Origin of the sequence: Rouxiella sp. T17 (assembly GCF_036663475.1) — a bacterium.
Classification (GTDB): Bacteria; Pseudomonadota; Gammaproteobacteria; order Enterobacterales; family Enterobacteriaceae; genus Rouxiella.
In genome coordinates, this window is sequence record NZ_JAWUEA010000032.1 from 57,672 (window position 1) to 173,014 (window position 115,343).

At 51.5% G+C, this 115,343-nt stretch carries 85 protein-coding genes, 1 tRNA gene and 1 pseudogene (2 of these 87 cut by a window edge); 44 read left to right on the forward strand and 43 right to left on the reverse strand.

The features are described 5' to 3' along the window. The 6 genes from prfB to SC206_RS12015 form a co-directional block, all read left to right on the forward strand. The gene (gene prfB / locus SC206_RS11990) for a peptide chain release factor 2 (RefSeq protein WP_332737486.1) occupies positions 1-533 on the forward strand; it begins 566 nt to the left of the window's first position. Within the gene, positions 1-533 belong to an annotated coding region that runs on past the window's edge; the region does not span the whole gene. Between the two features lie 9 nt (positions 534-542). Then, positions 543-2,075, forward strand: coding sequence for a lysine--tRNA ligase (gene lysS / locus SC206_RS11995; protein WP_332737489.1), 1,533 nt, complete (start codon positions 543-545; stop codon positions 2,073-2,075). Between the two features lie 344 nt (positions 2,076-2,419). Next, positions 2,420-3,160 carry a gluconate 2-dehydrogenase subunit 3 family protein gene (locus SC206_RS12000; protein WP_332737491.1) on the forward strand — a complete coding sequence of 247 codons (741 nt, stop codon included), beginning with the start codon at positions 2,420-2,422 and terminating at the stop codon, positions 3,158-3,160. A gap of 2 nt (positions 3,161-3,162) precedes the next feature. Further along, on the forward strand, positions 3,163-4,947 hold the full coding sequence (locus SC206_RS12005; protein ID WP_332737493.1) for a GMC family oxidoreductase: 1,785 nt from the start codon (positions 3,163-3,165) through the stop codon (positions 4,945-4,947). Between the two features lie 10 nt (positions 4,948-4,957). Further along, positions 4,958-6,289 (forward strand): c-type cytochrome, encoded by a 1,332-nt coding sequence (locus tag SC206_RS12010; protein WP_332737495.1) that lies wholly within the window; start codon positions 4,958-4,960, stop codon positions 6,287-6,289. Positions 6,290-6,515: 226 nt separating this feature from the next. Beyond that, a tRNA-Gly gene (locus tag SC206_RS12015) sits at positions 6,516-6,589 on the forward strand. A gap of 111 nt (positions 6,590-6,700) precedes the next feature. Here the strand turns inward: SC206_RS12015 and SC206_RS12020 are convergent. From SC206_RS12020 to SC206_RS12070, 11 genes are all read right to left on the reverse strand, one after another. After that, positions 6,701-8,269: an SUMF1/EgtB/PvdO family nonheme iron enzyme gene (locus SC206_RS12020; protein ID WP_332737497.1), complete on the reverse strand. Its 1,569-nt coding sequence runs from the start codon at positions 8,267-8,269 to the stop codon at positions 6,701-6,703. A 128-nt stretch (positions 8,270-8,397) separates the two neighbouring features. Continuing rightward, a complete protein-coding gene (locus SC206_RS12025) occupies positions 8,398-9,612 on the reverse strand; it encodes an ABC transporter permease (RefSeq protein ID WP_332737499.1) in 1,215 nt (404 codons plus the stop codon). Further along, positions 9,602-10,330, reverse strand: coding sequence for an ABC transporter ATP-binding protein (locus SC206_RS12030; protein WP_332737501.1), 729 nt, complete (start codon positions 10,328-10,330; stop codon positions 9,602-9,604). The genes SC206_RS12025 and SC206_RS12030 overlap by 11 nt, the downstream gene beginning before the upstream one ends. Then, entirely contained in the window at positions 10,330-12,291 is a 1,962-nt protein-coding gene (locus tag SC206_RS12035; protein WP_442976083.1) for a vWA domain-containing protein, read from the reverse strand. Before SC206_RS12035 ends, SC206_RS12030 begins: the two co-directional genes overlap by 1 nt. After that, positions 12,288-13,322 carry a hypothetical protein gene (locus tag SC206_RS12040; protein ID WP_332737505.1) on the reverse strand — a complete coding sequence of 345 codons (1,035 nt, stop codon included), beginning with the start codon at positions 13,320-13,322 and terminating at the stop codon, positions 12,288-12,290. Before SC206_RS12040 ends, SC206_RS12035 begins: the two co-directional genes overlap by 4 nt. Continuing rightward, positions 13,316-16,042 (reverse strand): putative virulence factor, encoded by a 2,727-nt coding sequence (locus SC206_RS12045; RefSeq protein WP_332737507.1) that lies wholly within the window; start codon positions 16,040-16,042, stop codon positions 13,316-13,318. The genes SC206_RS12040 and SC206_RS12045 overlap by 7 nt, the downstream gene beginning before the upstream one ends. After that, complete coding sequence (locus SC206_RS12050; RefSeq protein WP_332737509.1) at positions 16,042-19,110, reverse strand: virulence factor SrfB; 3,069 nt, start codon at positions 19,108-19,110, stop codon at positions 16,042-16,044. The genes SC206_RS12045 and SC206_RS12050 overlap by 1 nt, the downstream gene beginning before the upstream one ends. 18 nt (positions 19,111-19,128) lie before the next feature. Continuing rightward, positions 19,129-20,679 carry an SrfA family protein gene (locus tag SC206_RS12055; protein ID WP_332737511.1) on the reverse strand — a complete coding sequence of 517 codons (1,551 nt, stop codon included), beginning with the start codon at positions 20,677-20,679 and terminating at the stop codon, positions 19,129-19,131. Between the two features lie 49 nt (positions 20,680-20,728). Continuing rightward, positions 20,729-21,874: a tellurite resistance domain protein gene (locus tag SC206_RS12060; protein ID WP_332737513.1), complete on the reverse strand. Its 1,146-nt coding sequence runs from the start codon at positions 21,872-21,874 to the stop codon at positions 20,729-20,731. 81 nt (positions 21,875-21,955) lie between these two features. Then, positions 21,956-22,345 carry a hypothetical protein gene (locus SC206_RS12065; protein ID WP_332737515.1) on the reverse strand — a complete coding sequence of 130 codons (390 nt, stop codon included), beginning with the start codon at positions 22,343-22,345 and terminating at the stop codon, positions 21,956-21,958. Between the two features lie 183 nt (positions 22,346-22,528). After that, positions 22,529-23,269: a hypothetical protein gene (locus SC206_RS12070; RefSeq protein ID WP_332737517.1), complete on the reverse strand. Its 741-nt coding sequence runs from the start codon at positions 23,267-23,269 to the stop codon at positions 22,529-22,531. Positions 23,270-23,979: 710 nt separating this feature from the next. Here SC206_RS12070 and SC206_RS12075 point away from each other — a divergent pair. Beyond that, positions 23,980-24,309, forward strand: coding sequence for a hypothetical protein (locus SC206_RS12075; protein WP_332737519.1), 330 nt, complete (start codon positions 23,980-23,982; stop codon positions 24,307-24,309). Between the two features lie 163 nt (positions 24,310-24,472). On the opposite strand, the gene SC206_RS12080 is transcribed toward SC206_RS12075, so the two are convergent. Next, positions 24,473-24,637 (reverse strand): hypothetical protein, encoded by a 165-nt coding sequence (locus SC206_RS12080; protein ID WP_332737521.1) that lies wholly within the window; start codon positions 24,635-24,637, stop codon positions 24,473-24,475. A gap of 401 nt (positions 24,638-25,038) precedes the next feature. Between SC206_RS12080 and SC206_RS12085 the strand changes: the two genes are divergently transcribed. The 3 genes from SC206_RS12085 to SC206_RS12095 all read left to right on the forward strand — a co-directional run bounded on the left by SC206_RS12085 (position 25,039) and on the right by SC206_RS12095 (position 27,969). Continuing rightward, a complete protein-coding gene (locus tag SC206_RS12085) occupies positions 25,039-25,623 on the forward strand; it encodes a YceI family protein (protein WP_332737523.1) in 585 nt (194 codons plus the stop codon). 365 nt (positions 25,624-25,988) lie between these two features. Then, positions 25,989-26,390, forward strand: coding sequence for an SRPBCC family protein (locus SC206_RS12090; protein WP_332737525.1), 402 nt, complete (start codon positions 25,989-25,991; stop codon positions 26,388-26,390). A gap of 10 nt (positions 26,391-26,400) precedes the next feature. Beyond that, positions 26,401-27,969 carry a UbiD family decarboxylase gene (locus SC206_RS12095; RefSeq protein ID WP_332737527.1) on the forward strand — a complete coding sequence of 523 codons (1,569 nt, stop codon included), beginning with the start codon at positions 26,401-26,403 and terminating at the stop codon, positions 27,967-27,969. Between the two features lie 133 nt (positions 27,970-28,102). On the opposite strand, the gene SC206_RS12100 is transcribed toward SC206_RS12095, so the two are convergent. The 10 genes from SC206_RS12100 to SC206_RS12145 form a co-directional block, all read right to left on the reverse strand. Further along, entirely contained in the window at positions 28,103-29,203 is a 1,101-nt protein-coding gene (locus tag SC206_RS12100; protein WP_332737529.1) for an NAD-dependent epimerase/dehydratase family protein, read from the reverse strand. Beyond that, the gene (locus tag SC206_RS12105) at positions 29,196-29,372 is read right to left on the reverse strand and encodes a hypothetical protein (RefSeq protein WP_332737531.1); all 177 of its coding nucleotides are present in this window, start codon (positions 29,370-29,372) and stop codon (positions 29,196-29,198) included. Before SC206_RS12105 ends, SC206_RS12100 begins: the two co-directional genes overlap by 8 nt. Positions 29,373-29,646: 274 nt before the next feature. After that, positions 29,647-29,835: a hypothetical protein gene (locus SC206_RS12110; protein WP_332737533.1), complete on the reverse strand. Its 189-nt coding sequence runs from the start codon at positions 29,833-29,835 to the stop codon at positions 29,647-29,649. A gap of 396 nt (positions 29,836-30,231) precedes the next feature. Beyond that, positions 30,232-31,341: an AI-2E family transporter gene (locus SC206_RS12115; RefSeq protein ID WP_332737535.1), complete on the reverse strand. Its 1,110-nt coding sequence runs from the start codon at positions 31,339-31,341 to the stop codon at positions 30,232-30,234. Positions 31,342-31,461: 120 nt separating this feature from the next. After that, on the reverse strand, positions 31,462-32,091 hold the full coding sequence (locus tag SC206_RS12120) for a KpsF/GutQ family sugar-phosphate isomerase (protein ID WP_332737537.1): 630 nt from the start codon (positions 32,089-32,091) through the stop codon (positions 31,462-31,464). Next, complete coding sequence (locus SC206_RS12125) at positions 32,072-33,727, reverse strand: FGGY-family carbohydrate kinase (RefSeq protein WP_332737539.1); 1,656 nt, start codon at positions 33,725-33,727, stop codon at positions 32,072-32,074. The genes SC206_RS12120 and SC206_RS12125 overlap by 20 nt, the downstream gene beginning before the upstream one ends. Before the next feature lie 47 nt (positions 33,728-33,774). Then, complete coding sequence (locus SC206_RS12130; RefSeq protein ID WP_332737541.1) at positions 33,775-34,728, reverse strand: ABC transporter permease; 954 nt, start codon at positions 34,726-34,728, stop codon at positions 33,775-33,777. A gap of 1 nt (position 34,729) precedes the next feature. Beyond that, a complete protein-coding gene (locus SC206_RS12135) occupies positions 34,730-35,740 on the reverse strand; it encodes an ABC transporter permease (protein WP_332737543.1) in 1,011 nt (336 codons plus the stop codon). Then, positions 35,733-37,274, reverse strand: coding sequence for a sugar ABC transporter ATP-binding protein (locus SC206_RS12140; RefSeq protein WP_332737545.1), 1,542 nt, complete (start codon positions 37,272-37,274; stop codon positions 35,733-35,735). Before SC206_RS12140 ends, SC206_RS12135 begins: the two co-directional genes overlap by 8 nt. A gap of 106 nt (positions 37,275-37,380) precedes the next feature. Continuing rightward, entirely contained in the window at positions 37,381-38,367 is a 987-nt protein-coding gene (locus tag SC206_RS12145; protein ID WP_332737547.1) for an autoinducer 2 ABC transporter substrate-binding protein, read from the reverse strand. A 505-nt stretch (positions 38,368-38,872) separates the two neighbouring features. Here SC206_RS12145 and yghU point away from each other — a divergent pair. After that, positions 38,873-39,715: a glutathione-dependent disulfide-bond oxidoreductase gene (gene yghU / locus SC206_RS12150; protein WP_332737549.1), complete on the forward strand. Its 843-nt coding sequence runs from the start codon at positions 38,873-38,875 to the stop codon at positions 39,713-39,715. 279 nt (positions 39,716-39,994) lie between these two features. On the opposite strand, the gene SC206_RS12155 is transcribed toward yghU, so the two are convergent. The 8 genes from SC206_RS12155 to SC206_RS12190 form a co-directional block, all read right to left on the reverse strand. Continuing rightward, the gene (locus SC206_RS12155; protein ID WP_332737551.1) at positions 39,995-42,094 is read right to left on the reverse strand and encodes a peptidase domain-containing ABC transporter; all 2,100 of its coding nucleotides are present in this window, start codon (positions 42,092-42,094) and stop codon (positions 39,995-39,997) included. Beyond that, the gene (locus SC206_RS12160; protein ID WP_332737553.1) at positions 42,087-43,361 is read right to left on the reverse strand and encodes an HlyD family secretion protein; all 1,275 of its coding nucleotides are present in this window, start codon (positions 43,359-43,361) and stop codon (positions 42,087-42,089) included. Before SC206_RS12160 ends, SC206_RS12155 begins: the two co-directional genes overlap by 8 nt. Before the next feature lie 81 nt (positions 43,362-43,442). Then, positions 43,443-44,720 (reverse strand): TcdA/TcdB catalytic glycosyltransferase domain-containing protein, encoded by a 1,278-nt coding sequence (locus SC206_RS12165; RefSeq protein ID WP_332737555.1) that lies wholly within the window; start codon positions 44,718-44,720, stop codon positions 43,443-43,445. Between the two features lie 171 nt (positions 44,721-44,891). Further along, the gene (locus SC206_RS12170) at positions 44,892-45,164 is read right to left on the reverse strand and encodes a hypothetical protein (RefSeq protein WP_332737557.1); all 273 of its coding nucleotides are present in this window, start codon (positions 45,162-45,164) and stop codon (positions 44,892-44,894) included. Positions 45,165-45,882: 718 nt separating this feature from the next. Next, positions 45,883-47,022 carry a beta-galactosidase BglB gene (gene bglB, locus SC206_RS12175; RefSeq protein WP_332737559.1) on the reverse strand — a complete coding sequence of 380 codons (1,140 nt, stop codon included), beginning with the start codon at positions 47,020-47,022 and terminating at the stop codon, positions 45,883-45,885. 9 nt (positions 47,023-47,031) lie between these two features. Then, positions 47,032-48,636: an MFS transporter gene (locus tag SC206_RS12180; protein WP_332737561.1), complete on the reverse strand. Its 1,605-nt coding sequence runs from the start codon at positions 48,634-48,636 to the stop codon at positions 47,032-47,034. Between the two features lie 368 nt (positions 48,637-49,004). After that, positions 49,005-51,254 (reverse strand): TonB-dependent siderophore receptor, encoded by a 2,250-nt coding sequence (locus tag SC206_RS12185; protein ID WP_332737563.1) that lies wholly within the window; start codon positions 51,252-51,254, stop codon positions 49,005-49,007. A 422-nt stretch (positions 51,255-51,676) separates the two neighbouring features. Next, complete coding sequence (locus tag SC206_RS12190) at positions 51,677-52,702, reverse strand: LacI family DNA-binding transcriptional regulator (protein WP_332737565.1); 1,026 nt, start codon at positions 52,700-52,702, stop codon at positions 51,677-51,679. Between the two features lie 247 nt (positions 52,703-52,949). Here SC206_RS12190 and SC206_RS12195 point away from each other — a divergent pair, with 247 nt between their 5' ends. The 3 genes from SC206_RS12195 to SC206_RS12205 all read left to right on the forward strand — a co-directional run bounded on the left by SC206_RS12195 (position 52,950) and on the right by SC206_RS12205 (position 55,163). After that, positions 52,950-53,393: a PTS sugar transporter subunit IIA gene (locus SC206_RS12195; RefSeq protein WP_332737567.1), complete on the forward strand. Its 444-nt coding sequence runs from the start codon at positions 52,950-52,952 to the stop codon at positions 53,391-53,393. Positions 53,394-53,475: 82 nt separating this feature from the next. Next, the gene (locus SC206_RS12200; protein ID WP_332737569.1) at positions 53,476-53,742 is read left to right on the forward strand and encodes a PTS sugar transporter subunit IIB; all 267 of its coding nucleotides are present in this window, start codon (positions 53,476-53,478) and stop codon (positions 53,740-53,742) included. Between the two features lie 161 nt (positions 53,743-53,903). Further along, on the forward strand, positions 53,904-55,163 hold the full coding sequence (locus SC206_RS12205) for a PTS ascorbate transporter subunit IIC (RefSeq protein WP_332737572.1): 1,260 nt from the start codon (positions 53,904-53,906) through the stop codon (positions 55,161-55,163). 28 nt (positions 55,164-55,191) lie between these two features. Here the strand turns inward: SC206_RS12205 and SC206_RS12210 are convergent, their stop codons facing one another. After that, complete coding sequence (locus SC206_RS12210; RefSeq protein ID WP_442976084.1) at positions 55,192-56,103, reverse strand: LysR family transcriptional regulator; 912 nt, start codon at positions 56,101-56,103, stop codon at positions 55,192-55,194. Between the two features lie 124 nt (positions 56,104-56,227). Between SC206_RS12210 and SC206_RS12215 the strand changes: the two genes are divergently transcribed. The 7 genes from SC206_RS12215 to SC206_RS12245 all read left to right on the forward strand — a co-directional run bounded on the left by SC206_RS12215 (position 56,228) and on the right by SC206_RS12245 (position 64,648). Continuing rightward, complete coding sequence (locus tag SC206_RS12215; protein WP_332737574.1) at positions 56,228-57,367, forward strand: M20 family metallopeptidase; 1,140 nt, start codon at positions 56,228-56,230, stop codon at positions 57,365-57,367. A gap of 403 nt (positions 57,368-57,770) precedes the next feature. Next, entirely contained in the window at positions 57,771-58,490 is a 720-nt protein-coding gene (locus SC206_RS12220) for a nucleoside recognition domain-containing protein (protein ID WP_332737576.1), read from the forward strand. Next, on the forward strand, positions 58,483-58,950 hold the full coding sequence (locus tag SC206_RS12225; RefSeq protein ID WP_332737578.1) for a YjiG family protein: 468 nt from the start codon (positions 58,483-58,485) through the stop codon (positions 58,948-58,950). The genes SC206_RS12220 and SC206_RS12225 overlap by 8 nt, the downstream gene beginning before the upstream one ends. Before the next feature lie 77 nt (positions 58,951-59,027). After that, positions 59,028-60,131 (forward strand): M20 peptidase aminoacylase family protein, encoded by a 1,104-nt coding sequence (locus SC206_RS12230; RefSeq protein WP_332737580.1) that lies wholly within the window; start codon positions 59,028-59,030, stop codon positions 60,129-60,131. A gap of 425 nt (positions 60,132-60,556) precedes the next feature. After that, on the forward strand, positions 60,557-62,665 hold the full coding sequence (locus tag SC206_RS12235; protein WP_332737582.1) for a TonB-dependent receptor: 2,109 nt from the start codon (positions 60,557-60,559) through the stop codon (positions 62,663-62,665). 23 nt (positions 62,666-62,688) lie between these two features. Continuing rightward, complete coding sequence (locus tag SC206_RS12240; protein WP_332737584.1) at positions 62,689-63,723, forward strand: ABC transporter substrate-binding protein; 1,035 nt, start codon at positions 62,689-62,691, stop codon at positions 63,721-63,723. Positions 63,724-63,781: 58 nt separating this feature from the next. Continuing rightward, positions 63,782-64,648, forward strand: a complete 867-nt coding sequence (locus SC206_RS12245) for a CPBP family intramembrane glutamic endopeptidase (protein WP_332737674.1) — start codon at positions 63,782-63,784, stop codon at positions 64,646-64,648. 84 nt (positions 64,649-64,732) lie between these two features. On the opposite strand, the gene SC206_RS12250 is transcribed toward SC206_RS12245, so the two are convergent. Continuing rightward, on the reverse strand, positions 64,733-65,569 hold the full coding sequence (locus tag SC206_RS12250; RefSeq protein ID WP_332737586.1) for a gamma-glutamyl-gamma-aminobutyrate hydrolase family protein: 837 nt from the start codon (positions 65,567-65,569) through the stop codon (positions 64,733-64,735). Between the two features lie 440 nt (positions 65,570-66,009). On the opposite strand from SC206_RS12250, the gene SC206_RS12255 reads away from it, so the two are divergent. From SC206_RS12255 to SC206_RS12270, 4 genes are read left to right on the forward strand one after another with little or no spacing between them, the layout of a single operon-like run. Continuing rightward, a complete protein-coding gene (locus SC206_RS12255; RefSeq protein WP_332737588.1) occupies positions 66,010-67,311 on the forward strand; it encodes an MdtA/MuxA family multidrug efflux RND transporter periplasmic adaptor subunit in 1,302 nt (433 codons plus the stop codon). Continuing rightward, positions 67,308-70,520: an efflux RND transporter permease subunit gene (locus tag SC206_RS12260; protein WP_332737590.1), complete on the forward strand. Its 3,213-nt coding sequence runs from the start codon at positions 67,308-67,310 to the stop codon at positions 70,518-70,520. The genes SC206_RS12255 and SC206_RS12260 overlap by 4 nt, the downstream gene beginning before the upstream one ends. Beyond that, complete coding sequence (locus SC206_RS12265; protein ID WP_332737592.1) at positions 70,517-73,642, forward strand: efflux RND transporter permease subunit; 3,126 nt, start codon at positions 70,517-70,519, stop codon at positions 73,640-73,642. Before SC206_RS12260 ends, SC206_RS12265 begins: the two co-directional genes overlap by 4 nt. 28 nt (positions 73,643-73,670) lie before the next feature. Next, positions 73,671-75,065, forward strand: coding sequence for an efflux transporter outer membrane subunit (locus SC206_RS12270; protein WP_332737594.1), 1,395 nt, complete (start codon positions 73,671-73,673; stop codon positions 75,063-75,065). A 136-nt stretch (positions 75,066-75,201) separates the two neighbouring features. On the opposite strand, the pseudogene SC206_RS12275 reads toward SC206_RS12270, so the two are convergent. From SC206_RS12275 to SC206_RS12290, 4 genes and pseudogenes are all read right to left on the reverse strand, one after another. Beyond that, positions 75,202-75,411, reverse strand: a pseudogene (locus tag SC206_RS12275) (toxin-antitoxin system HicB family antitoxin); the annotation flags it as partial. Between the two features lie 191 nt (positions 75,412-75,602). After that, positions 75,603-77,015, reverse strand: a complete 1,413-nt coding sequence (locus SC206_RS12280) for an efflux transporter outer membrane subunit (RefSeq protein WP_332737597.1) — start codon at positions 77,013-77,015, stop codon at positions 75,603-75,605. Next, positions 77,008-80,157 carry an efflux RND transporter permease subunit gene (locus SC206_RS12285; protein WP_332737599.1) on the reverse strand — a complete coding sequence of 1,050 codons (3,150 nt, stop codon included), beginning with the start codon at positions 80,155-80,157 and terminating at the stop codon, positions 77,008-77,010. The genes SC206_RS12280 and SC206_RS12285 overlap by 8 nt, the downstream gene beginning before the upstream one ends. Before the next feature lie 10 nt (positions 80,158-80,167). Next, positions 80,168-81,304 carry an efflux RND transporter periplasmic adaptor subunit gene (locus SC206_RS12290; protein WP_332737601.1) on the reverse strand — a complete coding sequence of 379 codons (1,137 nt, stop codon included), beginning with the start codon at positions 81,302-81,304 and terminating at the stop codon, positions 80,168-80,170. 664 nt (positions 81,305-81,968) lie between these two features. On the opposite strand from SC206_RS12290, the gene SC206_RS12295 reads away from it, so the two are divergent. The 3 genes from SC206_RS12295 to SC206_RS12305 all read left to right on the forward strand — a co-directional run bounded on the left by SC206_RS12295 (position 81,969) and on the right by SC206_RS12305 (position 84,961). Next, positions 81,969-83,603, forward strand: a complete 1,635-nt coding sequence (locus tag SC206_RS12295; protein WP_332737603.1) for a PTS transporter subunit EIIC — start codon at positions 81,969-81,971, stop codon at positions 83,601-83,603. Positions 83,604-83,723: 120 nt separating this feature from the next. Continuing rightward, positions 83,724-84,305, forward strand: a complete 582-nt coding sequence (locus tag SC206_RS12300) for a hypothetical protein (RefSeq protein WP_332737606.1) — start codon at positions 83,724-83,726, stop codon at positions 84,303-84,305. A 164-nt stretch (positions 84,306-84,469) separates the two neighbouring features. Beyond that, positions 84,470-84,961 carry a hypothetical protein gene (locus tag SC206_RS12305; RefSeq protein ID WP_332737608.1) on the forward strand — a complete coding sequence of 164 codons (492 nt, stop codon included), beginning with the start codon at positions 84,470-84,472 and terminating at the stop codon, positions 84,959-84,961. Here the strand turns inward: SC206_RS12305 and SC206_RS12310 are convergent. From SC206_RS12310 to SC206_RS12320, 3 genes are all read right to left on the reverse strand, one after another. Then, positions 84,958-85,692 (reverse strand): GntR family transcriptional regulator, encoded by a 735-nt coding sequence (locus SC206_RS12310; protein ID WP_332737610.1) that lies wholly within the window; start codon positions 85,690-85,692, stop codon positions 84,958-84,960. The genes SC206_RS12305 and SC206_RS12310 overlap by 4 nt on opposite strands. A 231-nt stretch (positions 85,693-85,923) precedes the next feature. Further along, entirely contained in the window at positions 85,924-87,678 is a 1,755-nt protein-coding gene (locus SC206_RS12315; RefSeq protein ID WP_332737612.1) for an ABC transporter ATP-binding protein/permease, read from the reverse strand. Positions 87,679-88,308: 630 nt separating this feature from the next. Then, entirely contained in the window at positions 88,309-89,241 is a 933-nt protein-coding gene (locus SC206_RS12320; RefSeq protein ID WP_332737615.1) for a LysR family transcriptional regulator, read from the reverse strand. Between the two features lie 162 nt (positions 89,242-89,403). Here SC206_RS12320 and lysA point away from each other — a divergent pair, with 162 nt between their 5' ends. Together lysA and SC206_RS12330 are read left to right on the forward strand one after the other, a co-directional pair. After that, a complete protein-coding gene (lysA, locus tag SC206_RS12325) occupies positions 89,404-90,675 on the forward strand; it encodes a diaminopimelate decarboxylase (RefSeq protein WP_332737617.1) in 1,272 nt (423 codons plus the stop codon). A 48-nt stretch (positions 90,676-90,723) separates the two neighbouring features. Further along, entirely contained in the window at positions 90,724-91,176 is a 453-nt protein-coding gene (locus SC206_RS12330; protein WP_332737619.1) for a GNAT family N-acetyltransferase, read from the forward strand. 114 nt (positions 91,177-91,290) lie between these two features. Here SC206_RS12330 and galR read toward each other — a convergent pair whose 3' ends face one another. Then, complete coding sequence (gene galR / locus SC206_RS12335; protein ID WP_332737621.1) at positions 91,291-92,295, reverse strand: HTH-type transcriptional regulator GalR; 1,005 nt, start codon at positions 92,293-92,295, stop codon at positions 91,291-91,293. 371 nt (positions 92,296-92,666) lie between these two features. On the opposite strand from galR, the gene SC206_RS12340 reads away from it, so the two are divergent. The 3 genes from SC206_RS12340 (at position 92,667) to lplT (ending at position 98,984) form a co-directional block, all read left to right on the forward strand. Continuing rightward, positions 92,667-94,940 (forward strand): molybdopterin guanine dinucleotide-containing S/N-oxide reductase, encoded by a 2,274-nt coding sequence (locus tag SC206_RS12340; RefSeq protein ID WP_332737623.1) that lies wholly within the window; start codon positions 92,667-92,669, stop codon positions 94,938-94,940. A 677-nt stretch (positions 94,941-95,617) separates the two neighbouring features. Then, on the forward strand, positions 95,618-97,789 hold the full coding sequence (aas, locus tag SC206_RS12345; RefSeq protein WP_332737625.1) for a bifunctional acyl-ACP--phospholipid O-acyltransferase/long-chain-fatty-acid--ACP ligase: 2,172 nt from the start codon (positions 95,618-95,620) through the stop codon (positions 97,787-97,789). Beyond that, complete coding sequence (gene lplT / locus SC206_RS12350; RefSeq protein WP_332737627.1) at positions 97,782-98,984, forward strand: lysophospholipid transporter LplT; 1,203 nt, start codon at positions 97,782-97,784, stop codon at positions 98,982-98,984. Before aas ends, lplT begins: the two co-directional genes overlap by 8 nt. An 87-nt stretch (positions 98,985-99,071) precedes the next feature. Here lplT and SC206_RS12355 read toward each other — a convergent pair whose 3' ends face one another. Then, positions 99,072-100,112, reverse strand: coding sequence for an NADP(H)-dependent aldo-keto reductase (locus SC206_RS12355; RefSeq protein ID WP_332737629.1), 1,041 nt, complete (start codon positions 100,110-100,112; stop codon positions 99,072-99,074). Positions 100,113-100,643: 531 nt separating this feature from the next. On the opposite strand from SC206_RS12355, the gene SC206_RS12360 reads away from it, so the two are divergent. After that, a complete protein-coding gene (locus tag SC206_RS12360; protein ID WP_332737631.1) occupies positions 100,644-101,825 on the forward strand; it encodes an MFS transporter in 1,182 nt (393 codons plus the stop codon). Positions 101,826-101,942: 117 nt separating this feature from the next. Here the strand turns inward: SC206_RS12360 and SC206_RS12365 are convergent, their stop codons facing one another. Both SC206_RS12365 and mutH read right to left on the reverse strand, forming a co-directional pair. After that, positions 101,943-102,161, reverse strand: coding sequence for a YgdI/YgdR family lipoprotein (locus SC206_RS12365; RefSeq protein WP_332737633.1), 219 nt, complete (start codon positions 102,159-102,161; stop codon positions 101,943-101,945). A 131-nt stretch (positions 102,162-102,292) separates the two neighbouring features. Beyond that, positions 102,293-102,979, reverse strand: coding sequence for a DNA mismatch repair endonuclease MutH (gene mutH / locus SC206_RS12370; protein ID WP_332737635.1), 687 nt, complete (start codon positions 102,977-102,979; stop codon positions 102,293-102,295). Between the two features lie 695 nt (positions 102,980-103,674). Between mutH and rppH the strand changes: the two genes are divergently transcribed. From rppH to ptrA, 10 genes are all read left to right on the forward strand, one after another. Further along, on the forward strand, positions 103,675-104,202 hold the full coding sequence (gene rppH, locus SC206_RS12375; protein ID WP_332737637.1) for an RNA pyrophosphohydrolase: 528 nt from the start codon (positions 103,675-103,677) through the stop codon (positions 104,200-104,202). 11 nt (positions 104,203-104,213) lie between these two features. Then, entirely contained in the window at positions 104,214-106,460 is a 2,247-nt protein-coding gene (ptsP, locus tag SC206_RS12380; RefSeq protein ID WP_332737639.1) for a phosphoenolpyruvate--protein phosphotransferase, read from the forward strand. 237 nt (positions 106,461-106,697) lie between these two features. Then, positions 106,698-107,567 (forward strand): prolipoprotein diacylglyceryl transferase, encoded by an 870-nt coding sequence (lgt, locus tag SC206_RS12385; protein ID WP_332737641.1) that lies wholly within the window; start codon positions 106,698-106,700, stop codon positions 107,565-107,567. A 6-nt stretch (positions 107,568-107,573) separates the two neighbouring features. Beyond that, positions 107,574-108,368 carry a thymidylate synthase gene (gene thyA / locus SC206_RS12390; protein WP_332737643.1) on the forward strand — a complete coding sequence of 265 codons (795 nt, stop codon included), beginning with the start codon at positions 107,574-107,576 and terminating at the stop codon, positions 108,366-108,368. A 301-nt stretch (positions 108,369-108,669) separates the two neighbouring features. Further along, positions 108,670-109,161 carry a prepilin peptidase-dependent protein gene (locus SC206_RS12395; RefSeq protein ID WP_332737645.1) on the forward strand — a complete coding sequence of 164 codons (492 nt, stop codon included), beginning with the start codon at positions 108,670-108,672 and terminating at the stop codon, positions 109,159-109,161. Next, complete coding sequence (locus SC206_RS12400) at positions 109,155-109,724, forward strand: prepilin peptidase-dependent protein (RefSeq protein ID WP_332737647.1); 570 nt, start codon at positions 109,155-109,157, stop codon at positions 109,722-109,724. The genes SC206_RS12395 and SC206_RS12400 overlap by 7 nt, the downstream gene beginning before the upstream one ends. Then, positions 109,667-110,248: a YgdB family protein gene (locus tag SC206_RS12405; protein WP_332737649.1), complete on the forward strand. Its 582-nt coding sequence runs from the start codon at positions 109,667-109,669 to the stop codon at positions 110,246-110,248. The genes SC206_RS12400 and SC206_RS12405 overlap by 58 nt, the downstream gene beginning before the upstream one ends. Next, positions 110,235-110,591: a prepilin-type N-terminal cleavage/methylation domain-containing protein gene (locus tag SC206_RS12410; RefSeq protein WP_332737651.1), complete on the forward strand. Its 357-nt coding sequence runs from the start codon at positions 110,235-110,237 to the stop codon at positions 110,589-110,591. The genes SC206_RS12405 and SC206_RS12410 overlap by 14 nt, the downstream gene beginning before the upstream one ends. 139 nt (positions 110,592-110,730) lie before the next feature. After that, positions 110,731-114,105, forward strand: a complete 3,375-nt coding sequence (recC, locus tag SC206_RS12415) for an exodeoxyribonuclease V subunit gamma (protein WP_332737653.1) — start codon at positions 110,731-110,733, stop codon at positions 114,103-114,105. 194 nt (positions 114,106-114,299) lie between these two features. Beyond that, positions 114,300-115,343: the beginning of a pitrilysin gene (ptrA, locus tag SC206_RS12420; RefSeq protein WP_332737655.1), read on the forward strand. Its footprint extends 1,842 nt past the window's final position; the window shows 1,044 of its 2,886 coding nt (coding positions 1-1,044); it begins with the start codon at positions 114,300-114,302; the stop codon falls past the right edge of the window.

Genomic DNA, 115,343 nt, shown 5'->3' on the forward strand with positions numbered 1-115,343 from the left:
TTGGCTGGTTGCGTACCGAAACCGGCGTTCACCGCCTGGTGCGCAAGAGCCCGTTTGACTCCGGCGGCCGTCGTCATACCTCATTCAGCTCCGTGTTTGTTTATCCGGAAGTTGACGACGATATCGACATCGAGATCAATCCGGCAGATTTGCGTATCGACGTTTACCGCGCTTCTGGTGCGGGTGGTCAGCACGTTAACAAAACCGAATCTGCGGTACGTATTACCCACATGCCAACCAACATTGTGGTGCAGTGTCAGAACGACCGTTCACAGCATAAAAACCGCGATCAGGCCATGAAGCAGCTTAAAGCCAAGCTTTATGAGTATGAGATGCAAAAGAAAAATGCTGATAAACAACAGTTGGAAGACAGCAAGTCCGATATCGGTTGGGGCAGCCAGATTCGCTCCTACGTTCTGGATGACTCCCGTATCAAAGATCTGCGCACGGGTGTGGAAACACGCAACACACAGGCCGTATTAGATGGCGACCTGGATAAATTCATCGAAGCAAGTTTGAAAGCCGGGTTATAAGGAACCGAAATGTCTGAGCAACAACCATCTGGGCAGCAGCCACAGGGCGTAGAAAACGCACAGGAACTTAACAACGAGCTGAAAGCGCGTCGTGAGAAGCTGGCCCTTTTGCGTGAAAAAGGCATCGCTTTCCCGAACGATTTCCGTCGTGATAGCATTTCCGATGCACTGCACGCTGAATATGGCAATAAAGAAAACGAAGAGCTGGAAGCGTTAAACGTCGAAGTCACCGTCGGTGGCCGTATGATGACCCGCCGTATCATGGGCAAGGCATCTTTCGTGACGCTGCAAGACGTTGGCGGCCGCATTCAGCTGTACGTTGCGCGCGACGATTTGCCAGAAGGTCAGTACAACGAAGAGTTCAAGAAATGGGATCTCGGCGATATTCTGGGTGCCAAGGGTAAGCTGTTTAAAACCAAGACCGGCGAACTCTCTATCCACGTTACTGAACTGCGCCTGCTGACTAAAGCGCTGCGTCCGTTGCCAGACAAGTTCCACGGCCTTGCCGATCAGGAAACCCGCTATCGTCAGCGTTATCTTGACCTGATTGCCAACGATGAATCACGCAGAACCTTCCAGATTCGTTCGCAAATCATGGCTGGCATCCGCAAGTTCATGGTTGATCAAGACTTCATGGAAGTTGAAACGCCAATGATGCAAGTCATTCCTGGCGGTGCTTCTGCGCGTCCGTTTATCACTCACCATAACGCGCTGGACATTGACATGTACCTGCGTATCGCGCCAGAGCTGTATCTGAAGCGTTTGGTGGTGGGCGGCTTCGATCGCGTATTCGAGATCAACCGTAACTTCCGTAACGAAGGCGTTTCTCCGCGTCACAACCCAGAGTTCACCATGATGGAACTCTACATGGCGTATGCGGATTATCGTGACCTGATCGTACTGACCGAATCGCTGTTCCGCACCCTGACCGAAACCGTTCTGGGCAGCAGCGTCGTGCAGTATGGCGATCAGACCTTCGACTTTGGCAAGCCGTTCACCAAGCTGACCATGACCGAAGCGATTCTGAAATACCGTCCTGAAACCAATGTCGACGACCTGAAAGACATGGCGAAAGCGTGCGCGATTGCTGAATCTATCGGTATCAAGATTGAGAAAAGCTGGGGTCTGGGCCGCGTAGTCTGCGAAATCTTCGAAGAGACCGCAGAAAGCCACCTGATTCAGCCAACCTTCATCACCGAATATCCGGCAGAAGTTTCTCCGCTGGCGCGCCGTAACGACGAAAACCCTGAAGTGACCGATCGCTTCGAGTTCTTCATCGGCGGACGTGAAATCGGTAACGGTTTCTCCGAGTTGAACGATGCTGAAGATCAGGCACAGCGTTTCGCCGATCAGGTTAGCGCGAAAGATGCTGGCGATGACGAAGCGATGTTCTACGACGAAGACTACGTGACCGCGCTGGAACACGGCATGCCACCGACCGCAGGTTTGGGTATTGGTATCGACCGTATGGTGATGCTGTTCACCAACAGCCACACGATCCGTGACGTTATTCTGTTCCCGGCGATGCGCCCACAGAAATAAGCGTCTGATTCCCTCTCCTGCAAAGGGGAGGGAAGTTCTCTTGATAAACGTCTTCTATCCTCCTGAATTTCCTCTTTAAATCTTCCTTTTTCATTTCACTCTTCAAAATATCCAGCCTATTTTGCATTCAAATTAACTCATATTATTTGCTGCATTATTTGTATTTTATTACTTGGATTTTACAAGCCGAAACATTTATTGGCATCAATCGCCAATTACACGCATTAACATTGTGGTAAAATTTTTACATATTCTTCCTGTTTTTGGGAAGAAATTAACAATTTAGCGCGCTGTTAATAGGCGTATAACAATTTTCTCAACTTTTTGGTTATCCAACACCTGCTATGTCGTCTAAAAATACTGGAAATTCCCGTAGAGACTTCCTTCTCAAAACCATTGCGATCGCACCTGCCGTGGCTTTAAATGGAACCGGTTTCATGGCAATGTCTGCTCCCGTTCAGGCTAGTGAAACGAAACCCGCTGATTCTTCTGCTGCCGTTAAGGCACCGGATTACCATCCCACCAAATTTACTGCCGAAGAGTACGCATTTTTGCAGGCCGCCGTCGCCCGTTTGATTCCGGCTGACGATCGCGGTCCGGGCGCGCTGGAAGCTGGCGTACCGGAATATATCGATCGCCAGATGGACACGCCTTACGCCACCGGCGCCAACTGGTACATGCAAGGGCCATTCAATCCGGAAGCCGAGCACGATTTTGGCTACCAGTTACCTCTTGGCCCATTGCAGATTTATCAGCTTGGTATCAGCGATGCCAATGACTACGCCAACGCCCGTTTTGGCAAGGTTTTCAATCAGCTAACGGCTGAACAGCAAGAGACATTGTTGTCTGAATTTGAAAGCGGTAAGGCCGAATTCAAACAGGTTCCAAGCAAGACTTTCTTCTCCTTCCTGCTGCAAAACACCCGTGAAGGCTTCTTCTGCGACCCAATCCACGGCGGCAACAACCAAATGGTTGGCTGGAAACTGATCGGTTTCCCGGGGGCCCGTGCCGACTTTATGGATTGGGTTGAACGCGGCGAACGTTATCCGTTCCCGCCGGTGTCTATCAGTGGTGAAAGAGCGTAACTATGCCTAAAGCAATGAAGAAAGTTGATGCAGTAATCGTCGGTTTTGGTTGGGCTGGTTCAATCATGGCCAAAGAGCTGACCGAAGCCGGTTTAAGCGTTGTCGCACTGGAGCGCGGTCCGAGCCGTGATACTTATCCTGACGGCGCGTATCCGCAAGTGGTTGATGAGCTTACCTATAACATCCGTAAAAAGCTGTTCCAAGATCTGTCGAAGAGCACGGTAACGATTCGTCATAACGTGACGCAGACCGCCATGCCTTATCGCCAGCTCAATGCGTTCTTGCCTGGTACCGGTACCGGCGGCGCGGGGCTGCACTGGTCCGGCGTGCATTTCCGTGTCGATCCTATCGAGCTGAACATGCGCAGCCACTATGAAGAGCGCTACGGCAAGAAATTCATTCCTGAAGGCATGACCATTCAGGATTTCGGCGTGAACTATAACGAGCTCGAGCCGTTCTTCGATAAAGCCGAAAAAGTGTTCGGCACCTCTGGTTCGCCGTGGACGATTAAAGGCCAGCAGGTCGGAGCGAAAGGCCTCGGCAACCCGTTTGCGCCAGACCGTTCCGACAAATTCCCGCTGCCTGCACAAAAGCGCACCTATTCTGCGCAGCTGTTTGCACAGGCAGCAGAATCAGTGGGTTATCATCCTTATGACCTGCCATCGGCCAACACATCCGGCCCGTATACCAACACTTACGGCGCGCAAATGGGGCCGTGCAACTTCTGCGGATATTGCAGTGGTTACGCGTGCTACATGTATTCAAAAGCCTCGCCGAACGTCAATATCTTGCCTTCGCTGCGTCAGGAATCGCAGTTCGAGTTGCGCAATAACGCCTACGTGCTGCGAGTTAATCTGACCGACGACAAAAAGCGCGCCACCGGCGTGACCTATGTCGACGCGTTGGGCCAGCAGGTTGAACAGCCCGCCGATCTGGTGATTTTGTCCGCCTTCCAGTTCCACAACGTCCACCTGATGCTGCTTTCAGGCATTGGCAAGCCATACGATCCGATCACCAATGAAGGCGTAGTAGGCCGTAACTTTGCCTATCAAAACCTGACGACTATCAAGACTTTCTTCGATACCGACACGTTCACCAACACCTTTATCGGTGCCGGTGGCGCAGGGGTTGGCGTAGATGATTTCAATGCCGATAACTTTGACCACGCTAAGTATGGCTTCGTTGGCGGATCGCCGTTCTGGGTAAATCAGGCCGGATCCAAACCGATTTCAGGTGTCGCGACCCCGCCGGGCACGCCAGCCTGGGGCAGCAAATGGAAAGCGGCAGTCGCGGATTCCTACACGCACAACGTTTCGATGGACGCACACGGCGCGCACCAGTCTTATCGCGCCAACTATCTTGACCTCGATCCGACCTACAAAGACATTCACGGCCAACCGTTGCTGCGAATGACCTTCGACTGGCAGGAAAACGACGTCAAAATGTCGCAATTTATGTATGAAAAGATGCACAAAATTGCCGTGGCGATGAATCCAAAAGTCATTTCCGGCGCGCCGAAAAATGCCAATACGCATTTCGACAGCACGGTTTACCAGACTACGCACATGAACGGCGGCGCAATTATGGGTGAAGATCCAAAAACCAGCGCCATCAACCGCTATTTGCAGAGCTGGGATGTGCATAACGTCTTCGTTCCGGGCGCGTCCGCATTCCCGCAGGGCTTGGGCTACAACCCGACCGGCATGGTCGCGGCACTGACTTACTGGTCTGCAAAAGCGATTCGCGAGACCTATTTGAAAAATCCCGGCCCACTGGTTCAGGCATAAGGAAATTGCGATGAAAAAATTACTTTCTGCCTTGTTCCTGGGCTCGATTGCCTTTGCAGCGCTGGCCGACGATAACGGCAGTGCCGAGCTTATCAAACGCGGCGAATATCTCGCGCGCGCCGGTGACTGCGTGGCGTGCCACACTGCCGAAGGCGGCACGCCGTTTGCGGGCGGCTTGAAGATGGTGACGCCGATTGGCGCAATTTATTCCACTAACATCACGCCGGATAAAGCCAACGGGATCGGCGATTACACGCTCGAAGATTTCGAAAACGCGGTTCGGAAAGGCGTGGCGAAAAATGGCCAGACTTTGTATCCGGCGATGCCATTCCCGTCATATTCCGTGGTCAGCGATGCCGATATGCAGGCGCTTTATGCCTACTTCATGCACGGCGTTAAGCCGGTCGCCCAACCTAATCGTGACAGCGACATTCCGTGGCCGCTGTCGATGCGTTGGCCGCTGGCTATCTGGCGCACGGCGTTCGCGCCGAATGTGCAGCCGTTTGCCGCCAAAATGAATGAAGATTCAGAGCTGGCGCGAGGCCGTTATCTGGTTGAAGGTCTCGGACACTGTGGCGCGTGCCACACGCCTCGCGACATCACCATGAAAGAAAAAGCCATGAACAATGACGATGGCAACGCTTTCCTGTCGGGAAGCTCGGCACCGATTGAAGGGTGGACCGCCAGCGATCTGCGCGGCGACAATCGCAACGGGCTTGGCCGCTGGAGCGAGGACGATCTGGTCCAGTTCCTGCGTACCGGACGTAACGATCACACCGCCGTATTTGGTGGCATGACCAACGTGGTGAAACACAGCCTGCAATATCTGACGCCGGAAGATGCGACCGCTATCGCCAAGTATCTGAAATCTCTGGATGCCAAAGATGCTAGCCAGCCTGCTTTCAAACCTGACGACACGGTAGCGAAAGCGTTGTGGAAAGGGGATGACAGCAAACCAGGCGCTTCCGTTTACGTCGACAGCTGCGCGGCGTGTCATAAAACCGACGGCACCGGCTACAAGCGTTTCTTCCCGGAGTTGAAGGGCAATCCGGTGGTGCTGGAAAACGATCCGACCTCCATCATCCACATCGTGCTGACCGGCGACACGTTGCCGGGCGTGAAAGGCGCTCCGTCGAACATCACCATGCCTGCATTCGGCTGGCGTTTGAACGACCAGCAGGTCGCCGACGTGGTGAACTTTGTGCGCACCAGCTGGGGCAACACCGCGCAGGATAAAGTCACCGCCGCCGATGTGAAAAAAGTGCGTAACGACGAAGATATGATTGTCGACAAGAAGCTGCTCGGGAACATGAATATCGAGAAACTTGCACCGCTGAAGTAAACGCGACGAAGTAGATGCGATGAAGTTAATGCAGTGAAGTAAATGCATTGATGTAGATGTGGTGAAGTAAATGTGATGAAAAAGGGGCTGCCAGATTTGCGGGCAGCCCCTTTGTTTTGCAGGAAGCGCGGGTTATCAAAACGCTAAACACTTAAATATATTGCAGTTATCTGCCAGTGCTCCTTGCTACCCGAGGATAACGGGTTATAATGCCCTTCACACCGAAGCGGGTGTAGTTCAATGGTAGAACGGTAGCTTCCCAAGCTGCATACGAGGGTTCGATTCCCTTCACCCGCTCCAAAAGCCGTTCTCAGACATTCCCAAAACTTCCTAAAAACCTAGCAAAATCAGCAACCAAAACTCTGTTGCCATTCTGAGTCCCTTGAGCCTGTTTCTCGCCTCACGTGAGGGTTAATGATTTGCATTGGTTTGTTTGCAGTTTTCTAACCAGCCTGCCGTATCAATCTTACCGTTAGCCAAATATTGTTGCTGATTCTGCCAATGTGCAGCCAGGAAAGGCTTGAGGCCTGTGAGTCGCTTGTTCAATGTTAGCATTTGCTCGAACACTGAGACCTCACGTTTAAGCCCATCTTGCCCATACAACGTGGCCGAATCGACTAGACTGCTGGCGTAATAACCCGTCAATTGCTGGAGTCTGTCAGACTGCTCACCCAGCTTGGTTTTACGGTTGGCGCAATTGGCATCGCTTGCATCTTTATCCTTACACAACAGTTCGTAGTTGTGATTTAAGAAATCGAGGAAGCGGCCGTCATCCTGCAACTTGGTGCACAGGAAAGAGCCTAAATTCAGGCTGGCACGAATTGACTGATCGCGCTCATCCTGCTGCTGCTGGTTGCTGGCGCGCAGCTGGTTTTCCAAATCTTTTAATTTTTGTTTCAGACCTGCATCGTCGACATTCGACGCGAGATTGCCCAGCGCTTTAGCCGTGTCTTTGGCATCATCGGCTTTCTTTTCATCAGGTTGATTTTCCGCTCCCAGGCTTTCCCAACTTTTTTCGAGTTGTTTTACCTTATTGGTAGAAGTGATGGTCGGCGCAACCAGCACCAAACGCAGGCCGGTGGTTTTACTGGAGAAAGGGGCGGCCTTGTCGTAGTAGTTCACTTCTTTACGCACGGCGCTGCGAATTTCTTCAGGACCCGAGAGAATGTTACCGCCTCGAACAACGAAGCCACCCGCCTGACCATGCAAGCGGTTTAATTTATTGAGATAAAAAGGAGTGAACATCATCTCTGAAGCATTACCCAACATGTCATACAGGCCAAGAGGGTTAGGCTTGAGCAGCCCAACTAGCTGTAATTTTCCGTTGGAAGACTGCGCGCCTGAAAACCATTCATAGTTCTTAATGTCATCCATTGGATAATGCTGGTCACGGAACTCGGCGCTATTAACTTTTAGGCCGCCACGCGCGGCGAACTCCCACTCGACTTCGGTCGGCAGACGCAAAAAGCCCGGATCTCCATCTTCTTTTGGAATTTTATCCATGGCATTGGCGCGTAGCCATTCGTTGTATTTGTTGGCGGCATTTACCGCATCGAACCAGCTCATACCGGTGGCGGGTATACTGAGTTTACGCGAGGGTGTGGGGCAGGTGCCTTCCGTCAATGCCTGATATTGCAGGGAGGTCAGCTCATATTTTGCTATCAGATAATAGCGCCCCGTATTCTTTTTCGCCTCCGTAAAGCTTCCTGCGATAAAAGCGGGATAGGTGTGTTCGATGACGCCCCAGTCTCCACTGTCCTGGCCCAGTGTAATAGGCAGATCATCGAGCGGATTTGACAGCGGGATCTCGACCTTGCGGAAAGCCATCGAGCCTTCGCAGGGCATAGGCAAGATAATATCTTCGTCGTCCGGTTTTGGATTCCAGGTGTTTACAGCCCAAGGCTCCGCAAGCGCAGAGGACATATTGGCGAGCAGGCCGAGAACTAACCCGTACGACAGAGTGGAAAGCTTTAAGGTCACGAAAAATCTCCGTTAATCAATGTTTGGTTAATAAACAATTGGTTAATAAACAATTTGGTTAATAAACAACTTGGTTAACAAACAATATGATTAATAAATAAGTTAATTAAAAATTAAGTGGGGCGGGTTTATACCTCACGCAGGCTCTGCGCAGGTTCGATATTGATCGCCCGATAAGCCCCAATGCTGGAAACCAAAAGCGCCACGATGACCGTCATTGCCATTGCCAGCAGGCTATGCCCCAAGGTTATTTTGCAGAGCATCTGGTTGGTCGTATGACTACCGGCCAACGCCCGGTTAAAAATCTGACTGGCGATAAGATAGATACCGTAACCCCCCACATAAGCTAAAAGGCTGAGCAGGACGCCTTGCAGCATCACATAGGTCCCCACAGCCGGGCCGGTAAAGCCTAAAAGGCGCAGTACGGCGATATGTTTGCGTTTGCGATCGACGTTGGCGATAAATGAACCGATGAGAGAGGCAATGCAGCCAATAAGGGCGGTTGCGGCAATAGTATTAAAAATGATCCCCAGCACCCGATTGATGCTTTTCACATTTTCAATATCTGCCAATCGGCTGATGGTTTCGATGCGCTGTGCCCGTAAATCGCGTTCAAGGCTGGCAACGTTGTTTATGCTCTTGGCATACAGTCTGGCACGGGCATAGCGTGGTGATTTGCTCCCCATAGGCTGACCGCTGCTCACGCCAAATTCCGGGATTGCGTAGCCGTCTCTGAAATCTTCAAGCATTTTAAGCAAAGAGGGCTGGGTAAATATCGCCGCACGATTGAAGTAAGTCGGCGGCAAAATACCGACGACGGTCAGAGACTTACGCCCCCATTCTCGGCGTTCTTCAAGCTGACGATTAACGCGCAGGGTAACGGTATCGCCGACGTTAACCGCAAGTTCTCGAGCGGCCTCCTGTGTTAAGACCACCTCATTTTCATGTCGGATCTCAAGCTTGCCCAGCAGCGGATCACCCCTGTCAGTAGGGATCACCTCTGCATTTTCGATGAAATGGCTGCTGTCCACCTGCAGGTCGGCAAGAGTATTGAGCGAACGTGTCTGCCCAATGGCAAAGCCCACGTCGGGGCGCTGACGTAGCTGCTCTATCCAGTCTTGATCATAACTGCCGCTGCTCAGCATCCTGATTTCCAGATTGCGGGGATCACTGGCAAGTTCCCCCTGCAACTGGCTGACAATGCCAAACCGTAAGCCAAACAGCAGCAAGAGTGGGGCGATAACCGCGACAAGAGAAGAGGCGATACAAAATGAGATAATGCGGTCGTGCCACAAATCTTTCAGTGCCAGGCGACCTAGCAGCAGAGTTCGGTTAAAGGACAAAGTGGGTTTCTCTCTGTGCGGGTGCTCCAGACGGGTCGGAGACATCCGAGTCAAGACGAGCAACTAAACAAGGTAGGTTGAAACGTTGCACCAGCGGCCAGTCGTGACAGACAACCAGCGCCATCATTCCTTCCTGAGCAACCAGATCGATAAACAGGCGAAACAACTGTTGCGCGTTATAGGGATCAAGGGCGGCGGTAGGTTCATCGGCCAGCACGAGTCCCGGGCGGTGCATAATGGCACGGGCAAACGCGGTTCTCTGCCTTTCACCAAATGATAACTGCGCCGGATACTTGCTCAGCAGCGGGCCAAGTTTCAGAACCTCTATGACTCTGCCCAACATCGATTTATCAGGCGACGAGCCAAGCAGCTGGCAGGGCAGTTGAATGTTGTCCTGCACGTTCAGGAAAGGGAGCAGCCCGCCATTTTGTAGTACAAACCCCAAATGGCGGGCGCGAATGTCGGCCAGCTCCGCCTGATGATTGGCTTGGATTAATTTGGCAACATCCAGCCGTTTTTCATCATGTAACTCGAAACGTCCGACGCTGGCTGGGCGCAGCAATAAGCCGATCGCTTCGAGTAGCGTACTTTTTCCGCAGCCGCTTTCACCGGTCACGGCCACTATCTCACCCGGCCGTATCGTCAGCTGCGGCAGGCAGACATAATGAGCCTGAGCACCCTGACCCCGTACTACACACAAATTTTCTATATGTAGCATTAAGGCATCATTTCCAGCGGTACCGGGTATACGCGATCGCGAGGATCACTACCTTTTGCAAGCTCAACCCAGCGATCAACATCGGCGTTATACATTTGGTAATGGCGCAGCTTTGTCGTCAGGGTGCGGATGAATTTCTCCTGCGACAGGGCATCCCAGCTTTCCCACGTCTCTTCATCAAGATTCAAGACGTCGCTGCGATAAGGCAGATCAGCAAGATATTCACCTAATACACCGAGATCGTTGATTTTGGCGTTTTCCCGCTGCTTAAGCTGGTTAGGGTCAGCACCCATGGTGGCGGCCACCGTGCGTAAGCGCTCAAACATCTTATTCGGCGAGATCATGCCTTCGTTGGCAGCTTGCAGAATTTGACTTACCACATCGCTCAGATCGCTCAGTTGCCCCTTGGTGAGCAGCACGCGAACCTCTGTGGTTGGGATGTTTTGCTTGATAAGGTCGCGGTCGCTAATCCACGCTTTAAACACTAGCGGTGCCTGGGTATCGTTCTTTTTACCCAGCCAAGCCAGTTGCATCGCATGACCAATGAGTGCGGTATCCCCCAGTAATTTGTCCTCCGGAGTCTGCTTTTTCCCCTCATCTTTAGAATAAATAGCGCTACCGATCGCCGGATCGCCCATGTAGGCGGACTTGACCTGTGCTGTGATGGCGGCGGCTAAAGTATCAACCTGCTGACCAAAAGTTTTAAGGTCACCGGCATCGACAGATTCATAAAGGTCGGACTGCGTGCTGTCGAAGCGGGAAAGATCCTGATACTGGTTTTCAGCTTTCGCATGATCGTCTTTGCCTGAAGGGGTCTTCAGGTGCAAGGTATAAATAGCAATACCTTTGTTACCCGCTTCCAGACGCAACTGTTTGGCATCAAGGCCGGTAGAGGAGAGTTTGTTGCTGCCATCAATGGCGCCAGCGTCGGTGATCAAGACGATGTAACGCGCGCCGAAAGGACTCCAGTCAATGTTGTCGATAGCAGAAAGGACACCGGCATAAGAATCCTCATCGTATAAAGAGCTAGATACTTTAGCTTCTTGCAGGCCAGCGACTTTTTTCAGGAAATCATTGCCATCTTTCACCTGATTGGGATCGGCGAAGATTTTGGACGTATATTGCAAACCAGGTACTGCTTTGATGTTCGAACGGAATGAAACCAAACCGAATTTAACCTGATCTTGCAGGTGCTCCTGTTTGATCTTGTCGTAAATTTTGTTGACCGCTTCTTTCGTCCGTTCAATGTACGGGCCCATTGAAAGGGTTGAATCGATAACGAAAACTACCGAGGCATTAAATCCTTTAAGCTGGTTAACATCATCAACCTTCTTGGCGGCAGGATCCGCTTTGCTCACGGAGGCAACGTTGAGCAAACGGGTATAGAATCCGCTTTCCGTCATCACCTCTTCCCCGCTGAGGATCGGCAACAGGTAGAAATGCTTTTGCAGATCGACAAAATATTCCGGCTCCTGGGCCAGAACGCCATCGGCTCTCCCGTCGCGTTTCAGGTGGGCGCGCAAGGGGGCAACGATTGAGACAGGGTCCGGCGCGGAAAGAATGTCATCCAGACTTTTTTTATCTTTGAAAAAGATCAGCCGGTCACGGTTCGCCGGATTGGTAAACGACAGGGTTAGCTGCATTTTCCAGTCAACGGTGCACGATTGCGGTAACCAGCCAATCGTTTTACCATAGCTGTCTGGCCCAATCTTGACCCAGCCTTGCCCATTCACATCCGTTTTTTGATAAACATAAAAGCTGCTAAACGCAGGCTGTAATTCACCTTTATCATCGCCAGCCGTTGCGCCCAATTTACAACCCGGCGTGGTCAGAACCCTTTGAAATAAAGTTTTCTTTCCTTCCTGCAGCAGGGGTTTGTTTCCGTCTGCGGCTAAAGCCTGATTCATAAAAAGCAGGCCACACAAAGGTAAGGCCAACTGAAGAAAATGTTTCCTGATCATTTTCTAAGCTCCGCAAGGCGCTGTTTCGCAAGCGGGTTGCCCGGCTCGGTTTGCAGTACGGTGTCATACCAGTAAGCCGCGGTATCTGCATCTGCGGTTTTGAAACACTCGCTTGGCTTATGATCTTGCGGATCATATTCTTTGGCATAAGCGAGCGCTATTTTGACATCCCCTCCTTGAGCACGATAGGCGTACAGACGCTGCGCTACACCGCATTTCTTCGCCTCTTTTGCCGCCTGAATAATGGCCAGCAACTTGTCACTATCGAGCTTTTGTTGCACGCAATTTTGCACAAATTCGAGCTCACTCTGGGTGGTCAGGGTAGCAGGCGAACACTCGGTGGCACTGGCTTTGGTTTCCGCTGATGCCGTTGCAGCAGGTGCCGCTGTAACAGCCGGGGCTGCCGATGGGCTGTCCGCCGTTGCTGGCTGAGTAGAGGCGCTGCCCCGACCCATAAACCACCATAACGCTCCGGCGGCAATCAGCAGCACAAGTATCCCGACAGCAATCATCGGAATAGGGGAGGCTTTGCGCTTGGGTTTAGGTCGAACAGGCGCATGGATCGGTTCTTCCGGCGTTGGCTCGGTTTCTGCTAACGGAACAGGCTCTGGCACTGGGACGGCCGAGGCTTGCGCAGGAGGGGTCAATACGCTGCTGCCGCTATAGTTACCGGTTTGCCCACGGGCATCGGATGAGAACAACTCATCACGTACCAGCTGTAATGTTGTATTCCGGGTTTCACCCGACGCTAGCCGAGCCTGAATTTGTACTTGGCTTGCGCTCGCCAGCAGCGGATCAAGCAAGGTCGGGCCAATTCGAAAAGCACTGCCATTGTTAAATGGATAGCCGCCATCGATGGTAAACCAGTGCGGCATCGGGCTCCAGCTGGTGTCTGGTTGCAGATAGTTTTGCTCATTGTTGCAAAGACTAAAGGTCAGACTTGACAGTTCTGCCGGTTCGCCACGTAGGCGAATCATCAATTGTGCAGTACCCGGCTCAGAGGGTTGGCAGGGAAAGATTTTAGCTAGCATGGCAGTTTCTCTTGTTTCATTTGACTGATTATTTGGCCAAGTTGCCGATTATGTTCAATGGAGATATCGCGGGTAGCGCTGTGGCCTGCATTTTCCAGCACGATTCTCATTAATGCCGATAGCCAGTCACCCATATAGGCGACACCTGGCTGCGGAGCGACTGAGGCCAGTTGCGGCAGCTCATCGCTGGCAAGAGGAGCCTGACGGGCAAAGACTTTTTTACTACTCACGTAGCTTTGTGGAATTTGCTCTTCTGGTAAAGAGAGGTAGCCAAACCAGGCAATAAAGTCACGTATTGTCAGTTGGGCACGCAATACCTGACGCGCCCGTAACTGCTCTCGGCGCGTACCTGCCTGCTCCTGACCTGCCAGCGCACGTTTTAATGAACCTTCCAGATCCAGACGCGTGGCCGCCGTAATCAGCTCTTCGCATAACAGCATGATCTTCTCACTGCTCATTCCCAGTCGCTGCCAGTGGATAACTTGCTGTGGCAAATCTCGTAGGTGCGCCACCCACGCTTTGAATGCCTCATGGGCGAATTCATCATCCCGACCTACAGGTTCCGGCTCGGCGACGGATTCAGCAGCAGGCTGCGCATTAGCAGGCGCACTGTCAAAGGGATTGCTGGCAAAAGGGCTATTATTACCAAATGGATTGCTGCCAAATGGATTGCTACCAAATGGATTAGCAGCAAAGGCGCTTTGCGGACGCGTTTCAACGCCTGCGCTCGTCTCCTGATCCTGATTACGAATGCTGAGATAGATATTAGGGAGTTCATGAGAAGGCAGATCGAGGCTGCTGATGATCTCACTCAGACTATGCGGGCAGGCAGACAAGCCATCCCACAGATCTTTAGCAATGAGCTGTTTTTTAGCAACTTTGTCATCACCATCCTGCTCGTACCAACGGCCAAGCTGTTCATCACCCATTTCTTTGCGACATTGCACAAGCTGAGCATGCAGACGCTGCAATTTGAACTCTAAATGGGCGACGCCGCGTAATGCATTGCTCAGGCGGGAAATTCCACCATCGTTGAGCTTAAGCATCGCCTGCCAGGTCTCATTTGGCTCGGCAACGTGCTGACGAACATTATTGCCAGTGATAAAGACACGACCCATAGTATCGAGTACTTCACGATAACGTTCAGCAAGCGCTACTTCTTTAAGGCTCTCCTGATGGGGATCATTTTCGAGCGTCAGGAAGGGGCTGTCCATTCCAGGTTTACGCACCAGAAAACAGTTATCAAACGCCTTGCCAGGTGACCACTCTTTTAACCAGTCGTACGAGGAAAAACGTTCCAGCAGCGTCATATGCAGCATGCCTTCCCAAGCCTCTTTCAACTGACTTTCGGTTTTTTTGAGATTGTCAGTGATCCGCATATCACACATGGTGATGGCCCAGAACAAGCCTGCTTTATTTTTCCCGCGCTCTTCTGCAGTTTTGCCCTGCGTCTTCTCCACCCAGCGTGTAAGCACCGGGCCAACATCGGAAACGTCACTTTGTTTAAACGAGCTGGCGCACACCACCAGGGCATTCATCTCCTGATTATCGGTGTAACGCTCGAAGAGATAAGCGACCTTGCCGCGCAGCAACAGCTGCGATACCGGATTCTGCCCCTCCTGAGCCGCATCCTTCAACGCGAGGAGTTTGAGTCGCCCGCGGTAGCCGGGGAAATCGAGTAAATCGACTTGATCCATCACGTTCGTGTTGGTCACGTCGGCGAGCGGGAAAATAAGCTCCGAGGTCAACGCCGCCAGCTCAGCTTGTGACAACGTGGCGCTGCTGATTTGCTGATTCTCACTCCAGAAGCGTATTTCGACGGTGCGATCCTGATGCGAGCCCAGACGATTAAGGCTGTCGACATTCATGATGCTGCCGCTGCTGTGATCAATCAGCGTTTCCAGAGGGGCAAATACCATTTTGGGGTGATTAAGTTTCGCCAGCACATTGGCGAGTGAACGATAGGTCTCGGTTAACTCAGGCTGTTCTCCCCACAGCAGAGAGAAGAGGTTCGCACGTTCGTTTGGATTGAGCGCCGGTGCAATTTTAAGAACGCGCGGCCACCACGCATGCTCAAGTTTCTCCACGGATTTTTTGAATGACGTGTTGAGATAGTCCCACAGAGCCACCACGTCCTCACTGCTGACACCATTATTGGCGCTAGCCTGTCCAGCACGTTGCAGGAAAGGACGCAGGCTTTCTTCAATGCGCTCTTCGTCAATCTTGTCATTTAACTGCTCGTGGTTAAAATCGTTGAACCACGTGTTGGCGAGGATCTTTGCCAAATCAATTTCACTGAACAGACGCAGCGGTACCGGATAACCCTCGGGAGCATCGGGCGCGTGTCTGGTAAAGCGAGTGACTAGACCGGTCGCCTCTTTGCCGCCGCCTACCGGGTTAACCTCTTTAATAAAGTCCACCACGCGGTTGCCATATCGCGCTTCAAGCTCGCCATTGCTGCCCGCCGCCAAGGCAGAAATAAGATAGGACTTGCCCGCTTGCGAGATACCGAAAAAACCCACGGTCATCGGGGTGGTAGAAACCTCGGTAAGGCTTTTCGCCAAGTTACGGGTGCGCAGCAAACTCAGGTTGAGCTTATCCGCTTCGTTATCCAGGCGGCGCGAGCTCGTTCGCGCGTCGTCCACCCAACCCAGTGCATTCTGACAGCCCTGAGCGATAGCAGCCCAACCTTGTTGCAGAGTATTTTGTTCGCTATTCATTATTTTTTCACACTCCCGCTATCGAGCCAGTGTCTACTATCAATAAGCCCCGTATCGGGCATAGTATTTAGCTCCAGCTCAACGTCGTTCTTACTGAAAGATTTATCGGTATTACTGCTCACGTCCGCGATGATCAGGCGATCGCTGATAAGCCCCAATTTGCGTGCGGCCTTGCCTTTATCAACCATCAGTCTGACTTTGAGGTAAGGCGAGCCGCTGTCATTGGATGTCGCTTTGGAGAACTTTTCACGCCCTGATTCGCTAAACCGCAGGGTGTATAAAGGAGCCGCGCTCCAGCGTTCCGTATCCAGCTGGCGATAACCTAATCGCAGATCGCCACGCATAACAATGCTTTGGGTTGTGGCTTCGCCTTCCGGAGTCATGACCACCGGCAATTTAATTTGCCCGTCTTCTGATTCAATATGACGATAGACAACGTCGGCATCATGGATCAGGTTATCCATATCGATGATGCCGATATGGCGAATGGTCGAATAAGGTTTCAACGCCGAAATACGGAAATGGAAGTTGGGAATGCTGTGGTTAGCACATAGCTGAGACAGCATTGCGCCGACGGAGGCGGTGCTCTTCGAATCGTCAATATGACCGTTTTTATGGAACGGATACCAAGTTCCTGTCTGGTAGTTATGCAACGCCAGAATGCGTCCCGGAGGTAGCGGCAGATTACGACGAACGATGGCTTGAATACCCGGTAGTTGCGATGGGCGACCGGTAAGCAGCAGCAGATCACAGTGGTAACAGGATAAAACCTCGCACAGCGCGGTAAGCACTTTATCGATGTTGAACTTACCCGAGCACAAATCATTATGCATCTTCGAAAGCAGAAGATTGAGGTGGATATCAGCCAGTTTAAAGTCATTAGGGCCACCCGCCTTTTGCACTTCACGGCGCACAAAGCCTTCAACCTCTTCACTGACACTGCCAGCAGGCAGGATTTCACTCACCCGTTGATTTATGAGCAGGTGCGTCTGTTCATCCTGCGGATCATATTGCTCGTAACGCGACAAGATGTGCAGAGCCAGTGGCACAAATAGCTGCAAGCTGAGTTGCTGACGCAGCACCGATTCGGCAGCACTGATATTTTGTGAACCGCACAGTTGAGACATGAGCGTTTCGACTGTGCGCACACCCGCTTCACGCAGTGACAACTCGAAAGCGGGAAGGATGTAGGACTGAATCACATCTAGCAGAATGTCATCGCCTGCGATTTTGAAGCTGTCACGAAAACGCTGATGGGGAATGATATGCACGTTAGCGCCACCACCGGAAACCCCGTTACGATCCAGTCGATAATCGGTGATGACCAGGTCCGTTGTACCACCGCCGATATCTATTGACGCTATGGTGATGGTTTCACGCTCTTCCCGATCCGGGCGACCCAGCGTATTGAAAAATATCTCCGGGTGGCCTGCGAAGTTCTGGTTGATCTCCGTATAGAGATACACTAACTGAGCACAGGAGGCTTCGTCCCATTCCACGCGAATTTTAGGCAACGGAATCTTGATGTTGCCCTTGGTGTGGTCTTCTTCCGCATCGGCGTAAGGGTCGTTCTCGCCAGTATGCCAGCGCAGGGATTTCCATACCAAACCCACAGCCTGACGCATTCTGTCTTCGAAAATACAGCGTTCAGCCATTGGCAGACCCGGCGGAACGGTCAGAATAATGTGTCGAAGTTGACGAGGAAGACCGGCATGGCCTTCACGAATACGCTGCTCCGGGCTATTGATCTGGCTGATAGCCTGAGTCAACACTTCCGATAACATGAAGGTCATCAGAGAGCTGCGCGAGTAGCGTGGAGTAAAGACTGGAATGCGATCCATTTCGTCTTCAATGGTGTGCAGCGCTTCGCCTTTTTCATCAATTAAATTGGCAAAAGGAGCCGCAGTCGCCAGAGGATTGGTATCCTGCACATAGCTGCCGTTAAAGCGCCAGCCCTGACTATAGAACTTCTCGTCCCAGAGATAACGTTTTGGGCTGGAAAGCCCCGTAGAGCCTTCGCTCCCTCGGCGGCGCGACGCTAAACGAGTCGCTTCACCCCCAATGCGGGCTATCGTCGGCCATTGGAAAGCGTCGTGACGGCCGCTGCGTACCGAATAGTGATCCTTACCAAAAAACGCCTGTGAAAACTCGACCTTGCTTTCAAAAGGTTCGGTATAGACATGCTCCGGAGCACTAAGATCGCGTAGTTTGAGCACGTAATTGTGCATCAAGCCAGATCCTGACTGCCCGTGATCTTCAATTAAAATACCGCATGTCCGAGAGTTACCCACATCCAGGATCAGATCGACCGGGATCGGTTTAATGGCGTTAACTTCACGATTGGCAATCATCTTGAACTGTGGAAGTTCGATAGAAGGCTCAGTCTGTGTTTGATGGCCTTCTAGCGGGATAGCCATTAACGACAGCAAATTGAGATAGTGCGCCAGTGGATACTGCTGGGCTATCTCATCCTCTCGTTCGTCAATGTCACGGACTTTACTGGCATCTTTAAAGACTTCGACCAGCCACTCTTTTACCCAGTCCTGCGTTAAATACCAGTTAAGCGCATAGGTGGCGGTGGCCACGGCAAAGGTGGCACCGGCGTTCACATCTTCATGATTGGGACTAAGATCGGCCGCCGATTGCTGTTTCGCCATGATGCGGGTATCGATAGCCAGAGTCATACGATGGCTATGACCATCCATATCGGGTTCAGGCAGTTTCACCAGACGAAAACGTGCCCAGTTCAGTGGCCCTTCCTGATAAATATTCGGCAGGCTAAAACGGAACAAGGGAAGAGGAAGCCAGACTTTATCAAGCAATTTAAGGCTCTGCTCGACAGGAACGTCGTATTGGCTCTTGGCCTTCTCAAAATTGTCTGGCGACGGCTGGTAGAAATAGTAATCGCGCTGTTCGTTGTAAGTTAGGCGAGTGAGTACGCCGTTCGCGAGTTTAACAAATTCACCCGCTGGCTGGCGTTTAAGGCTTAAGCCGAAATCCATAAACTGAATTCCGGAGTCACCGACCAAGGTGATTTGACGATCGAAAGAAACAATTTCAGGCAACATAATGTAATTCGTCCCTGTTTAAGTATTGGGTTGAAGCATACGAATGGGGAAGGTTTTATCCCCATCATTGTTGCCGACACAATCGGCGTGACCAGACGCGGGCGTTTTGCACTTTATGGTTGGGCCAATAAAGTTTGAACCATCGCTACATTTCATCTGTTCGGGATTCGTAATGTTGAGTTCACCTTGCTGCACACTTCCTTTGGAAGCGCCAGTGCAGGTCACTCCATTGGACTGGCGTACGCTGACCGTGCCATTGCCCTGATCAAAGTGGTACTGCAACTGCAACGGGCGGCCAGTGAGCTTGTCCTGAATACCCCCATTGACCCGCCATTGCCCGTTAAGAAATTGAGCCGGGCCATCAGGCAAGGCAGCCGGAAGCGTCAACGGTTTGCCCGGAACAGGCACTGACGGCGGCACATTATTGGAAGCAACGTTGGGCTTTTGAGGCTCACTGTTTTGCGTCTCTGCCGCGCCTGGCGTAACAGCATTGGCGGCAGGTGCAACATTCTTGGCTTCGCTGTTGCTTGCCGGCTCGTTCACCTGGCTAGTTTTATCAGCTTCTCCTTGCGCGGGAGTGTCAGCATGCGCGGCATCCGCCGCACCAGCACCAGCACCAGCACCGGTAACAGCACCGGCGCCGGAAGCAGCCGGAACGGGTGCGCCATCCAGCGGCGAATTTGCATCAACCGAACCTGCGCCCGTGACCGGTAAGCTGGTGGTTACGTGCGTTTCATCGCTTGTCACCGGCAGAGTCACGTCGGGGCTTGCAGGAGTATTTACCTCTGAAACGTGGTGAGTTTCAGCATCGCTGACAGGCTGGCTAAGGTTTTTATCACCGGCCAATCCTGGCACGCCAGAAAGTGAAACAGACGGAGTGCAGCCGCGAAGTAGTCCCAGCAATAAAGCGAGTAAAAGCAGGGCCAAGAGTAACCACAGTAACCAGCGCCAGTTCCAGTTCCAGCGCCGGGTGCGCGTAACGGTCTCGTTAATGTGGACAGCAGAAGATGCTGCCTGCTCCAGCGGCTGAGCTAATGGAGCAACCGGTATTTTTTCGGCTACGGAAGACGGTTGTAGCCAGTGCATTGGATTACGCGGCTCGCCCGTTGGATGAATAAAGCCCCAAAAAGTAATAACCAGCACCCCGTTAACCAGATAAAGAAACTCATCATCGGGAAAGTGAACGACTGATTTTAATAACTGTGCGAAGACCTTGCGATCGCCGCCGGCACCACTTTTTTCTGCATTAAGCATCTGCTCACTTAATGTTTGCACCGCCACCTGGAAATCGTTGAATTGCTGACGTGCGGAGGCACGTTCGCTTTCAGTTGCGCCGCTCCAGGGAATGACATCACCGGCAAAACTGCTGTACCAATCGGTCCTATCTCCGCCCTGATCATTTTGCGGGACGGCAAGATGCCGTGCCAGATCACGTCCGGCATCAAGGCGATAGATGGCTTCACGTAGCTGAAATGCCATCTTGAACGCGGGATAACCGGTTTCACCCAGCGCTTTAAACGACGAGTTATTTCCGGTACGTAACAGGGGTCCCTGAATCGAATTTCGCATTTTCTAAACCTTGTAAGGCGGTTAATTCACGCAAACCATGTAGACGTGGTTAATCTTTGCTGGCAATTGGTGTCCATTTAAAACCCCAACCGTAATGCTCATCCATTGACTGCCGATCGCGGAAAAAGCTATTGAGCCGCTCAACCTTGATATCACCGTCAATGTTCTTTAATCGAGCTATTGCCGCGACGTTGTTGATTTCACTGCCATTATTCAGCGTGGTTCGGATTGGGGGCTGCCCCGGGACATAAATAGTGATAGTGGCATCGGTGCCCTGCCAGTTATCGGTACCACTGTAGATAAAGCTGTAAATCAGTACCTCATCAATTTCCTGCCATTGGCTGCCGTTAATAAAGAGCCATTCACCATCTTGTTCGTCGCCACCACGTAAATCCTTTTGCAGTACGACAAAGGGCGGTTTGTCATAGTCGCCGGGAAGTTTGCTGAGCGCTTCCACTCCGCTTGTCTTGCCATCTTTGAAACGAACAAATGCGGCAATATCAAGATCTATAGACTCTTGGTGCTGGCCCTGTTGCCACGTCAGATTCACTTTAATGCGCCCGAAGTCCTTTCTTTTTTCGAGATTGATGCTCGGGTTTTCCTGCGTTAACAGGGTATTTTTCGGCGCGGGTTCAACCACTTCTGCCGGCGTTTTACTCTGCACGGGAAGGGCCGCCTGCGGAGAGTGATGGCAATTAAACCACCACCAGATCAGTGCCAGTAAAAGTAATAACAGCAGCAAAAGTAGCCATGGTAGAGGTCGACGCCACCATAGAACGCGAGCCACCGCGACAGGCGATTCCTGCACAGGAATGACCCAGTTTATTAATACAGGTTCGCCACCGACGCTATAACAGGTCAGTTTCTCTGAGTGAGTGAGCAGCGTTTGCAACGCCTGTGCCGGTTTTTCTTCCCCCAGTGCCTTCAGCTGTTCAACCAAGCCTGCAACAGTATTTTGGTACTGCTGACGCTTACTCTGAACTGAGAGTTGCTCTGCGTCGCTTAATGCTGATTGCGGGGTTGCAAGCCCTTGTCGTTCGGTCCACCACTCCAGTTCCCCTTCTGCATTGCGACGCGCGCTCGCATACAGCAGCGCAAGGGAAGGGGGAAGATGACGGTGGATAATAGCGACCGTTTCTTCATAAAGGGTGAGGGTAGAATCATCAATTGGCGCAGATCTTGTTAATCGTTGCATAGCCCGAATTCATTATTATTATTAGTATCAAATACTGATAAGCGAGTGGCAGCATTAAAAGGCTGCCACGTAAACGGCGTTTTACTGAAGCGTATTGGCTTCCTCAAGCGCTGCGATTCGTTTTTTGGCTTCAGCAATTTTCTTCTCGATAGCGGTAATGTCGCTGGCGCTATTGGCTTGCTGAGATTGACGTTGCAGCTCCTGCAATTGTTTTATCTCTTTCTGGCGCTGCTGGTTATTAACTTTGCTGGTCTTAAGAGACTTAAGTGTTTGCCCCAGATCTAATTGCGCAGTTGTTAACCGAGCGCGTTCATTTTCGAGTTTCTGACTCGAGGCTTTTTCTCTTATTTGGGTATCAGCAAGTTCTTGCTGCGCAATTTTATTTTCTCGCTGGCTTTGCAGGACATTGCGTTCCTGCTCATCAACTTTTTGTCTATATCCACCGGACGTCGCACAGCTCAGCTTGGTCATAAAGCTGGGATCCTGAGCATGTAAATCGCAATCCTGAGGAGATGTAGCGCATCCGGCAAGTAAAAAGGAAGCGAGTAGTACGTATTTTCTCATGAAGGGATCCAAGAATTGAGAATACTGAATTAAAAGTGGGTAAGGCAATAGGTCATAAATAAGGCCGATAATAGTATCGGCCCGTTATAATCAACCCAGTGAAATAGCTTGGCGCTGGCTATATAAACCATTCGCTTCTGATTCCAGAGCGTTAATCTGAACATTGAGATTGCTATACTCATTGTTGAGTTTAATTAGCTTGCCCTTGTCAGCTGCATTACCTGCTTTTTGATCCTGCAACGCCACTTTATAACCCGCGCTTGTTTCTTTCATGACCTTGATTTTGCTTTTCATGACTTTGATATTGGCATCAACTTGTGCCAGCTCTTTATTGGCATTCGCTTTATCAAAGCCTGCATTGTCTTTCTGCATGCTAATTTTGGTTAGTGTGGCATGGTTATCACTGATGACCTGTTTCATGGCGACGCTTGTTTTCGCCACATTATCAGTATCTTTGTTAATATCTTTATCCATTGCCTGCAGACGGTCTGCTGTTGTTGCGTAATCTTTTTTCAAACTATCCAGATAGTAATTCGTTGCCACTCCTGCTGCGCATCCCGCGGCGCCGCCAGCTGCAGCCCCGATTAAGACCTTTTTGGTATTGCCGGCCAATGCTCCCGCGATTGCACCAATACCAGCGCCGCCCAGAGCACCGATACCACAGCCTTGGACTGCCGAGCTGCTAAAGAAGCTAGACTGTTCACCACTGGTCAGTCGCGGATCAGGTTTAGTACCCGATAATAGAGAACTCCCTGTATTGGCACAGCCACTCAGAAGAAGGGTCAAAGAAACAAGAAGACAGGTTGAGCTACGCTTAAACTTATTCGACATCGTTTTATCCTTTATTATCGAATGGATCAGCTCAAAGAAAGTGTGCTGTCCATTGACACTATTGCTGTAGTAGTTTTTTAGAATTCGAGGTCATTTATGGCTCTTGCAGCATAAATCTCGATTTATAATCGCTTAGGGAGTAAAGATTTGCAGACCATTGCATTTGATTTCACATCTTGAAACCACAAATAATACAGATGATGAAGTGGAGCCTGTAAATCAATCGATATTATATATATATATAACGATAGAAAAACTCAAATCTTTAATGCTAAATGACGAAATTAAAGTGCTGGTTTTTTAATGGTAATTTATAGCACTTCCTGATTCAGGATCTTTCATCCGTTCAGCCTTTGAAGGTCTAGTACGTGCCGAGCATACAGGTAAGCAGTAAGCAAGCGGATATTTTCCCCTCAATACCTGACAAAGCAATGTAGAAAATACCATCAGTGGCGGCCTTATTTATCGTCACGATAAAAGGTGAATCAGGATAGGGAAATAAGCTCTGAAATAGGGTAAGGAAACGGGGGCGGACTTTTCGGGATATATCCGCCGTGATTGTTTTAAGGCAACGCCTCTTTAGCAGTTATCCGTCATTCAACCTTCCCATCCTCCCCACCATCACTTTCAGTGCTATCTGAATCGCATATCTTCGGATTTGTGCCATCCTGTTAGTGTCATACCAAACATAACTGATAAATGAGGGAATCATGAAAAAGTCAATTTTAGCTCTGTCCGCTATCTTACTTGCAGCGCCAGTTTTCGCGGCGACCACCACCGGTTCTGCTACGGATGAAACCGTTGCGCAGGCTAACAAAGGCGCAGACACCGCAAAAGAAAAGCTGCATCAGACGCAGGATAAAGGCGCAGAGATGAAGCTTAAGTCTGAGCATGCTGCAGAGGGTAAAACCAACTCTACGACCAGCAAAGTGTCTGAAGGCTCTCAGAAAGCATGGCACAGCACCAAGCAAGGTACCGAGAAAACTTGGGATAAAACCAAGCAGGGCGCTGAAAACCTGAAAAATAAAGCGACCAACTAATTGTCTCTTCGCTAGACATAGGTTGTCGAGTTAAGAAAAAGGTCGGGATTCCGGCCTTTTTTATTGGCTGCAATTTAACGTTTTTCGATTAGGAATAACTTTAGGCTTTAGCTATTCAGCGTAAGAAAGATAGCAATAACTACGCAGCGCAGCGCAAATCAGATTAGTTTTTGAATACCACTTCGCAGGTAAACCAGCACAGGAAATTCAGTGTGAAATGGGTTAACACCAGAAGGGTAATAAGCGCGCCGAAGGTTATCATCCCACGCGAGCGAAGGGTTCTTTTAAGCAGACTTTGACGTACGGTGACTTTACAGCTCCAATCCATGGAACGGCTCTCCCTATTAATAATGTGTTACTGCTAACCATGTTTTACGGCTGATAATGTTTTACTGCCGTTTTTGGTACAGCCGATATGCCAATGCAGCGCATAAGGTTATTCCAAATTTTTGTTGATCCTACACGCCACCGCCATGTCTCGCTACCCTGATAAATAGACAGTATGCGTCTAAAATGTGCAATTTGACTTAAGTGAATGCAAGGCTGGCGCGCGTTATTCGCACTATTTAGGGCTAAACGCCGGAAATAACAAGGAAACTGGCCGATAATAACGCAGCGTTATTGCTCAATTTATTTGAGGGTTAAAGACAAAACTTTTCGTTATCCCTATTGGCAAACATGAACCACACTCTAGGTACTGTTGTTTGTTTTTCTTAAAAGGATATTCGCGTGAAAAATGTCAAAAAGATTGTTTTGCCACTGTTAGCTGCTGCCACGTTGTATGCACCTCTTTCCGAAGCGGCGGCGATGCATTATTCCCTCGATCCGGCACATACTTCAGTTATCGTTACCTGGAATCATTTCGGTTTCTCCCACCCAACCGCTGATATTCCAAATACCACGGGTACCGTTGTTTTCGACAAAGAGAAGCCTGAACAGTCTCGCGTTGATGTGACTCTGCCAGTGGCGCAAATTGATTCACACGTTCCTGCTCTGACTAAAGAATTCCTGGGCGCGGATTATTTCGACGTCTCTAAATATCCTTCAGCCGTATTCCACAGCACCAAAGTGACCTCTAAAGGTGACAATAAATTTGATGTTGAAGGTAATCTGACGCTGAAAGGCATTACTAAACCTGTCACTCTGCACGCAACGCTGACCAAGCAGGGCGAGCATCCAATGGTGAAAAAACAGGCTATCGGCTTTGATGCTACAGGTGTTATCAAGCGTTCAGACTTCAAGCTGGACAAATATGTGCCGGCCGTTGGCGACGACGTGACTCTGACTATCTCTACTGAAGGTTACGCCAAGTAATCTATTAAGCGTAGGCGCGTAGAATAGAAATAAGCCTTAACGCGTAGAGTAAAATTGATAACCCGAATTCTTTTTATCATGAGATTATCAACGGGATTATTAACGGGAAGTCTATTAGTGGCGATGGAAACGTCGTGACTAAAAGAGTTCCCGTTTTTTTTAATACAAATTCCATCGACTTCGTTTCCCTTCATTATTAAATGTAAAAAAATTCGCCTTCGTCCGTAATAATCCCCGTTATAGAAACAGTTATACATACAAACTGCGCGCCCGCCTTAATCCGCCAAATTCCTTTGCTACACTTTAAAAACTTTTTCGAACCAAATGATACGTTTTTTTTGGCCGCGAGCCCAGGGAGGAAGCAGATGAACACACTTCACCATGCCGTCAAGATTAATGCGCCGCGCGAGGTAGTCTGGCGAGCGTTAAGCAATATCGCCGAGATGGAAGCCTGGCACGAAGGGAGCGTGGAAGGGGATATTGCGCCCGGCCTGATCCTTACGCTGAAACCGAAGGCGGAGATGCAATTTAGCTGGCGCACCGACAAGCTCGAACCTGAGACATTACTGGTCCAGACCTGCATCGAAGGGCCGGGATCGTCGCCGGGCAAGGTGCTGACGTTTACCGTTTCGGATCTGCAAGAAGGCGTGGTGCTGGTGCAACTCAGCGACGGCGAATGGCAAATCAACGACCCGCACCTGCCGTTCTGCAACGCCTACTGGGGCGAAGTGTTGTTCCGCCTGAAAACTCACGCCGAAAAAGCATAAGGAGCACGTCATGCCGCAGAGAAAACCTTCCTCTTATCGCGAGGTAAAGCCGGGCGAAGCCAATCCACAGGGCTGGAAAGTGCCGCCAGTCAATGATTTGCGATCCGCTATCGAACTGCTGAAAAAAATTCCGGGTCAATATATTGAAACCGATCGCGAGATTGATCCGATTGGCGAGCTGGCGGGCGTTTATCGCCATATCGGCGCGGGCGGAACGGTGATGCGACCTACGCGCATCGGGCCTGCCATGACCTTCAACAAAATTAAAGGCTTTCCTGATGCGCGAGTGCTGGTCGGACTGATGGCGAGCCGCAAACGAGTGAGCGCTTTACTGGGCGCGCCGGAGCGCGAACTGGGCATTCAAATGGCCGACGCGCATAAAAACGTGACGCCACCCGTGACCGTCGAAAGAAAAGACGCGCCTTGCCAAGAGGTGGTGTATCGCGCCGACGACGAAGGTTTTGACTTGCGCAAGCTGCTGCCTGCGCCGACCAATACGACGGAAGATGCGGGCCCGTACTTTTGTCTCGGCCTTGTATTAGGTAGCGATCCAGACGATCGCGACAACACCGACGTCACCATTCACCGGCTTTGCGTGCAGAGCAAAGATGAAATGTCGATCTTCTTCGCGCCGGGTCGTCATATTGACGCCTTCAGACAGAAAGCGGAGCAAGCCGGCAAGCCGCTGGCCGTGTCGATTAATATGGGGCTGGACCCGGCGATTTATATCGGTGCCGAATTTGAAGCGCCAACCACGCCGTTTGGTTTTAACGAGCTGTGCGTGGCGGGCGGCCTGCGCGGCAAGCCGGTGGAGCTGGTCGAATGTTTGAGTATCAATCAGCGCGCCATCGCGCGGGCAGAAATCGTGATCGAAGGGGAAATTTTACCTAACGTTCGCGTCGCGGAAGATGGGAACTCGCACACGGGCAAAGCGATGCCCGAATTCCCGGGTTACACCGGCGTCGCCAATCCTTCGTTGCCGGTTATCAAAGTTAAAGCCATTACCACGCGCAAGAACCCGATTCTGCAAACGCTGGTCGGCCCGGGCGAAGAGCACGTGAGTCTGGCAGGGATCCCGACGGAAGCGAGCATTCACATCGAGTGCGAAAATGCCTTGCCGGGACTGGTCAAAAACGTCTACGCGCACAGTTCGGGCGGCGGGAAATTTTTAGCTATTTTGCAGGTTAAAAAACGCAGCGCTGCCGATGATGGCATGACCAAACAGGCCGCGCTGATCGCGTTGGCGGTCTATCGCGAGCTGAAAAACGTCATTATTGTCGATGAAGATGTTGACCTGTTCGACACCGACGACGTGCTGTGGGCGATGCAAACCCGCTACTCCGGGGATTTGGATACCACCTTCGTGCCGGGCGTGGCGGGTCACGTGCTGGATCCGTCCCAGACGCCGGAATACGATCCGCGCATTTCATCCAAAGGCACCACCACGAAAACTATTTTCGATTGTACGGTGCCGTTTACTCTCAAAGATGAGTTTGTGCGCGCCAAATTCCAGGATGTCGACCCAAGTTTATGGGCGCCATCGCTGTTTGCCGATAAAGAAAATAGCAACGACGACTAGGCATTTTGCTTTTAGCGTTTTACGCTTTATTTAGCTAGAGCAAATCACAGAGATAAACAAAGCGTCAGAGACTTTCATCCTGACGCTTTTTCTTTGTCGTTTTATCAATTCTTCGCCTCTTCTGATGAACTCTTTATATTGCGCCTTCCTCCTGCTTCGGCAGCGCGCCGTCAATGCGCAGCACGCGCAGCGACGGCAGATTTTCGGCCAAAAATGTCAGCAACGGCTTGGCGGGCAGCACGTCGGCGGCAAAATGCAGCCTTTCGGGCAGCTTGCCGTTTAATAGCTGGATCGCCGTAAAAGCGGTTACCGCGGCGGTCAGCTCCGCGCCTTGTCGAGCACTCAGCACGATCGACCGGGTCGACATTTTACCGTCGCGCCAGCCGCTGGCCTCCACGGCGATGACGTGCTGCGTGGGTTTCGAGGCGAAATCGGCCAGACTTAGCGCCACCAGCTGTTCAACGCGCTGGGCGGGCGTGGTGTGAACGCCTTTTCGAGGCGATTTCTCGCGCAACGTGCCGAGCCAGTTGTAGAGCTCGCCGTGTGGATAAAGATTAAACCAGGCCACCTCGCCGAGCCGCTGTTGACGGCTCATGCGCTGCCATTCACTGCTCAAAAACGGCACCGCCTGCGCGGCAATCGACGCCAGCGGCAGCTGGCATTCGCTCGGCGAGGCGCACGGTTGCAGCTCGCCGCGTTGCAACGACAGCCCCGCCATGCTGAAGCCGTTATCCAGACTGGCGAGAAAATCTTTCGCGCCGCCCGTGCTGAAAGGTTCGTGGTTCAGCGCGTAGCCTGTGAGCGCCGTGAGCTGGGTAAACTCTTCGGCCAGTAAACGCGGCAATACGCCCGATAAACCGGGCAACATGCCTGCCGATAAAATAGCGCTCTGCTGCGCGACGGTGCGCGAGGCCAGCGCTGCGTAGAGCGGCTCATCGCCGCCCGGATCGACATAATCGATGCCCAGCTCGCAGGCGAGGCGAGCGACTCTCTCTTCGGTCAAACTGCCCGGCGCGGCGCAGTTGACCACCAAATCACAGGATTTAAGAAACTCCCGCAGCGCCAGATTGTCGAGTAAATCGAGCTGACAGGCTTTAATTCCTTCCTGATCTCCGCGGGTTGGGCGACGACTGGCGGCAAGGATGTCAGCGTAGGGCGCTAAAAAGCGTACCACGTGTTTTCCAACGCTGCCGGTCGCGCCCAGCACGCCAACCGTTTTTCTGCATTCAACCATGCTGGATTTCCTCTTGCTGTAAGTTCAGCGCTTTAAGCACGATGTCGATGTGGCGGGCGTTCAGGCAGCTAAAATGATCGCCGGGCAGGTCGTGGATAGTATGCGGAAGCGCGCTTTGCTGCTGCCAGAAATCGGTCATTTCGGCATTCATGCCCGGTAATATCGGCATCTCGCCGCGCTGAGTATGTAGGTCGGCATGAACACTCGAAAACTGACAGTGGGATCCCGCCGCTTATTTGGCGAAAGCATTGACGGTTATTTGCAGAATCTGCGCGGATAAATTAAGAAGGCTATAATTAAGGGTAAACGGCGACCCGATAAAATCCTCTGAGGCCCCTTATGAAATCAATCTTTGCTGCTATGTTTACGACCTTGATGCTGCTGCTTTCGAGCGCAGCGTGGGCAAGCCAACCGTCTCAGCCGCAACAGCCCGGCCAACCTATTCAGCCGGGCCAGCCTGTGCAACCCGGCCAGCCGGTACAACCAAAACAGCCGATACAGCCAAGGCAACCCACCCAGCCTAGCCAGCCAACACAGCCCATCGGACCTATCTCACCGACGCCAAGTGACTGTATTCCCGGCAACCCTTCGCGACTACCGCAGTGCCCAATGGCGCAAAAATAAGCCTGCATAAATGAAAAAAGGACCTGAAATCAGGTCCTTTTAATACTTCTTTTTTATTTTCGGAGGGAAGGGGGATTTAACATCCATAGTTGAAGCAAGCAGGTCGGAAGCAGTTGTTAATTTGCTTTTATGTTCTGAAGAGCGACGTAGCGTTGCGCGCTCGGGCCGTTCTTGCCCTTTATTGGTTTCGGTATTTCGCACCATGAATCACCTCTTACAAAGAAGTTACGCGTTAGAGTCGTGTGATTGATAACATTGCCACGTGCAAAGCCTACGCAGTTGCCTTTCGAGATGCAAAGGTTTTGAGTGTTTTTCGACCAATAAAACAGAGGTTAAAATATAAAAAAAGAGCGGACAGAGCCGCTCTTTAGAGGTCATTAATTTGAAGGTAGAAAAACAGTCAATCAAGATTCTGGAGGGGCTTTGCCGTCTTCGATGAACTCTTCGTCGATCTCTTCGATATTTTCACGATTATCACGGCCGGAAAGGATATTCCAGCAGGCGATAAACAGCGCGGCGATGAGCGGGCCAATCACGAAACCGTTAATGCCGTAGATTTCCATGCCGCCTAGCGTGGCGATAAGAATCAGGTAATCCGGCATTTTAGTGTCTTTGCCGACCAGCAGCGGACGCAGGATATTATCCACCAGCCCAATAACCACCACGAAGAACACTACCAGGAAGATCCCCTGCCACAGCTGGCTGGAAGCGAAGAAATAGACCGCCGCTGGTACCCAGATAATTGCGGAACCTACCGCCGGAATCAGTGACAGGAACGCCATCAGCGCGGCCCACAAAAGCACGCCGTCGATGCCGGTAATCCAGAACGCAATCCCGCCGAGCGCACCCTGCACCAACGCTACCACCACCGTACCTTTTACCGTCGCACGCGATACGGCGGCAAACTTCATAAACAGGTGATGTTTAATGTGGCGAGAAAGTGGCAGCGCATCGAGGATCAAACCGACCAGATACGCACCGTCTTTCAGCAGGAAGAACAGCAAATACAGCATGATGCCGAAACCGACAACAAAGCTGAACGTGCCTTTACCAATCAGGAACACGCTGCCCGCCAGATATTGACTGCCTTTCAGCGCAAAACCGGAAAGTTTTTGCTGAATCCCGGCGGCATTATCCAGATTGTATTCTGACAGCGAATGCTGAGCCCAAACCGGAAGATGCTGGATAACGTCGGCAATAATTGTCGGCAACTGGGTATTATTTTGCTGCAACTTGCCGTAAACCATATTGAATTCAATCGCCAGCGACGAGGCGATCACCGCTAACGGCGTGAAAACAATCAGGCAGATGACGAGAAGCGTGAGCAGTGAAGCAATCCCGTTCTTGTCACCCAGCATGTTGCGGATTTTGGTTTTCATTGGATGGAAAATAATTGCCAGAATCGCGGCCCACAGCACGGAGGAATAATAAGGCTGAAGGACGTCCATAAAGGCAAGGGTTACAATGAATAGTATCAGGATAAAAAATCCCTTCGAAATACCGTTCAAGCGCATGCGTTTCTCCTGAAACTTCATTTTTGTCACGGAACTATAGAGTGAAGATTCAGGTTTGTAACCTTTCGCGGAGGAAATAAGCATTTCTTTAACTGATTGATGTGTTTATCGCGCCGTTAATTAAATTTCCTCACGCAGGCTTTTGCCAACATTGCCGCCCGGATGCACCGCCAGCAGCGTCTCCTTATTAAAGCCGTTGCGCAGCATAATAGCGCCGCACATGGCGTCGAATACCGCCAGCACTAATACGATTGAGGTGGTCGCCAGCATATTTAGCGGGTCGATCTCCTGCTGAATATGGGTTTTCAGCACCAGCTTCGCGGCCTTGGCAATTGTCGAGTCGAGATTTTCGGTGACGCTAATGAGCGTGACGTTTTTCTTCGCGAGCGTGGGCAGCAGGCGGGTCAGTTCTTCCGAGTTGCCGCCGCGCGAAATCATGATCATCACGTCATCGGCGCGCAGAAAGCCTAAATCGCCGTGCGCCGCGTCGGTCGGATTGAGAAAGACGGCGGGCTGCTCGACGCAGGCCAGCATGTGCGCCACTTTACGCGCCGCGATCCCCGACGTGCCGACGCCGGTTACCGCAATTTTTCCCTTGCAGTCGGCCAGCGTCTGCAACACGTTCTGCCAGATGTGCGGGTCAAGATTGCGTTGCAGCGCCAGCAGTTCCTGACTGTAAATCTGCCAGCTCGCACACGCCTGCTGCCACTCTTGATTCGGTAATCCCTCTTTATTCAGCTCGGCTGACATCCTGCTCTCCCTTCATAATGCGGCGATACTTGATGAGATCGTTATAAAGTTCGTGGAACACCTGATATTTACGATCGTAATACTGTTTGATTTTATTGGTTTGCGGCGTCACGGTTTTGCCGATGCGGCTCATGGCGGCCATCGCCTCGGGCAAAGATTCATAAACGCCCGCTGCCACCGTGCCCATCATCGCGCTGCCGAGCAGCATCGCCTCGCTCTCTTCGGGCAGTAACATGGCGCAGCCGGTAGCGTTGGAATGTTCCTGCACAAATACCGGATTCTTGGTGCCGCCGCCGCTGGCCATCATGGTGTCGATCGCGTAGCCGCTCTGATTCATGGTTTCAATAATGTGGCGGGTGCCGAGCGCCAGCGCCTGAATGGTCGCGAGATAGTGCAGCGCCATGTCTTCGGGCGTGCGCGAGAGTTTGAGGCCGGTCAAGATGCCGGTCAGCGTCGGGTTGGCACGCGGCGATCGGTTACCGTGAAAATAGGGCAGCATATGAATATCTTTGGTTAAAAAGGCAATATTTTCAGGCTCGCCCGCCATATCACGCAGCAGCGCATTCAGCGTTTCGTAGATGGTTTTGCCGCGCTCTTTGCTCTGTTTGAGCAGGTCGTTGTAGCAGGGATGCGATTGAATGACGTGATCGATCAGCGCGCCGGTGGTCGATTGTCCGCCTTCGTTAAGCCAATAATCGGGTAGCAGCGCCGAAAAATAGGGCCCCCACACGCCGCCGATATAGCGCGGTTTGGGTGACAGCGCCATGTGCGCCGTCGACGTGCCGCCAATCAGCGCGATGCGACGGTCGAAATCGGCGGTTTCGCCCGATGCGCCGCTGGCCCCCAAAATGCCGAGGCTGCCCGCGTGGGCGTCGATAATCGAAACGCTTACGGCAGTGCCCGGCATCAGGCCCAGCTCACGCGCCGCACGCTGGGTCAGGCCGTGTCCAAGAGGCTGGCCCATGGTTTTCACTTCGCTACCGATTTTCGCCGCGTTGTTTTCCAGTAAATCCTCAAGCCCGATCTGCTTGAAATAGCTGGTGTCCCAGCGATCTTCATGGCCGATATAGGTCCATTTACACACCGTGGAACAGAGCGAGCGGCTGGTATCATTGGTGGCGCGCCAGGTAAGAAAATCAGGCAGATCAAACAGATGGCCGACGCTTTTCCAAGTGCTCGGCATGTGCTGCTTAAGCCACAGCAGTTTCGGCGTCTGCATCTCCGGCGAAATAATCCCGCCGACGAACTCCAGCACCCGATGACCTGTCGCGTTGATTCTTTCCGCCTGCGTGATGGCGCGGTGATCCATCCAGACAATAATATTCTGCTCGCTGCGTCCCGACGGGCTGACGGTCAGCGGATTGCCTTCTTTATCAAGCACCACCAGCGAACAGGTGGCGTCAAATCCCAACCCTTTGACCTGTATCGGGTTTATGTCACCTTGACTCATCGCATCTTTGACGGCGTTACACACCGCCGCCCAAATTTCATCAGAGGATTGTTCAACAAAATCGGCTTTCGGACGAAACAGGGTAATGTCGCGGCTGGCCTGACTGACCATGTGTCCTTTCAGATCAAACACGCCTGCGCGAGCACTGCCCGTTCCTACATCCACGCCAATAAAATAACTCGCCATGTTTTGGTCCTTATGATGCTCTTAAAATTATCGTTTTTGTGACGTCATCAAGACTGTCGATTTTGCAGCGCGATAAACAGGATCAGTACGCCGCCCCAGAGTGCCATGGTCAAATAACTGCTGACGCCCATCAGATTCAGGCCGCTTTCCAGCATCTGCAACACCACCAGCGCCAGCACTAAACCGATCACGCGACCAAAGCCGCCGTCGGGATTAATGCCGCCGAGCACGGAGGCCAGAATAGTGACCAGCAGATAAGAGTCGCCATAGCCTGCTTTAGCGGAGTTGAATTTCGACATCATCAGCAGCGCGGCGGCCCAGCCAAATAGCGCGGAGAGCACGTAAACTACCAGCGTGACTCGATGCGTACTCACGCCGCTGAAGCGCGTGGCCTGCTCGTTGGAACCCATTAAATAGAGGCTGCGACCCAGCGTGGTGTGTTCGAGCACCACCCACAGCAGGAAAGCCACCAGTAGGAACAGTAATAACGCAATCGGGATGCCCAACAGGTTGCCGCTGCTGAGATATTGAATCGCCGCCGGAAAGCCCGAGATAACCGTGCCGCCGGTGAGCAAAATATTCAGGCCGGCAATCAGCGTCATGGTGCCGAGCGAGGCGAGAATAGGCGAGACACCGATATAGGCGATGAGCGATCCATTCAGCAAACCAATAACAACGGCGACCGCGATACCGGCCAACAGCGCTAGCGCAAAATAGAGCGGCTGATTAGGATGCGCGACCAGAATCGCCGCCATCACTAGCGAGCAGGCGTTGGCGCCGGCAATAACCGAGAGATTAATGCCGCCGGTGAGCATGGTGATGCCCATCCCCAGCGCCAGCATGCCTAAAATCGGCAGCTGCGAAGAGATCGACTGAAAATTGCCGACGCTGAAAAATCGCCCGCCCAGCGTGAAGGAGAACAGCAGCGCGACGGCGACAATAATCAGGATTTGCAGGCGGATAATGCGATCGCCCGGGAGATAGCGGGTTAAGGTGTTCATGTTACATTCCCTTCGCCAGTTTGCGTTTTTCGTTCCACGCGGTGCTGCTGATGCTGACCAGAATGATCACGCCGCTAAACACCTGATGCCAGTACGACGAGATGCTCAGCAGCGTCAGGCCGTTTTGCAAAAATGCCAGTAACATCACGCCGAGAATGGTGCCGGTCAGCGATCCGCGCCCGCCCGTCATGCTCGTTCCGCCCAATACCACGGCGGCAAGCACGGTCAGTTCAAAGCCGAGCAGTGAGTTTGGCGCGACCGACTGCGTAATCTGCGCCTGCACCACGGCGGCGATCCCCGCCAGCAAGCCCATGAATCCGTAGACATAAAAGTGTAGCCGCAGAATGTTCAGCCCGAGGCGCGAGGCGGCGTCGCGGTTGCTGCCCATCGCATAAATCTGCCGGCCAATTCGGGTGTGATTCATTAACACGCCCGTGGCGATAATCACGCCGAGCAGGGAGAGCAGCGGCAGCGTCAGCCCGTAATCGTAGCCGTCGGCGGCGGTAAACGAGAACCAGTTGATGCCATTCATAAACCAGTCGGGGAAGCCGTACAGCCAGGTGCCGTTGGTGAGATAAACCAGCAGCCCGTAGTAGAGATTCAGGGTGGCGATGGTGATGATAATGGCGGGCACGCGAAGCCAGTAAACCAGAAAGCCGTTGACCAGCCCGAGCAGTAAACCGACGCCCATCGCCATCGCGAAGGCCAATGGGAAACTGCCGCCGTGGTGAATGATGTAGCTTGCCATCACGTATTGGCCGATGGAGGTCATGGCCGGAAACGAGATGTCGATACCGCCCGCGATCAGCACTACAAACAGTCCGCAGGCAAGAATGCCGAGAATGGCGTAGCTGGTGGCGACGTCGGTCAGATTGCCGAGCGAAAGAAATTCGCCGGTGCTGAGGCTCAGGCCTATCGCCAGCAGCAGCACCAGCACGCCCAGCCAGAATTCGTGCTGCGACACGGCCTTGCCGAGTCCTTTATGCAGCTTTTCACTTAATGAGTTAGCCATTAATGACCTCGGCAATCTGCGCTTCGCTGCACTGATGAGGCGAAAATTCGGCGACCAGCTCGCCTTTGCGCATCACCAGCACGCGATGGCTGTTGTAATAGGCTTCGGGGATCTCGTCGCAAATCATCAGCACCGCCATGCCCGACTCCGCGAGGTCACTGGCAATCCGATAAATTCCCTCTTTGTTAGCAATATCAACGCCAACCGTGGGCGAATCGAGGAGTAGAATATGGGGTTCGGTGGCTACCCATTTGGCGATCGCGATGCGCTGGGCGTTACCGCCCGACAGGGTTTTCACCGGCAGCGCGCTGTCTGACACCTTGATATTAAGGTCGCGGATCAGATCCTTGACGATCGCTTTCGCCTTGCGATGGTTCATCAAGCCACTCGGTTTTTGCAGCTTGTTAAAGATTGAAACCAGCGTGTTGTCATAAATCGACTGCTCCATAATCAGCCCCTGCGTCAGCCGGTCTTCCGAGACGTAGGCAATGCCGTGACGAATGGCGTCGCGATTGCTGCGAAAGCTGACTTTCTTGCCATTAACGCGAATGTCGCCGCTGTCGGGCTGAGTCATGCCAAACAGGCTCAGGCACAGCTCGGTTCTGCCCGATCCGAGCAGCCCGACAATCGAGGTGATTTCGCCCTGACGCAGCGACAGGGAAATATCCTGATATTGCCCCGCGCGGCTCAAATGGCTGACTTCCAGCAGCGGCGTGACGTCGGCGGGCGCGCGGTGGGGCAGGTGACTGTAAGTGAAACGCTGGCCCGTCATCAGAAACGCCAGCTCGTTGCTGTCGAGTTCGCTGGCGGGATAAGTGCCGACCAGCTTGCCGTCGCGCATTACGCTGATTCGGTCGGCGACTTCCATCACTTCGTCGAGACGATGGCTGACAAACACCACGCAAATATTCGCCGCTTTAAGTTCATTAACTACCCGCAGCAGGCCGTTGACCTCCGTGCGGGTCAGCGAGGCGGTAGGTTCATCCATAATAACGAGGCTGGCGTCGGCGGCGATGGCGCGACAAATCGCCACTAATTGACGATCGGCAATGGAAAGTTTTTCAACTTTGCGATCGGGATCGAGCGTCACGCCCACGCGTTGCATGGCGGCCAGCGCTTTCTGGCGCATCGCCTCTTTATGAACCCAGAAATCGCCGCCGGGCAAATAGCGGTGAATGGCAATATTCTCGGCCACGGATAAATTCGGAAACAGCGATAAATCCTGATAAATCACCTGAATGCCGTAATAAGAGGAGAGCTGCGGCGTCAAAGAATGGAACAGTTTGCCATCCAGCATGATTGCCGCGCCTTTTTCGGGCTGATAAACGCCGGAAATGACTTTTATAATGGTGCTCTTCCCACAGCCATTTTGACCGGCAAGACAGTGAACCTCGCCCTTATTTAATGTCAGCGTGACATTATCCAACGCTAATACGCCGGGAAACTTCTTGCTGATATGTTGCAGGCTAATTAACGCCTGCGAAGAGGATTCGGCAGGGCGGGAAATGGAATCCAGCGTCGTAGAATTATTCATCGACATTATCCTTACTGCATCGGGTGATATATCGATGCGGATTAGGCATCGATATATATTTTTTCTTATCAGGCTTTTTATTTAAAAATTAAATAGCGGCGATGGATTAGAAGCCCAGGGATTTAGCATTATCCGGCGTAACTTCAAGAATACGGTTAAAGCGAATCACGCCCGTTTGCATATTAACGTCGGCTTTACCCAGTCCGTCGATAGTTAAATCTGGCGTAACGGCCTTGCCTTGCAGCATCTGATTGGCAAGGCTGACCAGCGCGAAACCGGCGTCTTTCGGATCCCACAGCAGCACTTTCTTGATATCCCCACGCATCAGGTACGGCGCGGCCTGCGCTGGCATCGCGATACCTACGACGGCGACTTTATTCTTGGCGCGCTTCTGCTGAATTGCCTGACCGGCACCAATAGGGCCGAGCGATCCAAAGCCGATAATGCCTTTTAAATCGGGGTGCGCTTTCATTAAATCGAGCGTGCTGGAATAAGATTTATCAATACTTTCTGCGACCGGCAGGCGCGACGTGACTTCGTGCATCTCCGGATATTTTTCTTTCTGGTATTTAATGGCCGTATCGGCCCAGGCATTATGTAATGGCACGGTTAATGAACCGACATAAATAGCGTAGCCACCTTTTTTATCCATCGACGCGGCGAGGGCGTCCATATTCGCTTCGGCATATTTCTGGCTGTCGATCGTTTCAATATCCCACTGACCAATTCTCTGGTCCGGTGATTCATTGGTTAATACCACAATACCGGCATCGCGCGCCTTTTTAAGCACCGGCTCTAATACCTTGGCATCGTTTGGCACCACAATAATAGCGTCGACTTTTTTAGCGATTAAATCTTCAATCACTTTGACCTGCTGAGCCGGATCGGGCGTTGAGGCCCCGACTTCATAGGCGTTAACGTTTAACTTCGTTGCGGCTTCCTTAACGCCCACTTCCATGCGGGTGAACCACGGGATCCCGGTCACTTTGGCGACAACGGCAATATCGTAAGGTGTGGCGGCAAAGCTTGGCGTGGCGGCAAACATGCATGCTGAAATTACACATGCATTGAGTAATGCGAGGTTAAATTTCATGGCGAGACCTTTGTTATATGTTTGATGTAGGTTTGTACTTTGTAAGGTGATGGCTTGTAGGGTGGTTGTTTTTTCCACACCTTGAGATTAACAAAGGCTGAGTCAGGCTGGCGGTTAAAAGTAAATGAAATGTGATAAAAGCCCATAAGTGTTAAATTTAATAATTTATTAGGTTAATTTATTGTTAATTTTGGTTCGGGTTTTTCTAAAGCATTCATCTACCCACGTTTTATTTGTTAAATAATAAGAAATAACGATCCTTTTGTTAACAATTTAATAACAAATTGAAAGGGTGATTGGGTTAAACGGTTTACTTAGACACGTCTGTTAATAGATGAATGTTCGATTTGTGAGTGCTATCACGTCTGCACACAGCACAGGGTGTGTATCCGCGCTTTGAAAGGCTGGTCTACACTGAATGAATGCGCCTGTTGTACGAATCAAAAACATGCCAACGAAAATTGAAACCATCAATAATTCAAACTATTAACTCAGAGGGAGTGTCATGGAAAACAGTTACCAACCACCTAAGGTCTGGAGCCCGGACAGTGAACTCGGCGGCCAGTGGGGCAAGCTGAATCGCCCGGTGTCAGGCGCGACCCACGAGAAAACGCTGCCAAGAGGCAAACATCCGCTACAGCTTTATTCACTCGGCACGCCAAACGGCCAGAAAGTGACGATCATGCTGGAAGAGCTGCTGGCGCTAAGTATTACGGGCGCGGAATATGACGCGCACCTGATTAAAATCGGTGAAGGCGATCAGTTCTCTTCCGGTTTTGTTGAAGTCAATCCAAACTCGAAGATCCCTGCGCTGCTGGATGTGTCAGGATCGGATCCGATCCGCGTTTTCGAATCCGGCGCGATCCTGGTCTATCTGGCCGATAAGTTCGGTTCCTTCCTGCCGCGAGATCTTGCCGAACGCGCCGAAGTGTTGAACTGGCTGTTCTGGCTGCAAGGCTCTGCGCCTTACGTCGGCGGCGGTTTCGGGCATTTCTATCACTATGCGCCGGTTAAAATCGAGTACGCCATTAATCGCTTCACCATGGAAACCAAGCGTCAGCTCGACCTGCTCGACAAGCAGTTGGCGCGTCATCGTTACATTGCTGGGGATCAGTACACTATCGCCGATATGGCAATTTGGCCGTGGTACGGCGCGCTGGTGAAAGGCCTGTTGTATGAAGCCGCCGAGTTTATCGACGCGCAGTCTTACACTCACCTGATCCGCTGGGCCAATGAAATCGAAGCCCGTCCGGCGGTGGCACGCGGTCGCATCGTCAATCGCACCTGGGGGGATAAGCAACTCCCCGAGCGCCATGATGCGTCGGATTTTGACCCGCTTGGCCTTTAAAAAGGCGGGCCGCAGATAAAGCTGGCTGATAATAAAGCAGGCCGATAATAAGCTGTTAATAAGCTTTTTTATCAATAGGCTTTTTATGAATAGGCTTTTTATCAATAGGCTTTTTATGAATAAATAAGGTAAGCCTCCTCGTTCTTGTTAAGGAATTGAGGAGGCTTTTTTATATTTAAATAGATAAGTATTTTTAAAATACATTAAAACTTGTTTAAAATAATTGACTAAAAATATTAGCATTTATAATGTTTTTATTAGCTAACTTGTGAGGAGTCTTTAAATTAAATTAATAATACGGTCTGCAGAAGCAATTGTATTTTCCCTATGAGCAATAATAACTCGGGTTATGTTCAGCTTTTTTATAGCGCTGTTTACAAAATTTTCACTTACAGGATCTAATGAACTTGTAGCTTCGTCCATAAAAAGGATGCCGGGTTTCCGGTACAGAGCTCTGGCTATAAAAATGCGTTGTTTCTGACCTCCAGAAAGACCTTCACCGAGTTCACCTATTAACGTCTCATAGCCCATTGGTAATTTTAATATAAAATCGTTAATGTGACTTGCCTTGGCGCATTCTTTCATCCATTGCTCATCCTCATTCTCTTCAAATCCGCAAATATTTTCTTTTATCGAGCCTGAAAATAATTTGTCGTCCTGCATTACGCAGCCTATCATTTTACGATAATTATTAACGCCTATTTTCTGTATATCCATTCCATCCACAATGACCTGACCGGTATTCGGTTCAAATAGACCGCAAAATACTTTCATCAAAGTCGTTTTGCCGGCACCTGAATGACCAATAATTGCTACACTTTCTCCAGGTAAAATATGGATATTGAGACCGCTGAAGATCGGCATGGACTGACTGTCGTAGCTAAAACTTAAATCATGGATTTCTAATGATGCCGGTTGGATGCTGGCTTTTATTAAAATATCGGGTTTTCTTACTTCATGTGAGTGAAGCGCAATATCAGAAATACGTTCATTGTGTAAACTCAACATACGCAGTTGCAAAATAAAATTAATTAGTGAGGATGATCTATTTGTGAATTGATCTTTAAATACTCCAAAAGCTATAAACATCCCAATAGTCATTTGGTTATCAATTATTAAGCTTACCCCTAGCCATAAAATAATTATTTGATCACATGCACTTATAAATGAATTTATTCCTCCGAATAGTAAGTCCATCTTTGTTATTTTAATAGCACTATTACTTGAGTCAATTTCTAAGTTTAACCATTGCAGTCCCCTGCGTTCACCCATTCCCTGCATTTTAACAGTTGCTATACCATAGAGGGTTTCCATAAAATATGAATCTTTTCGAGCATTCCTTATTAAATTCTCTTCTGATATTTGACGATATAACTCGTATGTAAACAGCCTGATTAATACATAAACACTAGTAAAGCCAAGTACAATCCATGTTAACCAGCCGCCATATAACACCATCATTACTAACACACCAAGGACCATCATGCCGTCCATAAATGCCCCGACGATACTGATCGTAAATGTTTCCTGGATTTTATTTAGTGAGCCAAATCTGGATTGAATATCACCTAACTTACGCCTTTCAAAATAACCGAGGGGCAGCCTCAGCAGATGCTTTAATAATCCCGACTGCCATTGAATGCTGATTAAGGTAGACATGACCAGCGAAAACCACGCGCGTAGCATACTTACAGTCGTTCGCAGCACAATAATAAGTATCAAACCAGTGCAGATGAGTGTAAGTAAACCAAGATCCCCAGCAGGAATCACATGATCCATAACTAATTGTGTTCCCACCGGTAAAGTCAAATTGATTGTTTCGATGACCAGTGAAAAGCAAAAAATTTTGCCAAGGGTTTTCTTCAGTCCGTTTACGCTTCTTAACAACGTGCTGAGACTAAGTCGATTACACTCTGTAGCCGTCATAAAAGCGCTGCTAGGCCATATCTCAAGTGCTACGCCAGTAAAACTCAGTGAAAGCTCTGCTAAACCTACAATGCAGCGACCACGTGCAGGATCATGAATAATTGCACGATTGTGCCGAATACTGACCAGTACTACAAAATGGTTAAATTCCCAATGTAATATGCATGGCGTTTTTAAAGATCTAAATTCATCTAAATATAGAGACAAAGCGCGAGTTGACAGTCCAAGTTCCTCCGCAATACTAATTAGGCCAGACATTGTTGTTCCACGTGATGACAAATTAAACTGACGGCGTAATGTCATTAAATCAATATTTTTACGGTAATAGCTGCAGATCATAGCTATGCAGGCCATTCCGCATTCTGCAGATTCAGTTTGGTGGATTATCGAAACATGGTGACGCAATCGTAAATCCATCTGACCAAGAAGTTTCTTAATTGAAAGGTTATTCATTCACTGGTCCTAAGGCGCTGTGTCGCATATCGTAGAATGGAGATAACATCCATTGGTAGATGCTTCTTTTTTCCAAAAAAAGAGAAATCTGCGCCTTCATGCCATTTTCTAACCCCATAGATTTATTTCCATAAGTTATAAATTTTTTCTCCGGTCTAACAATTACCTTGTAATAGGGTACAGAAGCTGTTGACGCTATTTTAGGAGCACCTTGGTAAGTCAGCATTTCTTGAGGTGAGGCAGGTGTTTTGGAGATAATGGACACTACGCCAGCAAATTGACCAAATTTCTCAGCAGGGAAGGCCTCATACCGGATATTGACTCGGTCACCGATAGCAATGTAAGGAATGGCATCATTAGGAACCCAAAGTATTAGGGAGTAATGGTCTATTTTGAGTGGTGTGACTTGCAATAAACTGTCGCCTACGTTGACCATTTGTCCAGCTGTAACGCTCAACGAGTCAATCAACCCATCTGACAACGCACGTATAAGGATTTCCCCACTGGCATCAATGCTGAGTTGTTCTTTTTGCAGATCATATTGCTGCAACTCCATCTGAAAGATCTGATTATCGAATTCTGCAGCCTGAGTTTGTACCTGACTTTCAAGGGCAGTAATTTGCAGCGCATTCTGCTCATTCTGACTAGACAGACTAAATAGGTTGTTTTGTTGCTGATAATAAAGAGCCACCTGACTGATAAGCTGATCTTTATTGATAAGACCATTGGCCTGATAGTGCCGATAGTTATCCATATTTTCCTTCATGATTCTGATTCCTTCCCGCGCATTTTGGAGTAGGTCTGCAGATTGTCGGAAGGCATCAGAATACTGTGTCTTTTGTTTTTCTAGCATGCTAAGGGTAGTTTTTTTGTTGCTTTTTAAGCGGCTGATAATTTGCGTGATACGTTCAAGCTGTTTATCAATGTCTCGACGTTGGTTATCACTGACTACCCCACTACTAGTGCTTTTGCTAACGTCAATTTGATAAATAGGCGTACCGATGTGTATCTCCTGTCCTTCAGTTACAAATTGTTTGACAATTATTCCTTGCACACTGGAATACATATTGGCAGCACGTGGATAAGTAGAAACCTCTCCGTTAACATTAACTCGCCGCGTATAAGAGCAAAGCGTTACAAACGTGAGGAAGGCAGCAATATAAAAGAGGCATAACCCTGCTACTACCCAAACAGGAATACCAGGGAGGAGGAGCGCTCGGCCATGCCATTTCATCTTATTATGATCAATTGCTTCCTTGCGAAACACAGTTAATACTCCTAATTAATTTTAGTTAAATTACGATGGCATTCGATTTGTCAATGGTTTTTAAAACTACACTTAGTTTGATTATTTGCGCCAGGAAGATTTAACACCCTCTGGTGTATCTAAGTTATGCTGGAATGAGGCTATTCCAAATTTATCATTATGAAAATATTCTGTAACCGCAGAAGGGGATGGCAAATCCTGATGGTTAATCAATGCATAAGCCAGACTTACTAAGACTTCCACAATTAATCCAGGTCCTGTTAATACTGGAGTGACACAATAATTTCTAGTAATCAACTCGGTTCGCCAAGTAAGAATTCTTGTAAGATAATTTCTTTCATTGTCACCTTTATAATGCTCAAAGATACAGTTGTTTTTTTCTAAAAAAGTATATCTTTTCTTCATAGAGCGTAAAATTATTTTTATAGCTTTAGATTTAGAGTGAGAAGATATAAAGTTATTAAAGTAAATTCCTTTAAGCCTTTTAATAGCGCCAATAGTGAGAAGATTTCTATGCACATAGATATCCCCTAATGGCAATATTTTATTCAAAGAGAATTTATCCATGTCTGCATTGATTCTTTCCACGACTTTACAATGAATACTTCTCTTAACTCCTTTTTTAACTTTATAAAAATTAAAATATTCTTCATCAGAGAAAGTGATAAGATAAAGTTTTTTTAAGATCTTTTTTGTCTTATAAAGTAAAGTATAGTCATCTTCTTCATATTTTTCTGAATCAACAAAGTTATTCAAATTTTTAAAAATGCTGTCACTGCTTGGAAGCGTATCTATATCAACATAAGTACCACCATGCTTATAGATAATTAGCAGCCTAACGATATCACTTGCACTTGCAAGATTACCTCTTAATATTATTTCGTAATAATAATATTTCAAAAAATCAGTGAACTCTGCCGTAAATAGATCTGCTATGTTCATTATATTAATTTTCGATTTTTTTGCCCACGGATTTATGGGCTTTGTAGCATATATCTCGAAGGGTATAGCATTTTCTTCTAGAAACTCTATTACTAGGTTGTTGAAAGTTAAACCTAATTTCATTTTGGGAAAAATATAATTAAAAGCTTTGTTTTTTAGATAGATTTCCGCATGAGTTTTATCACTAAAATTATGGGAGTAAATATATTTATGCACAGATTCGTGGAGTAGATGAACAAAGGAAGTACATCCGTCACACCAAAAGTATACATTCTTGTCTTCATTAGTTTTTTGCCATATTCCAATATAATCTGTGTTAGCCAAAGAAGTATCACCAACCCATACAAAATGTAAATTATTAGGGGTTAGGACTTTTCCCTCATATGATAAATTTACTTCTGACAATCTATATTTCATTTAAAAGTCCTTTTCATTTCAACATGCTATCAATACCAACCTAAAGTATTCGGATATATTTATCTAATCAGCATTTTTAAAAATGTATAATATTATTGTTATTTAGATGTCCTCTTTATTGATTTTTCTTATTTTTAGGTAAAGCTGGTTTTATCTTAAGAAAAATTTTTTCTACCAAAATTTTATGAAGTAAATCAAAGCTACAACCCCCCCACAAATGGCACAGATAACAGCGCTCCCAGATAGCTCTTTAAGAGAGTCAAGGTACTCTTGACTATTTTCATTTAATTTTACAATGGCATCTTGTTCATTTTTTGCATCAATTTCCACATGATGTTTTCTAAAACCTCGCTGTTTCATTTTCTTAGTAAAGGCTCTCGTGGCTAATTCTTTTGGCAATACTTTTGACTTATTATTATTAATGTATATTACATATTTTCGCATTATGTACTCCATAAAAGCACAGAATATTAATTCTGTGCTTTTATTTATTATTTAATGATTATCACCAGCTCGTCTTTGGTTCGCCCCGCGACCAGTACCATTACCGCTATAACCGTTTGAACCAGGACTCATAGTACTCGAACCTCCCCAATAACCACTTGCACCAGAGCCGCTACCGTATGGGGAATTCGTTGACAAAAAAGACTGGGAATTATTACCCCCTCCATTACTACTTCTATTGGAAGAGCTAGTTCCAGAGCAAGCAGTGTTTGCTGAACATTGCCCGTTTCCGTTCTGGTTTTGCCATCCACCAGATATAGCATCTAATTGACTGCTTAATATTTCCTTCATTTTTTTCTCCATGAGCTTATTTCAATCAATATGACCAAGTTGGCCAGAAGGAATACTATCCTTAAAATTAATGTGATATTTGGTATAAATAATCAATGTGTGATTGGGGTCAAATGATTTGAGATTTATTATTTGAAGGGAAGTGTTATTAATATAAAAATATTATTTAAAATTTGTTAATTATTTCATGTGTGAATTATATAAAGTGGCTATAAATGAATGTGTAAAGTAAATGCTGAATTGATAATGATAGAGATTATTCATACTATTATTAAATTAAAATCCAACCAATTATAAATTTCATAACGGTTGGATTTTTACAGTAGTTTAGATCTCTATTAAATTAGCGAGTCATATATTCGGGTAATTATAAATATCCCCGCAGGCATTCTGTCAGGCAGAGTAGCGCCATGGCTTGTCCGTAAGGCATTGAGGTTAGGGGAATTTGGCGATAATAATCTAAATCGTCGCCCATCGCGGTGCCAAACGAAACCTGGGTTAATTCACCGTCGGCATTAATATGTCGAATCACCGCCTGCACGGCTTTTTCGGCAACGGGCATTAACTCGCGGGATAAATAACGTTTACGCACCGCCTTCATGATGCCGTAGGCAAAGCCCGCCGTAGCGGAGGCTTCGAGATAGGAATCGCGATCGTCGAGCAGCGTGTGCCACAGGCCGCTTTCGTGCTGTAACTCGGCCAACGCTTTTACCTGTGTTTCTAAAACCTGCAATAAAAAGCGCCGCGTGGCGTGCTGTTCCGGCCAGTTCATTAGCTCGATAAACTCGGGAATGGCGATGGTCAGCCAGCTGTTTCCCCGCGCCCAGCGCGCTTCAGCGTAATTATGCTGGCCGTCAAAGGTCCAGCCGTGGAACCACAGGCCGCTTTTTCTATCCATTAAATACTGCACGTGAAGCAAAAACTGGTAGCTGGCCTCTTCAATATATTCCTGTCGATTCAAAACTTTGCCAATTTTTAGCAGCGGCAGCACGCTCATCATCAGCGTGTCGTCCCACAGCTGCTGGTGATTTTCATTATTATAAACAATGTGTTGCAGGCCGTTGCAGGTGGTGCGTGGCATCTCATACATCACCCAATCGGCCCAGCGCTCCAGCACGGGCAGCATCGTGGCGTCGCGGGTCTCTTCATATCGATAGGCGAGGGTCAAAAACGGACAGACCGTATTCACATTTTTGGTCGGCGTGCCTTCGGCCAGTCGTGCGACAAACCAGTCGTCGATAATGGCCAGCGTTTTTTGGTCGCCAGTCTGCTGGTAATACTGATACATACCGTACAGGCCGATGCCGTGCGTCCATTCCCATCCGGCCCAGCCCTTGGTATCAATCACGCGACCGTCGTCGAGGCGCAGCAAAAACTCGCCGCTGTGATCGGTAATATTCACCAGATTATCGCCGAGTTTGCCAATCAGCTGTTTCAGCTCTTCGCGCGGCATGATGAATTCAGGCTGGCGCAGTAACGCACTGTGTTTTACAGGAAATACGTTCATTTTGATGTCCTATCTTTTTACCGGATGTTTTACAGGATGAGCAAAAGGCGTGATGCCACCGCGCGCCGAATCCAGCGGGGCGGCAGGCGTTTTATTACGATTGAGGAAGCCAATATTGTTGTTGCCCCACAGATTTTCGTAGGCCATGCCGGTCAGCGTTTCGACAATCGCGCGCGCCTGTGGCGTGGTCTGCTCCGGCACGATGCCGTCGACGAGGCGCATTTTCAGCGTCTCTTCGCGCAGCACGCGGTGGGTGTGCAGATTGAGTTTGAAGCGCAGCGAGATGATAAAACCGACCGCCAGCGTGCAGACGGTGCCAACGCTAAGGATCAGCAAAATAGTGTGGGTGACCGTTTCGCTCTGCACCGGTTTGCCGGAAACAAAGCCCGAAAAGTGCAGCAGAATGCCGACCAGCATCACCGCGCCCGCCTGCGAAGCCTTGCGGGTTAAGGTCATGATGCCCGCGAAAATACCTTCGCGACGCTGGCCGGTAATCGCTTCGTCGACGTCGGCGATATAGGTATAAATGTTCCACGGCACATAGTTGATGCCGCCACGGCCCAGACCGGCGAAGGCTGAAATCAGCAGCAGCAGCGACATGCTGTCACTCATTCCCGCATACCAAAGTCCGGCGTAGGAGAGCGCGCTGAGGCCGAAAAGCACCACCACCAAACGATAAGACGGCGCGGGTCCGAGGCGAATACACAGCGGGATCATGCCCATTACCGCGATAAATTGCAGAATTGCCATGGTGCCCATTAAATCGGAAGCAATCTGCGCGCTTTGCATCAGCACAAACACCACGTACCAGGTGAAGACGGCGTTAAACAGGTCCTGCGCGATGTAGCCCCCGAGATACATGCCGAGATGCTGACGGAAAATACGAATGCGGAACGTCGAGGTTAATTCAACAAACAGCCGTTTCAGGCTTTGGCCGAGGGTCAGATTTTGCTTCTCTTCCAGCGCACGGCGCGACTCTTCCGAGAAATCGCCGGGCGCGCGTTCCCAGGTAAAGCACCACACCAGCGCCAGCACGATGGCGCAAATAATCGAAAACACCAGGCTGGAATAGAAGAAGGAGAGGGCGTTATCTTTGCCAAAAATATTCAGCAGCACGCCCGGCAGGAAAGCCGCAAGAATCGCCGAAAGCTGCGCCAGCGCGATACGCGCACCCGAAAACTTGGTTTTCTTTTTGAAGTCATCGGTCATCTCCGGCACTAGCGTTTCATAAGGCACCAGAATCATGGTGTAGACGATGTCGAACAGCAGATAAGTCAGCAAATAATAGCCATAACTCATGTTGCCGACCCACATCAGGCTATAGCTAAACACGCACGGAATACCCAGCAGAATAAAGAACTTGCGGCGGCCAAAGCGTTTGCCGAGCCACGTCGAGCCAAAGTTATCGGTGAGAAAGCCCATCAGCGGGCTGATAATCGCGTCGAGCACGCGCGCCATGGCGAAAATAAAGGTCGCTTCTATCGGCGTCAGGCCGCAGAAAGTGGTGTAAAAGTACAACAGCCACGCGGCGGTCAGCGCGGTGGTGCCTGCGCCGAGAAAATCGCCCGCGCCATAGGCGAGGTAGTTGGCTAATCCAATCTTGCGAGAGGTCATGTTTAAAACTCCCTGAACGTGACAGGTGGCAAATAACAACGGTTTCCGGACAACTCAGACGGATTAGCAATGAACTTAAGGCCAGACGGCGGGATTAACCTTCGTGATTTGGCAACCCTGCGGCGCAAAGTGGCAAAATTACAAAGAGCAGCCCGCCCAAACTCTAAATTTATAAAACAGTGTTTTAATTTTGTGTAAAGGAAGTGATGAAACTGAGAGCGGCGACACAAATATTGAGGGGATGAAGCAGGTGATAGGGGATAAAACGTAAAAAGGGCGACCGTTTACACGATCGCCCTAGGGCTGTTTAATTCAAACTACGATCTTGATCTAAAACAACAACTTTATGTCGAACAACAATCAACAGATTAGAAGGTTGCGGTCACGCCGGTGTAATAGGCGCGGCCCGGTTGGTTATAGGTAACGGCACCTTCCGCCGAGCGATAAATCTGCTTGTCGAACAGGTTGCTGATACCCACGTTCAGGCGCAAATCTTTAGTCAGCTGATAGTTGCCGCCGATGCCGACCAGCGCGTAAGCCCCGATTTCAGACTCGTCGAGACCGCTAGCTTCCTTGCGGATTTCACCGGCAGTACGCGGTTTCTGGCGACCGTAAAGGGTCCAGTTAGCATTGGCCGACAGCTTGTCGGTGACCTGCCAGTCCAGCATGGTGTTGATGGTGTATTTCGGAATAATCGACAGCGGATTACCCGTTTCTTTGTATTTAGAAACAAACATGTAGGTCGCATTGGTGCGCCAGTTAAGTTTGTCTTCAACCAATGGCACCGTCAGGTTACCTTCCAGTCCTTCAACCAGCGCCTTACCGCCGTTTTCCCAACGATAAACCGCGTAGCCGTTCGAGGTGCTGCCTACGTTGGTGGTGCCGGAAACAATCTTGTTGGAGTAGTCGTTACGGAAGTAAGTCACGCCCGCGCTGTACCCTTTGTTGTCGAACTGCAAACCAATCTCTTTGTTTACGCTGACTTCAGGATTCAGGTTTTTATTGCCCAACAGGTAGCAACCGCCGGTGGAGCCGATGGCGCAGCCGTTGCCGCTGCTCGCCAACAGATAACCTTCGCTCGACTGATAGAGGTTTGGCGCTTTAAATACCCGCGCGATACCGGCTTTCAGTTTGAAGTAATCACCCAGCTGCTGCGAGGCGTTCAGGCTTGGACTCCAGTTAGCACCAAAGCGGCTCTGATAGTCGAGACGCACGCCCGGAATCACCGTGGTGCCGCGCAGCACGTCCATATTATCTTCGAGATATAGAGAGCTGATGCGCTGGCTGTTACGGGCGCTACGATCTGACGCATTGCCAGAAACGCCATCGATTTCAATGCCATTGGCGCTGGTGGCCTGCATCGAGGCCGGATCGTTCAGCTTCTCTTCTTCCCATTCGGTGCCGACGGTTAAGGTCTGATCGAACAGGGAAGAGTAGAGCGGCACGGTCGCTTCGCCGCTGGCTTTATAGTTTTCGTAACGGCTGGTGCTGTAGTCGGTGCTGTTGATCATCCCTTCAACTTTGCCGGTCGACCCTTCGCTCAAGCGGGTGTTGTTGGTCTTTTCGTAGTTCAGACTTAGCTTGGTTTGGCCCCAATCCCAGATGCCGTTGTGGGTCACATTGTAAGTTTGGCGATACATGCGGTTGGTTTCGGCACCATAAAGCGTCGGCACCAGCGTGCTGACGTTGCTGTTGCTGTACTGCGTGTCGCCCGCGTAAATATTGCCCTGACGGCTGTAACCGTAGGAAAAGTCGAGGTATTGCTGCTGGTTTATCTTCCATTCGAACGCCGCGTTGATATCGCGGTTGCGCACGCCTTCACGGCCTGCCGCATAGGAGCCGTTTTCGGAACTGTTGATATCGTAGGCGTCGGCGTCGGTTTTATTGATATTGCCGTACAAACGCATGGTCAGCACGTCGTCGATTAACGGGCCGCTCAGGCTAAAGTTGGTGCGCTTGGTGTCACCTTCTTTGCTGTTTTCAGGCTGATTGGTGTAGGCAGAAAGCGAGCCGTGCCACTCATTGGTTGGACGTTTGGTGATGATGTTAACCACGCCGCCCATCGCGCCCGAGCCGTAGCGCGCCGCCGCCGGACCGCGCAGCACGTCGATGTGATCGACCATTTCTACCGGCACCCAGTTGGTGTCGCCGCGGGTGTCGCGTTCGCCGGTGCGGCTGTAGCGCACGGCATTGCGTGAAGTCACCGGATTTCCGTCGACCAGAATCAGCGTATTTTCAGGTCCCATGCCGCGAATGTCGATTTGACGGTTATTGCCGCGCGCGCCGTTGGCACTGTTACCGGTTAGGTTTACGCCCGGCATTTTGCGGATAATATCGGAGAGATCGTTAACCGGCGGATCGTTTTCAATATCTTTTTTGGTAATGATAGAAACGCCCGGCTGTTGTTTAAGCGCCTCTTCGGCCTTAATAACCATGACGTCGCCGCCATCGTCTTTTTTATTCTCATCAACAGGTGTTTTTGAATTAACAGGGTCACTCTCTTTTTTAGATACAGCGTCTGAAGAAAGTGCAGAGGTAGCTGAATAAGCGCTGCCACTCATGATACTGATTAATAACAGCGCGAGTGGCTTTTTGGAATATTTTATACGCCCAGACATGATGATGTTCCAATCCTTTATATTTACAATTTAAATAACAAGAACGCAAATCATAATGATAACGATTATCATTGTCTATAGATATTTCAAGATGTGTAAAGTGTGTAAGGTCCTTATAAACAGAGTGTTATGAATAAAACGACGCGCAAGTTTACCTTGTCCATTCATTGCGTTCTAAGCAGGGAAAAAGTAATTAATAGATTATGGAGATAAAATGAGAGAAGTGTTTTGGTTTTATAAAGATTAGGTAATTATTCGGTGAGGAGGTTTGAGAATTGATGCCTAAATATACATCTTGAAGAAAAAGCTATTAATTATCTTAATCAGGTAAAAAAAGGAAAAAATAGTTCAAAATTAATGCATGGATTAAATTATTTACTCCTCTTGGAGGCCGCGCCTCCTATTAGATAATAGAGAGGTAATTAATTTATCGCCGTACTGCCGCGCATAATGAGTTGAGTCGGAAGTGTCACGCTTTCTTCAACCTCATCGCCTTCGAGCGCGGCCAGCAAATGTTTACCGGTCAGCGCGCCCATCTGTTGATAAGGAATATCGATGGTGGTCAGCGCAGGCGAACAAAGCTGTGCAATATCGCTGTCGCCGAGCGCGGCAATTGCCAGCTGCGCGGGGACGGAAATTCCCTTGCGATGACAGGCCAAAAGCGCGCCGCTCGCCAGCTGATCGGAAGTACAAATCAGCAAGTCGAGTTCGGGCCAGGTGAGCAAAATATCGGGCAGCAGGCTTTTTCCGGTTTCAACCGTCGGCGGTAAAGACGAACTCACCACGCGATGAGGAGAGTGATTCAGCGACAGCATCGACGAATGCCAACCACTGAGAATTTGCTGCACAATGTGATGCTCGTGGGCGGCGCACAGCAGGGCAATATTGTGATAACCCTTCAGCGCCAGCGCATTGATCAACTGCTTGATGGCTAAACCGTAGTTGGCGCCGATATTCATGCCAATAGGCGCGCCGATCGTGCCGCCGACCTGCATCACCGGAATCGTCGACTTGAGCAGCAGGTTGTTGCTCTCTTCGTTGCAATCAAAATCGTACATCACCATCGCGGCAGGATTGTAAGAAAGCATCATCTCGACCAGCTTGGACTGGTCGGCAGCGGCGTAGTGATCCTCCGCCATGATCACGTTATAACCCTTGGGTTTCAAAATCTTGTGCAAGGCCTCGGAAAACTGCGCGCAGCCGGGCGTGGTAATGGAAGGCACTAAAGTGGTGATCAGCCGTGAAGTGGAAGAGGCGAGATTGCTGGCGGCCAAATTTGGCACGTAACCCAGCTCGCTAATCGCGGCCTCAATCTTCTCTCTCACCTGCGGCGAGACTTTTTCGGGCTCGCGCAGTACGCGCGACACGGTCATGGTGCTGACGCCTGTCAGCCTCGCCACATCCGCTAAAGTGCTTTTTCCCGAGTTCCGCCGCTGCTTTGCCTTCATTGCTGTTTCGCCTTTATGACTTATCTATTTTTTTGCTCTTCTGCCGCTAGCCTTGGCAGAACCCAGCCTGATTTAACGTCTCTTTTTACGCGTGCTGCAAACAATAATCCAGTGATAGCCCAATTGTTAGCGTTAACATGGCGTTATCATTTTATGTGTTAGCGCTAACAGTAATTGCGATTTTGGTCACAGAATCGGCGCTGTCGCTTCCTTATACTCCTGAAAACTTTCATTCAGTGAGGTTCTCATGCTCGCCAAATGGCTAACAGCCGACAGAATCAATATCGTCGAGCAGGTCGAAGACTGGCGCGCCGCCGTGCGCCTCTCTGCGGCTCCGCTTCTCGACGCGGGCGCTATCACGCCTGATTATATCGAGGCGATTTTTGCTTCCCACGAAAAGCTTGGCCCGTATTACGTGATTGCGCCGGGTCTGGCAATGCCTCACGCGCGGCCGGAAGAGGGCGTAATTACCCCCGCATTATCGCTGCTGCACGTTAAACAGGGCGTACATTTCGAGTCGGAAGAGAATGATCCGGTATTTGTCATCGTCATGCTCTGCGCCATCAACGGTGAAGAGCATCTGGAAATGATTTCACATCTGGCCGAACTGTTTAGTGACGAAAACGACTTTGAAGCGTTGATTAAGGCCGATACCTATCCGGCGCTCAATACACTTATCCAGAAATACTGAGTTATCCAGAAATACTGAGTTATCGATAGAGATAATTCATTGATATAGCTAATTCACTGTTCTAAAAAAAGGTGTGCGGAATATGAAAAAGATCCTGATTGTTTGCGGTAATGGTTTAGGCAGCAGCTTTATTGTTGAAATGAACGTCAAGAAAATCATTAAAGAGTTAGGCAAGGAAGCGGAAGTCAGCCATACCGATTTAAGCTCGGCCAAGTCTGAACCGGCGGACATTTATATCGGCTCCAATGAAATCATTGCCAGCCTGGACGACGGTAAACGCACCGTGTTCGGCCTGAACAACCTGCTGGATAATGCCAAGATTAGAGAAATTCTGAGCGAAAATCTTTAATTCCAGACGTGAGTCGATACCGCTTACTGACAGTCTGGCGTTAACAAAAAATAACAACAAACTTCCGCGAATTATCCGTATCTTTCCCGCTGCGGCAGGGCAACCTGTCGCGCTGTGAATGGCGGATAGCAGGGAAATATTGCCGATTATCTGGAGTTTTTATGCTCAGTTTTATTATTAATGATGTACTAGGGACACCTGCCATTCTTGTCGGCCTGTTTTCATTAATAGGCCTGCTGCTACAGAAAAAATCGTTTTCCGATACCGTTTCAGGCACGCTGAAAACCATTATGGGTTTCCTTATCCTGATTGCCGGTGCGGGCGTAATTGCCACCACGCTGACCAGCTTCAGCGAATTATTTGTTCACTCCTTTAATATTCAGGGCGTGGTGCCAAATAACGACGTCGTGGCCGCGATTGCGCAGAAGAACTTCGGGACTTCAACCGCAATGATCATGATATTGGGCATGCTGTTCAATATTCTGTTTGCGCGTATCACGCCGCTGAAATATATCTTCCTGACGGGTCACCACACGCTCTATATGGCGGCGATGCTGGCAGTGATTTTAGCCACCGGCGGAATGAGCGGTTTCCCGTTGGTATTAACCGGCTCGCTGATCCTTGGCGCATTAATGGTGATTTCGCCTGCCATTCTGCAACCTTTCACCCGTAAAATTACCGGCAGCGATGATTTCGCGCTAGGCCATTTTGGCTCGACCGGTTATTTGTGTGCCGCGCTGGTGGGTAAAGTCGTGGGTAAAGGCAGCCGTTCGACCGAAGAGTTCAAGGTGCCAAAACACCTTAAATTCCTGCACGACTCCTCGATTGCCATTGCCTTGACCATGACGATCCTGTTTATTGTGCTGGTGGTGATTGCGGGTAAAGAATTTACCGAAACGCAGGTCAGCGGCGGTCAAAACTATATTATCTTCGCGATTATTCAGGCTATTACTTTCGCCGCGGGCGTTTATATTATTCTGGCCGGTGTGCGCATGGTGATTGCAGAAATTGTTCCGGCGTTTAAAGGTATTGCCGATAAAGTCGTTAAAGACGCCAAACCGGCGCTGGACTGCCCAACCGTATTTCCGTTTGCGCCAAACGCGGTGATTATCGGCTTCTTGAGCAGCTTCTGCGCGGGCCTTATCTGCATGTTCTTCTTCCCGATGCTGGGCCTGAGCATTATCGTTCCGGGTTTAGTGCCACACTTTTTCTGTGGCGCAACGGCGGGCGTTTACGGCAATGCCACCGGCGGGCGTCGCGGCGCAATTATCGGCGCGTTCGTCAATGGCTTGATCATCTCCTTCCTGCCGGCGATTCTGCTCTCCGTGCTGGGTGACCTGTCGAATTCCACCACCTTTGGCGATGCGGATTTCGGCGTGGTCGGGATTATTCTCGGCAAGCTGATGAGCGCTTTTCATTAAACTCTGAATGCCTTTTCGAGGGGGAGAATTACTCCCCCTTTTGCTGAAAGAAATTCAATAACAGCTGCCACAAATGGTGTGCCGCCGGAGAAAAACGCCGGTCGGAGTTACGCAGCAGATGACACTGCGCTTCGGTCGCAATCGGATGGTCGATAGGCACCGCAACCAGGATGTTATGTTCAATTCGTTCGCCCGCCGCCTGCGCGCTCATAAATGAAATTCCCATCCCCGAAATACTCAAACTCATGGCCGTCGAAAACAGGTTACAGCGATAGGCGGGCGTAAACAGAAAGCCCTGACTCTGAAACATGGCGTTCATGTGTCGCTGCAAGCCAAAGGTTTCGCTTAACGAAATCAGCCGATGCTTGCTCAGCTCTTCAATGGTCACCTTTTTCAGCCTGGCAATTGGATGTTGCGGATTCACCACCGCGCAAATCGGACCCCACGGAAAGCTGTGACGTTTCAATTCCGGGTTGCCAATCGGCCCAAACGCCAGCGCCATATCAGCCTCGCCCTGCACAATCGAGGCCAGCGTTTCCTGCATATTTCCGGCCACAATCTCCACGAAAACATTCGGATACGAGGCAGCAAAGGTTTTCAAGACGTATTCAACGAAAGTATCGACCAGCCCCGCGCCCACGCGAATGGTAATCGCGCCGCCTTTCATATAACGCAGATCTTTGAGATGGCGCTCAAGCTTGTTGCGTCGTTCGCGGCTTTCGAAAAAGTCGTCGGCCAGCAGTTTGCCCGCCTCGGTCAGCACCACGGTACGGCCTTTACGCTCGAGTAGCGGCAGTTGCAGCGTGCGTTCAAGCAGCGAAATTTGGCGGCTTATCACGGAGGCGTTGATGCCTAAAATATCCGCCGCGCGCCGTATTCCACCCTGAATACCGACCTCATACAGATAGCTAATTTGCTTTTCGTGAAACAGTTGGCTCATTTTTGTACCGCGCTCTGTTGCTCATAGGTCAACAATATAGTCATTGAAACGGCATTTATATTAGGGAATGAGTTATAGATAATCAAATTGACCACGAATCAGACGCTCAACATCAGGAACTCCTATGCAAACGGCACACGATTATCTGCAACAGCACGCGGCGCTTATCCTCGAAGACATCAAACGTTTGGTGCAGGCGCAGTCGCCTTCATTGAATAAAGCGGCGACCGATCGCTGCGGTAACGTTTTGCAGGCGATCGTCCGCGAACGTCTTGGCGTTGAGGCGCAGGTTTGCCCGCAGGAAACGCTCGGCGATCATCTGCTGTTTTGCATCGGCGAGGGTCCGGAAGTGACCAGCATTTTGGGCCATTTCGATACCGTGTGGGAAATCGACGAGATCCCGATGGTCGAAAAAGACGGCAAGCTGTACGGACCGGGCGTCCTGGATATGAAAGCGGGCCTGATTCAGTCTATCTGGGCGGTGCGCGCGCTGGTGCAGACCGGGGGGTTGGCTCAGCACAGCATTCGAATTATTTGTCCGTCTGATGAAGAACTTGGCAGCCCAAGTTCTCGTGAATGGATTGAACAACATGCGGCAGGTTCTTCGCGTGTTTTAGTGGCAGAACCGGCAGTTGCGCAGACCAATGAAGCCAAAATTGCGCGTAAAGGCACGGGGCGATTTGAAGTGCGTATTACCGGCAAGGCGGCGCACGCCGGAAATAATCCGGAAGAAGGCATTAGCGCAGTGCAGGAAATGGCGCACCAGATTCTTTATCTTCACAGTTTAAATGCGCCGGAAGTGGGCACAACAGTCAACGTGGGCGTGGCGAAAGGCGGCAGCAAACTTAACGTAGTCGCCGACGAAGCCTTGCTTGGCGTCGATTTGCGGGTCACCAATATGGCCGAAGCGGAGCGCGCCGTGAAGGCAATTCGCGCCTGCAAGCCGCATCTGGCGGGCGCGATTGTTGAAGTCACCGGCGATATTGGCCGTCCGCCAATGGAGCAGACGCCGCCAAATCTGGCGCTGTTCAAGCAGGCGCAGCAGGCGGTAAAACGCCTCGGTTTCCATCTTGAAGGCAAGGCGGTCGGTGGCGGCAGCGACGGTAACTTTACTTCGGCGATGGGCATTGCCACGCTCGACGGACTGGGTGCTACCGGCGTCGGAATCCATGCTCGTCACGAACATATTATTGTTAACGATATTCCACTGCGTAGCGCGCTGATTGCCGAAATCATCCTTGGCGAAGCGGGCCGTGAAGCGTAACGGTAAACCCGCTTAATTGCCTGCCAACGCGGGGCCCTATTTTGGTGCACGGTCTTCCAAATAGGTGCAATGCATTGAGCGGGTAAAAAAGTTAAGCGTTCTAACTATATGATCCGTCCTTATTTAAATAGGGACGGATTTTCTGCGTCTCTATAATTTGCCTCTTTTTCTTTTATATCCGTAATATTCTCTTTCTTAGGGTAAATTTTAATCGAAAATAAATTTTTAGGTGTTAAGACTTAATTGGCATGAATTATGCCTATTGGTTATGGGTGCAAATAATTAACAGTAAATATTGGCAGTGAAAATATTCACCCTGAGTGTACGGACGAAAACTTTATTTAATTATTAAACAACACCTCCAAATTTTTATTTTTAATTAACATCAGAGAAGGTAGGCAGCATGAGTGACAGCAGAGTGTCTCTAGAAAAAGCTGAAAACAGAGCCAATGAACAAAGTGAAAAACCTTCTGCCGTACAGGCAGAAGAGTGGAAGGTTGGAACGGGCGCCTACATCGCGCTGATCGCCGTTATTCTGCTGTTTTCCGGCGCATTTTTAAAAGTCGACGGCATGGCATGGTTGGGCGCTTTTGACTTTACCACGCTGGGCGGTTCGTTCGGCACCATGAAAGATCCGGCTGCCAACACCTTTGTGGGCGCGGGCGGACTCAGCGCCAAGGCCGGCTTCCTATTTGCGCTGTCGCTGGTGCCAACGGTCATGCTGGCGCTGGGGATGCTGGAAATTTTCACCCATTACGGCGCGATCCGCGCGGCGCATAAATTACTGACACCGCTGCTGAAACCTATTCTCGGCATTCCGGGACATACCGGTTTGGCGCTGATTACCGACCTGCAAAGTACCGACGCGGGCGCGGCGTTAAGCAAAGAGTTATATGACACCAAGCAAATTACCCGTAAAGACGTGGTGATCATGGGCGCGTGGCAATATTCCGGCGCCGGGTTGATTAATAACTATTTTTCGATCGGTTCTGCAATGTTCGCTTCATTAACTATTCCGGTGATTATTCCGCTGCTGGTGATGTTTGTGATGAAATTTGTTGGAGCGGTATTTGTTCGCTTCGCTTTGAATACTGTTTACAAGAAGGATTTCGACAATGAGTAATGTGGCAAAAGCGACGAATAATCCGTTTGATATTTTCGTTATTGGCGCGCGTAAAGGTTTTAACATCGCGATTAATAACCTGATGCCGAACGTGGTCATGGCCTATGTCATTTCCGAAATTCTCAACCTGCTTGGCGTAATGAATTTTCTGGGCCACGCCTTTGCACCATTAATGGGCCTGCTGGGTCTGCCGGGCGAAGCGGTGACCGTATTATTGACCGCCTGGCTCTCATCTTCGGCGGGAACCGGCGTGGCGATTAGCCTATTAACCAAGGGCACGCTGGATCCGGCACAGATTACTATTCTGGCACCGGCAATCTTCCTGATGGGCGCTCAGCTGCAATATATGGGACGCCTGCTGGGCGTGGCCGACGTGCCTAAAAAATATTGGCCGCTGCTGATGCTGACCAGCATCCTGAACTCGATTATTGCGATGATCATTATGCGCGTTGTCTCCTGATAACCGACTGATCAGTCTTTGCTGATTAAGCGGACTAATAAAAAAAGCATTCAGATAAACTTTAACGGGAGTTATTCGTGTCAAAAACGCTGGAACATTATCAACATTTGCATCTCATTCCCGAGCTGGGCTTTGTCGAATTTAAAACCTCGGCCTACATTGCCGAGGCGCTGGAAACCGCCGGGTTTAACGTGACCCGCAATATTAACGGCACCACGGGAATTGTCGCCGAGCTGGATAGCGGCAATCCGGGGCCAGTCATGGCGCTACGTGCGGACATGGACGCGCTGGGTCATATTATCGACGGCCAGCTGGTGGCACGTCACACCTGTGGTCACGACGGTCACTCCTCCGTGGTGCTCGCCACCGCGCAGGAGGTGATAAAAGAGGGCATCGTTAAAAAAGGTCGCCTGAAAATTCTGTTCCAACCCGCGGAAGAGTTGGGCACCGGCGCGCTGGCGATGGTCGAAGGCGGCGCGCTGGACGACGTCGATATGCTGCTCGGTTTTCACGTGCGCCCGCTGGAAGAGTGTCCGATGGGGCAGGCGGTTCCGGCAATGCTCTATTCGGCCTGCGCCACGGTTGAGGCGACGATTACTGGCCTGCCTTCTCACGCCGCGCGCCCGCATCTCGGCATTAACGCGCTCGACGCGGCGGTAGCAGCCGTGCAGGCGGTTAATGGTGTTCACCTTGCGCCAAATTTAACGTGGAGCGTGAAGGCGACCCGATTCCTGTGTGACGCGGGCGTAACCAATTCCGTGCCTGATATCGCCAAAGTGACGTGGGATCTGCGTTCGCAATACAACGAGCCGATGGACGAGCTGAAAGCTAAGGTATTGAAAGCTATCGAGCATAGCGTGGCGGCCTATGGCGCGACGGCGGAAATCAGCGTGCAGAAAGAGATGCCCGCCGCGATCGTGAATGATGAAATTACGGCGATTATTGCCGAATCGATTGTCGACGTGTTGGGCGCAGAAGGGCTGACCGAGCCGAAGTTTACGCCGGGCAGCGAAGACTTCTTCCACTATCCGCGTCAACGTCCCGAGGTTAAAACGGGCTTTTGGGGTCTTGGCGCCAACCTGACGCCGGGTTTGCATCATCCAGAGATGCGCTTTGATCTCGAGGCGCTGGAAATCGGCGTACGGGTGTTTAAAAACTGCGTTAAAAAAGTGCTCGGCTAATATTTTAGTGGCCTCGATTCGGGGCCGCTTTCTTGTTTACTCCTCGAATTAAAGTCCTAAATGGATTAACGTTATTACACGACGATAAAAATATCACGTTCGTCCTTTAGTCAAATTCATACGCTCAAATACATCTCCCCTCAAATACATCGCTTCGGAATAGTTAATAACTGAGATTAACTATTTCGCGCATTCGCCGTGCAGATAAAATTGATTACAAGTTTCGTTATATACACCTATATATATCGATGGTAGCATCCAATCGCTGTTTAGTTTTTCCCCGATAATTCAGCCCCTTCAACACAAAATAAGCAACATAATTGCAACAAAATAGTTGCAGCAAAGAAGCGCGGCGTGAATTGATTTTCTACATAACGTGATTGATAAAACGTGTTTTATATAACGTGATTGATGAAAGATAAAAAATGTCTAATAAAAAACTAATAACCTGTGCAGCGTCGTTTTTGATTCTGTCGGCGCACGCGCGCGCCGATGATACTTTAGTGGTCAATGCCACGGCACCCAGTGATACCACGCAATCTGAACCCGCTTCGCCCGACAAAAAAGCGACGCTGGGCAGCTTGGGTAAACGCGCCATCGCCAACACGCCTTATTCCGTTGAAGTCTTGCCACAATCGTTAATTAAACGCCAGCAGTTGCAAAGCGTCACTGATTTGTACCGTTATTTGCCGTCGGTGCAGGGCGACGGCGCGCGTCCGCAGTCGCGCGGCATGCAGGGCAGCGTGGTGCAAAACTCGATGATTGACGGCCTGAATGTCGTCTCGACCACCGATTATCCCGCCGAGCAGTTTTCACAGATTGAAGTGCTGAATGGCTTGGGCGGTGCGCTGTATGGTCCGGCCAACCCGGCGGGGATTTTCAATTTCGTGTCGAAACGTCCGACCGATACGCCTAAGCATTCCGTGACCATCGGCGCGGGAACCGGCACCGGCAGGCTGATTTCTACCGATCTCAGCGGGCCGCTCGACAGCGAAGATCGGGTTAAATATCGTCTGAATCTACTGGATGACGAAGGTCGCGGTTATACCAGCGGCAGCACGCGTCGCCGTCAGTTGGCCAGCCTGGCGCTGGATTTCCAGCTGACCGATAAGCTGACCATGGAAACCAATTTCAGCTACTACCATTTTTATCAGAAAGGGCTGCCGGGCAAATTTGCCTTGGCGAGCGGCACCTCGTTCCCGAGCGCGTTAAACCCGACCGATGGCCGCTACGGCCAGTATTACGCGGGTGACGACGACAAAACCACCACCGCCAGCGTCCATTTCAAATATGACTTTGACGGTAACTGGCTGGGCGAATTCGGCGTCCTGCGCCAAATCGCCGACCGCGAATCTACGTCGGTCACCAACACGCTGACCAACAATGCGGGCGCGTACACCTCGACGGTTTCCAGCGCTACCGCCAGCCGTTTCACCATCAACAGTTATATGGCGAACCTGACTGGCCACGTAGATACCGGCTGGATAAGTCATGATTTGTCGATGGGAATGCGCGGCTTCGTGTGGAAAAACTACAATCCGGTTGGCGGGGCATCGACCACGCTGGGATCGGCGAATCTGGACAATCCGCTGGCGTTTGACGAGCCGGACTACCCTGATTTCACCAATCGCTATCACTCGGCCAGCAGCACGCAGCAGGCATTTTTAGTCGGCGATACGCTGACCTTCTCGCCGAAATGGAGCCTGTTGCTGGCGGGCAGCGAAAGCTTCCTGACCTCAAGCAACTACGCGAAAACCGGCGTGCGCAGCAGCGCCTCGAACAACAGCGGATTCAGCGGCTCGGCCAGCCTGATGTACAAACCGGTTGAACCGTTGACGTTGTACACCACCTACGCCGACAGCCTGCAGCAGGGCGACGTTGCGCCAAGCGGCAGCAACAACGCGGGCGCGATTCTGTCACCTTATCGCAGCAAGCAGATTGAAGTGGGCAGCAAGCTGGTGGTAGGCAAAACCCTGCTGACGGCGGCGCTGTTCCAGATTGAGCGTCCGTACGCTTACACTCTGAGCAACGGCGATTACGCCGTCGACGGCACCCAGCGCAATCGCGGCCTCGAGCTGATGGCCGACGGCGATTTGCGTCCTGACCTGCATATTTTCGGCGGCGTCACCTGGCTGGATCCGCGCCTGCACGATACCGGCAGCGACAGCACCGAAGACAAGCAGGTCGTCGGCCTGCCGCGCGTGACCAGCAATTTACTCGTCGTCTATGATTTACCTTTTGTGCAGGGTCTGGACGTCAGCGGCAGCGCGCACTATGTCGGCCGTCGCGCGACGGATAATGCCAACGGCAGCTGGGTCGGCAGCTATGCCACCTTCGACGTGGGCAGCAGCTATCGCACCCGCCTGTTTGGCACCGGCACCACCTTCCGACTGGACGTCACCAACCTGACCAATCGCCATTACTGGACCAATATTGTGCCGGGCGGATTAAACGGTTACACCGGCGCAGGTTACGCCAGCGCGTCACTCGGCGCACCTCGCGAGGCACAGCTGTCGATGCAGGTTGATTTTTAATCAAATAGAGAAGAGGAAAAGTGATGGGCAAATCGTTTAGCTACAAGGCATTGATTACGGCCATTGCGCTGCTGCTGACGCCCCTGCACGCGGCGTATGCTGCACGGCAAGTGGTTGATACGGCAGGCACAAAGGTTAACGTGCCGGATAAGGTCACGCGAATTGCCGACGCCTGGTATGCCCATCACTCTTTGCTGATGACGCTCGGGGCAGGGGATGAAATTATCGCGACGGTCAATCATCCGAAAGATCGCCCGTGGATGTTTCTGATCCAGCCTTCGTTAAATAAAGCGTTGAGTGTCCACGGCACGACCTTTAATCCGGAAACCCTGCTGGCGGCCAAGGCCGACGTGGTATTTGCCGCGCAGGGAAATGGCGACGTGCCGGCTTATCGACAGGCGCAGTTGCCGACGGTTGAGGTGCAATTTACCGATTTCCCGTCAATGAAAAAGGCGCTGCTGACCACCGCCGCCGTGCTCGGCACGCCGCAGGCCGAGGCGCGTGCGCAGCGTTATAATCAGTATCTCGACAGACAGGTGGCGCTGATTCAGGCAAAAACCGCCGCGCTGACCGATGCGCAGCGGCCCAAAGTGCTGCACATTGTTTCACTGCATCCGTTGAAAATCGACGGCAGCGAGACCTTAATCGATACCTGGATCCGCCTCGCAGGGGGGCGCAACGCCGCCGCGAGTGTGAAGGGGAATATGAAAGAGGTGTCGCCGGAGCAGGTGCTGGCGTGGCAGCCCGACGTCATAATTATTGGCGCAGGCGCGGGTACGCTGGAAAAATCGGACTACGCACAGCTGTTCCAGCCTTTGAAGGCGGTGCAGCAGCACAAGGTGTGGCAGAATCCGTCAGGCGTTTTTCCGTGGGATCGCTATGGCACCGAGGCCGCGCTGCAAATTCAGTGGGCGGCGCAGAAGCTGCATCCGGAGCTGTTTCCGCAGCTGAATATTGTTGCCGCGACACAGGATTTTTATCGTCAGTTCTTTGACTATTCGCTCACCGCCGATCAGGCGCAACGAATTATCAACGCACAGCCTCCAGCCGAAAAATAGCGCAAGAATTCCTCTATACTGCTCGCCACAGGAAAGCAGTGCTATAAAGGAAGAGATGATGTGGTGGGTATTAGCGGGATCGTTAACCATACTGAGCGTGCAAAAAAGGTGGGCCAGCATCATGCTGTTGGTCGCGCTGGTTTGGGGCGTTGCGGAACATATTGTAGAGGGCCGGGCGCTGCTGTTTATCGGCCTTGTCGTGATTGTCGGCATAATCAACGGTGAAATGGTTACTCGTCTCCGCGCCTCTGGGCAGCGCCGATGGCGGCTTTATACGCTGAGCTGTGAGGCGCTGCTGGTGGTCGCGGGCGTCGCCCTGTTTGTGCATCTTGTTCCGGGTTTTAACAATCCCAAAATTCTTGATGGCGTGAAAGCAGGGCCGCTGAGCGCGCCGTTCTCGATGTATTTCAATTTTGATAAAGCGCTGCTGCCTTTTATTCTGCTGGCGGCCTGTCCCACGCTCTTCTTTTGCCACAATAAAGTGCGTCAAAATAAAGCCGGTCGTTCGCGCCTCCGCTACTGGATTTTATTGGCGCTCAGTATTCCAATGCTGCTGCTTATCGCCGTGCTGTTAGGTGGATTACGAATCGAGCCGCATCTTCCTAAATGGCTGGGCAGCTTTATGCTCGCGAACCTGTTTTTTGTCTCTTTGGCGGAAGAGGCGCTGTTTCGGGGCTATCTCCAACAGCGAATCGCTGGCTGGTGGGGCAACCTGCCGGCACTGTTTATTACCGCGCTGATTTTTGGACTGGCACACGTGGCGGGCGGCCCGTTACTGGTGGTATTTGCCGCGCTGGCCGGAGTGATTTATGGGCTGGCATGGATGTGGAGCGGCAGGCTGTGGGTAGCAACGCTGTTTCACTTTGGCTTGAATCTCTGTCAGCTGCTGTTCTTTACCTATCCGTTTTATCAGCCTTACTCATAATAGGTTCAGGGGGAAGAGGCGATGAAAAGTGAGCGGTTACTACGCCGCTGATGCCCAATAAAGGGCATCAGCGTAGTGTTAAGACTAATTATTTGAGCTATCGCCCGATCGGTTAACGTGTGACTCGTTCATCGCTTTCGCCATCGCCTTGCCGGAAGAACGGCGGGCGTTTTTGTAGTCATCGGCGGCTTCGACAAAGGCTTTCAACAGTTCGCGATCCTGCTGATTCTGCAAGTATTCAGGATGCCATTGCACCCCCATGCAGAAATAATAATCATCACATTCAATACCTTCGATCACTCCATCGGGCGCAACGGCATTAACGCGGCAGTTTTTTCCCAATGATTCTACGGCCTGATGATGCGAGCTGTTGACCTCGTAATGGTGAGCGCTAACTAACTTGCTAAGCTTGGTCTCTTCGAGGATCTCAACCTGATGACGAGCGCGAATCTTGCCGCCGGCATTTTCGGTATCGACCGTAGTGCTGTGCTCGAGCGCATTGGGCAGGCTATCGGGAATGTGCTGAATCAGCGTGCCGCCGGTCAATACGGCCAGCAGCTGTTGGCCGCCGCAAATGCCCAGCAGCGGCATGTCGCGCAGCATCGCACCTTTAACAATCGCGGTTTCAAATTCCGTTCGCGCCGGTTTTAAACGCACCTGATCGCTGCTTTGCAGCGCGTTAAACAGCGCAGGTGGAACGTCAAACGCGCCGCCCGTGACGATAATACCGTCGCAAATCGCGAGGAATTCGTCAGACAGTTCGCCGTGATGCGGCAGCGCCACGGGCGTCGCGCCCAGCTCAGCCAAGCTACTCATATAGTTTTGACGCAGCGCGTACCACGGGTTGTCGGAATAACCGCCGGGTTCTTCGCTATCTAGGGTCACGCCGATAACCGGCCTTGATTGAGGCGTAATACTCATAGAGACTCGCTTTATCCTTTTAAAAAGCCCTGTGGACGCGGTCGATTCTCCCGCGCTGCTTTAAAAATATTCAATACCGTAAGATATCAAAGGTCGCTGTAAACGGAATAGTTAATTAAACGAAAAAGCGAATTGTTACCTTTTTCTTACCTCTTTTTGGTGGTAAAGAGGACCGATTCCAATCACGAAAATTACTGATATTCTTGGTGCTGTTTTAAAAAAGGAGACTAAAGAGCGGCTACACTGTGTGTTGGTTGACTGAGGGCACTTGAATTAATGTAAATTATTAAGCGTTATGAATCATTTTCACATACTAGCTTACGAAATCTTTACGTTGCCCTAAAAACAGTCTACCTGGAAATTCTGGATAATGAACGCCTCTGGTTGAACGACCTTTTTCAGCTGTTTTCTTCCCATAACTGTGCGAATTTAAGAAATTTATGCTGCCGACTGCCTCATCTCGTTCCAAAAGCCGCAAAACCTTGTGGATCATTCTTGCTGTTATCGTTTTGGCGATCGTAGCGTGGTTTTTCTTTTTCAAACACAGTACGCCAACAAACGGCGCGCCTGCGGGCAATGAACGTCATCGCGGCGGGATGCGCGGTGGAATGAGAGGCGGGATGCCGGGAATGGCAGGCGGCGCGACGCCGGTTCAGGCGGGCGTTGCCGAGCAGGCCAACGTGCCGATTTACCTGCGCGCGCTGGGCACGGTGATCCCGAATGCTTCCGTGACGGTAACTAGCCGCGTCGATGGTCAGCTGATGAAGGTTTATTTCACCGAAGGCCAGAAAGTTCAAGCCGGTCAGCTGTTGGCGCAGATTGATCCGCGCAGTTATCAGGCGACGCTGGAGCAGTATCAGGGCTCGCTGGCCCAGAATCAGGCGCTGGCAAAAAGCGCCCAACTGACGCTGGCCCGTTATCGCAAACTTTATGCGCAGGACTCGCTGGCTCGTCAGGATCTCGAAACCCAGATTGCCACCGCCGGTCAATATACCGGTGCCGTCAAGGCCGATCAGGCACAGATTGACGCCGCCAAACTGAACCTGACGTTTGCACGCATTACCGCGCCAATCAGCGGCCACGTGGGCCTGCGTCTGGTCGATCCGGGCAATATGGTGACCAGCAGCTCGACCACCGGCATCGTGACCATTACCCAAACTCAGCCGATCGCTGTGACCTTCAGCGTGCCGCAAAGCAATCTGCAAACCATTATGAAAGCCCTGCGAGGCGGCCAAACGTTGCCAACCACGGCGTTTGACCAAAACGGCAGCAACGTGCTGGCACAGGGTAAATTGCAGTTTATGAGCAATGAAATCGACAGCACCACCGGCAGCGTGAAGCTCAAGGCCGTGTTCGATAACGCCGATGACGCGCTCTATCCTAACCAGTTTGTGAACGCTCGCTTACAGGTTGGCACGCTCGACAACGCGACCGTTATTCCCTCGGCGGCGTTGCAGCTCAGCTCCGACGGCGACTTCGTTTACGTGATTCAGAAAGACGGTGCGGTAAAACGTCAGGCCGTGAAAGCGGGCCCTAATTACGGCGATGATAAAATCGCGCTGCTGTCGGGCGTTGCTCCGGGCGATCAGGTCGTGACCACCGGCATCGACAGATTAAACGACGGCGCTAAAGTTCAGGTCGTGACGGCGGCCTCTGCGGCAGCCACGGCGGCGGGGACGGCACAACCAGATAAAACCGGCGTAGACAAAGCGACCACTGGCAAAGACAGCGGGACGAAATGAATCCATCACGCCTCTTTATCCAAAGGCCGGTAGCCACCATTTTACTGATGGTGGCGGTGCTGCTGTCGGGCATTTTTGCCTACAATATGCTGTCGACCTCGGCGCTGCCGCAGGTCGATTATCCGACTATTCAGGTCACCACGCTCTATCCGGGCGCGAGCCCCGATGTGATGGCGTCGGGCGTGACGGCGCCGCTGGAGCGCCAGCTCGGGCAGATGGCCGGTTTGAGTCAGATGTACTCCACCAGCTCGACCGGTTCGTCGATCATCACGCTGAAATTCTCGCTGGAACTCTCTCTCGACGTTGCCGAGCAGGAAGTGCAGGCCGCCATTAACGCCGCCGACAGCCTGCTGCCAAGCGATCTGCCGAATCCGCCAACCTATAAAAAGGTTAACCCCGCCGACAGCGCGGTGATTACGCTGGCCGTGACCTCCGATTCGCTGCCGCTGACCAAAGTGCAGGATTTGGTCAACACCCGCGTGGCGCTCAAGCTGTCGCAGATTTCAGGCGTGGGTCTGGTTTCTCTAGCCGGTGGGCATCAGCCTGCGGTGCGCGTGCAGGTCAATCCGCGCGCGCTGGCAGCTCACAACCTGACGCTGGAAGATATCAACACGCTGATCGGCAACAGTAATGTGAACGGCTCGAAGGGCGGATTTGACGGGCCGCATCACTCGATTACTATCGATGCCAACGACCAGCTGCGTACCGCCGAAGAGTACGGCAACCTGATTGTGACCTACAACAACGGCGCGGTGCTGCGCCTCAAAGATATTGCTACGCTTTCCGAAGCGCCTGAAAACCAATATCTTTCTGCCTGGGCCAACAATAAACCGGCGATTATTATCAACGTTCAGCGCCAGCCGGGTGCCAACGTGATCTCGGTGGTTGATGACATAAAAGCGCAGCTGCCGAAGTTGCAGGCCGCGCTGCCTGACTCCATCAAGGTTTCCATTCTTTCGGACCGTACTCAGACGATTCGCGCCTCGATCAGCGACGTGCAGTTCGAGCTGCTGCTGTCGATAGCGCTGGTGGTTATGGTCACCTTCCTGTTCCTGCGTAACGTTGCCGCCACGCTTATCCCAAGCGTCGCGGTGCCGCTGTCGCTGGTCGGCACGTTTGGCGTGATGTATCTGTGTGGTTTCAGCCTCAATAACCTGTCATTGATGGCGCTGACTATCGCCACCGGTTTTGTTATCGATGACGCCATCGTGGTTGTTGAAAACATTTCACGGCGACTGGAGGAGGGCGAAACCCCGATGCAGGCGGCGTTGAACGGCTCGAAGCAGATTGCGTTTACCATTATCTCGCTGACCTTCTCGCTGATTGCCGTGCTGATCCCGCTGCTGTTTATGGGCGACGTGGTGGGGCGTCTGTTCCGCGAATTCGCTATCACGCTGGCGGTGTCGATCATCGTCTCGATGCTGGTGTCGCTCACGCTCACGCCGATGCTTTGCGCCTACCTGCTGCGCCACATTCCTGAAGAAAAACAGAGCCGTTTCTATCGTAAAGGCGGTCAGGTATTCGACAAACTGATTGCCGGTTACGACCGGATGCTGAACGTGGTGCTTAACCATCAGCGACTGACGCTGCTGGTGGCGCTGGCGACGCTAGTGTTTACCGGGTTGCTCTATCTGATTGTGCCAAAAGGATTTTTCCCGTCGCAGGATACGGGCATGATTCAGGGCATCACCATGGCGTCGCAGGACGTGTCGTTTAGCGAAATGGGCCGCCGTCAGCAGGCGCTGGCCAATGTCATTCTCAAAGATAAAGACGTGGCCAGCGTGGCGTCGACTATCGGCGTTGACGGCAATAACACCAGCCTCAACAGCGGGCGTTTACAGATCAATCTTAAGTCGATTGATGAACGTGACGATCGCGCGCCGGCGGTTATCGCCCGTTTGAAGCAGGAGACCGCGTCGATCGCCGGAATTCAGCTTTATATGCAGGCGTCGCAGGATTTAACCGTCGACGATCAGGTCACGCCGAGCCAATATCAGTTCACGCTTGACGATACCGACAGCACCAATTTAGTCAGCTGGACGCCAAAACTGCTGGCCAAACTCAGCCAGCAGCCGGAATTCAACAGCGTAGTCAGCAACTTGCAAGAGCAGGGGCAGGTAGCGTACGTTGAGCTGAACCGCGACGCCGCCGCGCGTTACGGCATTACGGCCTCCGACGTCGATACCGCGCTGTACAACGCTTTCGGCCAGCGTCTGGTCTCGACCATCTTTACCCAGGCGAACCAGTATCGCGTGGTGCTTGAGGTTGCGCCGCAGTATCAGCAGTCTCCGGCGTCGTTTGATGATATTTATCTGGCGGGCACCGACAACACCTCGGATTCGAGCAGCACTAGCTCGTCTTCTACCAGCTCGTCGACCACCAGCACGACCTCGTCGACGACAAGCAGCAGTTCTTCCGATTCCAGCTCGACCTCGACCACCTCAACCGGCATGGTCAAGCTGACCTCGATCGCCAGCATTCACATGCGTACCGGCGCGCTGTTGCAGGCGCGACTCAACCAGCTGCCGGCGGTGACGGTGTCGTTTAACCTCAACGACGGGTATTCGATTGAGCAGGCGCAGGAAGCGATTAAAAATACCAGCGCCGAGATTGGCCTGCCGGACAGTATCACCCTGCGTTATCAGGGCGCGGCGTCGTCGTTTGAAAGCGCCACCGGCAACACGCTGTGGCTGATTCTTGCGGCGCTGCTGACCATGTACGTGGTGCTCGGCATTCTGTACGAGAGCTTTATTCATCCGGTGACCATTCTCTCCACGCTGCCGTCGGCGGCAGTCGGCGCGCTGCTTTCGCTGCTGTTTAGTGGGACAGAGTTCAGCCTGATCGCGCTGATTGGCGTCATTTTGCTGATAGGTATCGTGAAGAAAAACGCCATCATGATGATCGACTTTGCGCTGGAGGCGGAGCAGAAGCACCACATGTCGCCGCGCGATGCGATTCATCAGGCCTGTTTGCTGCGTTTCAGACCGATTCTGATGACCACCATGGCCGCGCTGATTGGCGCGCTGCCGCTGATGTTAGCGAGCGGAAGCGGCGCGGAGCTGCGTCAACCGCTGGGTCTGGTTATCGTCGGCGGTCTGATTTTCAGCCAGGTGCTGACGCTGTTCTCGACGCCGGTGATTTACCTGATGTTTGACCGACTGGCGACCCGCTGGCGTCCGGCGCGTCGCAAAGTGCAGGAACAGGAATGAATATTTCCCGCTTCTTTATTTTCCGGCCGGTAGCCACGCTGCTGTTGACCTCGGCAATCGTGCTGCTGGGGTTGCTGGGCTATAATCTGCTGCCTGTGGCGCCGTTGCCACAGGTGGATTTCCCGACGGTGATGGTCTCCGCGAGCCTGCCGGGTGCGAGCCCGGAAACCATGGCGGCGACGGTCGCCACGCCGCTCGAAAGGGCGATGGGCACCATTGCGGGGGTCAGTGAAATGACCTCGTCAAGCTCGCAGGGCTCCACGCGGATTATTTTGCAGTTTGATTTGAACCGCGATATCAACGGCGCGGCGCGCGACGTGCAGGCGGCGATCAACGCCTCGCGATCGCTATTGCCAAGCAGCATGCCGTCGCTGCCGACCTATCGCAAAGCCAACCCGTCCGACGCGCCGATTGTCATGCTGGCGCTGACCTCCGCGACGCGCAGCAACGGCGAGCTCTATGACATCGCCTCCAGCCAGTTGCAGCAAAAAATCGCGCAGGTTAACGGCGTTGGACAGGTTTCGCTAACGGGCAGTGCGCTGCCGGGCGTGCGTATCGATCTCCGTCCGCAGGCGATTACCTCTTACGGAATTTCTCTCGATACCATTCGTACGGCGATCGCCGACAGCACCACCAACCTGCCGAAGGGCGTGCTGGAAGGCAACGGCCAGTCGTGGATGGTGGAGGGCAACGGCCAGCAGAGTACCGCCGCGCAGTATCGCAAACTGATCGTGACCTATAAAAACGGCAACGCGATTCGCCTGAGTGATATTGCCAACGTCTATGATTCGGTCGAAGACAAATATAACGTCGGCTACTTTAACGGCACGCCGTCGGTGATGATTGCGGTGACGCGTCAGGCCGGTGCCAACATGCTCGACACGATTAGCGCTATCAAGGCGGCGCTGCCAGTGATGGAGAAAGAGCTGCCGGGCGACGTAAAACTCAACCTCGCGCTCGACCGTTCGCCGAACGTTTCCGCCTCGTTGCGCGACACCGAAACCACGCTGCTCGAAGCCACGCTGCTGGTTATTGCGGTGGTGTTTGTGTTCCTGCGCAACCTGCGCGCCGTGCTTATTCCCGCGCTGGCGCTGCCCGTGTCGCTGATCGGCACTTGCTCAATCATGTACCTGCTCGGCTACAGTCTCGATAATCTCTCATTAATGGCGCTGATTATCGCCACCGGTTTTGTGGTTGATGACGCTATCGTGGTGCTCGAAAATATTACCCGGCATATAGAAGAGGAGCTGAGTCCGGTGCGGGCGGCGATTCGCGGCGCGCAGGAAGTCGGATTTACCGTGCTCTCAATGACGCTGTCGCTGATCGCGGTATTTATTCCGATCCTGCTGATGGGCAGCATTGTGGGCCGTCTGTTCCGCGAGTTTGCCGTCACGCTGTCGATTTCACTGCTGATTTCGATGCTGGTTTCGCTGACCTTGACGCCGATGCTGTGCGCCCGTTTTCTTAAGCGCAAGCCGCCGGTCGAGAAGCGCCAGCCGCGCATTTATCGTCTCATTGAAAACTGGCTCAATCGCCTGCTGCAAGCCTATTCTCGCGGTTTGAACTGGGTTATGCGCCATCAGCCGCTCACCATGTTTGCGCTGTTGCTGACGGTAATCCTGAATTTCTACCTCTATACCGTGGTCGAGAAGGGCTTCTTTCCGGATCAGGATACCGGCATGCTGATGGGCATGCTGCGCGCCGACCAGAACACCTCGTTCCAGTCGATCCAGCCGCAGATGATCAACTACGCCAAAATTATCCAGCACGATCCCGATGTCTCGGCGGTAATGAGCTCGGCGGGCAGCGGCGGCTTCGGTTCGCGTAATACGGCGATGTTTTTTGTGCGCCTGAAAGATTTTGAACAGCGTAAATCGTCGGCGAATCAGATAGCTAACCGCATCATGATGGAAACGTCCAAGCTGCCGGGTTCGCAGCTGTTCCTGATGGCGGCGCAGGATTTGCGCGTCGGCGGACGCAGCGCCAACGCGCAGTATCAGTTTAGCCTCAAGGCCGATGACCTGACGCTGCTGCGCGATTGGGGCCCGAAAGTGAAGGCCGCGCTGAGCGCCTTGCCGGAGCTGACGGGCGTCGATTCGGATTCGCAGACCGGCGGTCAGGAAGTGATGCTGAATATCGATCGCGACAAGGCGAGCCAGCTTGGGGTCAACATCAATACGATTGATACCATGCTGAATAACGCCTTTGCGCAACGGCAGGTCGCGACCATTTACAAGACGCTGAACCAGTATCACGTGGTGATGTATCTGACGCCCGATTACACCAGCGATCCTGACGTGCTGAACCAGATGTACGTGGTGACCAGCGAAGGCAAGCAGATCCCGCTGTCGGCGTTTACCACTTTCAGCAGTGCCAACGCGCCGCTTTCTGTGGCTCACGAAGGGCAGTCTGCGACCACTACCATCGCCTTTAACCTGGCCGACGGTTTGTCGCTCGAAGAAGGGCAGGCGGCGGTGAAGACGGCGCTGGCTAAAATCGCGCTGCCTGACACCATTCAGACCAGCTATTCCGGCACCGCGCAGGCGTTTCAGGATTTAGCCAACCAGATGCCGTGGCTGATTCTGGCGGCGCTGGCGGCGGTTTATATCGTGCTCGGTATGTTGTACGAGAGTTATATTCATCCGCTGACTATCTTGTCGACGCTGCCTTCTGCCGGACTGGGCGCGCTGTTGCTGATGCTGATGACCAACACCCAGCTCACGGTGATTGCGCTGATCGGCATTTTGCTGTTGATCGGTATCGTGAAGAAAAACGCCATTATGATGATCGACTTCGCGCTGGACGCCGAGCGCAGGCTCGGATTGACTCCACAACAGGCGATTGTGCAGGCCTGTCTGATGCGTTTCCGCCCGATCATGATGACCACGCTGGCCGCCTTTTTCGGTGCCTTGCCTCTGGCGCTCGGCAGCGGCGGCGACGCCGATCTGCGCAGTCCGCTGGGCCTGGCAATTGCCGGTGGATTGGCGCTAAGTCAGGTACTTACGCTGTTTACCACGCCCGTGGTTTACCTTTATATGGACAGGAGCAGCCGTGCGACCAAGCGTTTGTGGGCGCGTATTCGTCCGCACCACACGCCAACCGAAGCGCAGGGTAATAAATAATATGATGTTCAGGAAAGTGAAACCGGTAATGAGTAAAACAGGTTCAAGCGTAGTGCGACTGGCGCCGATTGCGCTGGCGATGCTGATGGTCGGCTGTACCGTCGGCCCGGATTATCATCGTCCGGCGGTGACCATGCCGACGGCCTTTAAAGAGGCCAAAGGCTGGACGGCGGCGACGCCAAAAGAGGCGCAGAGCAAGGGCGACTGGTGGTCGGTGTATCAAGATCCCCAGCTTTCCTCCTTGATGAGTCAGGTGCAGATCTCCAACCAGAACGTCGCACAATACGCCGCGCAGTATCGACAGGCGCAGGCGCTGGTCACACAGGCGCGCTCGCAGCAGTTCCCGCAGGTTACCGCGACGGTAGACAGCACGCGCAGTGGCTCGGCGACCAGCACCAGCAATGCCCAGTCGGCCAGCTTGGGCGCGAGCTGGGAGTTGGATATCTGGGGCAAACTGCGCAGAACGACGGAAGAGCAGCGGGCCAACGCGCAGTCCAGCGCGGCCGATTTGGCTAACGCCACGCTGAGCGCGCAGTCTGAACTGGCGCAGGATTACTTCCAGTTGCGCGTCATGGATGCCCGTATCGCGTTGTATCAGCAGAGTATTCAGGCTTATCAGCGTTACCTGACGGTGATTCAGAATCAGTATCAGGGCGGTAGCACCTCGCGCGCGACTCTGGCACAGGCGCAGACGCAACTGGAAAGCACCAAGGCATCGGCGCTCGATCTCCAGTGGCAGCGCGCCCAGCTTGAACACGCGATTGCTATTTTGATCGGCAAACCGCCGGCGCAGTTCAGCCTCGCGGCGACGCCTATCAAGTTTATCGTGCCGTCGGTTCCGGCGGGTCTGCCTTCGCAGCTGTTGCAGCGACGCCCGGATATCGCGGCGGCCGAGCGCACCATGGCTTCGGCCAATGCGGCGGTTGGCGTGGCGACGGCGGCCTATTATCCTGATTTGACGCTGAGCGCCACGGGTGGTTTCTCCAGCTCGGCGCTGCATAATCTGTTCTCGCTGCCGAACCGCGTCTGGTCGTTGGGCCCTTCGTTAAGCCAAACGGTGCTGGATTTCGGATCGACACGCGGCAAGGTCGCCGAAGCGGAAGCTGCCTACGACGCCGACGTGGCGGCCTATCGCCAGACCGTGCTGACGGCAATGGGCGAAGTGGAAGATTATCTGGTTGAATTGCATACCATTGATAGCGAGATGGTGGCGCAGCAGAACGCGGCGATGTCGGCCAAAGATTCTGCCCGCGTGACGCGCAATCAGTATGAAGCCGGCATGATCGACTATCTTGACGTCGCATCAACGGAAAACACCAGCCTGACCCAGCAGCAAAGCGTACTGTCGTTGACCAGCACGCAGATGGTCACCAGCGTGAAACTCATCGCCGCGCTCGGCGGCAGCTGGCAAGCCCCGCAGTAGACCGTTTGGTTATCGAATAAATAACCCAATAAAAAAACGCCAGCAAATGCTGGCGTTTTAGTTGTTCCGTTTTGGAATTGAGAGCTAGCCAAGAGTAAAAATAACGTCATACGTCTTCGTCAAACTTTTTCCAAGTTATTCCGTTTTCTAGGCAATCCTCAAGATATTCACAAAAAGAAATTTCACCCTCCTTTGATAAACCTTGAATGTTATCTGCCAAAAAATCACAGTAGCCGGATAACCCTAAAAACTTACCGCGAAACATCCTGATTTCAGGGAGATAAGTTATCAAGGTAGGAAGTCCTGAGATGAGCATCGTGTTGGGTATAACTACACTATGTGGCATTGCCGATGTCCAAATAATTATTAGGAATGCAGAATATCTTTTTATTGGTAGGGATTTTGAAAAATATAGAGTGTGTTTCGCTTTGAGATATTAAAGGAATAATTAATCGAATGCGGTATTTGCAAAGAGCAATCAACAAAAAAACGCCAGCAAATGCTGGCGTTTTTGTTTCTGGCTATAGCGTGGGAAGATTATTTCTTCCAGCCGCCGCCGAGGGCTTTGAACAGCGTGATATCGGAGTTCAACTGCGCCAGCTTGGTGGAAATCAGCGTCTGCTGAGCGGCGTACAGTGAGCGCTGGGCGACCAGCACGCTCAGATAGCTGTCTACGCCACCCTTGAAACGCTGCTGCGATAGGTCGAAGTTACGCTGGTTAGCGTCGTTCGCCTGTTGAACAGATTTCAACTGGTTGCCGTAAGTCGCTTGACCTGCCAGACCATCGGAGACCTCTTTGAACGCGGTTTGAATCGCTTTCTCGTAGTTCGCAATCTCGATTTTCTTGCGGGTGTTGGCGATATCCAGATTAGCGCTGTTAACGCCGCCATCAAAGATAGGGATATTGATCGACGGGCCAAACGACCACGCGCCGGTGCCGCCGTCAAACAGACGGGTCAGGCTGCCGCTTTCTGTACCCGCAGAACCGGTGAGGGTAATGCTCGGGAAGAAGGCTGCACGCGCCGCGCCGATGTTGGCGTTAGCCGCTTTCAGCGTGTGTTCGGCTGCAATAATATCCGGACGACGAGTCAACAGGTCGGAAGGCAGACCTGCTGGCGTTGCCGGGAAGTTCCAGTTGTTGTTCAAACTGGCGTTTTGCAGCAACTGCTGAGGGATCTGCGTGCCAACCAGCAGGGTCAGGGCGTTAACGTCCTGACGAACCTGACGGGTGTATTGCGCGATATCAGCCTGTGCGCTGCGCACGGTAGTTTCGGCCTGCGCCAGATCCTGCGAGTTGCTAACGCCCTGATCAAAGCTGCGCTTGGTCAATTCATAGGAGTTGTTCTGGCTGCTGGCGGTATCGATAGCCAGCTTCAGCAAATCGTTGTCCGCTGCCAGACTCAGGTAACCTTCTGCAACCTGAGAAACCAGGCTGATTTGGGTGGCACGCTGGGTCGCTTCGGTCGCGAGATAGGTTTCGAGACCCTGATCACGCAGGCTGCGCACGCGGCCAAACAGGTCCAGCTCGTAGGCACTGACACCTACACCGGCGCTGTATTGCTGATAAGTTACCGGACCGGTGCTCTGCGTCGAGTAAAGTCCGCCCGGCAGATGCGTCGCGGTTTCGCCGCCGGTCGCATTCAACGTAGGCAGCAGCGCAGCGCGATCAATCTGGAAGGTCGCACGCGCCGTATCGACGTTTAATGCCGCGACCCGAAGGTCGCGGTTATTTGCCAGAGCTAAAGTAATCACCTGCTTCATATCAGGCTGATTAAAGAACTGACTCCAGCCGATATCCTGTACCTTGCCGGCGTCAACGCCTTTGCTGGTGGTCCAGTCACTCGCCACCGGCATTGCCGGTCGGTCGTACTTGGGCTCCATGGTACAGCCAGCCAATACGGTCAGTGTCAGCGCCGAGAAAAGAGGCAGCGCAAAACGTGGTTTATTCATGGTTCGAAACCTCAGTATCTAAATGCGGCTTATCTTGTTTTTTTGACTTACGGGTGAAGAGGTTAACCACGACCACGTAGAACATAGGAACAAAGAAGATCGCCAGGAATGTTGCCGTTATCATCCCACCTACTACCGCCGTACCAATCGAGTGCTGGCTACCAGAACCTGCGCCATGCGAAATGGTCAACGGAATTACACCGAGGATAAACGCCATCGAGGTCATAATAATCGGCCTGATACGCAGTTTAGCCGCTTCGATTGCTGCTTCGGTGATCGACATTCCCTCTTTTTCGTGTAGTTCTTTGGCAAACTCGACAATCAGGATGGCGTTTTTAGCCGCCAGCCCCACCGTCGTCAACAGGCCTACCTGGAAGAAGACGTCGTTGGACAATCCACGGATCAATACAGCACCGATAGTACCAATTATACCCAATGGAACGACAAGCATGACAGAGAATGGAATTGACCAACTCTCATATAGTGCTGCCAGACACAGGAAGACTACGATAATCGACAGCGTATACAGGGCAGGGGTCTGTGAACCAGACTGCTGCTCTTCATACGACAGGCCGTGCCAGGCGATGTTAAAGCCAGGTGGCAGTTTTTTCGCAATTTCCATCACGGCGGCAACCGCGTCACCCGAGCTGTAACCCGTAGACGGTGAACCCAGGACTTCGACGGAAGAGACGCCGTTAAAGCGCTCGAAACGAGGAGAGCCATAAACCCACTTGCCGGTACCAAACGCCGACCACGGTACCATCTGACCAGAGCTGTTACGGAAGTACCATTTGCCCAGGTCTTCCGGGGTGACACGCGATGCGGCACGTCCTTGAATATAGACCTTTTTCACGCGGTCGTTATACATGAACTGGTTAATGTATGACGAGCCCCACACGGCAGACAGAGTGTTGTTGATGTCGCTCAGACTCAGGCCGAGTGCCTGCGCGCGTTCGTCATCGATTTCAAGCTGGTACTGAGGTTCATCTTCCATACCGTTCGGACGCACCGCCATCAGGCGTTTGTCCTGCGCGGCCATGCCGAGGAACTGGTTACGAGCCGCCATCAAGGCTGCGTGACCCTGCGCGTTGGTGTCTTGCAGATAGAAGTCGAAACCGGTGGCGTTACCCAGCTCCAGAACCGCAGGAGGCACGAAGGCAAACACTTTAGCGCCTTTGATGCCCGCAAAGTGACCCATCGCACGACCGGCAATCGCCTGAACGCCGTTTTGGTCACCCGGACGATCTTCCCAGCTTTTCAGGGAGACGAAGCCGATACCGACGTTCTGACCACGACCTGCGAAGCTAAAGCCGTTGGCGGTAAACACTGAGTTTACGTTGGCTTTTTCGTTTTTCAGGAAGTATTCACGCACGCCGTCCAGCACTTCTTGCGTACGTTCTGCCGAGGCGTTGGCCGGAAGCGTCGCCTGAACAAACAGGATGCCCTGATCTTCGTCTGGCAGGAAGGTGGTCGGAACGCGGGTAAACATGTAACCCATCGCGACCACGATCAGCAGGTAAATCACCATAAACAGGCGACGACGGCTGATAACGCCCGCCACGCTTGAGGTGTATTTCGCCGCGCCTTTATCGAATGTACGGTTAAACCAGCCCGCAAAACCGGTGGTTTTCTTGTCGTCATCGCTGTGTTTGATAATGGTCGCACACAGGGCAGGGGTGAAGATAAGCGCCATCAGCACCGAAAGCGCCATCGCCGAAACGATAGTTATCGAGAACTGGCGGTAGATAATCCCGGTAGAACCGGCGAAGAACGCCATTGGAATCAATACGGCAGAGAGAACCAGTGCGATACCAAACAGCGCGCCCTGAATCTGTCCCATCGATTTGATGGTCGCCTCTTTCGGCGAAAGCTTCTCTTCATGCATCACACGCTCGACGTTCTCGACCACCACGATGGCGTCATCCACCAACAGGCCGATGGCGAGCACCATCCCGAACATCGTCAGGGTGTTTATCGAGAAACCAAACGCGTTTAACAGGCCGAACGTACCCAGCAACACTACCGGCACAACCAGCGTGGTCACCAAGGTGGCACGCAGGTTTTGCAGGAACAGCAGCATCACGAAGAATACCAGCACGATAGCTTCAATCAGGGTTTTCACCACTTCATGAATCGACGCGCTCACCACCGGCGAGGTCTGGTACGGATAAACGACTTCTACGCCTTCAGGCAGCGAAGATTTCAGTTTTTCGATTGTCGCTTTTACCGCGTTTGCCGTATCCAGCACGTTGGCACCGGTCGCCAGACGCAGGGCGATACCCGTTGACGGACTGCCGTTGTAAGTGGTCGAAATTGAATAGCTTTCTGGACCCAAATCGATATTAGCCACGTCTTTCAGGCGCACCTGAGAACCGTCGCTGTTCACTTTAAGCAGCACATCCTGGAACTGTTTCACGCTGGTGAAACGCGTTTTACCAATGATGGTAGCGTTAACTTTTGAATCTTTAACCGTTGGCAAACCACCGAGTGAACCGGAGGAAACCTGCACGTTCTGCGCTTCAATCGCCGTAGTGACATCACTTGGAATCAGCGAGTATTTGTAGAGCTTGGACGGATCCAGCCAGATACGCATTGCGTATTCAGAACCGAATACCTGGAAGTCACCCACGCCTTTGGTACGCACGATCGGGTCTTCCAGCTTGGTCACCAGCAGGTTACCCAAGTCGGAGTTGCTCATCTTGCCGTTGGTTGAAGCAAGACCTACCACCAGCATGAAGTTCTGCTGATATTTGGCAACACGAATACCCTGATTCACCACCTCGGTAGGCAGCTGGGATTCGGCCAGAGAAACTTTGTTCTGTACCTGAACCTGCGCGATATCCGGATCGGTACCCTGATTAAAGGTCACGATGATGGTTGCGCTGCCGTCGCTGTTACTTTGCGATTCGAGGTAACGCAGGCCATCAAGGCCGTTCAGCTGCTGCTCGATAACCTGAACCACGGTATTCTGCGCCGTTTCAGCCGAAGCACCCGGATAGGTTACGGTCACGGAAATCGCAGGCGGAGCAATGTTTGGATATTGGTTTACCGGCAATTTCATTATCGATAGCGCACCGGCTATCATAATGACAATTGCGACCACCCAGGCAAATATCGGGCGGTTGATAAAGAAAGTAGACATCTGTATTCCTCTATTGCGCGGATGGGTCAGTCATTGACAGATTTGCGTCCACTTTAGGTTCGGCGGCTTTCTGCTCGCTGCCGTTAACTTTGGTGCCTGGATGTACGCTTTGCAGCCCGCTGGTAATCACGCGATCGCCATTGTTCAGGCCAGAAGTCACCAACCATTTGCCCGACATCATCTGACCGGTGGTGATTTCGCGTTGCTCAACGGTGTTATCCGCCTTCACGACATAGACGTAAGGTTTGCCCTTGTTGTCATGCATGATGGCTTCCTGTGGGGCCAAAATACCGTTCTGCTCAACTGCCTGACTCAAGGTGGCGTGAACAAACATGCCCGGCAGCAGCTCGTCTTTCGGGTTAGGGAAGGAGGCACGCAGCGTAACGGAGCCGGTTCCTTCATTTACTGTCACTTCGGAGAATTCCAGTTTACCCGGCAGGCTGTAGTGGCTACCGTCTTCCAGAGTCAGTTCAACCTGCGCAGCGTTGTCACCGGCGGAAGCCAGTTTGCCGTCGGTCAGCGCGCGACGCAGGCGCAGCAGATCAAGTGAGGATTCACTAACATCGACATAGATTGGATTCAGCTGGTCGATAGTCGCGAGGTCGGTGGTTTGACCGCTGGTGACCAGCGCACCTTCGGTCACGTTGGAACGGCCGATGTGGCCGGAGATTGGCGCGTAAACTTTGGTGTATTGCAGATTAACGCGTGCAGTCTCGAGGTCGGCAGCGGCTTCGCCGGTCGTGGCGACGGCATCGTCATAAACCTGACGGCTCACAGCCTGTGAAGAGACCAGACCTTTATAACGGTTCGAGGTGGCAGCAGCGCTTTTATAGGTGGCTTGCGCTTTGTTGTATGCGGCTTGATACGTTGCAGGATCAATCTGATAAAGCTGTTGACCGGCTTTAACTTCGCTACCTTCAACAAAGGTACGTTTCAGGATAACGCCGCTAACCTGTGGGCGAACTTCCGCGGTTCTTACGGCAGAAGTACGGCCCGGCAGGCTGGTGGTTAATGTCACCGGTTTTGCTTGTAGGGTTACATATTCAACGGCTGGGGCTTGAGCAGCAGGTTGCGAGGCCGTCCCGGCGGAACCATCGCAAGCGGAAAGCAGTACCACAGTACTGACAGAAAGAACCTTCAGGCGCATAGAATTCACTCTCTTAGGGGGGTTGAGAACAATCATTCTCAATAAGTCCCCCACTATACGAGAGGCGATGAATTCACTCTGTAAGTATTTTGTTGTGAGGTATGTCTAAATATTTCAATTATTAATGACTATAAAAATCAAGTTTATGAAGGGATTTTGTGCACAGCGAGGGTTTTGCAGAGTTTTATAAAAAATAGCCTGATACTAATAACAGAGTTAACTATCTTATCACCTCTGTTTAGAGGGATATACTGGCCTGCGGTTTTTGCAAGAAATCATAAAAGTATGATCTGGATCAAAGTACGACATACTTATTAACAGTGACCTTACCAGAAATCGCTGCCGATATCGGCAAAGAGCCGTTAACGTAGCTAATGAGAGCGAGCAGTTCTCACATTTGCCTTGTTGCAACGGCTTTGAAAAAAGCGGTCTATCGCAACCCTGATGCCCACTGTCCGATGTGGGCTTTTTTTCGTCTAAAATCCGTAGAGTGGCGATTTTTTAACCGAAAGCATAATTTACATTTTCATTGTAACCTGCTTTCAATTTGTTAACAAACTGTGATCGCATTCATACTCCTACGTTCTTTGTCTATACAGCTATACAACCTACGACTTAACTCTTAGTGAGCGATTTTTAAGCATCGACACCAAGGGGAAAAGGCATGATGAAAATAGGCAGCAAGATCCACGACCTCGGCAAGGCGCTAATGACGCCGATTTCCGTTATTGCCGCCGCCGGTATTTTTCTCGGCCTCGCCTCTGCGTTGCAAAATCCAAACGTAGTGGGTGAAAGTTTTGCCCAATTTAAATCGTTGCAGCTGGTTATCGGCTTTATTCGGCAGATCTCCAGCGCGCTGTTTGCCAATCTGCCGCTGTTCTTTGCCGTCGCGACCGCCATGGGACTGGCCAATGCCGAGAAGGCCACCGCCGCCTTTTCCGCAGTGATCGGTTTCGTTGCCTTTCACGTCGGCATCAATTACAGCCTCTTGGCGCAGGATATTACTCCCGCCACGACTACCGTTGAACACCTTACCGCACAGGGCATGCCTTCCACCGAAGCGCTGATTTTCGCCTCCGAATTCACCCGTACGCTGGGTATTTTTACCTACAACATGAGCGTGCTGGGCGGGGTGCTAGTTGGGTTGATTACCATGTTCCTGCACAATCGTTTCTATACCATTGTGCTGCCGACCGCCGTCGCGTTTTTTGGTGGCCGCCGTTTTGTGCCGATCATTACCGTCGTGGTGCTGCCGATTGTCGGGGTGCTTGTTTCGCTTATCTGGCCGGCGATTGCCCTAGGAATTCAGTGGGTTGGCGAGCTGATTGGTCGCACGGGCGAAATCGGTACCTTTATTTATGCCACCTCCGAACGATTGCTGATCCCGACCGGTTTGCACCACATCATTAACGAAACCGTGCGCTTTACGCCTCTTGGCGGGGTGACAACCGTCGATCATCAAAGCGTGGTCGGCGCATTGAATATCTTCAACGCGGCGCTGACTAATCCGGGCGCAGTGAGCGATGACGTGACCCGCGAGGCCACGCGTTTTCTGGCGCAGGGCAAGATTCCGGTCATGATGTTTGGCTTACCGGCCGCCGCGCTGGCGATGTATCACTGCGCTAAACCCGAACACAAAGATCGCGTCAAGGCGCTGATGCTTGCGGGCGCGCTGGCCTCCTTTACTACGGGCATTACCGAGCCGCTGGAGTTCTGCTTTATCTTCGTTTCGCCGGTGCTTTATATCCTGCACGCCGTGCTGATGGGGCTGTCATTCGTGCTGATGCAGGTGTTCCACGTGATGATAGGCAACGTGCAGGGCGGTGCGATTGACTGGGTGATTTTCGGGATTTTGGGTGGCAGTAAAACTAACTGGTGGTATCCGCTGATCCTCGGCGTGATTTATGCGCCTCTCTACTATTTCTCCTTCCGCTGGGTGATTACCCGGATGCAGGTCAAAACGCCGGGCCGCGAAGAAGAGATGGAAAGCGAAGAGCTGCGCGGTGCGTCTTCTTCATCTACCAGCGCCAAAGTACCGACGACGGCTGCCGCCTCGGCGAGCGATAAAACTTCGAATATTATTAGAGGCCTTGGCGGCGAAGAGAATATCGCCAGCGTCGATTGCTGTTTCACCCGGCTGCGCGTCAAGGTTAAAGATATGAATCAGGTGGTTGATAAAACCTTAATGACCACGGGCGCGATGGGCGTAAAACGCGTCACCGACACGGATGTGCATGTCATTTATGGTCCGCAAGTTGAAAAAATTGCTAACGACGTGAAAATTCAGCTGGCGAGTTAACGCTTTGCCGCGTCATTTTACTATAAACCGCTCATTATTTTTTTATGGGCGGTTTATTGCTTTGGGTGGGAATAGGCAAGAGCTAGAATCAGCAGGACCATTAATATTGAGGATCTCCTGATGACAGTTAACGCGATAGGTTCCGTTTACCAAAGGTTAGGCGTAGATTTTATTCAAAAAATGAATATTGGTTCACGTACTAACTATTTAATTAATCAACTACGTAACTCCAGTAAAAAAATAACCTCGAATACGGCAAAAGAGATTGAATCATTAAAGATAGAAACTGGCGCGGTTCAAAAGTTTGCTGCTTCTGAAAAATTCGGGGCCTTCAAAAAGATCGGCCTGTCGATTGCGGCTATCGGTGTGCTTAAAAAACCTTTGAGCAAGCTAGACATCGAAGCCACGAAACAAGAAAAAATCAAGCCGGAAGAAAAGCTTAAAAGCTATGCTTTCAAGAGTATATTAGAGAAATATCAGAATCTTAGCGCTGCCACCTCGTTGGCAAAGGGCAGAATGACGCCTGAAAGGCAAATCTCTCTTACGCCTACCCTGGAATCGCTGCAAATACTTAATAAATATGTGAAAGTCACTGACGGAGAAAATTCGCCGCGCTGGGACCGCAAAGAGCTTACGCCTGACGAGCTCGAAAAAAGCTTTGTATTTAAGCAGCCTCAATCGCCCTATAAATCCTGGGAATAGCGGCGCGGCGACTTTCTGCGGCGATTAATTTTGATTCTGAAACAATCAACGGCCCTGCGGGGTCGTTTCATTGTTTAATATGAATCCTTAATTAAAATTAATTGCCCTTCAAGAGGAGTAAAGCATTAAGGTGAATGACCTATTAAGATGAATGACATAATAAGGTGAATGAAGAATTGAGGGGAATTATGCCAATAGGTAAACTAACGTCGCCCGTAAATAGGACAAGTATCGAATCCGTTAATAATAAAAAAGGTTTATACAAAGTAACGGATATAGGTCAGCAGGTGACGGCCGTTGATAATAGCGCCAAAAGCACCACCTTATTTTATCGTCCCTACGTCGATTTTTTAAACGAACGAAAAACACGTTTTGATGCGCTTTATCAACAAATTGATAGTGTGCAGAACGAGTTGGTTAACTATCGTAAAAGCAGAAGCCTGCAAGGTTCCGATAAAGCGTTGTCCGCTCAACGAGTTGAAAGCGAAAAGGCCCCTCATTGCGAGTCAGCCTGCCGTGATCCCGAACGTCTGCGTGCCAGAGCGGCGCTTCTAGACGAAAAGATGAAGATTATTCGACAGCAACGCGAAGCGAGAATGGCAAATAGCCATCGGTTGGCAATGAGTCAGGGATTAACAACAAAAAATGCCGACTAACAGCGTGCTTCGAGGCTAAAACGGTAGTAACGCTGGTTGTAATAAATATCGGCGACTTCAAAAGGCGTACCGTCAGTAAAATAGGCCACCGAACGTGCGTGCAGAATCGGCTCGTCACGCGAAAGATCCAGCGCCTGACGCACCGTATTGGCCGGTAACTCGGCAGAAATTTGTTTGCTGCTGCCCGCCGGTATGAAGCCGCGCGCCTGCAAATACTCATATTTTGAATGGTTCAGGTGATCCCGCGTCAGGTCCGGAAAAGGTTGGCTGAGCATCCAGCTTTTTTCATAAACGAAAGGTTTGCCGTCAAGCAGGCGCAGGCGAATCATGAAATAAACGGGCGTGCCGATAGAGAGGCGAAGGAGCGCGGCGATTTCATCGTCTGCGACTTCCTGACGAAATTCGACCACCTGATTTTCGAGCGTTTGGTTTAACTCTCTGGCTATTTCACTCGAGGTAAAATGTCGGTCGAGGGGTAACACCGTTTTTTGCTGCTGGCGATTATCGATTACAAAGGTGCCGCGCCCGCGAAAACGCGCCACTCGACCTTGCCTAACCAGATAATCGACCGCTTTGCGCGCCGTCATTCGCGAAACACCATAGATTTCGCAGAGCGCCGCTTCGGTAGGAATGGGGTCGCCGGGTTTGATCTCGCCTGAACTTATTTGCTCGGTAAGCTGCTGTTCTATTTGTAAATAAAAGGGTACTAGCGAGTTTTTATCAATGTTCATCAGCCCTCCTGAATCCATTGTTAATTGTATGGTGAGCTATACAATTTGAACAAACAGAGTACCGAGTTTTGTGGGCTGACGCTCAATAATTGTTTAAAAGTTGTACCTAATTAATCGACAACGTTTTAAAAGCTGTAACGGTTTAAAAGCTGAAAAGGTTTAAAAGCTTTGCGTGAGAGTCCCTCCTCGCGGATGGAGGAGGGAAAGGGTAGGGCCAAGGCTATCTGGTAGTTATCGGATGCTGAGTTCAGGTTGCAACGTTGAAGCCGTCATGTAGCACTGGCCGTCGTCCTGCAATTTGAAACGCCAGCATTCCTCATGATATTTCGCCACGCTGTTACGGTGCGCGACGCTGAGCACGCTGGTTTGCGGCAGTTTTTCCAGCAACAGAGTGTACATTTTCTGCTCGGTATCATCGTCGAGCGCGCTGGTCGCTTCGTCCAGATAAAGAATTTCGGGTTTGATCAGCATCGCGCGCGCAAAGGCCAAACGCTGTTGTTCACCCGGCGACAGGCGCTGGCTCCAGTTAGCATACTGATCCAGCACGGGCTGCAGATAACTCAGGTTGCACCATTCGAGCACCTCGCACAGGCGTTCGTCGGTGTATTCCAGCGTCGACTCTTCCGGATAAATCAGCGCCTCGCGCAGAGAACCTATAGGAATATAGCTGCGCTGGGGTAAAAACAGCTGCTTCTTGTTTTCGGCGGTATTAATTTCGCCCGAGCCGTAAGGCCAAACGCCCGCGATAGCGCGCAGCAACGTCGATTTGCCGCAGCCAGAAGGTCCGGCAACCAGCACGCGCGCGCCCGTTGCCAGCGAGGCCGTTACCGAAGAGAACAGCGGATTACCGTTTGGCAGGCTTAGCGTCAGATTTTTAAGCTGCAAATCGCCATCATTGGCATGACCCAACGCGATATTGCGCGGCTGCGCGTTGACCTGATTGATCGCGGCGTTAAAACCGGCCAAACGGTTAACGCAGGCTTTCCAGCTGGCTAACTCATTGAAGGCGTTGATAAACCAGGAAAGAGAATCTTGCACCTGACCAAACGCCGAGGAGATCTGCATTAGCAGGCCCATCTGGATAGCGCCCGAGAAATAGCGCGGTGAAGCGACTAAAATCGGGAAGATAATCGCAAACTGGCCGTAAAACGAGCTGGCAAAATTCAGGCGACGGGTGACGCGCATGAACGACCACCAGTTGGAACGAATCGCTTCAAAGTTATCGCTTAGCTGTTTTTTCTCGCTTTTTTCACCGTGATAAAGCGCGATGGCGTCACTGTTTTCACGAATACGAATCAGGCCAAAACGGAAGTTTGCCTCAAACCATTCCTGATTAAAGCTCAGCTTAACCAACGGACGACCGATAAAGCCGATAATAACCGAGCCCACCAGCGCATACAGCAGCGCGAACCACAGCATGTAGCCCGGAATGGTGATGTCGTGGGAGCCGAGCATAAAGTGCAACGGACCACTGACCGACCACAAAATCGTCACAAACGAGAACAGCGTAACCAGGCTCGACAGCAGGCCAAGCGTCAGGTTGAGCGTGCCAGATGTTAACGCGTCGAGATCGGCTGCAATACGCTGATCGGGGTTATCAATCTGATGCTGATGCTCGGTGTAATAATAGGCGTGGTTATGTAACCACTTATCCATATATTCGTTGGTCATCCAGCGCCGCCAGTTCATTTGCAGGCCCTGCGTCAGATAGACTTTATAGATGGTCACGACGATGAAAATCAGCGCCAGCCATGAAAATTTAAACAGCTGCTGTTTAAAAATGGGGAAATTTTTAGTCTGTAGTGCGTCGTAAAAAACGCGATTCCATTCGTTAAACTGAACGCTAAGATACACCGATCCCAACGAAAGAATGATAATGGTGGCTAACATGCCCCATGCTTTCCACTTCTCTTCGGACTGCCAATAAGGCTTAATCAACTGCCAGACAGCGCGCCAGCGGGCTGTTTTCCCAGGTTTATTAGTCATAAATAGCCATATTAAATTATCAATAAGTGGTGATTCTTAATCATCTCAGAATGATGGGTCATAGGCGAGAGGGCAATGGGGGACTTGTAAGCAAGCTTTTCACTTGGTTTTTTATTGCAAAATGGTTTTTTTAAGGTCAAAAGAGTTAAAGCTTTTATGCAAAAGCTTAATCAAAAGCATGCGCTTCGCTTACTGCGCGGCGGCGCAGACCGCCCAAAGAGGCGCAGTCGCTCGCCCCTTTGGAATCCCAAGCTTTTTTTCCACAGCGGGTACATGAGGATTAAAAAGGGAGATCTTTCCAGCGACTCCAACGTGTGGCGTGGGTCGCGGCGCTTCGCGCTCCCGTCACTTCGCTCAGAAGCCAAAAACGTCTTCTTCAACTCCGTTCCGCGCCGCCCTGATACCGCCAATTACAGTCTCTACTACAAAAACGGAATCCTTTAGGCGGTCAAAAGCCGATCGCTCAGACTTCACGGACGGAATCCTTTAGGCGGTCATGGGCCGATACCTCGAAATTTACGGACGAATCCTTTAGGCGGTCAAAAGCCAATCGCTCAGACTTCACGGGCGAATCTTTTTAGGCGGTCAAGGGCCGATCCTTCAAACAACAGCAAATCAGAAGCTTGTCTTTTAAAGAACGGTGTCGAGCAGTTTGGGAAATTTTTCGGCTTCTTGGCGAAGGTGAGTGACGAAAGTGTCGACGAGGGAGGAGGCGGGGCGGTGGAGCGGGCGGATGAGGCTCACGGTGAAGGGAATGGCCTCGCTGAAAGCGCGGACTACAACGCGGCGGCTGCCGTTTGATGAATGCGCATAATCAAGCGCGGTCAACGGGTTGACGATCGACACGCCGATACCTTGCGCCACCATGCTGCAAACGGAGGCCGCGCTGTGCGTCTCCATCACCATGCGGCGCTGAATTCCGCGCTCGAGGAACAGCGCGTCCAGTAGTTGACGATAATTGTCCGTGGCGGAAAGGCTAATAAAATTCAGACCGCTGAAATCCTCGGGAGAAATCAGCGATTTTTGCGCCAGCGGATGGTCCGCAGGCAGCACGCAGACTTCGTTAAGCGTAAGTACAGTTTCCCGCTGCGTGCCGGCAGGCGTGTGCTGATTCTCGGTGATGCCAAGATCGTGGCGCTGCGCTGAGAGCCACTCCTCAAGCAGAGGCGACTCCTGCGGCACAATGTTGAAACTCGCCTCGGGGTAATGCTGCAAAAAAGGCTGACACACCGCCGGTAACAGCGATTGGCTAAACACAGGAAGACAAACGATGGAAAGCTGCGCCTGCTCAAACTGGCGAATACCGGCGGCGGCATTGATAATGCGATCGAGGCCGTAATAAGAACGTTGTACCTCCTCAAACAGCCGCAAACCCTGCGCCGTCGGATGCAGCCTGCCCCGCACTCGCTCAAATAGCTGAAGACTCAGCAGTTTTTCACAGCGCGCTAACTCGCGACTCACCGTCGGCTGCGAAGTCTGCAACAGCGCTGCGGCCTCGGTGAGATTGCCGGTGGTCATCACGGCGTGAAAAATTTCAATGTGACGCAGGGAAATAGCAGGCATTAATGGAACTCTAGAGCGGAACTATTCCATATCATAAATGAATAGACTCAGGCTAAATAGATATTTTATCCCCGAACGGGCGCGCGGCATAATGATCACATAACGAATAAATCCTTAAATTCGAGCTCGTCGATCATCCTCGGCGGCTCTGTGGAGAAGCTGATGCCTTTTGAACTTTCCAACACCGATAATGCACTGACCGGCGCTAACCTGCTGAATGTGGTAAAAGAGTTTGGCTGCCCGGTTTGGGCCTATGACGCGCAGATTATCGAGCAGCGTATCGCGCAACTGCGTCAGTTTGACGTCATCCGCTTCGCCCAGAAAGCCAGCTCGAACATTCACATTCTGCGCCTGATGCGCGAGCAGGGCGTTAACGTCGATTCCGTTTCCCTCGGCGAAATCGAACGCGCGCTGCATGCCGGTTTCAAGCCGGGTTATCAGCCGGGCGAGCACAGTGAAATTGTATTCACCGCCGACTTGCTGGACCAGCCAACGTTAGACCGCGTTACCGAACTGTCGATTCCTGTCAACGCCGGTTCCGTCGACATGCTCGAGCAGATTGGCCAGCAGAAGCCGGGTCATCCGGTGTGGCTGCGCGTTAATCCGGGCTTTGGTCACGGCCACAGCCAAAAAACCAATACCGGCGGCGAAAACAGCAAGCACGGGATCTGGTTCGGTGATTTGCCTCTGGCACTGGAAAAAATCAACGCCTATCAGCTCAAACTGGTGGGTATTCACATGCACATCGGATCCGGCGTCGACTATGCGCACCTCGAGCAAGTCTGTGACACGATGGTGCAGCAGGTGATTGAATTAGGTCATGATATTGAAGCGATTTCTGCGGGCGGCGGTCTGTCGATCCCTTACCAGTTTGGCGGCGAATCGATCGATACCGACCACTATTATGGCCTGTGGAACCGCGCTCGCGAGCAGATTGCCGCGCACTTGGGTCATCCGGTTGGGCTGGAAATTGAGCCGGGCCGCTATCTGGCCGCCGAATCAGGTGTATTAGTCGCGCAAATCCGCGCCATTAAATCGATGGGCAGCCGTCATTATGTGCTGGTGGATGCTGGTTTCAACGACCTGATGCGTCCGTCAATGTACGGCAGCTATCATCATATTTCCGTGTTGGCCGCCGACGGTCGTGACCTGAGCCAGCAGCCGCTGCGCGAGTCGGTGATTGCAGGTCCGCTGTGCGAATCGGGCGACGTTTTCACCCAGCAGGCGGGCGGCGGCGTGGAAACCCGTTTCCTGCCACAGGCAGAAATTGGCGATTATCTGGTGTTCCACGACACGGGCGCCTATGGTGCTTCAATGTCATCAAACTACAACAGCCGTCCGCTGATCCCTGAAGTGCTGTTCGAAAACGGCGTGCCGCGCCTGATTCGCCGCCGTCAGACCATCGACGAGCTGCTGGCGCTTGAACTGCTGTAGCACTTGATCTGCTGTAATGTTTTAACTTCCTGTAAATAAGAAGAAAAAATGTTAATCATCGACAACCTTACGCAGCAGCCACAGCATCGCGAGCAGGTCATAGAGTGGCTGTGGCAGGCGTTCGGCAGTGAAAATAGCCGCGCGTTTTTTGCAAGCGTTGTCGATAGCAGCCTGAGTGGCGCAGATCTGCCGCTCACCTTTATTGCGCTCGATGACGGAAAACTGGTGGGCACGGTCGGAATCTGGCGCTGTGATTTAATCAGCCGGCAGGATCTAACCCCGTGGCTGGCGGCGTTATATATCGATGAGGCGTGGCGATCGCAGGGAATTGGCCAGCGGCTGCAAGCTTTTGTGACGCAGTACAGCCGCAACGCGGGTTTCAAAGAACTTTATTTGTGGTCAAAATTTTCGGGCTATTACGAGCGCCACGGCTGGCAATATATAGGCGATGCGCTGGAATATCCTGATTTGCCGGTGAAGGTTTATCATCAAAAGCTGTAGCGCTGTTCTTAAAAGCTGTAGTGCTGTTCTTAAAAGCTATAGCGCTGTCCTTAAAAGTTATAGCTAAAAGCTATAATTCTGCCGCTTGAAAATCCAACCCTCTACTGCGTTAACTTATTGAAAAGGCACGCTTACCGAATGTCGACGCACTAACGTCGGGCTAAACATATTGGTGGTTTCGGGCAGCGGCTGGCCTTTTGCCAGTGCCAGCGCCAACTGTGCGGCCTGCGTTGCCATCGCAATGACCGGATAACGAATCGTGGTCAAACGCGGGCGCAAATAGCGCGAAATCAGCACGTCATCAAAGCCAATCAGCGAAATCTCGCCCGGTACGTCAATGCCGTTATCACTTAAAACAGAAAGCGCACCGGCCGCCATCGGATCGTTGTAACACGTCACGGCGGTAAAGTTTTTGCCGTGGCCGAGCAGCTCGGTAATCGCCTGCTCGCCGCCAACTTCGTCGGGTGCCGCCGAAACGATCAGTCGCTCATCAACCGGAATACCATGCTCTTCGAGCGCGTCCATATAACCCTGCAACCGATCTTTGGCGTCGGAAATGTCGTGATTTGAACACAAAATGGCGATGCGCTGGTGACCGGCCTGAATCAGATGTCGGGTCGCAAGCCAGGAACCGTAGCGATCGTCGAGCGCCACGCAGCGATGGGCAAACTCCGGCAGCGTGCGGTTGATAAGCACCATGCCGGGGATCTGTCGCATCAGGCTCGACAGCTCGTCTTCGGGCAGCATTTTTGCGTGAACCACCAGCGCCGCGCAGCGATGGCGAATCAGCTGTTCAATCGCCTGCCGCTCTTTATCGACGTTGTGGTAACCGTTACCAATCAGTAAAAAATTGCCGGTGGTGTAAGCCACCTGCTCGACGGCTTTTACCATCGCGCCAAAAAAGGGATCGGAGACATCGGCAACAATAAGGCCCAACGTTTCAGTCACCTGCTGAGCAAGCGCGCGGGCGTTGGCGTTAGGATGATACTGCAATTCGAGCATCGCGTTGGTCACGGCTTCGCGCGAGCTTTCACTGGCCTTGGGCGAGTGGTTAATCACGCGTGAAACCGTTGCGACAGAAACACCCGCCAGTTTTGCGACATCCTTAATCGTAGCCATTTTTGAATATCCAGCGTATTGAGGGTAAACGTTTACATCATTCAGTTTTGCGGAAAAGCGCGCGGTCTGCAAGGGACCTAGATCGCAACTTCACAAGCAAGCGCGGCAATATGACCAATTTAGAGACAAACAACACGGCGAATAATACGCGCTGTCAGTGCAGAAATTAACTCTTTTGATCTCCATAACTTGCGCAGGATAAATGTTAGAGGAATTTTGCAGCGGCTTATCGCCATTTGTGCTTTGAGTCTGGCGAGCAGGATTGTTATTTTATTGCCCAGCAAGCCGCGCGAGCAAAACCGTTCTCCTCCACTATTTAATTTGCTTAAGTGTTATTTTGACTTTTTAACCGCACCAGCACCGAGAAAAACATGTCTATAAAACGTTATCCGCAGTTGGCCCATTGGGGCGCGTACACGGCCGTTGTCGAAGACGGACGTCTGATTCGTTGCGAACCTTACTCTGCGGATAGCGATCCTTCTCCGATGCTCGCTTCGATCCCCGAATTACTCTATTCCGACAAGCGAATTCGCAAACCGGCGGTGCGCCGCTCGTGGCTGCAAAAACGCGAAAACAGCGATAGAACGCTGCGCGGCAAAGAAGATTTTGTCGAGGTTGATTGGGACGTCGCGCTCGATTTGGTGGCCGAAGAGAATCGCCGCGTGCGCGAAAGGTACGGCGCGGCGGGTATTTTTACCGGCTCCTACGGTTGGTCCTCTGCCGGACGTTTACATCACGCTCGGTCACTGGTGCGCCGTTTTTATTTCAGCGGTGGCGGCGGCGTGGACCAGCAGGGCAACTACAGCTGGGGCTCGGCGCAGTTTTTCCTGCCGTACGTGATTGGCACTTATACGCCGCTGACGGGCCGCGTGACCACTTGGCCGAGCGTGGTTGAACACTGTGAAATCTTGCTGGCCTTTGGCGGATTGGCGCTGAAAAACGCGCAGGTCGCTTCCGGCGGTGCGGTCGAACATACGCTCAAACCTGCGCTCGAGCAGCTCGCGAAAAAGGGCACGCCGATTATCAATATCAGCCCGATGCGCGACGACTGCCCGGCGTTTGTGAATGCGGAGTGGATCCCGATTCGCCCCAACACCGACGCCGCGCTGATGATGGCGGTCGCCTATGAAATTCAACGTAAAGAGGCGCAGGACAGTGCGTTTCTCGCCAGCCACTGCGTGGGTTATCCGCAGTTGGCAGCGTATCTCAACGGTGAAAATGACGGCGTGGCGAAAACGCCGGAATGGGCCAGCGCGATCACCGGCGTGCCTGCCGCGCGCATTGCCAAATTGGCCGAACAGCTGATTGGCGTGCGCAGCTTTATTACCTGCTCCTATTCCGTGCAGCGCGCGCATCGTGGCGAGCAGCCTTACTGGATGATGATTGCGCTTTCGGCGATGCTGGGGCAGGTTGGTCTGCCGGGCGGCGGCTTCTCGTTTGGGCACGGTTCAATGAACAGCGTAGGTAATCCGCGCCACGATACGCCCGGGCCCGCCGTGAGTACCGGCCCTAATCCGTCGGGACTGTCTATTCCGGTGGCGCGCATCAGCGACATGCTGCTGAATCCGGGCCAGCCCTACGAATTTCAGGGCGAAACGCTCAACTATCCGGATATTCATCTGGTGCACTGGGCGGGCGGCAATCCGTTCCACCATCATCAGCAGCTCAATCGCCTGGTCGAAGGCTGGCAAAAGCCTGACACCATTATTGTGCAGGACAATGTCTGGACGCCGGCTGCTTCGATGGCCGATATCGTGCTGCCCGCGACGACCTCGCTGGAGCGAAACGACATTGGCGGTTCCTCCCGCGATCGCTTTGTGCTGGCGATGCATCAGGCGGTTAAACCGCAGCATCAGGCGCGCAATGACTTTGATATCTTTGCCGATTTAGCCGAGCGTCTGGGTTATCGCGAAGCTTACACGCAGGGTCGCGACGAGCAGGATTGGCTACGCGCGATTTACAAACAGTGTGGGCAGGCGCAGGGAGGCACTGAAGTCGAATGGCCTGATTTCGACACTTTCTGGGAGCGCGGATTTGTCGAACTGCCGAAGCCTGAAAAAGATTATGTGTTCTTCGATGCCTTCCGCAAAAGCCCGCGCGCCAACCCGCTCGGCACGCAGAGTGGTAAAATCGAGCTGTTCAGTCAGAAAATCGCGGACTACAAATATGAAGATTTCGCGCCGCATCCACAGTGGCAGCCGCCCGTCGAATGGTTAGGTGCAGAAACCGCCAAACGCTGGCCGCTGCATCTTATCTCCATTCAGCCGAAAGACCGTTTGCACAGCCAGCTTGACCAGACGCCGTTGGCGCAGAGCAATAAAACCGCCGGCAAAGAGACGCTGTTTATGCATCCAGACGACGCGGCGGCGCGGCAGCTCAAAGAGGGCGACCTGATTAAAGTCAGCAACGATCGCGGTAGCTGTCTGGCGGGTGTTTCGCTAAACGATGGGATCACCCGCCAGGTGGTGCTGATGGCGACGGGCGCGTGGTTTAATCCGGGCTTCGGCCAGAAATGGCTGGAAACCGAGCAGGCGGGCAATCCGAATGTGCTGACCTTGGACATTGGTACTTCGCGCCTGACGCAGGGCCCGAACGCCATGAGCTGTTTGGTTGAAGTCTCGCGGATGGAAGTATCGGCTGTTTGATTCTCACCGCTGGTTACACTTTGCGGCTTAATGTTGCGATTCCCCGCTGGTCGGGGAGCGCCGTCAGCGGCTACATTAACAGTCCCAGAGGTATTGATTGGTGAATGTCAATATGCAGCTGTATGTTGATACCGATTGAAATTGCACCAACCTACGCGGATGCGTAGGTTTTTTTTACCTCATTGTCTATTCCCGTTTAATTCCTAAGTAATTCATCTATTTTCACAACTCATCAACCTGTAGTTCACAACTAAAAAACCTCTTCCTTACATTCAGTGTGACAATTTTTACAGTTGGTTGCAGTTTGCGCATAACTCTTGCGATTGAAAGCTAGAGCATTTGGGCGGGCTTCTTTAATGTTGGTGATCCCAGAGGTATTGATTGGTGAATCATCAACATGTTCTGCATGTTGAAACCGATTAACATTGCACCAACCTACGCAGATGCGTAGGTTTTTTTTTGCCTCTGATTCAGTTTATCCCTGATTTATTTCTGATTTTTCGCTGAATAAGATCTGATTTATTCCTGAGTAAGATCTGATTTTTCCGGATTTTTTTAGGATATTTTCCTGATTTTTGTCTGATAACCCTTTGCTGTCGTCAAAGAAAGGCCGGCTGTGATACCCTCGATAACTGCCTGTTCTCATTCGGATAGGTACAAATTCAGAGGGGAACGGAATGCTCTATCGGTTGTTATACTCATTTTTCCGCGCATTTTTTAAGCTGATTTTCCGCGTGAGCGTTGAACCCGCCAACGCGCAGTTCAACTATCCGAAGATGCTGCTGACGCCAAACCACGTTTCATTTATTGACGCGGTGCTGCTGGTGCTCTTTCTGCCGATAAAACCGGTGTTTGCCGTCTATTCCAATATCACCGAAAGCTGGTACATGCGCTGGCTGAAGCCGCATATCGACTTCGTTCCGCTGGATCCCACCCGACCGATGGCGCTTAAACGCCTGATGCGCGAAATAGAGAAGGGGCGGCCCGTTGTGGTATTCCCCGAAGGACGCATCACCGTTACCGGCTCATTAATGAAGATTTATGACGGTGCAGGTTTTGTGGCCGCCAAATCGCAGGCTGCCGTCATTCCGATTCGCATCGATGGCGCGGAGTTTACGTTTTTCAGCCGCCTGAACGGCAGCTTTAAACTGCGCTGGTTCCCGAAAATCACCCTCAACATTTTGCCCGCCCAAACCGTGCCAATGCCCGAAGCGCCGCGCGCCCGTGACCGTCGCGTGCTGGCCGGACAGCGTTTGCACAGCATTATGATGGAAGCCCGAATGGCGACCCGCCCGCCTGAAACGCTGTATCAGGCTTTGCTTTCCGCGCAGACCCGCTATGGTCGCCGCAAGCCGTGTATCGCCGACATCGCCTTTAAAGAGGACAGCTATCAGGGATTACTGAAAAAATCGCTGGGCGTCAGCCGAATTTTGCAGCGTTTCACTGAAGAAGGTGAGCATGTTGGCATGCTGTTGCCGAATGCGACCATCACGGCGGCGGCAATTTTTGGCGCGTCGATGCGCAATCGCGTTCCCGCGCTGCTGAATTACACCTCGGGCGCGAAGGGCCTCAAAAGCGCGGCCAAGGCGGCGCAAATCAAGACTATCGTTACCTCGCGGCAGTTTCTCGAAAAGGGCAAGCTCACGCAGCTGCCGGAACAGGTCACCGAGGTAAAATGGGTTTATCTCGAGGATCTCAAAGACACCGTCACCCGTGAAGACAAGCTGTGGATTTTATTTCACCTGATCTTCCCGCGCAAAGCCATGCTGCCCCAGCAGCCGGACGATGCCGCGCTGGTGCTGTTTACCTCGGGCTCGGAGGGCAATCCAAAAGGCGTGGTGCATTCTCACGCCAGCCTGCTTGCCAACGTCGAGCAGATTCGTACCGTGGCCGATTTCACCCCGCGCGACCGTTTTATGTCGGCACTGCCGCTGTTCCACGCGTTTGGCCTGACCGTTGGCCTGTTTACGCCGCTGATGACCGGCGCGCGAGTGTTTCTTTATCCGAGTCCGCTACATTATCGCATCGTGCCGGAGCTGGTTTACGACCAAAACTGTACCGTGCTGTTTGGCACCTCGACCTTCCTCGGCAACTATGCCCGCTTTGCTCATCCTTATGATTTTGCACGGGTTCGCTACGTGGTGGCAGGGGCGGAAAAACTTTCTGACAGCACTAAAGAAATCTGGCAAAACAAGTTTGGACTGCGGATCCTCGAGGGCTACGGCGTGACCGAATGCGCGCCAGTGGTCGCTATCAACGTGCCGATGGCGGCCAAGGTCAATATGGTCGGTAAAATCCTGCCGGGCATGCAGTCGCGACTGATTAACGTGCCTGGAATCGACAAGGGCGGGCGTCTTCAACTGCGTGGTCCGAATATTATGAAAGGCTATTTGCGGGTCGAAAATCCGGGCGTGCTCGAAACGCCCGCTGCAGAAAATGCGCAGGGCGATGTCGAGCCGGGCTGGTATGACACAGGCGATATTGTGACGCTCGACGAGCAGGGCTTCTGCGCCATTCGCGGTCGCGTAAAACGTTTTGCCAAACTTGCTGGCGAAATGGTTTCACTCGAAAGTGTCGAGCAGTTGGCGATTAACGTTTCTCCCGACGCGCAGCACGCCGCCACCTCGCGCACTGACAGCGCGAAAGGCGAGGCGTTGGTGCTATTTACTACCGACGGCGAATTAACACGCGATAGGCTTTCCAAAAGCGCCCGTGAACTGGGCATTCCCGAGCTTGCCGTGCCGCGCGATATCCGCGTAGTCAAAGCCCTGCCTTTACTCGGCAGCGGCAAACCCGATTTTGTGACCCTGCGCGAAATGGCAGAAAACCCGGAGAGTACGCATGAATAAGCCGTTGGGGAGCAAATTCCCCCTGATGTCGCGCAGCATGACCGCCGTGATTGTCGCCCAATTTCTGTCGGCGTTTGGCGATAACGCGCTGTTGTTCGCCACGCTCGCGCTTATCAAGCAGCAGCTTTATCCCGATTGGAGCCAGCCAATTCTGCAAATGGCGTTCGTGGCGGCGTACATTATTCTTGCGCCGTTCGTCGGGCAGTTTGCCGACAGCTTTGCCAAAGGGCGCGTAATGATGGTCGCTAACGGCTTGAAATTGCTGGGCGCGCTGGTTATTTGCTTCGGCTTTAATCCTTTTCTGGGCTACGCGCTGGTTGGCGTGGGCGCGGCGGCTTATTCACCGGCCAAATACGGTATTTTGGGCGAGATAACTTCCGGCGATCAGTTAGTTAAAGCCAATGGTTTGATGGAGTCTTCGACTATCGCCGCGATTCTGCTCGGCTCGGTTGCCGGTGGCGCGCTGGCCGATTGGCACATCACGGCGGCGCTGATTATCTGCGGGCTGGCCTATGCGGCGGCGGTCGCGGCCAATATCTTTATTCCAAAGCTGACGGCAGCGCGGCCGGGCCAATCGTGGAATCCGCGTCGCATGTCTTCCACTTTCTTTAGCGCCTGTAAAACGCTGTGGAACGACGCCGACACGCGTTTTTCACTGGTCGGCACGAGCCTGTTTTGGGGCGCGGGCGTAACGCTGCGTTTTCTGCTGGTGCTGTGGGTGCCGGTGGCGTTGGGAATTGGCGATAACACCACGCCTACGCTGCTCAACGCCATGGTGGCGGTTGGAATTGTGCTTGGTGCAGGCGCGGCCGCGCGGCTGATTACCTTGAAAACAGTTAAACGTTGCCTGCCCGCAGGGATCTGCATTGGCGTTGTGGTGGTGATTTTCAGCCTGCAACACAGCATGCTCAATGCCTATATTTTACTGGCGCTGATCGGCGTGTTAGGTGGATTTTTCGTCGTGCCGCTGAACGCACTGTTACAGCATCTAGGTAAACAGACGGTCGGTGCAGGTAATGCGATTGCAGTACAGAATCTTGGCGAAAACACGGCAATGTTGCTGATGTTGGGGCTTTATTCGCTGGTGGTAATGCTGGGCGCGCCGGTCATCGCGATTGGCGTGGGTTTTGGCGTAGTGTTTGCCTTGGCAATTGCCGGTCTGTGGGTATGGCAGATTAAACAAAAACGTCGCTAATCACGAGGCAACCAAGCTTCGTGAAAGAGAAAGGGCGCACTCGGCGCCCTTTTTTGATCCTGCAATATAAGTCTACAAAGCAGCCTACTATGGCGCAGGAATGGTAAAGCGTTTGTGGATCTCTTCCAGCGCGTTGATCACTTCTTCGTCCAGCGTCAGGTCCTGACTGTCGATATTAATCTTCAGCTGTTCCAGCGTGGTCGCGCCGAGCAGGGTGCTGGCGACGAACGGCTGTTGACGAACAAAGGCCAGCGCCATCTGTGACGGATCAAGATTCAGCTTCTTCGCCAGTCCGACATATTCGGCCACGGCGGCTTCAGACTGAGGCGACGAGTAGCGAGTAAAGCGGCTGAACAGCGTATTACGTGCGCCCGCCGGCTTCGCGCCATTGAGATATTTGCCGCTCAGCGTACCAAACGCCAGACTCGAATAAGCCAGCAGCTCGACACCTTCGTGCTGGCTGATTTCGGCTAATCCAACTTCAAAGCTGCGGTTCAGCAGGCTGTACGGGTTTTGAATCGACACGATACGCGGCAGGTTATGCTTTTCGGCCAATTGCAGATAACGCATCACGCCCCAAGGCGTTTCGTTGGATACGCCGATGTAGCGAATTTTACCCGCGCGCACCTGCTCGTTCAGAGCTTCCAGCGTTTCAAGCAGCGTGACCGGCGAATTATCGGGGCTGTAAGTGTAACCTAGCTTGCCGAAAAAGTTGGTCGGACGCTGCGGCCAGTGCAGCTGGTACAGGTCAATGTAATCGGTATTCAGACGCTTCAGGCTGGCATCCAGCGCGGCGCGAATGTTTTTACGATCAAGCACCTGGCCCGGACGAATCGACGCATCGTTGCCACGCGAAGGTCCCGCGACCTTGCTTGCCAGAATGATTTTTTCACGATTGCCGCGCGCTTTGATCCAGCTACCAATATAGCTTTCGGTCAATCCCTGCGTTTCAGGACGCGGAGGAACCGGATACATTTCGGCGGTATCGATCAGGTTAATACCCGCCGCGAGGGCGTAATCGAGCTGCTGGTGAGCTTCGGCTTCACTGTTCTGTTCACCATATGTCATGGTGCCCAATCCCAGTACGCTCACTTCTAAAGAACTATGGGGTATACGGTGATATTGCATTGCCTGTCTTCCTTAGTGTCTGAGAATGTCTGGCTGGCGCGTGAAAATGTGGACATTGGCAACCTGTCGATTGACGCACAGCACAGTCTTTTATAACCAAAAAAGCGCGTTACACAGCCGCCACGCATCTTTGACTATATACAACGGAGGCCAGTGGGGGAAGAGCAAAGGGGCAAAGCGCCTGAATTGCTAACGTCTTTAAATCAGAAAATTGCTGTGAACGAGGTTAAATATTATGAAAAGTTCTGGTTTATAAACTTAATGGAATAGGTTCCATAAACAGTAATATTAATTTATTTCATAATGCATCTTCATTTTAATGTTTATTGCTTTTGTATCATTTAATAAGTAGAGGTTTACTCGCGTCAATGAATTATTTTATTTTTTATCGAAACCTCGAGGTGTATCCCTATTTAAAAATATAAAGGCCATTATTCCCGTCGATCGTTTTTTAATAGAGTCGAATTTATGTACTCTGTGCTTCTTTCCCGGAGGGTTAATAAATCTGCTTTTTGACATGGAGCTTTGGTGATGAAATCGTCGTCGGCAATTTACCTGCTTTTTGGAACCTTTTTCATGGCAGCAGGCTATGGCGCCACCTTTTTAATATCGTTCTATCTGCACTCCCGAGGCTTGAGTGATTCTGACGTCGGATTCACACTGGGTTTTGCATTGGTAGGAACATTGATTGGAGTTCCATTGGTAGGCTGGCTTTCTGGAATCATTAACGCGGCGCGCTTTACCGTACTGGCTGCGTTGGCGATGGCTACGGGGTTTATATTGCTCGGCACAGCTACTGAGGCCGCAGGAAATATTACTTTTTTGGCGGTCACTCTTATCGGATTAGGCTGGGGGATTTTCTACATCAGCGGACCGATGGCTTTGTCAGACAGAGTTTCAGATGCGCAAAGAGGAAGTTGGTTTACTTGCTTTAGCGCGTTTCAAATGGCAGGAATATGTGGAACGCCTATTCTACTAAGCATGGCAATGAAAGGGTTAGCCTTCGATATTAAAACAGTTTATTTAATTGTGGGATGTACCGCAATTTTTGCTGCTTTATTATTAGCAAGCTTTGAACGAAAGGAACCGTTATTAAAAAACAAACCAAAACTCAGATCGTGGGTGAGAAACATTAAAGTTATTAAAAGCAGCGCCGCCATTAAACCTATTATTATGGTAGGGTTAGGCGGAGGGTTATTTTCAGCTATTATGGCGTTTCAAGTTTTTCTTACTCAAAATTCAGACTCAAAGGCGGAAACCTTTTACGCATTTCATGTCACCACCGTGGTCTGCGCCCGCATTTTCCTGGCACGACATTTAACCAAAATTAAGCGCGAAAAGTTAATTCCCGCATTAATGCTGTGTCTGATTATCGGCATATTATGTCTGTTTGGCATTCAGCAGCACAGGGCATTTCATATTCTGTCAGCCGTGTTGACGGGGCTGGGATATGGGCTGGTTTATCCGGTTATTCAAACCTGGGCTATTAATAGTTCGGAACAGATACATCGCCACGCCGTCATGACCTGGTTTGTTCTGGCCTATTTTCTGGGGATTTTTGGTTTTCCTGCGTTAGGGGAATGGATAGTGGCCGCCGCTGGTAAAAATGCGTTTATAAGCGTTGTCGCTGCGCTTGCCTGTATGGAATTGCTGGTGGCAATCTTTCCACAGGCAAAAGTTCGCAGGCAAAAACCCGCATACCTAAAATCGTAGGGCTTTAATGGAAGCAGCACGAATACCGGCGTTTTTGCTGCCGGTAGCTGAGTTTTTACCTGTTCAGAAGCTGATATGAATGGGTAAAGCGGGATTGTTCAATTAATAGAATCAGGGTTAGCGTTTCATCATTTGCGAAACCTGATCATTATTGATTTGGTGTTCATTACCCTGTGCATCTTCGTAACTCAATAAACCGGTATTGCTGTCGAGTTCGGGTTTGCCTTGAGTCAGGATCATGTTGCCATCTTTGGTGGCAATAACGTAATCACTGGAACATCCCATTAAAGTAAACGCGATACCTAAAGCACCGAGCAGCTTAATAGCATTTTTCATGGTTGAGCCCTTATATTTAGCCTGAATAGCCCTATAGATTTTCTTGATAGCTATAAATTTAGCCTGAATGGATACTTCGATAAGATTAGCAAAGAATAAAGATTCGCCAATTTTAATAGAAAGAAAGGGAGTCAAAGCAAGAAATGACGGGCCAGCAGCTGGCGGGTAAAACTTTTCTTGATATAAAAGCCACGCGGTAACGTCATGATAGGCTGACCTTTTTCGCCGATAGCTAGAGTTCTGGCTTTATTGTTTGCCGCCTTGGGGCGAAGTTGCAGCACCTCGCCGTGGCGCGCCGTAATGCTTTCGACTTTCCCAAGTACGATAAGGTCCATCAACTCTTCCCAGTCTTGGCGCAGCTGATGCTCTTCCTCTTGCGAAGGGCTCCACAGTAAAGGCGTGCCGACTCTGCGAACCGAAAGCGGGATTTGCCTTTCCCCTTCAACCGGGATCCACAGTACGCGTGCAAGTTTGTGGCGAACGTGACTGCTCTCCCAAGTCACGCCACTGTTGCCAGTTAAGGGCGCCACGCAGACAAACGTCGTTTCTAGAGGCTTGCCGAAACTGTCAATTGGAATGGTTTTAAGCTCGACGCCGATTTCTGGAAAGTCCTGCTCGGGTTTACTGCCCGCACTCGCACCTAAATAGACTTCCAGCAGCATTCCAACCCAGCCTTTTTCTCTTTTTAAATCAGGAGGAATCGCCATGTCGGCCCGCTCGGCAAGCTCTCCCAAGGTATAACCAGCCAACGACTGCGCGCGTAAAAGAAGGGTTTGTTCGTCTAGAGGAGGTTGGAGAGCAGGCAAGGGGATCGACATAAAAAGTCTCTTTCAGTATTGGTTAAAAAACGTACAGCTACTGGCGCGCGAGGAAATTAAAATTGGTGCATTGTGATTAAGCTGAATAATAGCATGATTTGACGTGGTTTTTTTTGGCTGCAATCTTGAGTCGATAGCGATTTTTTAAAAGTTGATCACCTGTTGACGGGCACAATGAACAGGATCTTCCACCTACTTATCCACAGATTTGTGGGATAACCCTGCTAATTCTTAACACTGTTTCCATTTACAGGCTTGACGAGAGGGGTTTTGTTAGGTTTTGTCCCATATATGAGCTGAAATTAGCTTTTATCTGTGGATAAAACCGACATTGTGCGATCTTTCGCCACTTTATGATCTTTGTCCCTTAAGCCATTAACCACAGGCTAGGGGAGGGCGGTGGATATGTTATTATCTACATGTTATTAAAGGATTTAATTTTAAGGTTTTTGAGGCTGGAACTTGAGTTAAAATTAGTTCTACCCCTCTTACTCTTATGTTCTACACATACCTATCCACAGAAAAAGTGAATAAAATTCTCTTAATGGGTAAAGCACTGTTTATAACTTTCAGGTTTTGTCCAAGTTATCCCAGATTTGCCCTTTTGGATAGAGTGATAACCAGTGGTTTACCGCCTAGTGGTAGTATGAAACAATCAGAGTATCTATGCATTTTAAGCTTATCGAGGTAGTCCGGTGATCGATGATGATGGCTACCGCCCGAATGTTGGTATCGTAATCTGTGACAAACAGGGGCAAGTTTTGTGGGCCCGTCGGTATGGACAGCACTCCTGGCAGTTTCCACAAGGGGGCATTAACCCCGGAGAAACCGCCGAGCAGGCCATGTATCGTGAACTGTTTGAAGAAGTGGGACTGAGTAGAAAAGACGTTCGTATTCTGGCTTCGACTCGCAACTGGTTACGTTATAAATTGCCAAAACGTTTGGTGCGTTGGGATACAAAGCCGGTCTGTATCGGCCAAAAGCAAAAATGGTTTCTGTTACAGCTCATGTGTAATGATGCAGACATCAATATGCAACGCAGCAGCACGCCCGAATTTGACGGGTGGCGCTGGGTGAGTTTCTGGTATCCGGTTCGTCAGGTTGTGTCGTTTAAACGTGATGTTTATCGCCGGGTAATGAAGGAGTTTTCCACCACTGTGATGCCAATGCAGGAAGTGCCGATTAACCGCACCCCTCCCGCGTATCGTCGAAAAAGAGGCTAAGTCACGAAGAAATGCTCACGCGGTTGCGAGAAATTGTTGAAAAGGTAGCGATGGCTTCCAGCCTGAATGACGCGCTGGATGTTTTAGTTAATGAAACGTGCCAGGCGATGGACACCGAAGTGTGTTCTATCTATCTCGCTGATAACGATCGTCGTTGTTACTACCTGATGGCAACGCGAGGCTTGAAAAAGCCTCGCGGGCGCACTATCGCACTCGCATTCGATGAAGGGGTCGTCGGTCTGGTTGGTCGCCTGGCAGAACCTATCAACCTTGCCGACGCGCAAAGTCATCCGAGCTTTAAATATATTCCTCAGGTTCAAGAAGATCTGTTCCGATCTTTCCTTGGCGTGCCGGTTATTCACCGTCGTCAATTGCTGGGCGTGCTGGTTATTCAACAGCGTGAACATCGTCAGTTCGATGAAAGCGAAGAGTCTTTCATGGTCACGCTGGCTACCCAGATGGCAGCGATTTTGTCGCAGGCCCAGCTCAACGTGCTGTATGGTCGTTTTCGTCAGACGCGCGTCAAAGCGTTGGCAGCTTCGCCGGGTGTCGCTATTGGCACGGGTTGGCAGGACAGCAACCAGCCTTCGCTTGATAACATTTACATGGCCTCGACGCTGGACCCTGTCCGCGAGCGCGAGCGTCTAACTCGGGCGCTCGAAGATGCCGGTGCCGAGTTCCGTCGTTTCAGCAAACGTTTTACCGCCAGTGCCCAAAAAGAGAGCGCGGCGATTTTCGACCTCTACTCGCATCTATTAAACGATGCCCGCCTTAAGCGCGATCTGTTTGCCGAAATCGACGCCGGTGCCGTAGCCGAATGGGCCGTCAAAAAAGTGGTCGAACAGTTTGCCGCCCAGTTTGCCAGCTTGCAGGATACCTATCTTCGCGAACGCGGCAGCGACCTGCGGGCGCTTGGCCAACGTTTGGTATTTCATCTCGACGATACGGCGCAGGGCGACACGCAGTGGCCCGAAAACTTTATTCTGGTGGCCGATGAGCTGACGGCTACGTTGTTGGCAGAAATGCCGCCCGATCGCCTGAAAGGCGTTGTCGTTCGCGACGGTGCCGCCAATTCCCATGCCGCCATTCTGGTCAGAGCGATGGGGATCCCAACCGTCATGGGCGCGGATATCCAGCCTTCGTTGCTCAACCAGCGCCAGCTTATCGTCGATGGTTATCGCGGTGAGCTGCTTATCGACCCTGAGCCCGTGCTGGTAAAAGAGTACCGCCGTCTCATCAGCGAAGAGATGGAGCTGAGTGAGCGCGCCGAAAGCGACGTCGAGCAACCCGGTAAACTGCAAAGCGGCGAGCGGGTGCAGATTATGCTCAACGCGGGTCTCAGCGCCGATCACGAGAAACTGTTTGGTGGCCGCGTCGACGGTATTGGCCTTTATCGCACAGAAATTCCTTTCATGCTGCAAAGCGGCTTTCCGTCGGAAGAAGAGCAGGTCGCCCAATATCAGGGCATGTTACAGCTGTTTCCGGCCAAGCCTGTCACGCTGCGCACGCTGGACATCGGCTCAGACAAACAGCTGCCTTACATGCCAATCAGCGAAGAAAATCCCTGTCTTGGCTGGCGCGGCATTCGTATTACGCTCGATCAGCCCGAGATCTTCCTGATTCAGGTCAGGGCCATGCTGCGCGCCAATGCAGCTACCGGAAATCTTGGCATTTTGTTACCGATGATAACCAGCCTCGAAGAGATAGACGAGGCACGCCGACTCATAGACCGCGCAGGTCGTGAGGTTGAAGAGGCGTTAGGTTATGCACAACCCAAACCGCGTATCGGCATCATGATTGAAGTCCCTTCGATGATCTTTATGCTGCCCTCGCTGGCCGGACGCGTTGATTTTATCTCTGTCGGTACCAACGATTTGACCCAGTATTTGCTGGCGGTTGACCGCAACAATACTCGCGTGGCGGGGCTGTACGACAGTTTGCATCCCGCCATGCTGCGCGTGCTTAATCAAATAATCCGCGACAGCGAAGCCGCCGGCATCGACCTCAGCCTCTGTGGTGAAATGGCGGGTGACCCAATGGGCGCGCTGTTACTCATCGGGTTAGGCTATCGCAATCTCAGCATGAACGGACGTAGCGTCGCGCGCGTAAAATATCTTTTACGTCAAATCGAAGTAACTGAAGCGCAAGAGTTGGCAAAACAGGCGCTTAAAGCACAATTCACCTCTGACGTTCGTCATATGACCTCAGCCTTTATGGAACGCCGAGGCCTTGGCGGTCTCATTCGCGGCGGAAAATAGCGTTTTATATCCCCTTAAAGCTGTTAAAAAAACGCTAATTTATGAACGCGTTGCATCATAACGAGACTTTTTTTTACAGATCTTTTCCCCCACGGTTGGACCAGAGTACAACTCTCTTATGCTATGATTCGCATCCTCTGGCCTTGAGTCGTTCAATAAGATAACGAAGAGGGATTTCTTATCTTGCTGATAAAAAAGTACTTTTGGCGCACATCAACATACAATTTGTGGTGATAGATGAGTAACAGCTATCTGGCGTTTCCCAAGTTTGATCCGGTCATTTTCTCACTCGGACCGGTTTCACTTCACTGGTACGGCTTGATGTATCTGGTAGGTTTTATCTTTGCCATGTGGCTGGCCGTGCGCCGCGCCAACAAGCCAGGCAGCGGATGGAAGAAAGAAGAAGTCGAGAACCTGCTGTATGCGGGCTTCCTGGGCGTCTTCGTGGGTGGCCGCGTGGGCTACGTTCTGTTCTATAACTTGCCCCTGTTCCTCGATAATCCTCTATACCTGTTCAAAGTCTGGGATGGCGGGATGTCATTCCACGGCGGTTTGATCGGCGTAATCATCGTGATGTTGTGGTTTGCCCGTAGAACCAAACGCACGTTCTTCCAGGTATCCGACTTTATTGCTCCGCTGGTTCCATTTGGCTTGGGCGCAGGCCGCCTCGGTAACTTTATCAACGGTGAGCTGTGGGGCCGTGTGACCACCCATACTCCTTGGGCGATGCTGTTCCCGGGCTCTCACGATGAAGATGTCGCGATTGCCGCTGCCGACCCGAAATGGCAGTCACTGCTTAATCAGTACGGCGTTCTGCCGCGTCACCCTTCGCAAATTTATGAACTGCTGCTTGAGGGCGTGGTGCTGTTTATCATCCTCAATCTGTTCATTCGCAAGCCGCGTCCGACCGGCAGCGTTTCGGGTTTGTTCCTGATTTTCTACGGCGCGTTCCGTATTATCGTTGAACATTTCCGCCAGCCGGATGCACAGCTGGGCTTATTCGACGGCGTGATCAGCATGGGTCAGATTCTTTCCATCCCAATGATCGTCTTTGGTATCATTATGTTCGTCTGGGCCTACCGTCGCCCGCAGAAACAATTGTCTTGAGGTAATATGAAACAGTATCTGGAATTAATGCAACGCGTGCTGGATGAAGGCACACCAAAAGAAGACCGTACCGGTACGGGTACACTGTCAATTTTTGGCCATCAGATGCGTTTCAACCTGCAAGAAGGTTTTCCGCTGGTTACGACCAAGCGCTGCCATCTGCGTTCTATCATTCACGAACTGTTATGGTTCCTGAAAGGTGAAACCAACGTTGCCTATCTGCGTGAAAACAAAGTCACCATCTGGGACGAATGGGCCGATGAAAACGGCTCGCTGGGTCCGGTTTATGGTAAGCAATGGCGTGCCTGGGGCGCTGCCGACGGCAAGCAAATCGACCAGCTTGCCAACGTGGTCGAGCAACTGAAGCAAGATCCCAACTCGCGGCGCATCATCGTTTCGGCCTGGAACGTTGGCGAACTTGACCAGATGGCGCTGGCCCCTTGCCACGCTTTCTTCCAGTTCTACGTGGCAGACGGCAAGCTTTCCTGCCAGTTGTATCAGCGCTCTTGCGACGTGTTCCTCGGCTTGCCGTTCAATATCGCCAGCTACGCATTATTGGTGCATATGATGGCGCAGCAGTGTGATCTCGAAGTCGGTGACTTTGTCTGGACAGGCGGCGACACCCATCTTTACAGCAATCACATGGAACAGACTCATTTGCAACTGAGCCGTGAGCCACGCGCATTGCCAAAATTGATTATCAAACGTAAGCCCGCTTCTCTGTTTGATTATAATTTTGAAGATTTTGAAATCGAAGGTTATGACCCGCATCCTGCTATCAAAGCGCCGGTTGCTATCTAACCTCTAGTCAGTCGCCCGAGGTTTAATTCGGGCGACTCTCTTCTCTTTATTAAATCCCCTTTATCTTGTTAATACATTGTATTTATTCAAACTAACTCTCTTCGCCCCACAGCTTTCCGTCCTCTCTTTGTACACTGACATCAGATTCTGACCAGCCGTATTTCTGTTTCAAATCCAAAGTTGGAATAGCTATTCCTGAAATTTTGTCGAGGTCTGCAACAGGCTGCGTTTTTTTGCGAGACGTGCTGGCGGCTTATGTTTTGCAGCTGGTCATGCTCTACCTAATCCCTACACTCGCCTCATGAAAACTGACAACTTGGCAAGAGAGCGCGGAATGACCCTGATTGAGATTATGCTGGTGTTGGGTTTGATAGCCATGCTGAGCATTTGGTCGCTTCAAGGCTGGCGCCAACATCAGCAACGCATGCAGTTGGACCAACAGATACAACGGCTGCGAATCTACCTGAGTGGCTTACAGGCTCAGGCCTACAGGCATAATCAAACCAAACTGCTGTGGATAATTGATGGACCGCAAGGCTGCGTAGGAAGTGGTGAAAAGCCTGCAAACTGTGAAATGGCTGGGCAAAACGCGTTTAAACCCACATTACCCAATATTTCATTGCGCGCTTATTCCGAAAAGACCATGGGTTTTTACGGTATTCGTAACATGGCGCAGGCGGGGCACATCGTCGTAAGTAATGGCGCGGGCGCGGCACGGGTTGTGCTTTCAGCCAGAGGACGACTGCGCCTGTGCAGTGAAGGAAAGTCTATTGCAGGGATGCCAACATGCTGAACCAGCGAGGGTTTACTCTTCCAGAAGCCATGTTGGCAATGGGCATCGGTAGCATGCTGATTTTGGGGGCAATGCAGTTTTTCCCGCTATTAAGGCAGCGAACGCAATCGCTTAGCCAACATTACCAGTTGGATAATTTGCTGCGACAGACGGCCCGTACTTTGCAGAAGGATTTCAGGCGAGCTGGCTTTTGCGCCGGTGTCTGTAGCGGCAAGCCGTTTACGATAGGGCAAGCTACCGGCGAGGCAAAGGGGTCGTGCATCATCGTGGCTTATGATCTCAATCGTAATGGCCGCTGGGAGCCGCCGGGACATACCGAAGCTGAATATTTTGGTTATCGGCTCCGAGACAACATGCTGGAAAGCCAGCGCGGAATGAACCAATGCAATGGCAACGGCTGGGAGCGAATGCTTGATCCTACAGAGATCCAGATTCGTAAATTTAATGTCGAGGCTGTCACTTCGGATACGGGTGCAGCATTGCTGGTGTTAAACATTGAAGCGAATTGGAAAAAGAGTCCGGCGGTGAACAGTCGGCTGCACACGGTGGTGAAAATTCAATGATGCATGATGCAGATTTAGCTGATGAAGAAGATGTTGCAGGCTATCGTCAACGAGGCAGCGCGTTGATACTGACCATTATGATGATGATGGCACTCGGATTATTGGGGCTAAATACCGTTAATCAGCATTTGAATGCGGCGTTAAGCCTTACACGAAGTGAAAAGCAGTATCTCGAGTCATGGGAACTGGCGGCCTCATCATTGAACTGGGGCCTAAGTCGCCGATGGACGCTGCAAGCCGATGAAAACTGGCAATGTGTTGATGAGGCGAACGCCGGGGGTTTGGCGATCAGTATGGGTTCAACGGCAACGCTTCGAAGCTGTATTAAGCCCGGCGAAACTGAGGATCGCTATCTTTTACGTGGCGAGGGGAAAGTCCAGCCAGAGGCATCGCCGGTGTATTTGTATCAGCTGGTGAGTCTCGAAGGAGCAAACAATAGCGAGCAAAGGCTGAAACCCCTGTTAAACGGCTGGTTAGATTTCTGCCCGCTTAAGGATGAGGTGAAATGTAATGAAATCTCATAAAAATCAGCCGAATGACAGCGGATTAAGCCTGCCGGAAACGCTATTGGCCATGTTACTGCTTTCTGTCTCTCTATTGGGGTTGCTTCATTATTACCAATCTTTGAGTCAGGGATTCAGTCGACAATGGCAGGTTCGTCAGTCATGGAGCGAAGCGCACGACCAGCTTGAAAGTTTTGCGGTAACAGGCAAGGGCAAAACCCTTGATAAAAAGGGATGGAGTGCGCAAATAACACAGAGCTCGGCCACTGCCGATTGCACGCGCGTTACAGCGACTATCGAGACGCCATTACGCTACACCAGCCAGTTGAGCCGCTGGATTTGCAAACCCGCCGACATCCGGTAAGGCTAAAAATAAGAATGTTTTCCCGCTTTCTTTGCTTTGCCGCGAGCGGTCGGTAAAGTATGACTATTCTCGGGGTTTGATATAAGCCCGCTGTCGGGAGTTCAATCAGCAGTTGCCCACGGGCCTCAAGGAAACAGATATGTTCACGGTGTACCATTCCAACCAGCTAGATTTGCTGAAGATTTTAACCACTAGCCTGATTGAGGGAAGGCCTCTCGACAACCCTTTTCAGCAGGAAGTCATACTGGTTCAAAGTCCCGGAATGGCGCAGTGGCTGCAAATGGAGCTGGCGCAAACCTTCGGCATTGCCGCAAACATTGAGTTTCCTTTACCGGCGACTTTTATCTGGGACATGTTCACCAAAGTGCTACCCGGTATTCCCAAAGAGAGCGCGTTTAGTAAAGACGCCATGACCTGGAAGCTCATGTGGCTGCTGCCGGGCAAGCTCGAACAGCCGGAGTTTGCACAGCTGCAAAGCTATTTGACCGACGATGGCGACAAGAGAAAAATTCACCAGCTTGCCGCGCGGGTGGCCGACCTTTTTGACCAATATCTGGTGTATCGCCCCGAATGGTTAAAAACGTGGGAGAAAGGCCGTTTAGTTGAAGAAGAACTCGATGCCTCCCAGCAGTGGCAGGCGCTGCTTTGGCGCGCACTGTGCGAATACACGCAAGAGCTGCAACAGCCAGAATGGCACAGGGCCAATCTTTACGAACGTTTTATCAAGACCCTTAATCAGACAGATATCTGCCCTGAAGGCTTGCCGAAGAGGGTATTTATTTGCGGGATTTCCGCGTTACCGCCCGTTTATCTTCAGGCTTTGCAAGCACTGGGAAAACACATTGATATCCATCTAATGTTTACCAATCCTTGCCGCTATTATTGGGGCGATATCCAGAATTATGCGTTTCTTGCCCGATTGCAGAGCCGTAAACGCCGGCACTACCTTGAGTCTATTGAAACATCGCTGTTCCGCGACCCCGATCAGGCAGAGCAATTATTTAATGAAGAGGGCGAGCAAAATCTAAGTAACCCTCTTCTTGCTTCGTGGGGCAAGCTTGGGCGTGACCACATGTACCTGCTTTCTCAGGTTGAAGATATTCAGGAAGTACACGCTTTTGTCGACGTAGGCGAAGAGTCACTGCTGCACGCCATCCAGCAGGACATGCTCGATCTCGAAGACCGCGCGGTAATTGGCATGACGCCCGAAACGCTTAACAGCAGCGAGAGTAAACGCGTCTTGCACGAGGCGGATAAATCAATAAGCGTACATATTTGCCACAGCCCGCAGCGCGAGGTTGAAGTTTTACACGATAATCTGCTGAGACTGATGGAAAAAGACAGCACGCTGACGCCGCGCGATATTATTGTCATGGTCGCCGATATCGACAGTTATGCGCCTTACATTCAAGCCGTGTTTGGCAACGCGCCACGAGAACGCTATTTGCCTTTCGCTATTTCCGACCGTAAAGCCAGTCAGTCACATCCTGCGCTACAGGCTTTTATTTCGCTGCTTGAGCTGCCGTTGAGTCGTTTTACTTCCGAGCAGGTGCTTGCGCTGCTTGAAGTCCCGGCATTGGCTTCGCGCTTCTCTATTGATGAAGACGGGCTAAGGCTGCTGCGGCTGTGGGTCAGTGAGTCCGGCATTCGCTGGGGTCTCGACGACGACAACGTCCGCGAATTAGCCTTACCTGCTACGGGTCAGCATACCTGGCACTTTGGTTTGACCCGCATGTTGCTGGGTTACGCTATGGACAGCCGTGCTGGCGATTGGCAGGGCGTGCTGCCCTATGATGAATCCACGGGTTTGGCCGCTGAGCTGGCCGGGCATCTGGCCGAACTGTTAATGCAATTAAGCCAATGGCGAATTCGTCTGGCTCAACCGCGTGCGCTTAATGACTGGCTTCCTTTATGTAATGAGCTACTGGCAACCTTTTTCTCGCCCGAAGGAGAAACAGAAGTTGCACTGGCACTTATCGAGCAGCAGTGGCAAAAAGTACTGAATCAGGGCATTGCCGCGCGTTATCCGGACGACGTCCCTGTCTCTATTTTGCGCGATGAGTTGGCTTCGCGGCTGGATCAGGAGAGGATAAGCCAGCGTTTTCTGGCAGGCCCAATCAATTTCTGTACGCTGATGCCAATGCGTTCAATACCTTTCAAGGTTGTCTGCCTGCTGGGCATGAACGATGGCGTTTATCCACGCACTCTGCCGCCGTTAGGCTTTGATCTGATGGCGAGACAGGTAAAACGTGGCGATCGCAGCCGTCGTGATGATGACCGTTACTTGTTCCTTGAAGCTCTGCTTTCCGCGCAGGACAAACTCTATATCAGCTATATCGGCCGCTCGATCCAGGACAACAGCGAGCGTTATCCTTCCGTCTTGGTCAGTGAGCTGCTGGAATATATCGGCCAGAGTTACTGCCTTGAAAAAGACTTGGCTCTTAACGCCGACGACAGCGAGAAAAAAGTACGCCAGCATCTTGAGCATTGGCATTCAAGAACGCCGTTTGATGCCAGCAACTTTGACATTCATCATGCGGTGCAAAGTTATGCAAGGGAGTGGCTGCCCGCAGCGGGTGGGTTAGGATCGCCAGCGAGCGATTTCAATCAGCCCCTTGAGCCGCTTCCGCTGACTGAAATTTCGCTTGATAACCTGCTGCGCTTTTATCGCCACCCGATTAAGGCGTTTTTCCAAATGCGCCTTAATGTAAGTTTTTTAATTGAACAAACAGAGCTGCTCGACGAAGAACCCTTTATTCTGGATAGCCTCAATCGCTATCAGCTCAATACTCAATTGCTTAACGCGCTCATCGAGGAAGAAGATCCGGCCATTCTGTTTAATCAGATCAAAGCATCAGGCGGATTGCCCTTTGGAGCTTTCGGCGAAATTTTTTGGGCCAAACAGTGTGACGATATGGCCGAGTTGGCCGAGCAGGTGCGCGAAGAGCGCAGTGAAAGTAGCAGTATCGAGCTTGAGATTCAGCTGGCGGACTGTCAGTTAAACGGCTGGTTGCATCAGGTGCAGGAAGACGGACTGCTGCGTTGGAGGCCCGGCGATTTACAGGCGCGTGACGGTTTGCTGCTATGGGTTGAGCACGTGGCTTATTGCGCCAGTGGTGGCAAAGGTGAGAGCCGTATGTTTGGGCGTAAAGGGACGAGCTTCCGCTATGCCAGCCTCGCCCCTGATGTTGCCATTGAGCATTTGCAAACGCTGATTAGCGGGTTTAAGCAAGGCATGACCTCGCCCTTAAAGCTGCTGCATAAAAGCGGCTGGGCCTGGCTGCTCGAGAGCATCGATAAAAAAAGCGGCGCTCTGAATCGCGACGATGAAACGCAAATCAAGGCAACAAACAAGTTGGTGCAGGCATGGCAGGGTAACGACCGCGTGCCCGGCGAAGGACAAGATCCCTATGTGCAGCGTGCATTGCGCCAGCTAGACAATGAAAGTATCGAGGCCATTATTGGCGAGGCCGAACGTTTTCTTTTGCCTGTGGTACTGCATAATCTGGCATAGTGACCTTCTTCGTATTGCCTAGAAGATTTAAAGATCTCAACGAAGAATCAAGCCCCACTTCAAAAGAGCAACGGGTGAAAACTATCTGCATCTTAAGGGGTCTGAGTCATTTAGCACGCTTTTGGTTATGGGTTCGGCCCACGTCGACGCTTTAGCCTGAGTTTTTAATTTTTTCTCATCAAGGGAGACAGGTAATGTTGAAACAGCTTACCCGTGTAAGCGGGTTACTGTTGTTGTTGACGTTTTGGGCCCCTGAAGTCTGGTCCGCGACAGACTGGCAACCATTCGCAGAAACAATACATAAAAGTCAGAACGATCCTCGTCAATATCAGGCAGTAAAATTGTCCAACGGCATGACGGTGCTGCTGGTTTCCGACAACGATGCCACAAAATCGTTGGCGGCTTTAGCCGTATCCGTGGGCTCGCTTCAAGATCCCGATGGGCAGTTAGGCTTGGCGCATTTCACTGAACACATGCTGCTGATGGGGTCGAAAAAATATCCTAAACCTGAAAGCCTGTCCGAATTTCTGAAAATGCACGGTGGCAGCCATAACGGCAGCACCGCGTCTTACAGGACCGCATTTTATCTTGAAGTCGAAAACGATGCCTTGAAAGAGGCTGTCGATCGTCTGGCCGATGCCGTTGGCGAGCCGTTGCTTGACCCAAATTATGCCGACAAAGAGCGTAATGCGGTTAATGCCGAACTCACTATGGCGCGTTCACGCGATGGCATGCGAATGGGGCAGGTGAGGGCAGAAACCCTGAATCCGGCTCACCCCGGTTCGCGTTATGCGGGCGGGAATCTGGACACGTTACGCGATAAACCGGGTAATAATCTGCACGATGCGCTGGTGGACTTTTATCATCGCTACTACTCCGCCAATCTTATGGTGGGCGTTATCTACAGCAATAAACCGCTGCCTGAACTGGCACAGATTGCCGCCGATACCTTCGGCAAGATTGCCAATCACGACGCTAGCGTGCCACCTATTACCGTGCCGAGCGTGACGCCCGAACAGCAGGGAATTATCATCCATTATGTGCCTGCCGAACCGCGCAAGCAGCTGCGGGTCGAATTTGCCATCGACAATAATAGTGCGGCCTTCAGAAGCAAGACTGATACTTATGTCAGCTATTTGATTGGTAATCGCAGTAAAAATACCTTGTCCGACTGGTTGCAAAAACAGGGGCTTGCGGACGGTATCAGTGCCGGTGCCGACCCGATGGTGCAGCGGAAT

What these genes read in the sequence shown, in the direction of transcription:
- lysS (WP_332737489.1), top strand. Translation starts at nt 543, where the DNA reads ATGTCTGAGCAACAACCATCTGGGCAGCAGCCACAGGGCGTAGAAAAC.
- SC206_RS12000 (WP_332737491.1), top strand. Translation starts at nt 2,420, where the DNA reads ATGTCGTCTAAAAATACTGGAAATTCCCGTAGAGACTTCCTTCTCAAA.
- SC206_RS12005 (WP_332737493.1), top strand. Translation starts at nt 3,163, where the DNA reads ATGCCTAAAGCAATGAAGAAAGTTGATGCAGTAATCGTCGGTTTTGGT.
- SC206_RS12010 (WP_332737495.1), top strand. Translation starts at nt 4,958, where the DNA reads ATGAAAAAATTACTTTCTGCCTTGTTCCTGGGCTCGATTGCCTTTGCA.
- SC206_RS12030 (WP_332737501.1), bottom strand. Translation starts at nt 10,330, where the DNA reads ATGCTACATATAGAAAATTTGTGTGTAGTACGGGGTCAGGGTGCTCAG.
- SC206_RS12035 (WP_442976083.1), bottom strand. Translation starts at nt 12,291, where the DNA reads ATGATCAGGAAACATTTTCTTCAGTTGGCCTTACCTTTGTGTGGCCTG.
- SC206_RS12040 (WP_332737505.1), bottom strand. Translation starts at nt 13,322, where the DNA reads ATGCTAGCTAAAATCTTTCCCTGCCAACCCTCTGAGCCGGGTACTGCA.
- SC206_RS12045 (WP_332737507.1), bottom strand. Translation starts at nt 16,042, where the DNA reads ATGAATAGCGAACAAAATACTCTGCAACAAGGTTGGGCTGCTATCGCT.
- SC206_RS12050 (WP_332737509.1), bottom strand. Translation starts at nt 19,110, where the DNA reads ATGTTGCCTGAAATTGTTTCTTTCGATCGTCAAATCACCTTGGTCGGT.
- SC206_RS12055 (WP_332737511.1), bottom strand. Translation starts at nt 20,679, where the DNA reads ATGCGAAATTCGATTCAGGGACCCCTGTTACGTACCGGAAATAACTCG.
- SC206_RS12060 (WP_332737513.1), bottom strand. Translation starts at nt 21,874, where the DNA reads ATGCAACGATTAACAAGATCTGCGCCAATTGATGATTCTACCCTCACC.
- SC206_RS12065 (WP_332737515.1), bottom strand. Translation starts at nt 22,345, where the DNA reads ATGACCAAGCTGAGCTGTGCGACGTCCGGTGGATATAGACAAAAAGTT.
- SC206_RS12070 (WP_332737517.1), bottom strand. Translation starts at nt 23,269, where the DNA reads ATGTCGAATAAGTTTAAGCGTAGCTCAACCTGTCTTCTTGTTTCTTTG.
- SC206_RS12075 (WP_332737519.1), top strand. Translation starts at nt 23,980, where the DNA reads ATGAAAAAGTCAATTTTAGCTCTGTCCGCTATCTTACTTGCAGCGCCA.
- SC206_RS12080 (WP_332737521.1), bottom strand. Translation starts at nt 24,637, where the DNA reads ATGGATTGGAGCTGTAAAGTCACCGTACGTCAAAGTCTGCTTAAAAGA.
- SC206_RS12090 (WP_332737525.1), top strand. Translation starts at nt 25,989, where the DNA reads ATGAACACACTTCACCATGCCGTCAAGATTAATGCGCCGCGCGAGGTA.
- SC206_RS12095 (WP_332737527.1), top strand. Translation starts at nt 26,401, where the DNA reads ATGCCGCAGAGAAAACCTTCCTCTTATCGCGAGGTAAAGCCGGGCGAA.
- SC206_RS12100 (WP_332737529.1), bottom strand. Translation starts at nt 29,203, where the DNA reads ATGGTTGAATGCAGAAAAACGGTTGGCGTGCTGGGCGCGACCGGCAGC.
- SC206_RS12105 (WP_332737531.1), bottom strand. Translation starts at nt 29,372, where the DNA reads ATGCCGATATTACCGGGCATGAATGCCGAAATGACCGATTTCTGGCAG.
- SC206_RS12110 (WP_332737533.1), bottom strand. Translation starts at nt 29,835, where the DNA reads ATGCAGGCTTATTTTTGCGCCATTGGGCACTGCGGTAGTCGCGAAGGG.
- SC206_RS12115 (WP_332737535.1), bottom strand. Translation starts at nt 31,341, where the DNA reads ATGCGCTTGAACGGTATTTCGAAGGGATTTTTTATCCTGATACTATTC.
- SC206_RS12120 (WP_332737537.1), bottom strand. Translation starts at nt 32,091, where the DNA reads ATGTCAGCCGAGCTGAATAAAGAGGGATTACCGAATCAAGAGTGGCAG.
- SC206_RS12125 (WP_332737539.1), bottom strand. Translation starts at nt 33,727, where the DNA reads ATGGCGAGTTATTTTATTGGCGTGGATGTAGGAACGGGCAGTGCTCGC.
- SC206_RS12130 (WP_332737541.1), bottom strand. Translation starts at nt 34,728, where the DNA reads ATGAACACCTTAACCCGCTATCTCCCGGGCGATCGCATTATCCGCCTG.
- SC206_RS12135 (WP_332737543.1), bottom strand. Translation starts at nt 35,740, where the DNA reads ATGGCTAACTCATTAAGTGAAAAGCTGCATAAAGGACTCGGCAAGGCC.
- SC206_RS12140 (WP_332737545.1), bottom strand. Translation starts at nt 37,274, where the DNA reads ATGAATAATTCTACGACGCTGGATTCCATTTCCCGCCCTGCCGAATCC.
- SC206_RS12145 (WP_332737547.1), bottom strand. Translation starts at nt 38,367, where the DNA reads ATGAAATTTAACCTCGCATTACTCAATGCATGTGTAATTTCAGCATGC.
- yghU (WP_332737549.1), top strand. Translation starts at nt 38,873, where the DNA reads ATGGAAAACAGTTACCAACCACCTAAGGTCTGGAGCCCGGACAGTGAA.
- SC206_RS12155 (WP_332737551.1), bottom strand. Translation starts at nt 42,094, where the DNA reads ATGAATAACCTTTCAATTAAGAAACTTCTTGGTCAGATGGATTTACGA.
- SC206_RS12165 (WP_332737555.1), bottom strand. Translation starts at nt 44,720, where the DNA reads ATGAAATATAGATTGTCAGAAGTAAATTTATCATATGAGGGAAAAGTC.
- SC206_RS12170 (WP_332737557.1), bottom strand. Translation starts at nt 45,164, where the DNA reads ATGCGAAAATATGTAATATACATTAATAATAATAAGTCAAAAGTATTG.
- bglB (WP_332737559.1), bottom strand. Translation starts at nt 47,022, where the DNA reads ATGAACGTATTTCCTGTAAAACACAGTGCGTTACTGCGCCAGCCTGAA.
- SC206_RS12180 (WP_332737561.1), bottom strand. Translation starts at nt 48,636, where the DNA reads ATGACCTCTCGCAAGATTGGATTAGCCAACTACCTCGCCTATGGCGCG.
- SC206_RS12185 (WP_332737563.1), bottom strand. Translation starts at nt 51,254, where the DNA reads ATGTCTGGGCGTATAAAATATTCCAAAAAGCCACTCGCGCTGTTATTA.
- SC206_RS12190 (WP_332737565.1), bottom strand. Translation starts at nt 52,702, where the DNA reads ATGAAGGCAAAGCAGCGGCGGAACTCGGGAAAAAGCACTTTAGCGGAT.
- SC206_RS12195 (WP_332737567.1), top strand. Translation starts at nt 52,950, where the DNA reads ATGCTCGCCAAATGGCTAACAGCCGACAGAATCAATATCGTCGAGCAG.
- SC206_RS12200 (WP_332737569.1), top strand. Translation starts at nt 53,476, where the DNA reads ATGAAAAAGATCCTGATTGTTTGCGGTAATGGTTTAGGCAGCAGCTTT.
- SC206_RS12205 (WP_332737572.1), top strand. Translation starts at nt 53,904, where the DNA reads ATGCTCAGTTTTATTATTAATGATGTACTAGGGACACCTGCCATTCTT.
- SC206_RS12210 (WP_442976084.1), bottom strand. Translation starts at nt 56,103, where the DNA reads ATGAGCCAACTGTTTCACGAAAAGCAAATTAGCTATCTGTATGAGGTC.
- SC206_RS12215 (WP_332737574.1), top strand. Translation starts at nt 56,228, where the DNA reads ATGCAAACGGCACACGATTATCTGCAACAGCACGCGGCGCTTATCCTC.
- SC206_RS12220 (WP_332737576.1), top strand. Translation starts at nt 57,771, where the DNA reads ATGAGTGACAGCAGAGTGTCTCTAGAAAAAGCTGAAAACAGAGCCAAT.
- SC206_RS12225 (WP_332737578.1), top strand. Translation starts at nt 58,483, where the DNA reads ATGAGTAATGTGGCAAAAGCGACGAATAATCCGTTTGATATTTTCGTT.
- SC206_RS12235 (WP_332737582.1), top strand. Translation starts at nt 60,557, where the DNA reads ATGTCTAATAAAAAACTAATAACCTGTGCAGCGTCGTTTTTGATTCTG.
- SC206_RS12240 (WP_332737584.1), top strand. Translation starts at nt 62,689, where the DNA reads ATGGGCAAATCGTTTAGCTACAAGGCATTGATTACGGCCATTGCGCTG.
- SC206_RS12245 (WP_332737674.1), top strand. Translation starts at nt 63,782, where the DNA reads ATGTGGTGGGTATTAGCGGGATCGTTAACCATACTGAGCGTGCAAAAA.
- SC206_RS12250 (WP_332737586.1), bottom strand. Translation starts at nt 65,569, where the DNA reads ATGAGTATTACGCCTCAATCAAGGCCGGTTATCGGCGTGACCCTAGAT.
- SC206_RS12255 (WP_332737588.1), top strand. Translation starts at nt 66,010, where the DNA reads ATGCTGCCGACTGCCTCATCTCGTTCCAAAAGCCGCAAAACCTTGTGG.
- SC206_RS12260 (WP_332737590.1), top strand. Translation starts at nt 67,308, where the DNA reads ATGAATCCATCACGCCTCTTTATCCAAAGGCCGGTAGCCACCATTTTA.
- SC206_RS12265 (WP_332737592.1), top strand. Translation starts at nt 70,517, where the DNA reads ATGAATATTTCCCGCTTCTTTATTTTCCGGCCGGTAGCCACGCTGCTG.
- SC206_RS12270 (WP_332737594.1), top strand. Translation starts at nt 73,671, where the DNA reads ATGAGTAAAACAGGTTCAAGCGTAGTGCGACTGGCGCCGATTGCGCTG.
- SC206_RS12280 (WP_332737597.1), bottom strand. Translation starts at nt 77,015, where the DNA reads ATGAATAAACCACGTTTTGCGCTGCCTCTTTTCTCGGCGCTGACACTG.
- SC206_RS12285 (WP_332737599.1), bottom strand. Translation starts at nt 80,157, where the DNA reads ATGTCTACTTTCTTTATCAACCGCCCGATATTTGCCTGGGTGGTCGCA.
- SC206_RS12290 (WP_332737601.1), bottom strand. Translation starts at nt 81,304, where the DNA reads ATGCGCCTGAAGGTTCTTTCTGTCAGTACTGTGGTACTGCTTTCCGCT.
- SC206_RS12295 (WP_332737603.1), top strand. Translation starts at nt 81,969, where the DNA reads ATGATGAAAATAGGCAGCAAGATCCACGACCTCGGCAAGGCGCTAATG.
- SC206_RS12300 (WP_332737606.1), top strand. Translation starts at nt 83,724, where the DNA reads ATGACAGTTAACGCGATAGGTTCCGTTTACCAAAGGTTAGGCGTAGAT.
- SC206_RS12310 (WP_332737610.1), bottom strand. Translation starts at nt 85,692, where the DNA reads ATGAACATTGATAAAAACTCGCTAGTACCCTTTTATTTACAAATAGAA.
- SC206_RS12315 (WP_332737612.1), bottom strand. Translation starts at nt 87,678, where the DNA reads ATGACTAATAAACCTGGGAAAACAGCCCGCTGGCGCGCTGTCTGGCAG.
- SC206_RS12320 (WP_332737615.1), bottom strand. Translation starts at nt 89,241, where the DNA reads ATGCCTGCTATTTCCCTGCGTCACATTGAAATTTTTCACGCCGTGATG.
- lysA (WP_332737617.1), top strand. Translation starts at nt 89,404, where the DNA reads ATGCCTTTTGAACTTTCCAACACCGATAATGCACTGACCGGCGCTAAC.
- SC206_RS12330 (WP_332737619.1), top strand. Translation starts at nt 90,724, where the DNA reads ATGTTAATCATCGACAACCTTACGCAGCAGCCACAGCATCGCGAGCAG.
- galR (WP_332737621.1), bottom strand. Translation starts at nt 92,295, where the DNA reads ATGGCTACGATTAAGGATGTCGCAAAACTGGCGGGTGTTTCTGTCGCA.
- SC206_RS12340 (WP_332737623.1), top strand. Translation starts at nt 92,667, where the DNA reads ATGTCTATAAAACGTTATCCGCAGTTGGCCCATTGGGGCGCGTACACG.
- aas (WP_332737625.1), top strand. Translation starts at nt 95,618, where the DNA reads ATGCTCTATCGGTTGTTATACTCATTTTTCCGCGCATTTTTTAAGCTG.
- lplT (WP_332737627.1), top strand. Translation starts at nt 97,782, where the DNA reads ATGAATAAGCCGTTGGGGAGCAAATTCCCCCTGATGTCGCGCAGCATG.
- SC206_RS12355 (WP_332737629.1), bottom strand. Translation starts at nt 100,112, where the DNA reads ATGCAATATCACCGTATACCCCATAGTTCTTTAGAAGTGAGCGTACTG.
- SC206_RS12360 (WP_332737631.1), top strand. Translation starts at nt 100,644, where the DNA reads ATGAAATCGTCGTCGGCAATTTACCTGCTTTTTGGAACCTTTTTCATG.
- SC206_RS12365 (WP_332737633.1), bottom strand. Translation starts at nt 102,161, where the DNA reads ATGAAAAATGCTATTAAGCTGCTCGGTGCTTTAGGTATCGCGTTTACT.
- mutH (WP_332737635.1), bottom strand. Translation starts at nt 102,979, where the DNA reads ATGTCGATCCCCTTGCCTGCTCTCCAACCTCCTCTAGACGAACAAACC.
- ptsP (WP_332737639.1), top strand. Translation starts at nt 104,214, where the DNA reads ATGCTCACGCGGTTGCGAGAAATTGTTGAAAAGGTAGCGATGGCTTCC.
- lgt (WP_332737641.1), top strand. Translation starts at nt 106,698, where the DNA reads ATGAGTAACAGCTATCTGGCGTTTCCCAAGTTTGATCCGGTCATTTTC.
- thyA (WP_332737643.1), top strand. Translation starts at nt 107,574, where the DNA reads ATGAAACAGTATCTGGAATTAATGCAACGCGTGCTGGATGAAGGCACA.
- SC206_RS12395 (WP_332737645.1), top strand. Translation starts at nt 108,670, where the DNA reads ATGAAAACTGACAACTTGGCAAGAGAGCGCGGAATGACCCTGATTGAG.
- SC206_RS12400 (WP_332737647.1), top strand. Translation starts at nt 109,155, where the DNA reads ATGCTGAACCAGCGAGGGTTTACTCTTCCAGAAGCCATGTTGGCAATG.
- SC206_RS12410 (WP_332737651.1), top strand. Translation starts at nt 110,235, where the DNA reads ATGAAATCTCATAAAAATCAGCCGAATGACAGCGGATTAAGCCTGCCG.
- recC (WP_332737653.1), top strand. Translation starts at nt 110,731, where the DNA reads ATGTTCACGGTGTACCATTCCAACCAGCTAGATTTGCTGAAGATTTTA.